Source organism: Ochrobactrum sp. A-1 (assembly GCF_022488005.1).
Lineage (GTDB): Bacteria > Pseudomonadota > Alphaproteobacteria > Rhizobiales > Rhizobiaceae > Brucella.
In genome coordinates this window covers 57672-142638 of record NZ_JAKVQC010000002.1, presented here as the reverse complement: position 1 = coordinate 142638, position 84967 = coordinate 57672, and the positions used below count along the sequence as shown (strand labels likewise).

Here is an 84967-nt window from a genome sequence, read left to right as displayed (position 1 = left end):
TTTGCGCCAGGCGCTAATGTTCTGGCTGGCCAATCAGATACGGGGAAAAGCTATCTTTTTCATTGTTTGGATTACATTCTGGGTGCCGAGGAACTTAAGAAGCGGATACCTCTGGCCGAACCCTACTCGCAGCTGTTCGTAGAATTCAATAACAAAGAAAACCAGAGCCTTACCCTTGAACGAAGTTTATCAGGGGGCGACTTGGCGGCTCACTATTGCAAAATTGATGAGATCGCTGAGCCTGGCGAGAAAATTCCATATCGTCGATCCGGCGCCAATCACACAAAAGATCTGACCTCAGTTCTGCTCCCATTTGCTGGCATGGATGGGGAAGCAAAGCTCCGAAAGAACGATCGCGGTGAGACGCAACGGCTTACCGTCCGCACCCTCCTTCCGATCTTCCTCGTCAATGAAGTCGCCATGATCGATGAAAAATCGCCCGTGGTGGGAGATGGGACATTCGATGCGACAGCGCGCAAGAGGATGTTCGCTTATCTTTTGTCGGGGAAGGATGACACTGGCATTATTGCCGCTGAACATCGCGATATCGTTCGTGCGCGAAACACCGCAAAACTTGGCCTTATCAGCGACATGCTCGAGCCGCTTGCACGTCGTGTGAGTCAGTTTGGCGATAACCCCGACGATACGGTTGAGAAAGTTGAGGCAACGATCAACGCCATTTCCCAGGAAATGAGCCAGACAAGCGAACGAAGAAACCAACTATTGAAGCACCTCCAAAGCGAAACTGCCGAGTTGCAGCGAGCAGAGACGCAGGTCATCGCAATTACTGAGGTTCTCTCCCGATATAAGCTTCTCGCTGAAAGATATCGTTCGGACCTTGCTCGGCTCGATTTCATTGCGGAGGGGGCCCATTACTTCACCGGCCTGCAGGAGGTACATTGTCCCCTATGCGATCAGCCCATGAGCCCGGGGCATGCACATATGGCCGAAGAGAATAGTATCAATGTTTATGAGGGTGCCCGAGCCGAGGCTGCGAAAATCAAGGCGCTGGATGTGGACTTGGGTGAGACCATTTCGACACTCGAGGCCCGACTTGCAGATTGGCGAAAAGGAGAAGCGGAGTCCCGCACCCTCATAAGAGGTTATGAGAATCAGATTGACCAGGCTTTAACCCCGACATTAGCCAACCTTAGTTCACGCCTCGAAAAGCTGATCGCTCGACGCGTGGCGTTGGAGAGCGTTCGTAGCGACAGAGATCAACTCCAGAGCCTCCAGCTAATGAAGGAAGAAATAGAGCGCACCACTACCGGCAAAGGGACGAGTACTCCTAAATGGGAACCTCTCCCATCAGTGGCGCTGAGAGGCTTTTGCAAGTCGATTGAAGAAGTCTTGAAAGAGTGGAGCTGGAGCGACGAGCCACGAGTGGAATTCGATCAGAGTGGATTCGACATTGTCGTAGACGGTCAAAGCCGCCAATCGCACGGCAAGGGCGTTCGATCGGTTTTATATTCCGCCTTTGTGATTGGGCTTCTAAGGTATTGCAAGTCGCAAGGTAAGCCCCATCCTGGATTCGTTGTCTTAGACTCTCCTCTCACCAGCTATCGTCGATCACCTTCCCGCAATCAAACGGATGGCCCAATCTCGGCTAGCATCGAAGTGGCATTCTGGAACTCCCTAGCAAAGCTAAAATCCGACACTCAGATTATCATCATCGAGAACAAAGAGCCTCCGAGTGAAGTGGCAAGGGCGGTCAACTACGCATGGTTTGGGGGGGATACGGCGCAGCCGGGTCAACGGAGTGGATTTATTCCGCAATGATGCAGAACTTAATCCGGCCTAGGCGCGCAGCTGGTCAGAATGGCCTCTGAGACACAGCCGACAGCATCCTCGAAAGCTGCTCATGCGGTCGGCTCATCGGGCCAGCAGTCCGGCCATGAATCGACGAAATGTGCTTTTTGGAGGTCACGACGAAGGTGCGTTGGATGATGGAAAAGGCGGCAAAGCTCGGACTAGCTTTCCGTAACGAGCTTGAGCTAGATGGAGATGAACATCGGGGAGCGATCTCGGACTCCTACGGAGAGTTCCTCAGAGTGGACTTCCCCTTCAAAAATGGAGGTCTTCTGTTAGACAAGACTGACAGGAGACTTAGAATTGAAGCAGCGAGAATTTACAGAAGAATTCAAACGTGAAGCCGTTCGGATTTTAACGACGAGTGGTCGAAGCATTTCATCAGTTGCCGAGGACCTTGGCATTTGCAAATCAACCCTTGACCGGTGGCGTCGTAATGTTGCTGAGAACGATTTACTCTCCGGTCCGCATGAAGACATGAGCCAGGAGCTTGCTCGGCTTCGCAAAGAAAACGAGCTTCTACGACAGGAACGAGACTTATTAAATTGAAGCAGGATAAGAAAACGATCCAGTGAATCGTTTTCCCTGCGGAACGCGACGGCCTTCTTCGCTCGGGAGACAAGTCGATGAAGTTTGCTTTCATCGATACGGAGAAGGTCCATATGTCTCTGTCGCGTTTGTGCGCCTTCGCAGGTGTCAGCATTAGTGGTTATTATGCATGGAAGCATCGCGTCCCCAGCCGCCGCCAGCTTGATGACATGGTTATCCTGGCGCATATTCGCAATCAGTTTGCACTGTCTCGTGAAACCTATGGTAGCCCTCGAATGCTTGTCGAACTGAATGAAGTAGGTATTCGGGCAGGTCGTCACCGCACGGCGCGACTGAGTGCCAGGAGAATGGCTTGAAAGCCCGGCAGAAAACGCGCTTCAAACGCACGACCGACAGCAATCATGGTGAGCCTGTTGCTCCCAATCTTCTGGATCAGGACTTCACTTGTGATGGACCAGATCAGAAATGGGGTGTCGATATCAGTTATATATGGACCGCAGAAGGTTGGCTGTATCTAGCAATTGTTGTCGATCTTTACTCTCGTCGTATTATCGGCTGGGAAGCGCGGGATCGGATGAAGAAGGATTTGGCTATTTGTGCTTTGATGAAGGCTATTGCAATCCGGAAACCAAAGCCGCGGTTGATCCAGCGCTCAGACAGAGGAAGCCAATATGCCAGTTATGAGTATCGCAGAATCCTCAAAGCGCACAGCATGCTTCCATCCATGAGCGGAAGAGGAAATTGTTACGATAATTTGATGGTCGAAACCGTCTTCAAGACGATCAAGTCAGAACTGATATGGCGAACTGTATTCTACACACGTAAGGATGCAATCAAAGCCATTGGCGAATACATTGACGGCTTCTATAATCCCGTGCGCAGACATTCTGCACTCGGGTATAAATCACCGATCAAGTTCGAGATGATAAACCGTAAATTAGTGACAGAACCTCTCCACTAAATAAGGGCAAGTCCATTCCATCCCGCGCCAATAAGTTGTAGACTCGTCGTTGGAGCAGGGCCAGGGATTCGGGGAAAATTTGTCAGAGCTTTCGTTTTCGCCGCGCGATCTATTGGCATCGCATCCCTGGACGTCGGTGTTCTTCACCACATATTCGTTGAGCCTGTCCTTCCTCGAGGCTATTCCGCTGGCGTGCGTTAACAAAAGCTATCGCAACTTCACTGTTGTCGCTGATGTTGCCGGGTATCGTGCTTCCCTAACAGATGTCGGCGCAGTCGGGATAGGGCGGGTCTACGACCTAGTTGCTGTTAAGTGTCGGACCGGCGTGTTCCATCCAAAGATCGGACGTAACCGCCCGATTGTTACCGTGGAGAATATGTCTTGACGCGGGCGACGATTTCTTCGTCATCGACAAAGCATTCGAGGAATTCTTGCCATTTTTCGGCTGATTGACGCGCGTCGACCAGCATCTGTCTGAGTTCATCGATGCCGTCGTCCGTCAAAGCGGAAGTGGTTTGATCGTCGCCGGTTACGACAGTGACTATGTTTCCATAGGTCAGGTTATCGTCATTGCGGATGATCGCATACAGAAGGTCAGCATCCTCGTTGAGCATTTCGGCGACATAGTCGAGCGTGAAGACAAATCTGACCGTCGCCATCAGGCTGCCTCAGCATGTTCTGCTGTGAGAGGCTTCCAGTTCCAAGGGAGCAACTCATCGAGCCGATTGATTTTGTGATCATGAATGCGGTCGAGCACATCGGCCAGATAGGCTTGCGGGTTGATGCCGTTCATCTTCGCCGTTTCAATGATCGTCATGGCGCGTGCCAGAGTTTCCGCGCCAGTATCCGCGCCTGCGAATAACCAATTCCGGCGCCCTACTCCTATCGGCCTCAGGGCTCGCTCCGCAGCATTGTTGTCCATGGCCACACGCCCGTCCTCCAGGAACAGGGATAATGACGGCCATCTGCTCAGCCCATAGCGCAAAGCCTTCGCCAGTTCGCTTTTGCCCGGAATGCGAAGCAACTGCTTTTCCGCCCACGCGCGCAGTTCCTCGACCTTTGGCTTGCTGTGCTTTTGACGCGTGACAAGCCGTACATCGGCGGGCCGACCTGCAATATCCCGCTCGATATCATACAGCGCGCCGATCCGATCGAGAGCCTCGCGCGCAATCCCGGATTTGTTCGCGGTCCAGATGTCATGAAAGTCACGCCGCCAATGTGCCCAGCAGGAAGCTTCGCGGAAGCGGCGCTTCCCGTCCGATCCCGGCTCATATAACTTCGCATAGCCTTTATAGCCATCAGCCTGAAGGATGCCGCTCGCCTCTCGCAGATGATGGTGGACGTGCTCTTCCTTCCAGTCGGGAGCGAAGTAATAAACCGCACCCGGCGGTGCGCCGCCTGCCCATGGACGCTGATCGCGGACATACGTCCAAATCCTGCCCTTCTTCACACCTTTGCCCAGTCCCTTGTCGCGCAATGAGCGATCCAGCACCCGGATCGGCGTATCGTCAGCATGGAGGAGATCGCTTTTCATGATCTCGGTCTCAATACGCTCGATCAGTGGCCGAAGCACTTGCATGGCACGACCGCACCAGTCCACCAGTGTGCTGTCAGGTATATCGACACCCATCCGCGCGAAGATCTCGTTGAGGCGATAGAGCGGCAGATGATCGTCGAACTTCGAGACCAGAATATAGGCCACAAGGCCCGCACCAGCCATGCTACCCGGTATCGGGCGGCTGGGCGCAGGAACCTGCACCATCTTCTCGCAACAACGGCACGACTTCTTTGGCCGGGCGATCTCGATAACCTTCATCGTCGCTGCGACCATGTCGAGGATTTCGCTGACATCCTCTCCGACAAGGCGTAATTCTCCACCGCAGGCAGGGCAGCAATGACCGGGATCCAGTTCCCGGCGTTCGCGAACCGCATTTTCCGACACGCGCGGACGCCGGCGCAGCGGTCTGGTTTGTGATGTCTCATCCGGGACGCAAGCCGGATCGTCTTCAAGCTCCTCGACGGTCGCGGTCTCGTGTTCGGCACTGGCAATCAACAGATCCTCAAGCGCCAGTTCCAGTTGCGCAATTTCCCGCTCGATCTTTTCAGAAGACTTGCCGAAGACCTGTTTCTTCAGCCGGGCAATGCGTAGCCTCAGACCCTGGATCAGGTGATCATGCGCTTTCAAAGCCGCCGACATCTTCGCATTCTCCGCCTGCAAGGCGGTGATCATCGCCTTCAGAAAGGCTGGATCATCAGGAAGATTTGAGCTCGCATTCGACATGATCCTGACTAGCACAAATCAGGACAGGACGCCATAAAAACAAGTAGTTTCAGTAAGATAAAATCAACCGACACGTGCCGGCGGAGCACCCCAGTCCGGGCGCCTCCAGTCTATTCCTTCCCATAACATCGCCAGTTGGGCTGCTGTCAGCCGAGCTGTCCCATCCGCCGCTGAGGGCCAGGGGAAACGGCCTTTCTGCAGAATTTTATAATAAAGGCAAAATCCCTGGCCATCAAAATACAGCAGCTTCACCCGATCGCCACGCCGCCCGCGAAAGGCGAAGACAGCTCCACCTGTCGGCTTCTGACGCAAGACATCCTGTGCCAACATCGAAAGGCCCTCAATACCCTTCCTCATGTCTGTGACGCCGCAGGCAAGATAAACCCGAACGCCGGTGCCCGGTCCAATCATGCCTGTTCCACCGCCCGGATGAGCCGCGTCAGCACCGTGCCTTCCACTTGGCTGCCAAAACAAAGTCGACGGCCGCAGCGCAATTGCAATTCAACCATTGAGGATGAAGCATCGACGGAACTGTTCGCCTCAGAACCGAGTGGAGCGTCAGTCATGTCAACGGGAAGAAACAAGGGCTCCGGCGAGGGAGGCAGAAGCCCCTTCCTCTTCAACTCGCTTCGCCACATATAAATCTGCTGCCGCGATACATCGTGACGTAGCGAAACTTCTGTTACTGTCGCGCCATCAACCCCAACCGAACTGACTATCGCAAGCTTCTCTTCGACCCGCCACCGACGGCGGCGTTCGTGGCCCAGTATTTCCATCCGCATCGTCTACCTCAATCTCAAGACACGTCATTAACGTCGTCGCTAAAGACGTGTCTTACGTCACGAGGCTTTGCTTCAACAGGCGGTAGCAATCGGGCCGTTACGATCGGACTATTCGCGGATAAGGATGGCGAGGTATGCGCGACTGTTGGCTCAGGCAACCTGACTTTTGGCGGATGGGGTTACAACAATGAGGTTCTTGAAGTCTTGAGACCAGGACGGGATTCCTCTTGTTTCTCCGGACTTGCCGACCTAATTGTCATTAAGCATGGAATAAGATGGGGTGGTTGCCGCCCTCCCCAGACGGCATCGCAATGTGCCAGAGTGTGATCGTTGGAGATCATGTAGCGGAGAGGATGGCAATGAAGTATACAATGATCGGGGTTGATCTGGCAAAAAATGTTTTCCAGCTTCACGGCGCGTCGCTGACGGGCGAAGTGCGGTTCCGCAGGAAATTGTCGCGCGGTCAGTTTCTGCGTTTTATGGGAAGCCAGCCCGCTTGCATTGTCGTCATGGAGGCATGTGGCAGCGCCCACCATTGGGCGCGGGAGATGGCGGCGCTGGGCCACGAAGTCAAGCTGATCGCGCCGCAATATGTGCGACCATTCGTGAAGCGCCAGAAGAATGACGCCGCCGACGCAGAGGCCATTGTCATCGCGGCGCGTCAGCCGGAAATGCGGTTTGTCGAACCCAAAACTCCCGATCAGCAAGCGCGCGCTATTCTGTTCCGGGCAAGAGAGCGCATTGTCCACCAACGCACGGAGTTGGTGAATGCCCTGCGCGCAATGCTCTATGAATATGGCCATGTCGTTCCTGTGGGCATCGGACATATCAAGCGGCTGGAAGCGGCGCTGAACGACGTGGCCAATAATTTGCCCGATCTGGTGCGCGAGGAAGGCCTTGATCTGCTGGCCCAGATCGGTGAAATGACCGCCAAGATCGATAGCAAGACGCAGAAATTGGCCTCACTTGCCAAGCAGACCGATGTGGCGCGGCGTCTTCAGACAATGCCTGGCATCGGGCCTATGACAGCCGTGGCTGTCGAGGCTTTTGCGCCGGCAATGGAAAGTTTCAAGTCGGGCCGTGACTTTGCAGCCTGGCTCGGCCTTGTCCCGAGGCAGTTCTCATCCGGAGGCAAGGAGCGGTTGGGCAAGGTCTCAAAGGCCGGGCAAGCGGACATTCGCAGGCTGCTGATCATCGGCGCGATGGCGCGTGTGAATTGGGCGAGCCGCAAGGAAGCATCAGCGGATCCCTGGATGATGCGTATGCTTGGGCGAAAGCCCCGAATGCTGGTGGCGATCGCGCTGGCGAACAAGATGGCACGCATGATTTGGGCGATGTTGATGCGGCAGGAAGATTATCGAAATCCGACGTTGACGACGGCGGCATGAAGGCTGCTATCACCAACGTTGGCAAGGAGGTGTGAGAAGTCGATGACCTGAATGGGCGCAAGATCGAACGATCCGGATCAAGAAAACCAGTGGGAGTCCTTCGAGCGTCATAGCTCGGGAATAAGATTTGGACCTGATCCGCTGATCACCATCCCGGCCAGCGGCTTCTGAAAGCGCCGCAAACGAAGGCCTGACAGAAGACCGCATTCGATCACACGTCCAAAGGCTCAGAAACAACTTGCACAACGGGCGGCAACCACAGAAGGACCCCATTTGAGGGGTTATCGGCATCCAAACGGGGCTCTGACGCAATCTCGCTGACATCAGGTCGCTCCGATGACACGTGCTTCCAGCAGATCGAGCTTCCCACGTCCATACATTTGTCTCTTGATGAGTTTCAGCTTGGTGATTTGTCCCTCTGTCTGGCCGTTAGACCACTGTGACGTTATCGCATTTTGGACAGCTGCCCTGTCGCGGATGATGCCATTCGCGAACGGGGCGACTAAGCTTGCTGCTGCGCGGTTGATCCACGTGTCCAGATCATCTTTGGACTTGCGCCGTAGCATTTCGTGGAAGCTCTCCACAACATCTCTGGCCTCGACTAAGTCTGGTAGTTGCTCCTCGATCGCAGCGACCGTCATCGTCTGCGCCTTGGTCAAGTTGTTGCGTTCAAGTGTCATTAGGCGAACGATGGTTCGCGCCGCCGGAGCGTGGCCGAGCCCGTTTTCGGTTTTTTCGGCCCGCCTTCGTCGTGTTGCCCATTCAGTGACAACGCGGAGACTTCCGCCAAAACCAGCCAGCTGAAGCTGCCGCCACAGTTCAGCGCCGTTTCGTGATCCGGCGTCCCATTGCGCTTCAAGCCACGGTAGGTGTGGTTCGAGCGAAGTTTGCCGGACTCGGAAGATGTCGGTCCTTTGACCACGAACAACGCTGCGAACCAGCTTTCGGCTATGCCCGGTTCTGCGCACGATTTCCTTGATGGACAGGCCTTCGTCGATCAGTCCACAAATGACAGAGTTTGTCTCTTCACGTCGCAGATATCCGTCATATTGCAAGCGCTCGGCGGCTGTCAGAAGCTTAGGGTTTACGGTTGCTGTCCCGACTGCAATGCGAACCTGCCGCATCGACTTGCGGACGGCATCAAGAAAAGCGTGGCTAGCGTTTTCCATGAGATGCCAGCGGTCGGCGACCTGTTCGGCCTTTGGCAGGGCTTGCGCAGCGGCCCGCGCATACGCACCGCCGCGGTCTCTTGCCACGATTTCGATTTGCGGCTGCTCGACCAGCCAGGCCTTTGCGGTCAAGGGTTCCCGGTCGGGCAACAACGCGATCGTCTTTCGCCGTTCCAGATCGCAGATGATCGTGCCATATCGATGATTGCGACGCCACGCCCAGTCATCAATGCCGATTACAGTCGGTGGCGTCGGCGGTGGGCGATCATATCGGCGAACGGTTCGTAGAAGCGTATCATTGCTCACCGGCAATCCGAGACGATCCGCAAAGCGCGCCGCCGGGCGACCGCCCAGTGCAAGAGCAAGATGCCGAACGAGGCAGTCCAGACGGGCTGTCCGGCGAGCCATGGGACGGATCACATCATCACCGAAGCGCTCGGCGAAAATCTTTCGGCGGCAATGGACGGTACTACAGACGAAACGTCGGACGGTCAGGTGCAGTTCGATCCTTCGGCCCGCACACGGCAGATCGGCAATCATTCGAGGATAGCGACTATGAACACGACGGGAGGCGGTTCCGCAGTGGGGGCATGTGCAATCTTGGGATCGACCGTAGGCGGCAACGATAATCGCGTCGCCGACATCACGCACCTCATCAACGTTTAGTTCGCTAGGGATAAGATCAGAGAGACGGAACTGGGCTGGCATTGCGCTGATTCTCCTCTGGAAACAACGTCAGTTGAATCCAGAACATCAGCGAGATTGAGTCAGAGCCCTTTTTGGACGCCGATAAGGGGTCCCGTTTAAACGCCGATTGACAAACGATGATCCTGCTCAAGAATATTGTTCAGGTATTTGACCTGTAGGATTTCAATCGGCTTGCTTGAGCCCGTAATCTTCAGGGTATTGTTTATAGCCTGCGCACCAACCAAATTGGCTCCGCTTTTATCAATGAGAATTTTGTTCGGAATGCCATTGATTGCTATAGCTTTTCTAAAGAAACGCCGTGCAGCACCTAGGTTTCGGTGCTCGGAAAGCATAAAATCAAGAGTTTGGCCATCACGATCAACAGCCCGATACAGATACGTCCATTTTCCTTTGACCTTTATATAAGTCTCATCAACACGCCATGAGCCAAGGATTGGTCGTTTACGGCTTTGTGCCCGAGCAGCAATCTGCGGTGAATATCTACAACCCACCGATTCAAAGTTGCATGGTCGACCTCTTCGCCGCGTTCCGCCATTATTTCTTGAAGCTCTCGATAAGAAACTGAATAACGGACATAGATGAAAACGGCATAAACGATGACACTTTTGGGGAGATGAGCATCTTTGAAGTCAATTGTCATCTCTATTCACCTCAATCAATTAAGATCGTTGACGGTGACGTAGCTCCATAGAAGTGAAAATTTTGCAAAAGAACCAAATGATTTAGTCATTATATGATGACGTCCTGCAGTGAGACAACGACACTGAGGGAGAATAAAATTGAGATTTCACCTCTTTGTTGCCGCCATCGAAAAAAAGGTTGCCCGCCCAATGTGAGGATCCATTTGTAAGGGTAGCGTCTGGGTCCCAGCGGCTTTTAGCAGCCAAACGGTGAGTGAGTCCTGAACTCACTGTTGTTTTGCTTGGACTTTACGCTAAAAACTAGGCTTTGACCGTTTAATGATTTCAATAGGTTAGAAGCCATTTGCAAACCAAAAATAACCCCAAAGCAGCTCGTTGAGGTTCAGTTGTAGCGTTGGTAATGCTGGCCCGACATTGGCTAAATGGGATCACTGGAATTGGCTATTCTTTGAAGTTTTCAAGCGCGGAAACGCACAGACTGAAGTTATCTAATGGGACCAGGCTCTCATACCTGATCATGGATTTATAATTGCGATTGCCAAGCCATCTTTGAACGACCCGCAACTCAACGCCTTGCATTATAAGGCGACACGCGCATGTGTGCCTTAAGACGGTTGGAACAATCGCGGCATCCTCGCTTAAGCCAAGTTCATCTTTGCACTCATTCCAAGCGGCTCGATATTTTGGCTGCTCTATCCGTGAGAAGGGGCCACGTAGTTCGTGTCCCATCTTATCAAGAGCAGAGCGAGCTTTAAGCGTTAAGGGCAATCGCCGCGCTAAACCGCTTGTACTCTCTGGAATATGTATGAAGTCGCCTGAGATGTTATCCCATCTGGATGTAATGGCCTCGCCGACATTCACTCCAGTCTCTATGAGAAATGTTGTGAGTGCGGCATAAGCATCGCTGTGTCGACCAATGGCATTAGCGATCTGCTCTTCTTCCCGCGTTGAAAGAAAGCGCAACTCATTGTTCTCTTCCGCCAAGCGTTTAAATGTCGGGACGTTTGGAATTGCACTGTCAGCGTTCGCCGCACGGAGCAATTTGGTAAATGCATTGATCTTACGATTGATTGTTGAGTTTTTGTTGCCGCGTTTCCGAAGTACTGTGACGATCTCATCATAGTCAGCCGCAGTGATTGTCGAGAATGTGTCAGGCTTAAGTTCGGCCAGTTCCAAAAGATATCCGTATGCACTCGCCGCATGCGCGTTTCCACTCTTCCATAGAGTGCCTGCATATTTAGCTATCAAGTCGCTGATTGTAATCTGTTTCATCTGCATTCAGCCAATCCAACCATCCCAGTGAAATGACTTGCATATCAGCATCCAATCGATAGGTCAGAATAAAAAACTGCGGTGGCACTATATATTCAGTGATTGAACGCCGGGAAATGTGACGATTACGGGTTTACAAAATATTAACAAATAACGTCAGTTAGGCCCATTTTCGCCGAACTGAGGCGATTTTGTGTTAAAACTGCAACACAGAAGCGTGTGTGATCGTTCGAGTAGCTAAAGCCTGTTGCGAGTCGTCATCATTAAAGTTTATTCATGAGTCGTTAGGTCGAGCGCAGTTGTGGGCTCGGAAAGAAATTTGATCTTGGAGGTCAGACAATGAACATTAAGAGCCTACTACTCGGCTCCGCTGCAGCTCTCGTTGCAGTATCCGGCGCTCAGGCAGCAGACGCAATCGTTGCTCCAGAGCCAGAAGCTGTTGAATACGTCCGCGTTTGCGATGCATACGGCGCTGGCTATTTCTACATTCCAGGCACCGAAACCTGCCTGCGCATTCACGGCTACGTTCGCTACGACCTTAAGGGCGGCGACAACGTTTATGCGACGACTTCGAAGTTCGCTGAAGAAGTTGTTAAGTCGGAACTGAAGCTCACTGGCGAGCTTAAGGATGCCGTTGCAGCAGCTAACAATATTGTAGATAACGACGAAGTGTTTACATACACTGTTGTTCCTACCCCTACAGAGGTAGATCCTGTATACGAAGAGTATACTGGTGATGTTGCTGATCTTCCAGTCGGTACTGAATACGTAACACGTGAAGAAGACGGTCGTCTGACAGCTGGTGTTGTCGGTGGTCGCTCGGTTAAGTACATCACAGCTGGTGGCAAGCATGCCAACGCTAAGTGGTTTGCTGATCTCGGTGCAGACACGAAGGATCGTGACACCTGGTCGAATACCGCTCGTTTCACATTCCGCACTTCAACCGCTTCGGAAACCGAACTCGGTACATTGAAGTCCTATGCTGAAGTTCGCGCTGATTGGAACGATGGTTCGGCTGCAAACGCAAACCTGCGTTATGGCTACATTCAGCTCGGCGGCCTCCGCGTTGGTCTTGATGAATCCGCATTCGTAACCTTCTCTGGTTACCTCGGCGAAGTCATCAACGACGACGTGATCCTCGCAGGTGGCTACCGCACCACAGCAATCAGCTACACCTTCACTGGCGGCAATGGCTTCTCGGCCATCATCGCTCTTGAACAGGGTAACAATTCTGACGTCAACAAGGGTGAGTATACCGATCTTCGCGGCGTTGTACGCACTTCGGGCGGCACGATTGACGACTACACACCACATGTTGTTGGTGGCCTGAAGTACGCTCAGGGCTGGGGTTCGATCGCCGGTGTTGCAGCTTACGACGCACGTAACGAAGAGTGGGCTGGTAAGGTTCGCCTCGACGTAAACGTAACTGACCAGTTCTCCGTATGGGTACAGGGCGGCTACAAGTCGAACAAAGATCATTACGCATACGCTTACACAGATGCTAACGGTTCAGACCGTGGCGTTCGTGTAGTCGACAGCTTCTACGGCACCTGGGGTGGCGATTGGGCTGTTTGGGGCGGTGCTAAGTTCCAGGCAAACGAGAAGGCTGCAATCAACGTACAGCTCGCTTACGAAGATGCAAAGACCTTCGCAGCTACTGCAAACGTAGCTTACGAACTGGTTCCTGGCTTCACCATCACTCCAGAAGTTTCGTACACCAAGTGGGACGACAAGAAGTCGGTTCTTAAGGGTGACGATGCTTGGCAGGGTATGATCCGCTTCCAGCGTTCGTTCTAATCCTAACGGATTGGTTTGAGGAAACCCGGCAGCTTCGCTGCCGGGTTTTTTGTTTGACATTGGACTGTGGTGATTTAGTTTATAAACACCATCTGGCAGTAGAAGGACTGCTGTCAGAAACGACGGCGATATGACCTCCAGTCTGTCGTTGTTAGGTGAAGGGTAGAGCGCTTGCGTTCTACCCTTTTTTGTTAACCAGGCAGCTCAACTGTGAGGAGATAAAAGATTTTTGGTGTTCTGCCTAAATTTCTCTAAGGTTGCGGGCAAATCAAATCGAGATGGTGAATTCATGGGCAAACCATGAAGCCAGCTGAAATCAATGCTCTGTTGGGTCGGCTAAGGTGACAGCCAAGTGCTTAGTATGGGTATATTTTTTCTTAAACTGATTTATTGCGGACGCACTGAACGCCGAATTTGAGTGCGATTTCGTCAAAATAAGATATTAAATGAGAGTGTTTTTACTCTCCTTGAAACCTGAAAATATAATCTATTTTGATTCGCATAAGTTTGATAAATCCGTACAATTTCATATGAATTTGATAGGTAAGCTTCGGTTTTTGCTTATAATCAGATCTTATAATCCTTCATATTATGCAATGATCGCACTTAAATCTACTAATCTGCATTTAAAACGTTTGAATCTTAAAGTTGTGGGTGAACTGCCCCCCATTTCGACCGGACAGTCGGCATAAGCAGAAAGGCTCAAGCACAGGCTTGGGTATAGGCTTATGTCTAACGAGTATCGACACGTTGAATTGCTGACGGGTGATGTTCGCCGCAGGCGGTGGACAACCGAGCAAAAGCTGACAATCATTGAGCAGAGTTTCGAACCAGGCGAGACGGTATCGTCCACCGCTCGCCGCCATGGCGTCGCGCCCAATCTGCTTTATCGGTGGCGCAGGCTCTTGAGCGAGGGAGGTGCTGCAGCTGTGGATTCTGACGAGCCGGTGGTCGGCAATTCGGAAGTGAAGAAGCTGGAAGATCGCGTCCGCGAGCTGGAGCGCATGCTCGGCCGCAAGACGATGGAGGTCGAAATCCTTCGGGAAGCCTTGTCCAAAGCAGACTCAAAAAAACGGATATCGCGGCCGATCTTGTTGCCGAAGGACGGTTCGCGATGAAGGCCGTCGCAGACACGCTGGGCGTATCCCGTTCCAACCTCAACGAGCGGCTGAAAGGCAGATCGAAGCCGCGCGGCTCCTATCACAAGGCCGAGGATGCAGAGCTTTTGCCCATCATTCGCAGGCTGGTAGATCAAAGGCCAACCTATGGCTATCGGCGGATCGCCGCGCTCCTCAATCGCGAAAGGCGAGCCGCCGATAAGCCTGTCATCAACGCCAAACGGGTCCATCGCATCATGGGCAACCACGCCATGCTGCTGGAAAAGCACACAGCCGTTCGCAAGGGCCGCCTCCACGATGGCAAGGTCATGGTCATGCGCTCCAACCTGCGCTGGTGCTCGGATGGGCTGGAGTTCACCTGCTGGAACGGCGAGGTCATCCGTCTCGCCTTCATCATCGACGCCTTCGACCGCGAGATCATTGCCTGGACGGCGGTCGCCAACGCGGGCATCTCCGGCTCAGACGTGCGCGACATGATGCTGGAGGCGGTCGAGAAACGCTTCAATGGAACCAGAGCCCCACATGCAATCGAGCATCTCTCGGACAACGGCTCTGCTTACACCGCGAGGGACACGAGGCTGTTTGCGCAAGCACTCAATCTGACACCCTGCTTCACGCCGGTCGCCAGCCCGCAGTCGAACGGCATGTCGGAGGCCTTCGTCAAAACCCTGAAGCGGGATTATATTCGCATCGCAGCACTACCGGACGCAGAAACAGCGCTCCAGTTCATCGACGGATGGATCGAGGACTATAATGAAATCCATCCACATTCCGCGCTCAAGATGGCTTCCCCTCGGCAGTTCATCAGGGCTAAATCAAACTAGCCGACCTGTCCGGTGAAATGGGGAGCACTCCAGTGGGTCACCTTAAGCGCTATCTAGAATGGCTAAAAAAAATGGTGAGTTGCAAAAATACTACATATTAGTTGTGGTTTGTCTGATATCCATTGGTCGAATAGTAAAGCTTGGGAGATACCAAATGAAGATCATTCTGACATCCGTAGCACTCGCACTGGCCTCGACATCGGCTTACGCAGCTGATGCTATTGCTTACGAAGAACCAGTAGCAGTTGTGGTTGCGGACACGTTTTCGTGGACCGGTGGCTACATCGGTATTAATGCCGGTTATGCTGGTGGCAAGTTTAAGCATCCTTTTTCAATCACACAGCAAGTTGATGATGAATTTTTCGCAACGAGTGACGGTTCGCTTGATGTGACTTCGAGCGGCTTTGTAGGCGGCGTACAGGCTGGCTACAACTACCAGTTTGAAAATGGTTTTGTGCTCGGCGCGGAAGCTGATTTCCAGGGTTCGAACGTTAAGGGCGAAGTTAAGTTTAACGCTGATAATTTTGGTGAGCTCAAGGCTGGCACAAAGGTTGAATGGTTCGGTACTGTTCGCGCCCGTCTTGGTTACACTGCTACTGAACGTCTTCTCGTATACGGTACCGGTGGTCTCGCATATGGTAAGGTTAAGTCATATGCAGATTTCGGTGGTGAAGGTATTTCGTCGTCAAAGACAAAAGCTGGCTGGACAGTTGGCGGTGGTGCTGAATACGCAATTACCAACAATTGGACGCTGAAGTCTGAATATCTCTACACCGATTTGGGTAAGCGCAATCTGATTGACATTTCTGAGGACGGCAATAGCTTCAGCCTCGACAATAAAGTTAAGTTCCACACTGTACGCGTTGGTCTTAACTACAAGTTCTAATTATTAATTAGAATATACATGAAGCCGTTCAATTTTTTAATTGGACGGCTTTTTTGTTTATTTTGACACCAATTTTATAAGTTTATAACGATGATAAACCGCTTTATTTAAAGCGGAATACTGATCCAAGAATTATAATTACGTAGTTTTTTGCTGAAATTTCGCACTTACTGCAAACTAAAGAGTAAATGTATTTGATCCAAATCAATTACGTGTTGCATTGAGGTTACACATATTTGCTTCATACTCGGTTAATTTGTTGTCGATTAAGAATAGTCGGAGAGGGCAAATGAAGTTAATTTTCGCAACGGCAGCCTTAGCGCTTGCAGCATCTTCAGCATTCGCCGCTGATGCAATTATGACTGAACCAGTTGTGTAGTAGCACCAGATACGTTTTCATGGACCGGTGGTTATATAGGTGTCAATGCTGGTTACGCTGGTGGCAAATTTAAACATCAATATTCTATGACGGAAACAAGACAGCCATTTCCTCCATTTCCGCCCAGTCCTGGTTTTCCATTCCCACCACCCGCGCCGCCAACCATAGTTAATGTCAATGGTACTGCTGATATAACTTCGAGCGGCTTCGTTGGTGGCGTTCAAGCTGGTTACAACTGGCAGTTTGAGAATGGTTTAGTACTTGGTGCTGAGGCTGATTTCCAAGGTTCAAAGTTAAAAGGTGAATTTAAATTCAACGCAGGAGGTTTGTGCGAACTTAAAGCTGGGACGAAGATCGAATGGTTCGGTACTGTTCGCGCACGCCTTGGTTATACCGCAACGGAGCGCTTGCTCGTTTATGGTACCCGTGGTCTTGCATGTGGCAAAATTAAGTCATACGCAGATCTTGGCGGGGCAAGTTTCTTGTCGTCAAAGGCTAAAGCTGGCTGGACAATTGGTGCTGGTGCCGAATATGCGATCACCAATAATTGGACGCTCAAGACAGAATATCTTTACCCGGATTTGGGTAAGCATAATTTGATCGATTACTCTGATGATTTCAACAGCGTCAGTATCGATAGCAAAGTTTAGTTAAGTGCCGTTCGTTTGGGTTTAAATTACAAGTCCTGATTATAATTTTGATTGTTTAAGAGCCGCCCTTCACTATTAGGGCGGCTTTTCTATTGTTAATTATGTAAATACTATTCGCTTTTAGATCGTCCATGCGTCATATCGCTTACCATAGTGCCAACTTCAGCAACTACATTTTTGAATTTTGCACGCTATCGGTATTAAAAATATTAGCGTAGCTCACGATCTTTCGTAAATAATCTGGTGAAGTCGAGTAATAAAGCGTCGATCCGTGACGCCTCATAATTAACGCGTTGGCTAATTTCAAGGCTTTAATATGTTGCGACGATGCTGATTGAGAAACGTTTATTAACTGGCCTATTTGCCCCGCAGTGTATTCTTTTGAAGCGAGTGCATATACGATTTTTGCACGTCTTTCGTTTGCGAGTAGATTACAGATCTCAACGAATGAACTAAGATATTCGGAATTTTCTTCAATGGTCTTAATAGTCTGTGATAATTTCATAAAATCCCCCGTTTAACTCTTACAACAGCAATTTTTATTGCAACTAACGGCAGCTGCAGGCGCCGATATTTTTAGTTTAGCAACTTGAGATAAAAATGGAACTAACTATAGGCAAATAACAATCGAAAACTTATTTAAGCCACACTTTTTATATTCTTTCGATGTAAACGATCTCTTTATTTGGTTTCGTAGTATGCAATTTTTATGTTCGGAAGTTTTCGTAATATAGGCCGTAGATTCATAATGATCTGATCCAAATTCTAGCTGCTGCCAATTTGACGGCGACGAGAAAGTCCATCGGGTCTTTATCATAACGGGTGGCGATACCTCTGAAATGTACGAGTTTGCTGAAGAAACGTTCAACGAGATTGCGTTGTCGGTAAACCCATTGGCTGAAAGGGTAGCTTTCCTTCAGATTGCTCTTGGCCGGAATATTGGCCCATGCATGCCGTTGATTTGCAAATGCTCGTATAGCATTGGTATCGTAGGCCTTGTCCGCCAGCAGGATCGAACCCTTAGAGATTTTCTGTAACAATGGTTCCACCATGCGGCCATCATGGGCTTGGCCCGCTGTAAGTGCGAGGCGGATCGGTCGACCATCGGCATCGACAACTGCGTGGATTTTGGTGGTCAAGCCGCCACGGGAACGTCCCATGCAGCCATAGTCTTGCCCCCCTTTTTCCCGTCGCCGCATGTTGATGAACGCGGACACAGAAACTGTCAATCATGACGATATCGCCATCAAAAGCTTTGGAAATTTCGCCCAGAACATAATCCCAGACACCCGCTTTGCGCCATCGCACAAACCGGTTGTAGCATGTGGTGTACGGGCCATATCGATCCGGCACATCTGCCCATGGGGAGCCTGTCCGAAACCGCCATAAGATACCATTGATCACACGCCGGTCGTCAACGCGGGGCACGCCGCGCGGCTTATTTGGCAACAAGGGCTCAATAATAGTCCACTCGAAATCGGTGAGATCAAAACGGCGAGGGGTCATGAGAAGCCTCCAAATAAAGGCTTCAGTGAATCAAAATCAGGCTAGTTTATGAGTCTGCGGCCTAGCCAATTTGATTGTACAATGGTCAGCGTTTTTCACCAGTCTTGATCAAGAGGCTGATCTCACCAAGATATATACTCATTGTTTTTTTCTGGTTATGTGTAAGAATGAAAGAGTGTAGCTGATAAATTCCACCCCATCACTACGCCGCCCCGGATGTGATACCCCTCCATCCGGGATTTTCCATTTTAAAAGGCAAGTTATAGTATGTTTTTGTGTGCTTGGTGTCACGCAGACCAGCCGTGCACTGCCCCGGAGTGCTTCTATGTCTCTGAGAGCCCGTTCCAAAATGAAATGAGCGATTTCAAAAGCTTACGCTAGTGCCAACTGGTGGACCGTCATAGTCAACGCCGAAACGTGGCCCTTACGAATTTAAAGCAGGCGATTGGGTCTGTTTTAACCCATTGAAACCGTGCAGAACATTATGAGTCAGGCTCTGAGGTTTTCTTTGCCAGTAAATCCCATTCGATGCAGCCACGTTCTTTATTTTGATCATTTAATAAAAAAGTACTTACAATTTGGCGCAAGGCTTCGAAAGTGCAATATTATCGTTGTTACGTAAGTAGATCACTATCTTTTATAATTGGAAAGTGCTTCATTATATTAACGCCGTTCGGCCATTGAGAGGCTTACGTAGGGCGTAGACTCTAACAGTTGCTTGGGAGTGGCTGTCAGAGTCGTCTTTAACGCGTGGTGGGCTTTTTTAGCCCAAATTAAATGGAATTCAGAGTCACGTTGAATATTAGCTATTATTTATGCTAATTTCGTATGCAAGATTTATCTGAAAATAAATAAAGGTCTGATTTTTAAAGTATATATAATTAAGATTCGATTGCCTATCCATCACGGCTTTCTTTTTATTTTTGAATATGCTTTAATTAACACGCGTTGGTGAGGTGTGACAATTGACCCAGTGCAGCCCCGGATTAGACTACCGTCTACCGGGGTTTTTCTTTTACAAATAATTATAAGTTTGGAATAATAATATTTTCATTATGTTTTAAGTTACTTGCACTTTACAGGCGGGGGAACGCTTGGGGGTGCGGACCCCAGATCACCCAAGCGTCTGGGGTTTTCTTTTGGATAACAGATGCTGCTTTAGTCAAAGCGAGATACTGAGTCTTTTATCAAAAAATGTTGGACGACATTCCCATCATTAGAATTGATTTATTTAACTGGGACGTCATGCCGATGAGAAAAAACCCGCGGTAGCGGGTCTTTTAGTTTATTAGATCATTGGTATTTATTCCTGCCCGGCCCTAACTATTTCACACCTCAATGCCAATTCTTCAGGGCCGCTTCCATCCTCTGCAATATCTCCATGACGAGACGAACATCGCCGCAGAGTTGTGCGAGCGTGTAGAGTGATTTTGTTGAAGAAATGTCTTTGAAAAGCGCTTTGATATCTCGGTTAACAAAAATATCCTTGGTATTTCAATATTTTATTGAAAAGTTAACAGTAATTTTCAGAACGGCTTTTATAATTAGAAGCAGTATTTAATCGTATTAATATATTATATGTAATATAGTTGCATATTTATCACATAAGTTTTCATAAGCTAAGTTATATTTTATTTGCAAACAAATCGGGAGTGGCTTTATGAAGACAATTTACGCATCCGCAGTATTGGTATTAATTGCATCATCTGCACATGCAGCAGATATCGTTGTTCAAGAACCCGTCGCTATTATAGCTCCAGACACGTTTTCGTGGACTGGCGGATATATTGGTGTAAATGCTGGTTACGCTGGTGGAAAATTCAAACATCCCTTTGCGCTGGTATAGAAAGTACACCAACCGTTCCGGACGATCCAGGCAATGATGACCGTTTTTTCAGCCCAGAAGAGTATACCTATGGCTCAATGGACGTGACTTCTAGCGGCTTCGTCGGCGGCGTCCAAGCTGGTTATAATTGGCAATTTGACAATGGTTTTGTTCTTGGTGCTGAAGCCGACTTTCAAGGCTCAAACCTCAAGGGCGAAGTTAAATTCAACGCCGATGGTTTAGGTGAAATAAAAGCTGGCACGAAGGTTGAATGGTTTGGCACTGTTCGTGCACGACTGGGCTACACTGCAACCGAACGTCTTCTGGTTTACGGTACAGGCGGCCTCGCTTATGGCAAGGTTAAGTCATATGTAGATCTCGGCGAGATAGGCATTTCCTCGTCTAAAACAAGAGCGGGATGGACAATTGGCGGTGGCGCTGAATATGCCATTACCAACAATTGGACGCTTAAATCAGAATATTTATATACTGATCTCGGCAAGAAAAATTTCTATAGCTATACGGATGAAAACTACGACATTGAACTGCCCCCCATTTCGACCGGACAGTCGGCATAAGCAGAAAGGCTCAAGCACAGGCTTGGGTATAGGCTTATGTCTAACGAGTATCGACACGTTGAATTGCTGACGGGTGATGTTCGCCGCAGGCGGTGGACAACCGAGCAAAAGCTGACAATCATTGAGCAGAGTTTCGAACCAGGCGAGACGGTATCGTCCACCGCTCGCCGCCATGGCGTCGCGCCCAATCTGCTTTATCGGTGGCGCAGGCTCTTGAGCGAGGGAGGTGCTGCAGCTGTGGATTCTGACGAGCCGGTGGTCGGCAATTCGGAAGTGAAGAAGCTGGAAGATCGCGTCCGCGAGCTGGAGCGCATGCTCGGCCGCAAGACGATGGAGGTCGAAATCCTTCGGGAAGCCTTGTCCAAAGCAGACTCAAAAAAACGGATATCGCGGCCGATCTTGTTGCCGAAGGACGGTTCGCGATGAAGGCCGTCGCAGACACGCTGGGCGTATCCCGTTCCAACCTCAACGAGCGGCTGAAAGGCAGATCGAAGCCGCGCGGCTCCTATCACAAGGCCGAGGATGCAGAGCTTTTGCCCATCATTCGCAGGCTGGTAGATCAAAGGCCAACCTATGGCTATCGGCGGATCGCCGCGCTCCTCAATCGCGAAAGGCGAGCCGCCGATAAGCCTGTCATCAACGCCAAACGGGTCCATCGCATCATGGGCAACCACGCCATGCTGCTGGAAAAGCACACAGCCGTTCGCAAGGGCCGCCTCCACGATGGCAAGGTCATGGTCATGCGCTCCAACCTGCGCTGGTGCTCGGATGGGCTGGAGTTCACCTGCTGGAACGGCGAGGTCATCCGTCTCGCCTTCATCATCGACGCCTTCGACCGCGAGATCATTGCCTGGACGGCGGTCGCCAACGCGGGCATCTCCGGCTCAGACGTGCGCGACATGATGCTGGAGGCGGTCGAGAAACGCTTCAATGGAACCAGAGCCCCACATGCAATCGAGCATCTCTCGGACAACGGCTCTGCTTACACCGCGAGGGACACGAGGCTGTTTGCGCAAGCACTCAATCTGACACCCTGCTTCACGCCGGTCGCCAGCCCGCAGTCGAACGGCATGTCGGAGGCCTTCGTCAAAACCCTGAAGCGGGATTATATTCGCATCGCAGCACTACCGGACGCAGAAACAGCGCTCCAGTTCATCGACGGATGGATCGAGGACTATAATGAAATCCATCCACATTCCGCGCTCAAGATGGCTTCCCCTCGGCAGTTCATCAGGGCTAAATCAAACTAGCCGACCTGTCCGGTGAAATGGGGAGCACTCCAGACATTAACCTCAAGAATGACGTTAAGTTCCATACGGTACGTGTCGGTTTGAACTACAAGTTCTAACCCATAATCTATTGTATTCAGAAGCCGCCCTCCCACATCGGGCGGCTTTTTTTGTTGCCCATCCTTTTAAAGCGACTTCAGACCTCCGCCGATCACAAAAGCCACGAACGCCATTATCAAACCGTTGATAACCAGCCACATGATTTTTGACAGGATGCCGCTTACCTTTTCGATCTTCTTGTCGAGGTCATCAAATCGCCTTGGTCTGCCCCCATCGGGTGATCCGGATTTACTGTTAGTGCATGCTGGGTCGACTTGCCACTGCTGGTGTTGACGCTGGGCCATTTTGTTTAGGCCAGACGACTGCTTCGGGTGCCGGTGGCTTGTAGCCCAGTGATGAATGGGGCCGCACTGTGTTGTAATGCTGTCTCCAGTTTTCGATGATGATCTTCGCCTCCTTGAGCGTGTAGAAGATTTCGCCGTTGAGCAGTTCGTCACGGAGTTTCGAGTTGAAGCTCTCGCAATAGCCGTTTTCCCATGGACTGCCCGGCATGATGTAGGCGGTCTTGGCACCGACCGCTGCGATCCACTCCCGGAGTGCCTTGGCGACGAACTCCGGGCCGTTGTCAGAACGAATATGGGTGGGGATGCCGCGCAGGATGAAGAGGTCGGAAAGCACGTCGATGACATCGACGGCCTTCAGCTTTCTCTCGACCCTGATGGCGATACATTCTCGCGTGAACTCATCGATCACGTTGAGCATGCGGATTTTCCTGCCGTTATGCGTGCGATCCTCGACGAAGTCGTAGGACCAGACATGGTTGGGATATTCCGGCCGAAGCCGGATGCACGAACTGTCGTTCAACCACAGTCGGCTGCGTTTGGGTTGCTTGTGAGGCACTTTCAGCCCCTCCCGTCGCCAGATTCGCTCGACCCGTTTGACGTTCACGATCCATCCAGCTTGGTGCAGCATCGCCGTTATACGACGATAGCCATAACGGCCGTACTGGAGGGCAAGCGTCGTGATGTCTGCGGTCAACGCCGCTTCATCATCCGGAGTCTTTGCGATCTTGCGCTGTGTGGAACGATGCTGACCGAGAACCCGGCATGCCCGACGTTCGGACACTTTCAGTTCATCGATAACATGATCCACGCAAGCGCGACGACGGGCGGGGCTCAGAAGTTTCCCTTGGCGGCCTCGGCAAGGATCATCTTGTCCAAGGTGAGGTCGGAAACGGCGCGCCGGAGCCGGGCATTCTCCGCTTCCAGTTCCTTAAGGCGTTTCACCTGATCGCCCTTCAAGCCGCCGTATTCGGAACGCCACCGGTAGTATGTAACTTCCGTAACACCTATCGACCGGATAGCTTCCGCCATCGATTTTCCCTGCGCATACAATACGTCAACCTGACGAAGCTTCGTGACGATCTCTTCTGCCTTGTGTCTTTTCGCTGCCATTTCAATGTCCTTCTGAGGCTCATAAGCCATACTTCATGAAGGATCACTTTTCAGGGGGCAGACCAATCACCAGTATTATTTGGTATTTCTTTAGGCTATTTTTTTGGATGGAGTAAAATAGTCGACAACAGTAATGTAACACTACTAAACGCTTTTTTGATGCAATTGGCACTGCCTTTAACGTTATTTTGCGCAATCGCCTCCACGTCGAGGGGCTCAATCTTCACTCACTGGCATCTCGCAGTTGTTCTCCTGATAAGCACTGTCGCGGTTTATTTTCTCGTTTTATATATTCAAATTTACAGATACCGGCTCGATTTGGGATCTGCCGCAGTTCAAGCGCTGACAACAGCCTCACCTAACTACACTGCGATTGGTCTTCCGTTGCTCACGCCAATTTTTGGTGGTCAAGCCGCTATCATGGTTGCCATCGCGATCACCGTGGGTACAATTTCCACCTCGCCACTCACACTCACCTTGTTAGATATGCACATTTCTCGCAGATCAAATGGTGGGAAACGTGTTGGACTTATACGTCAGTTTCTAATCGCGTTGTCGACGTCTCTGCGGAAGCCGATCTTCGTAGGTCCTATATTGGGATTAATAGTTTCTTTGAGCGGACTTGAATTGCCTTCGATAGTAGAGATTGCTTTACTCCCAATTACACAGACGACGGGAGGTATTGGCCTATTTTTAACCGGCTTGATATTGTCTGCTCAGTCACTGAAGCTAAGCCGGAACGCTGTGACATCGTTGACCATCAAGAATATATTTCAACCCATCATGGCATTCATCATAGCGGTGCTATTTCAAATGCCCGCCCATGTTAGTTTACAGGCAATGTTACTCACTGCAATGCCTGCGGGATTCTTCGGGCTAGTATATGGCATAACGCGAGGTGTAAGGCCGCAAGTAGCTGGTGTAACTTTAGTGCTATCATCGATTGCAAGTATTGCATCGCTATCTTTGGCGTTAATTTGGTTTAAATTAGGATAAGTGCAGCCCACCGAGGTGTTCAGTCCAGGCACCTGGAAAAGCTAGCCCAAGCGCATCATGCTTTCTTTGCTTCAAGGACAACGGACAACTTTTGGCCTGCTGCCATTTTGCAGTTCAGTTGCATAAATGCGGATAGAGTTCCGATTCCTGACTTGGAATCAGAAACAGAAATGCGTTACTCAATTTGTTCCGCTTGCCCAGTTCAGGGCGTATCGAGTGAATCGAAGCTGGCCGCTGCGTGTCAACGCCCCTTTGTCGACCAGGTCCTGCAAATCGCGGGTGGCGGTGGCGCGCGACGTGCGGGTGATGGCGAGATAGTTGTCCGCGCTGAGGCCACCGATAAAGCCATCCGGTCCCGCCTCGAACAGACGCGCAATGACTTTCTCCTGACGAGGATTGAACGCTCCCCTGTACCGGTCGTAGAAATGTGCCTTGGCGATGTAAAAGGCGACACGATCCAGTGTTGTTTGTTGAGCCGTCAGCACGGTTTGGGAAAACCATACCAACCATTCGGTGACGTCGAGGGTCCGCTGATAGGTTTCCAGCTGATCGTAATAGGCCTTCCGTTGTCGTTCGATGGTAAAACTCAGCATGATCAGGCTCGGCTGCCCTAGCGACTGTGCCAGTGCTTTTTCGGCGAGTGCGCGACCAAGCCGTCCATTGCCGTCCTCGAATGGATGAATGCTTTCGAACCACAAATGGCTAAGGCCGGCGCGAGTAAGCGCGGGGAGGGGCGTACCGCCGGTCAGAGCGCTTGCGTTGAACCACGATATGAACCGATGCATTTCTTCCGGTACTTGCGCTGATGGCGGCGCCTCGAAATGAATCGTCGGGCGGTCCAACTGGCCAGAGACGATCTGCATAGCGTCGGAGTGGCTGCGATAAGCACCGATGCTTTCCAGATGCCGACTGCCTGCCATCAACATGGTATGCCACCGAAAGAGTGTCGCGTCATCAAGCGGCAGGGCATAGGTGCCATAAACGTCGACCGTCATTTCCGCGATGCCGTGTTCACGTGGTTGCACCGAACGCCGGTCCGCATCCAGGCCAAGCTGCCGTCGCAGTGATGACTGGACGCTCAAGCGGTCCAATGTTTCGCCTTCGATCGCGCTCGTCTTGATCGCTTCGTCGCTCAGGAGTTCGATGCGCAACCGGTCGCGGTCGTCATGATCGATGTGACGCACAGCGCCGATGACTTCGCCGGAGGTGAGCAGAAATCGCTGTTCCAGTGCCGCGAGTGCAGACGCGTCATAGCGAAAATGCGGCCAATCAGGCTGTGTCCAGTTCCAGAGCATGAGCGATAAGATCCGTTTCTATCACTCTCATTATCATATACTTATGAGCAATAGAAGTCATCCCTGTTACTCATCGCCCCAATTGTGGAGAAGATGTTTCGGGTCCACTTTGCGCCCTCATTCCAGATATTACCGTACAATTCACACGCATCCCAAAACGGTCGTTCCGCTTTTTTGCCGCTAGCGACCATGTTGGTTGGAAAACAGACCGGCAGGGAACGGCTCGCTATACGGAATAGCCGCCGTTCGTGCTTCGACCTGCTTTGCTAACGGATCAGACCTGAGCCATGCCGCCGTCCGCGAAGACCTCGCTTCCGGTCATCACGGCGCTATCGTCTGATGCAAGGAAAAGACCGACTGCAGCGATGTCGTCGGGATCGGCGATCCGCCCCAAAGGGGTCTGGGCGATCAACTGCTCATAGATCGCGTCTTCCCCGCCGGCCACCGCAACGCCGTGCAGACCCGGAGTCGCTGTGGCCCCAGGCGACAGGACGTTCACGCGAACGCCCGTGCCTTTTAGGTCCAACGCCCAGCTACGCGCCAAATTGCGGATCGCCGCTTTCGTTGCGCTGTAGATGCTGAAGGCCGGCGTTCCCATCGTTCCGGTGGTCGAGCCGGTGAGGATAATGGACGTCCCGTCGCCCATGAGCGGCAGGGCATTCTGCACGGTGAAAACAACGCCCTTAACGTTCACGCCGAACGCCCGATCAAAGGATGCTTCCGTAATTTGTCCTAGCGGCTCCAGCTCGCCCCCGCCCGCGTTGGCGAACAGCACGTCAATGCGCCCGTGTTGGGCGCGCACCGTCCCAAAAAGGCGGTCCAGATCCTCAAGCCGAGACACGTCACCCTGCACGGCCGTCACGTCGGAACCGATCTCGGCGACCGCTTTGTCGAGCTCCTCCTGCCGACGACCCGTGATATAGACGTGGGCGCCTTCGGCCACGAACCGCTTGGCAGCAGCGAGGCCGATGCCGCTATTGGCGCCGGTGATGACAGCGATCTTTCCTTCTAGTTTGCCCATGACAACCTCGTTCTCCTTCATTGTGGAGAGGTTGAACTAGGGGTACACCGCCTGTTATTCCAGTATGCACCATTTGGTAAGTACCAAAATTTGATGGAGCGCGTGCAATGACAAGTCCCTTCACCTGCGGTTTGGATGCGGTCCTGTTTGTGATGGGCGGCAAGTGGAAACCGCTGATCCTCTATCACCTCATGCACGGCGCATTGCGCTACGGCCAACTGCGCCGCGCGGTCGGGAAGGTCAGCGACAAGGTGTTGATCCAGCAGCTCAAGGAGTTGCAGGCGGACGGGATCATCGACCGTCTCGACTTTGGTGAGATCCCGCCCAAGGTCGAGTATTCGCTCACCAGCTTCGGCCGCAGCCTCGCACAAGCCCTCGTCCAGCTTTGCGAATGGGGAACCCGCCATACGGACGAATTGACGTCGATCGTCAAGCGGCGTATCGATCCGTCATTGCCTTCGACAACTTCCGGGGCCGCAGCGCCACCTCTTGATCGGCAGTGATGGGGCGTAAGGCGAACGGCGGCTTGCTCGTCCATCGGCCAGGACCGGATAGGTAGTAAACTGTCCCAGCGAACTCCATCAGTTTTCAGTGGCAATCAACAAACTGTACTTTTAGATCGCCTGACACACCATTGCGAAATCGTAGAGACAGGCAACGATTCATGGCGCTTTAAAAACCGCTCTCAAAGCTCACATGAGGATTTCGTCGTCAAGATCAATCATTGTTCCATAGCTTGTCCCCTTCGATTTTGTATCGAACCCATGGTCTGAGCCATCTTGCTTGACGCGGCACGTTTCCGTCACCGGTTCAAACTCACATACGGTCGCCGTTTTGTCCGGCAGCACCATCATCCCGCTTGCGTAGCGGCAAGGCTCAGGAGAACGGGACCAATCTAAAGCGCGGCATTTGAAGCCCGACTTTGAGGCGGTTCGCTCACCTGGATCCGCCAGGAGTGATCAGTCCTGGAAGATTTGTGTATTCGGTAATTTTTTGGTCGTCACGCAGTCTTCATGACAGCCCCCTCGATGACAACACCCGCAGTGACAAACTTCCACAGCGCGATAAGGAGTTTGCGCGCCAGGGCAACTATCGCGGCTTTCTTTAAGCGTCCACCATTCGACTGAACCCGATCCACAAACCAACGGCTGAGCGCTGATGCTGGCTGATTGCGTAGCCACAACCAAGACAGTTGAATCATCGTGGTGCGCAGCCGAGGGTTTCCTGCTTTTGAGACACCCTGTTCGTGATCGATGGTCCCGCTCATCCATGGGGTTGGTGTCAAACCGGCATAGGCGGCAATCTGCCGCCTATTATCAAAACGCCGGGACAGGGCTTCGGTCCAAAGGACGGCGGCAAACTCAGCGCCAATCCCCTTCAGGGACAGCAGCATCGCCGCGGGCGAAGTTGCCTCAACCGCTGGCTGCTCATACGTTGACAGGAGAGAATTCCGCTCGCTCTCCACTGCAGCAATCTGTTCCAGCAGCAAGTCGAGACGGTCGAGTTCGCGATTAATTTGAGCCTTCAGGTGTTTCGGTAACTCACGCCCATCTCCGGTCTGGAGCTCCTCCAGCCGCCGACGGCGATCTTTACGGAGCGGTTGATAGCCGCTGACGCCTTGAGCAAAGAGTAGCCCCTTAACGCGATTGACATGCCTGACCCGCTCAGCAATCAAAACTTTGCGTTCCCGGCATATCCGACGCCGATCTTCGTCCTTCGGATCTGGCGCTTTAACCATCGCACATACGCGTGGCTCGCCGCGCTTGAACGCAAGCAATGTGCGCGTCAGAGCCTCTCCATCAATCTTGTCGGTCTTGGCACGCCGACGTCGACGAGACGTCGCGATCGAAGCTGCGTCTACGACGTGACTCTCGATACCATTGGCCTCCAGCACCCGGTGTATCCAGAAGCCGTCCAATCCTGCCTCTTGGATTGTTACGATAGGAAACAACGTTCCTGTTCTCAACCGCGCTTTGTGCTGTAGCTGCTCAAATCGATCCAGCAGCTCTGCCACATTGCCACCGGCCACTACATGCTTCGACATCTTCTCGCCACTGCCCGGCGACAACGAAGTGATCAACCAAGTCGATCGGCTTAGTTCCAATGACACAAAAATTGCGCCAAGATCAGTGCGGACAGCGGTCGGATGAATGGATGCGGGTTCCATAAATTGCTCCTCCTGAGCGAGTGTTTTGATGCAACCTCACTCTGCCAGAGCGACGGCCGCTGTTCACTCCTCATGGGATCTAAAGCCGAAAGAGAGGTGGCTTCTCTATTCGGCGAGCTAAAGTCAAGCGCTTCGATATTTCACAATCTCCGCATTTCATGGTCTTTCGCAGGTTCTTGCTTCTCTCCGGAATCGGCGCTTTGGCCCTTCCACTATGGGGTTAGAAGAATGAGGTATCCAATCTCGGTATCGTCCTGATCGCTATATGCGGCCGGCACTACCACCTCTACGAACTTACCTCATCCATCGTCCTGCGAAGGACATCTCTCCACGGCGATGTGGATCTTTATACAGCTACTGTTCACGCAGCAGCGGGTAAGCCATTCCTAGTCCAGCAAAACTCGGTTCCGTCGCTCCACATGCGGTGCATTATGACAGCCAGTCGCCTGGCAAGTGCGACAATTGCCTTTTGCTTTCCTGCTCGTTTGGCAATCTTCATTGCCCAAGCCTTTAACCACGACCATTTCTTGACAAGCGTCAGGAGGGTCTGAGCCGCTTCGTATAATAAAGAACGCATTATTGCATCACCACAGCAGGAGATCCGACCAATTCGTTTACTCTCACCCGATTCATTCAGTTTTGGCGTTAATCCGAGGATTGGCCCAACTGCCTTAGAGTTTTTAAATCGTTGCGGAATATCAATCGTGCTCACAAAGGCCAAAGAGACAACAGGGCCAACGCCGGGAACAGTCATCAACAGTCGGCAGATTTCATCCCGGGAGGTTAACTCAAGCACTTTCTTGTGCAGCTTTTTAAATTCATCGCGTAGTTTGGTCCGGGCTGACAGCAGAACGTCCATGATTTCCGCAAGCTCTGGAAAGCCAGTGACCAGTTCGCAGACCCGTTCTTCAAACGTGATCTTACCGGCCAGGCCAACCTTTAAACCAAAATTCCGCAGTAGGCCTCGAATGTCATTCTCTATGGCAATGGCTTTTTGTTGAAGCAGTTGACGCGCCGTGAGCAAGGCGCGACGCTTCTGGCTCGTCAATGTCTTCACATGCACAGGCTTGTACAGATTTACGCGCATCATCTGGGCAATGCCGCGAGCATCGTTACGATCAGTTTTGTTCGGCTGTGCCTTCAGAAACGCCTTGGTGTGGCGAGTCTCGATGCAAATCGTTGGCACGCCTGCTTTTGCCAGAGTCTCAAACAGCCATTGCGATAAGGGGCCAGCTTCAAGTCCGACACGTTCAATATGCCACCTGGGATCTTTCAGAACTACAATCAGGTCATCAGGATGTGACGATACTTTTACCTCACGGCAAATCTTACCGGCTTCATCGATAATGCAAACGGCGGTCTCTTTTACCGATACGTCAAGTCCAGTATAATGTTTCATGCTGCGCTTCCTTTCCGATGCTTGAGGCTGTTGCAAAACATGACCTCGTTTTACCATCAACAGAAGCGCAGCACCCTTCTACAATCCGCAATCGTTAAAGGTGGGGCTCAAGCCGAATACCCCATCTCGGGAAATCTGCACAGCTAGGATAAGTGGAATTTCTGCCTGACTTCGGCTTAGATGCCAGGAACAGGAGATACCATGACGAGACGACCACGCCGGAACCACAGCCCGGCTTTCAAGGCAAAAGTGGCGCTTGCTGCGATCCGAGGTGAGCAGACACTGGTGGAATTATCCCAGCAGTTCGACGTGCATGCCAATCAGATCAAGCAGTGGAAAGACCAGCTTCTTGAGGGTGCGACAGGCGTTTTCGGTGATGAAGGGAAGGCGGAACCGGCCGGACCGAGCATCGATGTGAAAACGCTTCACGCCAAGATCGGCGAACTGACCTTGGAGAACGATTTTTTGTCCAGTGCGCTCGGCAAGGCGGGATTGCTGGGCGGAAAGAAATGATCGACCGCGAGCACAAGCTGTCGGTCGTGAGGCAGGCCAGGCTCCTCGGCTTCAGCCGTGGCAGCGTCTACTATTCGCCGCGTCCAGTATCTGATGGCGATCTTGCCCTGATGCGCCGGATCGACGAGCTGCATCTCGAATATCCGTTCGCGGGAAGTCGGATGTTGCAAGGGCTTTTGAAGGGAGAAGGCCTGGAAACTGGGCGGCTGCACGTCGCCACGCTGATGAAGAAGATGGGTATCGAGGCGATCTATTGTCGCCCGAACACGTCAAAACCAGCGCCAGGTCACAAAATCTATCCCTACCTCCTGCGCAAGCTGGCGGTTACCCAGCCCAATCAGGTATGGGCGATGGACCTGACCTATAGTGCGCCTCGCCCCAGTCGGGGAGGCATATGACTGGAATGCAAAAGAGAAAGGAGGATGTGAATGTTTGCCTGTCCCCTGCTGCGAGGGGACATGAGCCCAAGCGGCGGTGACCTGCCGTCAACTGGCAGGGTGACGTAGCCCGCAGGTAAAGGGGATTGAGGCGAAGCCGTTACGCCGAGATGGTTCCCGAGGCTGAAGTATTGGAAGGTTGAGGAACACGAACCGGTTAACCCGCATCTGAGGGCTGAAAGGTCGCCTTCGCCTACACGGCTTAACAGGCGGAATGCTGATGACGCTGCCGGACACATAAGTCGGCGGCATCCGAATACGGTCGTATATGTAGGTTGGTCGTATGGGATCATGGGGAGAATGCAGCCAGACCATGATATCGGCATCGACTTGCGGAACGCAAGGGAAAAGACTGCGACCGGCAGCCTCACCAATACGCAGACGTCCAGCATATGAACGAGGGAAGGCATGATGGAATGACAACGAAGTATTGCGTCGCAAGGGAGTTGACCCTGATGTCCATCATGTTGGCGGAGTTCCCGTAGTAGTCTGCGGCAGGGAAAGCCTGCCACATGGCGAAGGGGAACAGTTCAAACTGCTTGAAATGCAAACTACCTGACCAAGCGAGGTGAAGACCTTTGATAATCAGCGAAATGCAGCACAAGCTCGCAACATGGGCCGAGAGCGATCCAAACCGGCGGTTTGATCGGCTTCTTCGGCTGATTGCCAATCGGGAATGGCTTGCCGAGGCCGCTCGGATGGTTCTTGCGTCAAGTGGCGCACGAACGCCGGGTATCGACGGAATGGATAAGCAACGACTGCAGGTCAAACTGGATCAGCATCTTGAGGACCTGCGGACAAGTCTGCTGGAGGAGAGCTACCGCCCCCAGCCGGTCAAGCGCATCTATATCCCGAAATCGAACGGCAAGCGACGACCACTGGGTATTCCGACCCTGACGGATCGAATCGTTCAACGCGCCATACTGATGGCCATGGAGCCAATCTGGGAGAGCGATTTCCATCGTTTATCCTATGGCTTCCGGCCGGAACGGAGCGTGCATCATGCCGTCCGCACCGTGAGGATACAGCTTCAGGATGGTGCCGACACGACGAGGGGCCGCTGGATCATCGAAGGTGATCTGGCCAGCTACTTCGATACTGTCCATCACCGGCTACTTCTGAGATGCGTGCGGCGACGGGTGCAGGATGGACGGTTCGTCGATCTTCTCTATCGTTTCCTGAAGGCAGGCCACATCGACCGTGGCCTGTTCACAGCCTCAAGCGAGGGCGTTCCGCAAGGTGGCGTTCTGTCACCGCTCCTGTCCAACATCATGCTCCACGAGTTTGATATGTGGCTGGAGGCGAAATACCTGAGCAACAAGGCCCGCAAGGACCGCTGGGCATGGAACTTCGGCATCAAGCAGGGCCGCCCCATTACGGTTCGCGAGAACCGGCAATGGAAACCGGCTGTTGCCTATTGCCGATACGCTGACGACTTCGTCGTGATCGTAAAAGGAACCAAGGCTCAGGCAGAGGAAATCCGTGAGGAATGCCGGGCGTTTCTGGAAGGTGAGTTGAAGTTGACGCTGAACATGGAGAAAACTCATGTCACACACGTCAATGACGGCTTCGTCTTTCTGGGGCACCGGATCATCCGCAAGCGTGGGGCGCATGGACGGATGTCCATCGTCACGACGATACCCAAGGAAAAGGCCAAGGGGTTTGTTCGCAAGCTCACCGAAACCCTTTCCGGCAATCATAGTGTCAGTACGGTCGACATGATCGCCGGCCTGAACCGCCAATTGGTGGGATGGGCGGCGTTCTACAAGTTCACTGACTTCACGGCGTACGTCTTCCGGCGCATCGACCATGTCGTGTTCTGGAAAATGGCGCATTGGCTGGGACACAAGTACCGATCGCGCATCAAACCCTTGATGCGGAAATGGGTAAGGGTCCCGGAACCGGGCAAAGCGAAAACCTGGTTCGTGTATGGCCGCAGTGAACGCGGTGACCCTGTCGGGAAAGCACTGCAACGGCTTGTCTCAAGCCCCAAGGCGCAATTCCGGTGGCGCAATCCGGAGGGAAACCCATACATCTTCCGGCTTGAAGACCGCAGTACCGTCACGTCGCACTATCATAACGTTGCTATGGCCATGGGCCAAGCCTGAACGGAGAGCCGTATGCGCTGAAAGGTGCATGTACGGTTCGGGGAGGAGAAGCGCACCCGCGCTTCTTACTCCACTCCCCATGGCGCGTGGTTTTGTCTACCTCTGCGCCGTCGTGGACTGGTTCAGCCGTCGGGTTCTGTCGTGGCGATTATCGATCACGATGAAGGCGGACTTCTGTATCGAAGCGGTCGAGGAAGCGCTGGCTCGCTATGGAAAGCCGGACATATTCAACACCGATCAGGGATCGCAGTTCACATCCATCGACTTCACGGCGGTGCTGAAGAAAGCTGAGATTGCGATCTCGATGGACGGCAAGGGCGCGTGGCGGGACAATGTCTTCGTCGAACGGCTTTGGCGGTCGATCAAATACGAAGAGGTCTACCTCCACGCCTACAAGACCGTGTCCGAGGCCAGCGCGGGGATCGGTCGTTATCTGAACTTTTACAATACTCGACGCCCACATTCTTCGCTTGACCGGCACACGCCGGATCAGGCTTACTTCAGCGCGCTGGCACCGATGATGGTGGCGGCATAATCGAGGCGGAAATCCACTTAACGAGACGCCCGAAACTGTTCAGACAAACCGAGATGGGGTATTCGGCTTGAGCCCCACCTTTAACGATTGCGGATTGTAGAAGGGTGCTGCGCTTCTGTTGATGGTAAAACGAGGTCATGTTTTGCAACAGCCTCAAGCATCGGAAAGGAAGCGCAGCATGAAACATTATACTGGACTTGACGTATCGGTAAAAGAGACCGCCGTTTGCATTATCGATGAAGCCGGTAAGATTTGCCGTGAGGTAAAAGTATCGTCACATCCTGATGACCTGATTGTAGTTCTGAAAGATCCCAGGTGGCATATTGAACGTGTCGGACTTGAAGCTGGCCCCTTATCGCAATGGCTGTTTGAGACTCTGGCAAAAGCAGGCGTGCCAACGATTTGCATCGAGACTCGCCACACCAAGGCGTTTCTGAAGGCACAGCCGAACAAAACTGATCGTAACGATGCTCGCGGCATTGCCCAGATGATGCGCGTAAATCTGTACAAGCCTGTGCATGTGAAGACATTGACGAGCCAGAAGCGTCGCGCCTTGCTCACGGCGCGTCAACTGCTTCAACAAAAAGCCATTGCCATAGAGAATGACATTCGAGGCCTACTGCGGAATTTTGGTTTAAAGGTTGGCCTGGCCGGTAAGATCACGTTTGAAGAACGGGTCTGCGAACTGGTCACTGGCTTTCCAGAGCTTGCGGAAATCATGGACGTTCTGCTGTCAGCCCGGACCAAACTACGCGATGAATTTAAAAAGCTGCACAAGAAAGTGCTTGAGTTAACCTCCCGGGATGAAATCTGCCGACTGTTGATGACTGTTCCCGGCGTTGGCCCTGTTGTCTCTTTGGCCTTTGTGAGCACGATTGATATTCCGCAACGATTTAAAAACTCTAAGGCAGTTGGGCCAATCCTCGGATTAACGCCAAAACTGAATGAATCGGGTGAGAGTAAACGAATTGGTCGGATCTCCTGCTGTGGTGATGCAATAATGCGTTCTTTATTATACGAAGCGGCTCAGACCCTCCTGACGCTTGTCAAGAAATGGTCGTGGTTAAAGGCTTGGGCAATGAAGATTGCCAAACGAGCAGGAAAGCAAAAGGCAATTGTCGCACTTGCCAGGCGACTGGCTGTCATAATGCACCGCATGTGGAGCGACGGAACCGAGTTTTGCTGGACTAGGAATGGCTTACCCGCTGCTGCGTGAACAGTAGCTGTATAAAGATCCACATCGCCGTGGAGAGATGTCCTTCGCAGGACGATGGATGAGGTAAGTTCGTAGAGGTGGTAGTGCCGGCCGCATATAGCGATCAGGACGATACCGAGATTGGATACCTCATTCTTCTAACCCCATAGTGGAAGGGCCAAAGCGCCGATTCCGGAGAGAAGCAAGAACCTGCGAAAGACCATGAAATGCGGAGATTGTGAAATATCGAAGCGCTTGACTTTAGCTCGCCGAATAGAGAAGCCACCTCTCTTTTGTAGATGGATCGAAGGTCATTTCTGGCAGGCTTGTTTGGTGTTGCGGGAGCCGTCGCTTTCGCGCAACTATCTCAACCGACACCGTCAACAGCCGGTATCCCGGTAGGCGAAGATATTCTTTCCGACCTGAAGGCGCTCGATACAGAAACGTCTGGCATCCAGCCACAGCCAGCAGGCAGTCGAGACCGGCGATCCCGTCATCGTGGCGGCCATCATGGTTATCGCCGGCATCATCATCGCCCACCTCGTCGACACAGACGAAGAGTTTGGCGCCGCGTGTGCGAAAGGCAGCGATACTATGGCGGCTGGCGGCAGCGGTGCTATCGGCGGCGAGTGTGGATCTATCTTTGACCGCTCAGAATTCAGGTTTGGGCGGGCCCAATAAGCAGTACGGTGGGTGAGACCCGCGGACATAAATCGGAGGGCTTATTGTTAATCCGCCCGTCAGTATGAAAGCACAAATTTCACAATGCCGAATAAAGGTGATCAACGCATCAAAGCATAATATTATCAGTAATATCAATAACTGTGTTCCATAATACATATTACGTGATTTTTGATTATAACAGGGGTGGGTTCTAGCTTGAAGTGCGACTTGCAAACGATAACGATGAGTTATCCCAAGCAAGGAACCCGTCATGGAACGCACCTACGCGCATATTGATCTGGATGAACGCCGCAAGATCGCCCGCTGGCGCGCAGCAAACCTCTCCGTTGATATTATTGCCGAGAAACTTGGACGACATCGCTCAACCATTTTTCGCGAGTTGAAACGCAATCGATTTGTCGACGATCAGATCACGGACCTGACTGGCTATTACTGCACGGTTGCCGATCAGAAAGCACGTGAACGTCGCTCGAAACGACGCAAGCTCATCCGGTTTGATCATTTGCGTCAATCCGTGATCAAGCACATCAGCGATGGATGGTCGCCGCAGCAAATTGCCGGGAGAATGCAACTGGAGCGCCACCCCATCTCTGTCAGTCATGAAACGATCTATCAGTTTGTTTATTCCGACGACGGTCGAAAAGAAGGGCTTTGGAAATATCTGCCTGAACGTCGTACCAGACGACGTCCACGTCATGCCCGGCGCCGCCATGGACGTCGATTTCCGCCGGAACTGAGCATCTTACATCGCCCGGACATGATCGCCAGACGTAAGCAATTTGGCCACTGGGAGTGTGATTTGATCCAGTTTCGCAAGAAGTTTGGCAAGGCCAATGTAACGTCTCTGGTCGAGCGGGTAAGCCGTTTCACAGTTTTGTTGCGCAACAATGATCGTCAGTCACGTGCGGTGATGGATGGTGTGATTAGGGTACTGCAACCCCTACCCCGAATGGCGCGTCGCTCGATCACGTTTGATCGTGGCACTGAGTTCACAGAATGGGCCTATCTGCAGGCCGGGACTGGATCACAAACGTGGTTCTGTGATCCGCAGTCGCCCTGGCAAAAGGGAACGGTCGAAAACACCAACAGGCGAACAAGACGATGGCTCCCCAGAGACCTTGATCCGCTAACGTTGAGTGACCGAGATCTCGTATTCATCTGTCATCGTCTCAACAATACGCCGCGCAAATGCCTCGGCTACAAAACCCCAGCAGAAGTCTTCCGGCAAAAACTTGTCGCAAACAAACATCGCTGTGAATAAGCTCGAACCGAAAAAGTCGCGCTTCAGCATGACCTCACAATGGGGCGGCGACCTTGCCAGGCACAGCGGAGGATGTGTGAGCAGCGAGCGAGACGAAACCGGGGAACCGGATATCAAGCTGGCGGGCTTGTCTTTATGGGCACGGTCACGCGAGTTTCCCGGCAGCGATGACGATTGGGATGGCAACTGGATCGACTTGGTGGTCTTCGTGGACGCTCCGGGCGCTCGTGTCGAGAGACGCGGTCCCTACCTCCGAAGCGATGACCTGGCCGCGTTTCGGGAGCAACTTGCGGCGCTTCATTCGGATCTGAAGGGCACCGCTAATCTGGACTGCATCGAACCCGCCTTGAAGGGCAAGGTGGGCTGCGGCTCCCTCGGCCATATCGAGGTCGCCGTCGACATCACGCCGGACCACCTCCGCCAGTCTCACCAGTTCGTCTTTGACATTGACCAGAGTTACCTCGCGACGACACTTGCTGGCTGTGCGCGCGTGTTGGATCGATTTCCAGCCAAGAGTTCGGCGGCCGAAATCTAGCTCCCGACACCGACCGCCAACAACCCCTAAAATTCTAGGGTGGCGCTGTGTGCCCGAAGCAGTCAGAAAGAAGAGGCGCTATAAGTGTCTAAGCGGCTTCACGAGGGGAAATGAAGGACCCAAAAGAAAGCACTCGGACTTTCCTGAAATATACCGTTCCTGTCCTCTTGGCCTACTGGTCTGTATTGAACCTTGGCGGTGGCTTCATCAGAGCGACGTTGCAGACGTTGTTCAGCATCAACGCATTCTATGCCGTCGTTCTGGCGCTGTTGCTCGATCTTGCGTTGACATTGTACGTCCGCATTGAGCTTCGGCATCGGCGCAGCCGGATTCACCTCTACAAGATCGCAGCAGACGCGCTCATCATCCCGGCGGTGCTGCTTTCGCGAAAACTGGCCGACGCCCACAGCGGTGGCAGCTCTTGGTCCGTGTACGAAATCCTCCATTGGCTCACGGTCGCCGTTGCGCTGGCAATGTTCTTCGCCTCGGCGATCACGATGTTGCGGTTCATGTGGAAGCGATGACGGCCCCCTTCCGCTGGGCTCTCGTGGGAGTCAAGCCAACAGCGCAGGCAGAGTCGGGAGCTCACTCGATGAGACGGAGGAAGCGGAGCAGAGCTGCAAACTCCTGATGCTGGCCAGCGACCCGTTCCACATCCTGTAGGTCGACCCGTTGCGAGATTGCCAACCTGCTCATCGGCTTTGCGTAACCGGGCCAAACCTGAAGTAGATTCGCGTTTGACGTGGCGCTATCCGGGGGGGTGGCATTCAAACGGCCCGGAAAGTGCCGGAGGAGAAATGCTTCGTGGCAGGGGGACTGCCAGATGATCGAGATGGCGTGCTGGGCAGCCAGCGTCTCGACCTGCTGGCGACGATGGTGGTCTCCTGCCACCTGATCGTCGTCCATAAGCAGCGCGCGATACTGAAATTCCGCGCGCCGCTGGCTGCGCCGTTTTATCTCCTGCACTGCCTTTTTTATGCGGGCGAGTGGATCGCCAGCACCGGGATTGAGGTTTACGACCTCGATATGAAACGGCAAGTTCTTCTCGCGGACAATATCGTTCAGGAACTGTCCATAGGCTTGTTCCGACTCGCCTTCACATCCGAGAAAAACTGGCTTCCGGGCCGGGATATGTGCGTGACGCCGCCTCATCCGATCTGAGGCACCGCGCCATATGCCCCTCCAAGGTACTTCTTGTAGAGGTTGTCGTTGCGCCGCACGGACTGCACATCCATAAGACTGTAAACATTCGAACGGCCAAGCTGGTCCTTCTCCGTGAAGACGACCTCCTCCTTGCTTAGGTCATCGAGCAGCGATGCCGAATGGCACGACATCAACAATTGGGCGCCCGCCGGGTTGCGATCTGGATCGTAAAACCAGCGGACGATCTCCGGCAGAATCAACGGATGGATCGATAAATCCAACTCGTCGATGACCGCAATGCCCCCTTTTTGCAGTGCCAGCAACAAGAGCGGAAAGATCCGAATGAAGGACCGTGTTCCCTGACTTTCCAAGGTCCACGGCATCGGAGCATGCAATCCCTCGTGCTTGAACAATGCCGTCGGACCAGACGCAGTCTGAACGATTTGCATTTGCTCGACGCCTACGTCGATGCGCTGGAGCTCCCTGTTGAGGCTCTCGACCGCCGCCGGGTTCTGAGAGAGGAACTGGATGATATCCCTGTCGGAAAACTCCGTTCGTTCCATCAGGATATTGCGAAAGACCGCGCCCGCAGCTTCGACCAAGACCTTGGATGGCTCGTGCTCGAATAGGGAAAGGGTCGAGACCACGCTCGCGTCCTCGCGCACTTTGTCGATGACCTGGCTATAACCGGTCAGCGAAAACGTCCGTGAGCCGCGCACCTCCTTGTCAAAGCTACGCTCGAAAACCCGTTGCCACTTCCCCTGACCCTGAGGCTTATGGCGGAGCGCCTCCCGTCCCACCGTCCTGATGGCCCCGTCCTTGGGAAGAAGCTCCAGCTCATAACGGTACAGCCCGAAATCGCTGTCTTGGTGGGTAGGGGAATTGACGGCCTTGAATGACAACTCCGTCAACCCGCCCATCTCAAGCGCCAGCCTTATGGGGCGATTCATAGATTCTTCGTCGTTGAACCGTTCGCATGGTAGGGCGGCTTGGTTCTGGAAGCTATCCTTCAGAAACCACGACAGAAACGTCAGCGCCTTGAGAACCGAGGACTTGCCGGAACCGTTGGCGCCGAACAGTGCTACAACCTTCGGAGCACGCTCCTCAGCGCCTGGAAACAGAGGGCAAAATCGCTCGGGATAGTCGGGTACGTTCCGCGGTATCCGCAGATCAAGAACCTGGGGGTCACGAAACGAGTAGAAATTCTCGATTTCCAAACGGTATATCATAGGCGCGAATATACGCATCCCTTCTCGGCATTTCAACAATTTTTTGCTTATCTTCCTATTTCATAAGATTTACGTAGCAAGCCCAGCCTCCCACCGCATTCTGCGATCAGGGCTTTCCAGCCCCGATCCCGGACAAATCGACCCGGATGCCCGCCTTGTTCGGATCGCCCTGCTCTTCCCGTTTGACCTCCTGACCGGCAGGCTCGTCCCCCTCCCCGGCCCGCCGGCCGGAGTCGTCATCTCTCTCGCCCGGCGTCGGTTCCGCTTTCGGCGTGGCGAGCTCGACCTTACCGGGATCCTCGGCCCGGAACACCGCTGTCCCCTCAAAATACCCCGTCTGCCAGGCGATGATGGCGTCCTCGAACGCCTCGTCGACGGCATTGCCGTACCATTTGGTGACGATCCGGTAGACCTTGCCGAAGAGCGCCGTGCCCATGCGCAGGTTCGCGCAGGCGTCAACCAGATCGGGCTTCAGCTCGCCAGCGTCCACGACGCCGAGACCGGCCGGATATTGGGTAATCCCGACGCGCACCATGTTGCGTCCGACATGCTGCCTGATGAGCGCCATGGCCTCGTCCGGATTGGCCGGCTTCGGCACCAGCACCACACGGTTGCCGGAGCGGACCGTTACCGAAAGCGGGTCCTGCGAGCCTGCCTTCTCAATGAACTTCTCGACAATCGCGGGTTTCAGCCCCGGATCGGCGCATTGCTGGATAAGGGCGGCGTCGACCATCTTCGTTCTCCTTTTCCTATATGTTGAATGCCGTCACTAGCGGACGGTCGAAAAGCCTCGCCCAGGCGGTCGCGCTCGCCCGCTGGATGGCGACAATGGAGGTGCCGGCGGTCCACCAGCCGTTGCCGGTTGCGGCGATGATGTCCGGGGCATGCAGCATCGACTGGAGCGCGGGCCAGAGGATGAGTTGCTCGTAGCAGATCAGCGGCGCGATCCGGGCGCCGGCGAGATCCACGATCGGGTTCGCGAAGAGATGCGCCCGGGCGCCGCCGCCCTGCCCCGTCCATACGCGCCACGGCTGCCACATCGAGACCGGCACGGGCATGCGCTCGCGATAGAGGATCCGCGCCTCGCCGGCTGAGACCGCCACCATGACGTTGTCGTAACCGCTTGCGTCGATGACGGCCGCGCCGGCGATCACGGTGACGTCGAGATCGCGTAAGCCGTCCTTCCAGAGACGGGCAACGGTCGGCGTCCAGAAGCCGAGCGCGCTTTCGGGCAGGAGAATGACGCGGCTTTTCTGGCCCGCCTGCCGGCGAACCGTGGCGATCAGGTCACGGTGATGATCGAGCGAACCGTCGCGACCGAGGCTTTGTCCGTGTTCGAGGTCGACGCCAGTCCATCCTTCCGGTACCACTGGCTGCGTCCACGTTGCGGCGGACCAGAGCCAGAAGCCCGTGAGGGCGATGGTCGCCACCGGCCAATATAGCGATGTCATCGACGCGAGGCCGGCGGCAGCCGCACCCACTCCCCACCATCCCCAGCCGGGGAACAGGACGCCCGCCGCTGTGACCGGATGCGCCCATCCGGTAACACCGAAGGGCGGCAGTCCCATCAGCACCGCAGCCGCCAGATAGCATGCGGCCCTGCCCTTTCCCGGAAGCCTTGTCCAGAGCGCGGCATGGACGCCGATGAACGAGGCGGACGCGGCCAGCCAGAGCAGCAACCCCGGCCAAAGATCGGCCTCATAGAAGCTCGCCACGCCCTGCGGCAGACCGCGCGATGCCGCAAGGAAATAGCCCGTCGATACCATAGCCGCGACCGGGCGCGACGGCGCATGTGCCCAGAGCGCCGGGAAGATCAAGGCGACCGGAAGAAGAAGGACCTCGCCGCTCCAGCCGACCCAGCCGGACGCGATCGCCGCCCCGATCAGGAGAACGGCATGAAGATGCTTAGGGATCGACGGTGAGGACCGGCCGAGCGAGGCCGAGAAGGCCGGACGCCGGGAGCGGTCCGAAGTAGCGGGAGTCATAGGAGCTCGCGAACGGTGAGTGGAGAAAGAGATGATCGGAAGGCACGACACCGCCGGCGAACGGCCGGAGCACCCGGCCCTCACCGTCCGTCGGCCGCACCTCAGATGCCGGGATCGGCCGCCCGTCGACGGCGACATTCTCGCCGATCTCGACACGCTGGCCGGGAAGCCCGACGACGGTCTTGATGAGCGGCGCGAAGCCTCCGGCGCACAACCCACGGCGGAGATAGCCGCGCTCCCACGCTTCCATGAACGGCGGGGTCGGCGGCGGGCAGACGAACACAAGGTCGCCCACCACGACATCGCGCTGCAGCGGCTCGATGCGCCAGAGCCCGAGCGGCTCGCTCGGCGTGAAATTCAACCGAAAGCCGCCGGCGACAGCGATGGCGAAAGCCGCGGCGAGCATGCCGACAGAGGCGCCGATGGAGAGTACGATGCGCCAGTCCGTCATTGCTTCATCACCGGAGCCTGGCGCTGCGAAAGTTTCAGGTCCTCGACCTGTTTCAAAGTCTCAACGGTCCGCTCCTGCGCGGCGAGCCGCTGGGCGGCGCGCATCACCGGCCAGGCCTCGGCAAGTCGCTCCTTCTCCTGTGGCTGGAGCCCCTTCGCCATCGACTCGAACACCCGGCCGGAGGGTTCACGCGCGGCATTGGTCAGCAGCGTGCGTTCGCCGAAGCGCTCCGCCACCGCCTTGTTGAAACGGTCGATTTCAAGCTTCGCTTCCTTGTCGCTCAAGGCATAGCCGAGCGCGGCCGGAAGGTCGTTGCGGTCGATGGCGTCACGCACGCGCTCAAGGACCGTGCGAGCGGAAGGTGACAGCGCTGGGATGTCGATCGAGACGCGATGCCGAAGCGCCCGCTCCTGCGCCTCTAGGCGCTGGGTCGCGGTCTCACGCGCCTGGAGGTAGCGGGCAAGATCACGGGCCAGCGCCGGCGCATTGACGCGCGCGGTTTCGCGGTCCTGCCTGTCCGCGCGGCTGGCCAATATGCCGGTCTTGCCTTTCAGCGCACCAAAGCTCTGCGGATCGGTCCCGATCTTCGCCAGCGTCGATTTCGCGGCGACGCGATCCGTCAGCATGGCGTCTACGTCGACGGCGCGGAACGCGGCTTCCGGATCGGCGTAGATCAGGCGGAAGCGGCTGGATACCTCCTCCCATTGCTTCTTCAGCGCGGGGTCGGACGCGAGCTTGTCCTCGACCGCCTGTTCGAGGGATTTCGGGTGGATGGTGACGCCGGCGACCATGGGCCTTGCCTCCTTGATGTTGGTGGTTTCGGATTGCTGGCGCGCGCCGGATACCAAGCCGAGCCGCGTGCCGAGATCGGAAAGGCGTTGCTTCTGCCGGACGGTCCAGGCGAGCCGGTCGCGAGCGATAGTCCGGGCGACGTTCATGAGGTTGAGGCCACGCGTTTCGGCAAAGCGAAGGGCGGCGCGGTAGAAGGTCGCCTTCTGGTAGTCGAGCGTGGTTTCCTTCGAGCCGTCGCGCGACAGACGCTCCGTCATCCGCGACAGGGCGAGCTCGCGAATGTCGACCACCTTCCACTTGTGGCGCAGCACCTTCTTCTTGTTGGGAAGGGTCACGGTTTCCGAGCCCTGATGATCCAGGCCGATGCGATCGCCGATCTGCGCGTCGGCCTTGACTATCGCGCGCCCCAGGTCGACGCCCCATATCGTGTTCTGCTTGCCCTCGGCGGTCTCCAGCGTGACGAAGTAGCTGTCGTAGTTCTCCGGGTCGTTCTCGTAGGGCGCTTCGCCGTGATCGATGAGAACGCCGCCCCGGTTGGTGAAGTCGTTGAGGCCGACATAGAGCTGCATTGCGTCGCGATGGCGGGTCATCGCGACATAGGTCAGGTGCCGGTCGAGCGTGCCGGAGGCGAGCACTTTCACATTGTCGACTGTCGCGCCCTGAGACTTATGGACCGTGGTGGCATAGCCGTGGTCGACATTGGTGTAGAAGCGCTGTTCGACGACGATCTGCCGCCGCTCCTCGCCTTCCCCGATCGCGGCGGCGATCCGGCCTGGCGCGGCCTCGACCACGGTCGCGAGCAAACCGTTCTTTACCCCGAGCGACCCCTCGTTCTTCAGGAACACAATCCGGTCACCGGCGGCGAAGCGGCGCGTCCCGTCCTCGGTGCGGAAGGCAAAGCCTTCCCCGACGATCCCGCGCTCGACAAGCTTCTCGCGCGCCAGCTCGTTGAGCGTGCGCACGTCGACGCGGCGGTGTGCGAGAATGAGCGAGGTCCGCGCCGGATCGTATTCGGCGTTCCAGTCATCGATCAGCGAACGAACCGCCTCGTCCCTGGTCCATTCCGACCGAATGAGATCGGCATTGTCGTATGCCTTGAGCGCAGCGCCGACACGACCGCGCGCGAGATCCATCGACGCGGCTCGCATCCACGCCTCACGCTGGCGGAAGATGAAGCCGAGCTCGGCATAACCGACGCGATCCACAATCGCCCGGAAGGCTGCGCCCGCCTCGATCGGCTGAAGCTGATCGGGATCACCGACCAGCACGAGCTTGGCTCCGGCTTCGGTCACGGCCTTGACGAAGGTGGCCATCTGCCGCGAGGACACCATGCCGGCCTCGTCCAGGACGAAGACGGTCTTGTCGTCGAGGCGGTCCCGCTCCTTCTCCCAGCGCAGTTCCCATGACGACAGGGTGCGCGACGCGATGCCTGCTTCCTTCTCCAGCCCTTCGGCGGCCTTGCCCGCCAGCGCGCCGCCGACGACACGATAGCCCGCCGCCTCCCAGGCCTCGCGAGCCGCCTTCATCATCGTGGTCTTGCCCGCGCCGGCGCGGCCGACGACCGCAGCAATCCGGGCGCCGCCAGCGACATGCTCGATCGCGCTGCGCTGCTCCTGCGACAACCGATCATGGCGCTCGAACGTCGCGGCGAGGACACTCTTTCCGACGCCATGCGAGGATCGGCGGGAGAGCCAGACGGCGCGGCTCGCCATTCTCGCTTCGATCCGGATCAGCTCATGGGTCGTGTATTTCGACGGCTCGCGGATGCCGGTGACGAGCGAGACGCGCTCGCGCTCCAGACGAAGCACCTGCGGGTCCTGCAGGACGCGCGCCATGAGGTCCCGGAACAGGCCGGCATCGTCGATATAGCGATGCAGCACTCGAGCGACATCACGCTCGTCGAAAACGCTCTTCTCGCGGGTGATGAGATCCAGCACGAGCGCGGGATTGGCCTCGACGCGCCGGGCGTTCTCCTCTCGCCGCTCCTGCTGAAGCTCGAGGCGTTCGAGCTCTGCCTTGCGCCCGTCTTCCTCAGCCTTGCGCTCGATCGCCTTAGCTCCGACGCCGAGATGGATGGTCGGCACGAGGTCGATGCCCTGCTTCTCGTAGGATCGGCCGTCGACGCGCAGGTTGATCCCGTTGAGGGCCAAGTGATAGTTCATCCGCTCAAACCAGGCGTCGCGGAATGCGTTGAAGTCGTCCGTGCCGCCGGCCCAGAGCTCGTAGACGATCTTGCCGCTCTTGGTGCGGAGCGGCTGGCCGTCCTCGCCCAGGACCGCGACCTTCTTCGCGCCGAATCCGCTCTCCGTGAGAGGCCGCAATGTCATCATGAGGTGGATGTGCGGGTTGCCCGGATTGTCGTGATAGACCCAGTCCGCGACGATCCCTTTCGACAGGATGTGCCGCTCCACGAAATCGCGGACGAAGGCGATGTTCTGCTCGGCGGTGAGCTCGATCGGCAGCGCGGCGGTGAGGTCCTTGGCGAGCTGCGCGTCGGAGCGCTTCTCGAAGGCCTCGACTTTGTTCCAGAACGCCTCCGTTGCGCCAGCGACAGAGCGATCGGCGATGAGCATCCGCGCCCATTCCGGTGCATCGGATGGCAGCAGGAATTCCTCGTGCAGGAGCCCCTGCTTGCGGGAATAGTCGATCGAGCGGGCCTCGCGTTCGTAGTCCATCTTCGCGCAATGCCGGTAGGCCGCCGACAGCACGGCGCTGCGGCCGTCGCCGCGGCTGACGATGCTGGCAGAGAAGTGGACGATGGCCACGGCGGCGAAGACTCCCTGAAACGAACCTCGTTCGTCGGGAGGGGCCGGCCACGCTGGGCCTTCTGAGCAACGCGTCGCGCCAGCGACGTATAATTGCGCCCTTGGAACCGCTCCTTCGGATCGGCCGGGATCATCGTTCAATGTGTCGGCTTTGCCGACGTGCAAATCTGCACATTTCCTTCAGCACGCATCCGGGGGAAATTTGGCGACATATATGGCGCCCAGCAGAAAAAGGAGCCCACTGGAATGAAGAAGCCTTCGTCGAAGATCAGAGAAGAAATCGCCAGATTGCAGGATCAGCTGAAAATAGCCGAGACGCGCGAGGCGGAACGCATTGGCAGGATCGCCCTGAAGGCCGGGCTTGGTGAGATCGATATCGAGGAAGCGGCACTTCAGGCAGCGTTTGAGAACATCGCTGACGGTTTTCGCACAGGCAAGAAACTGGCTCCCGGAAAGAATATTTGCGTCGACAGTAGAGCTAGCGGTGGCACGTCTGCCGCAGTCGCGTCTGACGCGGATACGGGCAGCGCTGGTGAGGCTTGAGCGGATGCGGCGGATGTCATCAAGCAACGCGAGGAAGAAGGACACGCGGGAAAAAATCGAGCTCGGCGGGCTGATCGTAAAGGCCGGCTTGCGCTACGAAAAGCGGGCGCTTCTGCTTGGTCTGCTGATTGATGCCGCACGGCGCATTCGGAGCGACGACCGGGAGCGCTCGCGACTAACCACAATCGGTGCCGAGGCATTCGGTCGCGACAATGAATAGGCTCCTTTTCGCAACCCTACCGGCCGCATTCATGCTCGCCACGATGATCGGAATGTCCGGGATCGAGACCTGGTTATCTGCCTTCGGAACATCGTCTTCAGCAAGGCTGATGCTTGAGCGGATTGGCCGGGGCTTACCTTATTCGACTGCCGCCGTAACAGGCGCAATTTCCCTCTTTGCAATGTCGGGTGCGGCGAACATCAGGACCGCCGGCTGGAGTGCATTGATTGGTTCATCCGTCGTCTGCATTGTTGCAGTGGCACTTGAAGGCTGGCGACTGCACGTTCTTGCTGGTCGTCTGCCCCAAGATCAGTCAGTTTACGCCTATATTGATCCTTGGACGATGTTAGCTATATGCGCTGCCGGTTTGAGCGGGATTTTCGCACTGCGCGTGGTTATGAGAGGTAATGCGGCTTTCGCGAAGTCCGCGCCCAGACGGATTGCGGGGAAGCGAGCCGTGCACGGCGAGGCCGACTGGATGAAGTTGACAGATGCTGCCAAGCTTTTTCCCGTTGCCGGCGGCATCGTGATCGGAGAACGTTACCGCGTCGACAAGGATAGCGTCGCTGACATGCCATTTCGCGCTGGTGAACCACAAAGCTGGGGTGCTGGCGGCAGGTCTCCTTTATTATGTTTCGACGGATCGTTTGGTTCCTCGCACGGTATTGTTTTCGCCGGCTCGGGCGGCTTCAAGACAACATCGGTGACGATCCCGACAGCGCTCAAGTGGGGCGGCGGCCTCGTCGTGCTTGATCCGTCGAGTGAGGTTGCATCAATGGTCGTCGAACATCGCCGTAGGGCTGGTCGGAAACAGATTGTACTCGATCCCGCCGCCACGCCCGCAAACGGGTTCAACGCGCTTGACTGGATCGGTCGCTGCGGCAGCACGAAGGAGGAGGATATCGTAGCGGTGGCGACGTGGATAATTGCGGACAAAGCGGGCCCAGTGTCGGCCCGGGACGATTTTTTCCGGACATCCGCCATGCAACTGCTTACAGTGCTGATCGCCGACGTTTGTCTCTCCGGTCACACGGACGAGAACGACCAGAACTTGCGTCGCGTACGAGCCAATCTTTGCGAGCCGGAACCGAAGCTGCGCGCGCGGCTGGCGCGGATATTTGAGCAGTCCGGGTCCGAATTCGTGAAGGAGAACGTTGCCGTCTTTGTCAACATGACGCCGGAAACGTTTTCTGGTGTATACGCCAATGCAGTGAAGGAAACACATTGGCTATCCTATCCAAATTACGCGGCAATCGTATCGGGCGACAGTTTCTCGACCGACGATTTAGCAGAGGGTGGCACTGATATTTTCATTGCATTCGATCTCAAGGTGCTTGAGGCACATCCCGGTCTGGTACGCCTTGTAATCGGCTCACTGCTCAATTCTATCTATAACCGCAATGGCAATGTGAAAGGACGCACACTCTTCCTCCTCGATGAAGTCGCCCGCCTCGGCTATTTGCGCATTCTCGAAACGGCGCGCGACGCGGGCCGGAAATACGGCATCACGCTCACCATGATTTTCCAGTCGATCGGACAGATGCGTGAGGCCTATGGCGGGCACGACGCGACCAGCAAATGGTTCGAATCCGCATCGTGGGTATCGTTCGCGGCGATCAATGATCCAGAGACAGCTGACTACATCTCGAGGCGCTGCGGCGATACCACAGTTGAGGTCGATCACACAAATCGCTCGACGGGAATGAGGGGAGCGACGAGATCGCGGTCGAAGCAGCTCAGCCGACGACCCCTGATCCTGCCGCACGAAGTCCTGCGTATGCGCAGTGACGAGCAGATTGTCTTCACATCGGGCAATCCACCCCTCCGATGTGGTCGCGCGATCTGGTTCCGGCGCGACGATATGAAGGCCTGCGTCGGCCAAAACAGATTTCATCGCGAAGACGAGAGAGATGGATGAGAGCGGGGGCAACATGTTTGACTGCCAGTAGGGTCTGCGGGAGACTTGCAGTCGACACCGACGACCATCGCATGCGGTTCGGATCGCACCGTGCAGCAGAGCGACGCGTATCATCGGATAGAAGTATCAGCGTAATGAATCGATCATGCATGATCGATTCATTAAAGTCGTTGGACGTGTGCTTCGAAACGAAGCAAGAATCCGGTCATGAAAAACAACGGTACAGGCCAGATTCATCTCCACCGCATTGACGCTGCCCGAAACATGCGCCGCTTCTATACGCTTACTGTTCAGCCGACATTATTCGGGGGCGCATCGGTCATCCGCAACTGGGGCCGTATCGGAACAGGCGGGCAAAGGATGATGGAAACCTTCGACCGGCAAGAGGATGCAGACCGGGTACTTTCGCGCCTGGAGCGCAGCAAACGAAACCGGGGCTATCGTGACGCTCAACGCGTCAAGTAACAACCCATTAGCATCGCGAGCTGCTGCTACCTGTGACTTTCCCGTGTCCAACAACACTATGCTCAGAGTAGCGCTATCTCTACGCGGTCGATCTACCGTCGACCCCAGCAAAGTGTGTTCCAATGCAAGTCCAAGATTGACGTTAGTACAGCAGGAACCTGGCGCCGCTCAGCCGGCCGGATATGGCCTTGTCGTTTTGCCAGCCGCGCGGCTGCGATCTCGGCCACGGTCGCAACTTCCTGCGGGAACCGCCCCTTTACGAGAAGGGGTCGATTTCGGAGACAATGCTGTCCTCGGCACCGTCATATTCGCTGGTGGGCATCACGCTCATCCTTCCATCGCCTGCACGGAAGACGATCACGACCCTCAGGGTGGCGGCGAGGATAGCGCCGCAGGCGTTGGCGATGGTGAGGCTCATGATTCGGCTCCCGTTTTGGCGGGGACCATTCCCCGCTCGACGTGGCCGAGCTGTTCTGGTCTTGGCCGGTGTCATCGCGCAGGCGACGCCGAAGCGACCGCGCTTTCGTAGCGGACCCTTGAGGGTTGACCTTGGAAGGCCGGGACCGGAACCAAAATTGAGGCCAAAGAGCGGGGTGGTTTGTGCCTCATCGGAAAGTCGGGATGAGTCCTCGCCACCGCCATTGCCGGTTACTCGACACCGGCTCCTCGATGGTCTCATCGTCCGTAGTGAACTTTGGGAGATGAACTGCCCGCCAGCGAATATTATGGTGTGGTCGACACAGCCTTATCGATCCGGTCGTGTTCCGCACACCGCTCCCGGCGGAGCGACTTTGGGCTTTGGCGGCGACCCAGGCGCCTTAAGCGCTAACCAGCTCCTCGAGCACCCAAAAAGATCTGGACCGAGATTAGAATGCGACTTCTTCGGTTGCATGGGTTTTGCGATTTTCGTCTGTTAATCAATCATCGGCCAGACTTCATTACACATCAAGATAGAACAAACTTCATGACGCAGCCGTATCCAGAGTCCCAAACACCGCCCGCGAAAATTCTATTCCCACTTGGCGGCGCTTTCATCGCACTTTTTTGGCCGGGAACCAACAATCTCAAACGCGATAAGGCATAATCCCCCTTTTGCGGGGCCGACGCGGCTGGCAACCTGCCCCGGGGCGTTTCGGTGGTGGCGGGCAAGTTCAAGCTCGAAGATGGAAAATCCCGGCAGCTTTCGCTGCCGGGTCTCCTCCATCCGGTCAAAACGGAACATCGCCGTCGTGGGTGCCCTGGTCGCCGCCGCCGTTCTCGGTCTGCTTCGCGCGGCTAAGGAAATCGACGGTCTCGGCGATGATCTCGCATCCGTATCGGTCGTTACCTTCCTGATCGGTCCATTTGGTGTAGTGGATGCGGCCGCGAACCAGAACCTTCATGCCCGTATCGCAATATTGCTGGATCGTATTGCCGAGGCCGTTGAAGGCGGTGATCCGGTGCCACTCGGTGTCTTGCACCCGGCGGCCTTCGCTGTCGCGGACGACCTTGCCTTCCAGGTAGCGGGGGCGCGATGTAGCGAGAGTGAAGTAGGTGATTCTAATGCCGCCCTGACTGGTGCGGGTTTCTGGGGTCTGGCCGATGTTGCCTGCGAGGATGACGATGTTCTGCATTTTTGGTCTCCGTTGCTTCGCGGAGGGACTATTCCCTCCGACGAGACCCGGCCGAGGCTGTCTGGAGACTCCTGCATCGCCGCCTTCGGCGGCGGCTCGACCCTCAAGGTTCGGGTGGAGCGGGCAGCCGCGCGCAGCGCGGCAACACGGCCGAAAGCCGCGGGGGTTGCCGGATGGAAACAGAACGGACTTAGGGGATCCGTCAGTCGGAGGGATTGGATGCTTCCGTGAGCCCCATGGAGACCAGAGCCGGAACAGCAACCGTGCTATCGGCAGATGATGGCGGAGCAGACGCACTGTTCCGGTAATGCGCCGGCTCCCCCCCTCACCTGCAGGCCCCCGCTCGTTTCGCACGCAAGCCAAGATTTCCGCCGGAACGAGACGCCTGACGGGTCGTTGGCGCCGTCTGACGGATCGATAATGCCTCGGGATGGGGCTCGATCCAGTGAATTGCAAGATGGCAATGAAGGTCTTCGCGGCATGGTCCTTCGCGCAACACCATGGGCTGATTGGCACCGACTACCGTAATCGGAGGCTCCTACGATGACGACGCACCTAGCCTACAGGAAACGTCCGACACGGCGATAGCGCGTTCAGCGATGGCGATGAAAACTCTGCTTTGATTGGACGGCGAGGGGCTGCTAAAGCGGCCGGGATAGCGAAACTCGCGAATGCGAGCAGCGACAACGCCGCGCACATTGCAAAGCCGACCACAGCGACCGCCGGTGCTACGGAGCCTCTGGCCGCACCGATGGTTTTTAGCGGAAAGCCAGTAACCCGAACCCGCCGATTCAACGTACTGAAAGCGGTAACCGCCGTCATCAGCGGCAGCGCATAACCGCCCCTCCGCTCTGGATAGTAAGCGACCGTAGCTTGTATTGCCAATAGCGAGGTCGCTCCCGACGTTCCACGGGCTACCGCCCGGATAAGCGGGATTGAGGTCTCCTCCGGCGATGATCTGTTGTGCCACGGTTGGTGAAACCGCCATTGCCATGGTCAATGCAATCGCTATTGAAGCGAGCAAACCTTTGGTCACTTTGATTCGATTCATTTTGCCTGATGCTTTCGTTAGACCACGACCGAGCAGACTGGCTTGCTCAAGCTAAGCCAGCGTCGGTGGTGAGAATGGGGGAAACAAAGCTTTCAAAAGCGCAAAGCTTCCGGCGGGGACGTGGAAAGTCGACTAAACCGCCCACATTCGATCCAGTAATATTGCTGCCCAAAATTCATGCTACTGCCCCCACCAAACGTGGCGGGACTAGAACCGAATCTTCTACAACTCGATACAGTATTTTCTAACAAATACAGTACTTCGGATAACTGCTTGTTGCGTTTCTAGTTTTAAATTACTAAAAATAGAAAGAAGTCTACGGAAGCGTACGGTGCTATTATTAATTCACTACTTTTGGGTTAGGTTGTTTTTTATACAACCAGAATTAGCTGCGTGCGAAATTTTATTAAACTTATTTCTCCGACCAATCGATACCGGCATCGGCCATCCTATGGCCTTGCCGACTTGGCTGCTTATAAATCCCTAGTTCGGGGTCTGGCCATTGTGATTTGTGTTAAAGGCTAAAAGCGCGCAGTCTTATTGGACTGTTGGGGGCTTCAACTAGCACAAGCTAAGGGAGGCCGACATGCCGCTTTTCAATGAAGCGAGCCGAATTTATCATCCTTTGGAAGTCAACTTCATGCGAAGCTGTTTCAGTCATGCTGCAATCATGCTTGAAGAAAGCGACCAGGGTTACTCCGCTGCCGACCTGACATCGTACATCATCATGTTGTACCAGAGCGGTCTTAGAGACCAATCGTATATCTGTGAGATCGCGGCGCGTCTGGCCCACCAACGGTTCGAGAGACGCCACAAAATCGAACAATGTCCAGCTGCCAACAGCAACGGCCCAACGCGGACGGTTCGTGCGCAACCCGTTGAATACGATCCACTCGCCTAGGCGGGAACAAAAGATCAAAGATAGAGTTTAACGCGAGGCAGACTAACTAACTGCCACAGCGCCAGCACATCCCGCACCACAACCGTCGCTGACGCGGCCCTGCCGTTGCTCGTCCCTCGGCAGGGCAAGTTGTTCGGGAGGGGAATATGCCTTGGGGAAAGCCAGTAGACGTCCAGCTTTACGGTATCGGAAAATATCGCGTTGTACCCGACACCCCTACAGCAGCGCGATGTCTGTTGAACGATTGGCCTGAAAGTGGACGCGGAAAAGAATATGAGGAAGCCTTACAGGCTTGTCTGGCCGACCTTGAAGGGCTGCCGAACACCGCCAGAAAATCCTTCGTGAAAGCCGCCAAGGCAGCTGGGCTTACAATCCGGCCCTGCCAGTGGCCCTGAGATCGTTCAGGCTATCCGAGACGCTCTGAACGATAGCGCAAGGCCAGAAATGCAACCCCATGACCGAGCGGGGCCCCGACTACTCCGGGAAGAGTGTCGGGGCTTTTTCAAATCAGCTGACTTAAAATCAGGCAAGTGATAGCGCTACAAATTGCAGCAAAGACCATGAATTTGGCTAACGATAACTGTTCGATCCAGCGAACAGTCCATAACCGCGGCGTTTCAACCCTCTCTTTATTGTTCATTCTCCCTCCCTTTCATGGAGGAGGTTTTTATCATGCGGTCAAAAACTGTCACCACCCTCTTTAGTTTATGAAGCCCGCCTCATCTCCAACAATCTAAGTCCCTTCGCGAAATCAATGGTCTTGTTTAAAGCGTACATGCGGCTGGCAGCATCTTTTTTCCCCAACATGTAGAGAACGCGGAAGATGCTAGCCTTGAGACCACCTATCTGCTTCTTCAGCGCGGTACCTTCCAAATCGGCTACGCCTGCCTCGACAGAAATCTTCCGCGGCCGGTCCGTCCGCGCCTGCTCGATTGGAAATAAACCCGGCCGGAAGGTGGGGTTTCTGGATCATGTGGCCGGTCGTTTCCCGAGAAGGCCGACAGCTGAGCCGGCACTCGGAACATCAGCGCCGCGGTCGGCGCGCGCCGATCCATCCGGCCATCGGGAGGCGGATGATGAGGCGCAGATACACGGACAAAGTCTGGCGCGAGCCTCATGTCCGTCTCCGATCTACGCTTTGCTGATGACCGCTCCTGAGACGGGAGCGGTCACTTCAGCGCGAGATGATCAGAAGTCCATGCCGCCGGTAGGCATCGCCGGGGCCGCTTCCTTTTTCGGCTTCTTCGCGATCATGGCCTCAGTGGTCACCAGCAGGCCGGCAACGGAGGCAGCATCCTGCAAGGCTGTGCGCACCACCTTGGCCGGGTCGATCACGCCTTGCGCGAACAGGTCGCCATATTCGTCGGTCTGGGCATTCCAGCCGAAGGCGAAGTCGGCCTTCTCGCGCAGCTTTCCGACGATGATGGAGCCTTCGGCGCCGGCATTCTCGGCGATCTGGCGTACCGGGGCCTCGATGGCCCGGCGCACGATCTCGACGCCGTGCTTCTGGTCGGGGTTCTCGGTCTCTACGGCATCGAGTGCCTTCTGTGCGCGCAGCAGCGCCACGCCGCCACCGGGCAGAATGCCTTCCTCGACCGCCGCGCGAGTGGCGTGCAGCGCGTCGTCGACGCGATCCTTCTTCTCCTTGACCTCGACCTCGGTCGCGCCGCCGACGCGGATCACCGCGACGCCGCCAGCGAGCTTCGCCAGGCGCTCCTGAAGCTTCTCGCGGTCGTAGTCAGAGGCCGTCTCCTCGATCTGCGTCTTGAGCTGCTGCACGCGGCCGTCGATCTGGGCCTTTGAGCCGGCGCCGTCCACGATGGTGGTGTTCTCCTTCTCGATCACCACCTTCTTGGCCCGGCCGAGCATTTCCAATGTGACGTTCTCGAGCTTGATGCCGAGGTCCTCGCTGATCGCCGTGCCGCCGGTAAGGATCGCAATATCCTCCAGCATGGCCTTACGACGGTCACCGAAGCCGGGAGCCTTCACCGCCGCGACCTTCAGGCCACCGCGCAGACGGTTGACGACGAGCGTGGCCAGAGCCTCGCCCTCGACGTCTTCGGCGATGATGACGAGCGGCTTGCCGGACTGGACGACCGCTTCAAGTACGGGAAGCATGGCCTGAAGGTTGGAGAGCTTCTTTTCGTGGATGAGGACATAGGGATCCTCGAACTCGACCCGCATCTTGTCCTGATTTGTGATGAAGTAGGGCGAGAGATAGCCGCGGTCGAACTGCATGCCCTCGACCACCTCCAGCTCGGTTTCGGCAGTCTTGGCTTCTTCGACAGTGATGACGCCTTCATTGCCGACCTTCTGCATCGCTTCCGCGAGAAAACGGCCGATCTCGGAATCGCCGTTGGCCGAGATGGTGCCGACCTGGGCGATCTCATCATTCTTCGAGATTTTGCGGGCATTGGCCTTTAGTTCGGCGACAACAGCATCTACCGCCTTGTCGATACCGCGTTTCAGGTCCATCGGGTTCATGCCCGATGCGACGGCCTTGGCGCCTTCCTTAACAATCGCCTGCGCCAGCACCGTCGCGGTCGTGGTGCCGTCGCCGGCGAGATCATTGGTCTTACTCGCCACCTCGCGCACCGTCTGGGCGCCCATATTCTCGAACTTGTCCTCGAGCTCGATTTCCTTCGCAACCGACACACCGTCCTTGGTAATGCGCGGCGCGCCGAACGACTTGTCGATGACGACGTTGCGGCCCTTCGGCCCGAGCGTCACCTTGACGGCATTGGCGAGAATGTCGACGCCGCGCAGCATTTTCTCGCGGGCTTCGGTATTGAACTTTACTTCCTTGGCAGCCATTGGATCACTCCTTCAATAGGCAGCTTTCATTGACTGGTTGATGATCGAAGAATTCGTCAGGCGACCTTCTTCAGTGTGGCGGTCTGCTCGATTACCCCCATCACGTCGCTTTCCTTCATGATGAGCAGGTCTTCGCCGTCGAGCCGAATCTCGGTGCCGGACCATTTGCCAAACAGGATGCGGTCCCCGACCTTGACGTCGAGCTCAATGATCTTGCCCGCATCGTCGCGGGCGCCGGGGCCGACGGCGATGACTTCGCCTTCGCTCGGCTTTTCCTTTGCGGTATCGGGGATGATAATGCCGCCGGCCGTTTTTTCCTCGGCTTCAATGCGGCGAACCAGGATACGATCATGCAATGGACGGAACGTCATATCGTTCTCCTCAAGGACAAACAGATTTTGAGAGGTCCCTCCGCTCCGGCCCGGTGAGAACTGGAGCGGGGCCGCGCAACCCTTGTCGGCGTCGCGCGCGTATCGATCTGGTTTTGGCGATTTTCGATTTCAAGAGGGGAATGCAAAATTTTTAGCACTCGCAACCATTCACTGCTAGTGCGATGTAATCGCAGACGAAATAGGCACTATCGAACATCCGGGCACTTGAAAAATTCGCGCGATTAACCAAACTTCCTTCTGTGCCGTGCCGGGAGGCGCGGTCCGGAGTCCTGATCGAAACGGAGTTTTTGGAACGGCTGAAAACGGAAGGAGGACAGCAATGCGCCGAGCCGATTTTTCGACGATCATTCCCTCTCTCGCACCACGAGCCGAAGACATTGCGCTCGACCGGCTCCTGTCGCCGGCGCGCCACTACAGGCATCCCGAAGATGTGCTGCGCGACGACACGCTCGAACGCAGCGAAAAGCGCGCCATTCTCTCGTCATGGGCATCCGACGCGTGCGCGGTCGAATCGATGCCCGCACTGCGCCAGCCGCCGGGCGCGCATAGCCCCATCCCATTCGATGTCATCATGGATGCGCTCAGGCGACTTGATCGCGGCGACACCGGGGCGAACTATGCCGTATGCGGATCCGCAGACCATCGCCATCGTCTTCACGCATGAAACGACAAAGGAGAGACATATGCCACCGATCGTCAGTCGTGAATTCCGGATGCAGATGGAAGGCTATGGCCTGACCACTGCCGAAATCCACTATCGTCTTCCAGATCACCCGAGCCTGTTGCAGGTCTATGTCTGGCAGGAATACGACCTTGCTCCAAAGTTTCCCGAACTGCGCGGCTTTCTCGACTATTGGGCCGAGACGCTGGAGGGCGCGCTGCACTCCGTGCGCGTCGCCCACCATCGTCTGATCCAGCCCTCGGAATGGAAAGCAGTCGACGGGGTCATATCCGTTCACTGAAGCCCGGCGGGAATTCCCTGTAGGCTACCGAAGGTATCCCGAACTCGCGTATGTCTTGCTCCCTGAACGAGGCCCGCTCGCATTGCAGCTTTCATGAAGCTCCGGCGTGCCTCCTTCGCAGAGCGCCATCCATCGAGTGCGTCCCGACAGGCAATCATGGCGTTCCGCCAACGGCGGCCACGCGCCCAGTCCGGCCATTCGCGCTCAAGGCATTCCAGTGCTTCAAAAGCTGTCGCCACCTTTCGGAGGCCATTTTTGGGCATGCGCAGAATTACGGGCTCGTTGAACACGATCTCGGACATCACTTCCTCCTTGTTTTCTGATCGTCTTTTAAGAGCAAGTAACTGATCGTTTTGTACGATCTCATGTGATCTGGGCATACCGACGCGTCTCTTCAACCCTCCTTCCGTAGCTCAGTCCACGCCGTCATCATCAGGTTCAAGCAGATCGATGAGTTGGCTGACGCGTGTGTCCGGGAGCGGTCGCCCTTCGCCCATCAGCGCCTCATCGTTGTTGAGCCAGTTCCACGCTTCTCGCAGTTCATCAACGCTCGCCCCCGTTGCGATAATTTCCGTCGCCAGATCATCGTCTATGGAGCCGAGCACTGAAACGATATCGTCATAGGTCATGTCTGGTCTCCAATGAAAGAACTCAAGGGCAAAAACGCATGATTTGCGTGGCTTTTCCCTGGGTTCTGTTGCGTTTTGATCGGCACTTGGTCCGATCGGTAAATCTTTCCCGTCGAAGGACAGATATTCGCCGCCCTTCGGTTCTGAACCATTCTCCAATTCGTGCCCCTGATGCCGTTTCTCTTCCGGCTTCGGTCACAGAGTGGCGTTCGGCTCCCGGCTTCCCATTCTCCTTTAAGAGCGCAGCCCAGACCTGCCGGGCTCGCTAGCCAGTCATCAGGACAGCCGGGATATCGTGGACGATGCGCCTTCCTCTGCGTTGGCGTCGCGCCGCTCGTAGGGGCGCTGATCACGCAGGATCTGGAAGGCAATCGTCAAAAGCTTGCGTGCTATTGCAACGCGCGCCTTGTTGGTTCCTCTCAATTTCAGATGCTCATACTGGGCGCGAAGGTGCGGGTCGGTCGCGACGGCTGGCTGAACAGCCTCGACAAAAGCCCAGCGCAACCACTTGTTGCCCTGTTTGATGATCCTGCCGTGATATGTCTTGCCGCCCGACGAATAGGTCGAAGGAACGAGACCGGCATAGGCGGCCAGCTTCTTTGGATTGCGGAAACGGCCAATGTCATCAATCTCGGCATCGATCAGTCTGGCGAAGAACTCTCCGATACCGGGGATGGTCTTCAGTAGCTTCACATTTGCGTTGGTCTTCGTCATCGCCCGGATCGTGGTTTCCGCCTGTTTGATCCGTTCGTTGATGTCGCCGATGAATGCCAGGCTCCGATCAATCTGAACACGGTCGATTTCCGACACATCCAGCGTGGCAAGCTGCTGTCGCCCAACTTTGCCAAACAGGTCGCCCAGCTTCTTCAACTGCGCCGTTTGCTCCGGATAACGGTCGAATGCTGTCACGATCCGGTTCTTCACCATCGTGCGAAGCCGCACGTAAAACATCCGTTCACGCAGCGCGAGGCGTAGCTCCCGGGCCCTATCCGACGGCGCATAAGCTTCTGGAACCAGATCAGCGCGGAGAAGATGGGCAAGAACGGTTGCGTCGATCTTGTCTGTCTTGATCTTCGCGTCGGCGATCGCCTTCACCTTCAAAGGATGGGCGAGCACGACATCGTCGCAGATATCGTCGAGCCAGTCGTAGATCACCATCCAATTGCGCGTGGCTTCTACGACAGCGTGGCTGTTGTCTCGATAGCGCTCAAGAAATGAAGCAAGCGATTGCCGATCGTTCTTCACTCGGCCAGACCGTAGCGTCTTCCCGGCGGAATCCTGAACAACCAGATGACTATAGGCTTTGTGGTAATCGACCCCGATGTGGTAATCATAAAGTGCAGTCACGTTTTGCTCTCCTTCATTGAAGCGTTTCAAACCCCAATAAGGTAAGCCAAACGGCACAAAACGTGACTGTCCCAAAATCATCTGCATCTCAGCGATCCGTTCTTCCAGTGAGCGCGACCTCTTTCATGCCACCTCCTTTCGTATTGCCAACCAACTCATTAGATGGTCAAGTTTTTCTCAAATTCCAACAGTCGGAAATCGCTGTATAAATTTTCTGCCGTCACCCTCTTGAAACTCAGAAATAACGGAACCAGATCGATTGTGCGCCGCTGCCATGACGGGGCGGCGCCGGCCAAAAGCCGTACAATCTTGTACCCATGTTGCTTCAAGGAGGATGTGGCTATGAGAACCACTTTTGATTTTTCTCCCCTGTTCCGGTCGAGCATTGGCTTCGACCGTCTGGTCAATGCGCTGGAGGCAGCCAGCCGCGTCGAGAGCATCGACAATTGGCCTCCCTATGACATTGCAAAGACTGACGAAGACGAATACCGCATCACCATGGCGGTGGCCGGCTTTAGCGAAGACGAGCTTTCCATCACGCAGGAGCAGAACATGCTTCTCGTAGCGGGCAGCAAAACCACCGACGAGAATACGCAGTATCTGCATCGCGGCATTGCCGGACGCTCGTTCCAGCGTCGCTTCCAGCTCGCCGACCACGTGCGAGTCGAAGGCGCAACTCTCGTCAACGGCCTTCTCACAATCGATCTTCGACGCGAGATCCCGGAGGAGATGAAGCCTCGTCGGATTGCGATCTCGCCGCAGGAGAAGATGATGGAGATTGAAGCCGCTTCGCACACCAACGAGCAGACCGCAGCCTGACCCTTTTATCAGTCTACGGTTCGCTGGCGCCGGGCCACGCGTCCGGCGCCAGCGGCGAAGCTGTGTCCAATTGTTCAGAACAGAAGGAGAGTAACCATGAGCGTACGTGACCTGATCCCCTGGGGCCGTGACACGAGCAGCAGTCAGGCTCCCGCTGTCTATCGTGAAGAAGACCGGAATTCGTTGCTGTCGCTGCACCGGGAAGTCAATCGCCTGTTCGATGATGTCTTTCGCTCATTCGATCGAAACCTGCCAGCTTTTGACTCTCTGGCATCCTTCGGGCGGTGGTGGCCAAGCGTTGAAATCACCGAGACTGAAAAGGAGATCCGCATAACCGCGGAAGTGCCCGGTGTGGAGGAAAAGGACATCGAACTGGTTCTTGATGACGGTGTGCTGACCCTGCGCGGCGAAAAGCGATCTGAGACTGAGGACAAGGACAAGCAGTTCTCGGAACGCTTCTACGGCCGTTTCGAGCGCCGTATCCCGGTTGGGAGGGAAATCGTCGAGGACGAGATAAACGCCAGGTTCAGAAATGGCGTGCTGAGCCTCGTGCTTCCCAAGACCGAAAAGGCTCAGTCGAAGGTAAAACGCATAGCGATCACGAGCTGACTATGGTTTCGGCGTCGGCCGGTTCGTTGCGACCGTCGGCGCCGATCTTCACCGCTCGAACCTGCTCCGCTTCGAGACCGAAGCGCAACCAGCCAGCCGATCGACGACATCCGGGAAGTGTCGAACTATGTCGATGCGATGATGTATGGGCTGGTGCGTCGAGAAGAGCCGCCGCTGCAGATTCTGCTCAGCCTGACGGCACATAAAATCAACGCTCCGTCAATGACGAACAATGTCAAAGAGGCGCGACCAATGGAGAATTGAGTATCACGTCTTTTTCAGAATTCCGTAACCACGATCATCTGCAAGAAAGATAATACCGCGATCTTCAAATACATTTTTTATCCGAACCAGCGTTTTCGGCCGAAGCACCTCTCCACGCTCCAAGCGGACGATAGTCTGTGTCGATACGTTGGCTTCGGCCGCCAATCTCAACACGCTCAATCCCAATGCTATTCTGGCAAGCTTACATTGAAGGCCGTTCATATCACCATGCCATGGTGAATTTTGTTGCACATCGGGCGATTATCCTATAGCCTACCGAAATTGCGGCCGTTCTGGGTGTTAGGACCACCCAAAACGACCTGACCACAACCAAGCTGTAAGGAGCTCGGATCATGGCTGATTCTGAGAATAGCAGAACTTTGCCTTCGTGCACCCATAGAAACCTTCTCTTCTCCGTAGCAGACTTTCTCACTAGGCAAACCGAACCGGTTCCGAGTTATCCCTGCATCGATCCGGCGCTGCCGAAATGGAATATGTGGCAGCAAGCTTATAAGGAGTTCTGCCAGATTTCCCGGTTGCAGCAGCATCTGGAAACAGAGATGCTTCGCACCGTCGGCGAGCCTTTCATTGAAATTGATGTTCCAGGCGAGAAGCCCGTGAAGGTCAAATCTGAAAGAGATATCGAACTGTTCCTTCCGGGACCCGAGCTGGAAGAGGCCCGCGAGAACGCAAAAGAGGCCTTGAAAAAGCACTACGCCCTCCGCGACGTTGCTGACAAATTGTCCGGTTACAGCCGCGCGCTTGCAGCGGAGGATATCGCGTCCGGGCGTGAGCAGGCGGCGGCGCGCGCACTTTGGGAAACCCAGGCCAGATCGCTGGAAGGGATAATTGCCAAGCTGCATGTGCTCATTACCCTTGGTGTCCTCGAACCGGATTGCGATGAGTTTCCATGGAAACCTCTCCGCTCCGTACTCGCCGATCTGTTGGAGATGAGCCGGGACGAAGCAATCAATCCTTCCTTTCGGGCTTGATCAGTTCCTCGACACTCACTTCGAGCGCTGCCGCAAGCCTAGCCAGATTTTTCAAAGTCGGTGAATGCTTGCGGTTCTCGAAGTTCTGGATCGTCGAGCGGTGCAAACCTGCGCGAAAACCGAGCTCCTCCTGAGAGAGCTTTCGCACAAATCTCAATCTGGTCAGGTTCCGGGCAAAGGTGTCTCGATCATCCATCCTTAAGTTATTGCGTTCTGTCGAGTATTCCACTACAGAGTAAACTCTACAAAATGAGGAGGGCTTCCAGCCGGGACGCAAACCCGGTGAGGAGGAATTGTCATTCGCGGGAGAAGCACGATCCAGACCGGGCGTGCTGCGAATTCAAAAAGGGAGCATTCATATGAAGGTCTATGGCCAAATCCGCCCGGCACTGATCGTTGCCGGTCTTGGTCTTTCGGTTCTTGGAAGCCTAGCGGCATTGCCTGCGAGCGCTCAGGCACTCAAGGTTGCCACGGCATACAAACTCATGACGCTCGATCCGCATTACGCCGATCTCAACGAGAATGCATCGTTGCTTTCGCACATTTATGAGAGGCTTGTTTACCAGGACGAGAAAATGCAGCCAGTGCCCGGACTGGCAGTTTCCTGGAAGCAGATTTCCGATACACAATGGGAATTCAAGCTTCGCGAAAACGTGAAGTTTCACGACGGATCGCCGTTTACCGCGCAGGACGTCATCGCGACAATCGAGCGCATACAAGACTTTCTCAAGCCCCCGAGCGGGGGAATGGCAGCCTATACCCAATCCATCCAAAGCATTACCGCGCCAGATCCGCTCACTGTCATATTTGAAACGAACGTCCCTGCCCCGGCTCTGCCGCTTTCCTTGTCATCAGTCTTCATCACGCGGCATCAGGACAGTGGCTTCAAAACCACCGACGAACTGAATAGCGGTTCGGCGGTTATTGGAACCGGTCCCTACAAGTTCGCAAGCTGGCAATCCGGTGAAACCCTCAAACTGACCCGCAACGATGAATATTGGGGGAGCAAGCCTGGCTGGTCCGATGTGACATTTCGCGTTGTGGAAAGCCCGGCCGCGCGCGTCGCAGCCCTGGCTACCGGCGACGTCGATCTTGCGGACTTCATTCCGGCGCGCGATGTCGACACACTCAAGCGCCGCGGCGCAAGCATTGAGAGCACGAGCGCGGCGCGCTCCAACTTCCTGCAATTTGACACAGGTCGTGAGAAGCTGCCGGGTGTCACCGACAAAGAGGGGAAGCCCATTGCGAACCCTTTCAAGGATGTTCGCGTTCGAAAAGCGCTGACGATGGCAACCGATCGCGATTTTCTGGCGCAGAAAATCCTCCTGGGCTATGGCACTGCCGCAGCGCAGCTCTTTCCAAATGGATTGCCCGGGACATCGCCAAAACTTACGGTCAGGAAACCGGATTTCGAGGACGCGAAAGACCTGCTTGCGCAAGCCGGATATGCGGATGGCTTCAATGTCATGATTGGCGGTCCGGGCGGCCGTTATCCCGGTGACAGTGAAACATTGCAGGCTGTTGCGCAGAACTGGGCCCGCATAGGCGTGAAGGTGCAGCCAGCCGTTGCCCCCTTCTCCGTTTATGCAAATAAGCTAACACAGGGCGACTATCCGGTCTGGTATGCCGGCTGTTCGGGCGACGCGGTCACGATCTGTCTTAATGCTGTTCTTGCGTCGCGCGATGACAAGCGCAAATCCGGGTCGCTCAACTATGGCGACTACCGCAACCCGAAGTTCGACGAAATGCTTGTCAGGGCGGAGGCAATCGAGGTCGGTCCGCGGCGCGACGAAGCGGTAGCGCAGGCAAGCGAACTTGTCATGTCCGATTACCCGATAATTCCGCTCTACCACTTTCACCACATTGCAGGTTACGGCAAGCGCGTTGCTTCCTACACGGTTCATACGCGCGGCTGGACCACGGCCATGCAGGCCAGGCCGGCGGGAGAATGACCATGGGTCTGCTTGCTGCAATTTCGAAGCGGCTCGGACAGGCCCTGGTGCTTTTGTTCATCATGTCGCTGATCGGATTCATCGGAATCCATAGCGTTGGAAACCCGGTTTTCAACATCGTCAACATGGAAACCGCGACAGCGGAAGACATCAGGAATGCGACCGTCGCGCTTGGACTGGACCAGCCGGTCTGGCGGCAATATCTGATTTTCGTCCAGTCGCTTCTCACCGGCTCGTTCGGAACATCTTACATCTATCACCAACCGGCTTTCGCACTCGTCATGAGCAAACTGCCGGCAACCTTTGAACTGGCTTCGGTCGCAATGCTGATTGCAGCCCCGACAGGCGTATTGCTTGGCCTTCTGGCCGGCAGACGCCACGGCAGTTTCCTTGATCGGCTCATTCTCAGGACCAACGTGTTCGCGCTCAGCATTCCGGCATTCTGGCTAAGTATGATGCTCATCCTGGGAGGCGCAGTCCTAACTGGCTGGTTACCGTCCGGAGGGCGTGGCGATACGTTCACCCTGCTAGGCCTGGAGTGGAGTTTCCTGACCAGGAACGGCTTGCTGCATCTCGTACTCCCGTCTCTCGCCCTTGCAATACCGAACATCGCACTCATCGCAAGATTGGCGCGGGCTGGAACCGTGGAGGTGGAGAGCCTGGATTTCATCCGCTTTTGTCGAGCCAAGGGGCTATCAGCAAGACGCATCCTATTCCGCCACACCTTGCCCAATATCAGCATTCCAATCGTTACGGTGATCGGACTTCAGTTCGGCGCGATGCTCGCCTTTGCGGTAGTTATCGAAACGATTTTCGCCTGGCCAGGTGTCGGCAAGCTACTGATCGACTCGATACAATTGCTTGATCGTCCCGTGGTGATGGCAACGCTTACTTTTGTTTCCGTTACTTTCGTCCTGCTTAACGCACTCGTTGACCTTTTCCACGCGGTGCTTGATCCGCGCGTGCGCCACTCGTCATAAAGGTAATCTGCCATGAATGCTGACACCGTTAAGCGATTGTGGAAAAACCCTCCGTTCTTTCCCATAACCGCGTCCGCATTAGTTTTTCTCGCTTTCGTCCTTCTTGCGCTCCTGGCGCCACTGATTGCACCACAAAACCCGTACGATCCCCTTCAGGTGTTCGGATGGGAAGCTTCCTCGCCGCCGGGAACAGCCGGCGGCGAGGGCATCACCTATCTACTGGGTACTGACGGACTTGGCCGCGATATCGCCAGCACGATACTTTATGGCTTGCGCATCTCGCTGACAGTATCATTGGTCAGTACAGCAATCGCAGGCCTGATTGGCCTGACGGCGGGCGTCAGCGCCGCCTACTTTGGCGGCTGGATCGACGCCATTATCATGCGCACGGTCGATCTATTCCTGAGCCTTCCGTCCATCCTGATCGCTTTGATCGCAATAGTGACACTCGGTCCTGGCGTCGACCGTATAATTCTCGCGCTGATTATCGTGCAGTGGGCAAGTTACGCCCGTGTCGCTCGCGCCGTGGCATTGAGCGAGAGGAGCAAATCCTACATTGATGCGGCCCATCTGCTGCGGCTCTCGCCTCCTCGCGTGATCTTCCGCCATCTTTTGCCAAACAGCATCGCGCCGGCACTCACGCTCATTCCCATCGAAATCGGCCACGCCATCGCCCTTGAGGCAACGCTCTCGTTTCTTGGGCTCGGCGTGCCGGTGGACCGGCCATCGCTCGGTTCCGCGGTTGCCAACGGCTTCCAGTACCTGATGACGGGGCAATACTGGATCAGCTTCTTTCCGGGGCTGGCTCTCTTCGCACTGATCGCCAGCGTCAACTTCGTCGGTGAAGATGTCCGCCACAAGCTCGATCCAAGGAGTAATGCGAGATGAGTTTGAGACCAGAACCTCTCCTGGAAGTCACCAACCTGTCCTTGCAGTATCGCACAACGGCTGGACCGGTTCCGATCCTGCATAATGTAAGCACGTCACTTGGCAGGGGTGAAATCCTGGGCGTTATCGGAGAATCGGGTGCTGGGAAGTCGACATTGGGTAACGCCGTTCTGGGCTTGCTCGGGCAGAGATTCGAGCAAATCTCCGGCTCGGTTGTCTTCGATGGACGCCGGCTCGGCCGGAACGAAGGCAGTACCGACATCAGGAACAGGAAAATCGCGTCGATTTTCCAGGACCATACGTCGTCGCTCGATCCTTTGATGAGTATCGGAAAGCAACTGGAGGAAGCGATACGCGTTTCGCAACCAGCCTTTTCCCGGCAAGAGATCCGTGACCGGGGGATCGAACTCCTCACGCGTGTCGGCATTGCGGCTCCAGAAAGCCGGTATGACGATTATTCTCACCAGTTTTCCGGTGGTCAGCGTCAGCGTATTGTAATCGCCATTGCGATTGCCGGATCGCCCGATCTTATCATCGCGGACGAACCTACATCGGCGCTCGATGCAACGGTACAGAAGCAAATTCTGCTGTTGTTGCGGCGTCTTGTCGATGAGACCGGTGTGTCGATCATTCTGGTCACGCACGACATGGGCGTGATTGCCGAAATCGCAGACATGGTTCTTGTGATGCGTCACGGGCGTGTCGTCGAGCAGGATGCAGTTGAGGTCCTTCTCGACACGCCGAGCAACGACTACACGCGCAAGCTTCTTGCAGCCGTTCCACGACTGCGAATATCACCAGACGCCTCGGTATCAGGTCCGGATAACAAGGCGCACAAAACCAGTGATTTGAAAGAGAACCGTTATGAGGCACCGTCCAGTTTTCTGGCTGCTCGCGATGTCTGCCGCACATTTGGCACGAGCGGCCTTCCCTGGCCATTTCGAAAGGCGCCACCGGTGCAGGCGCTCGATCACGTTTCGATCGAGCTTAAACGCGGTAGCATTACCGGTATCATCGGGGAGAGCGGAAGCGGAAAGACAACCATGGGGAGAATTCTCACCGGTTTGCAGACGGCCAGCGCCGGTGAGTTGCTGATCAACGAAACCGGATTCGATCTTTCCCGCCGAGGATCGCGAAATGGACTTTTGGGGCGGGTGCAGATGATCTTTCAGGATCCCTCGAGCTCGCTCAATCCGAGAATGACTATCGGTCAGACTTTGCTCGAGGCTGCCCGTTTCGCGCAAAACCGAACTGGGGACGCGTGCCGTACGGAAATCGACCGCATAATGGACCGGCTCGGTCTTGCCCGAAGTTTTCTGTCACGGCATCCCCACCAGCTTTCGGGCGGACAGAAACAACGTGTCTGCATTGCCCGTGCGCTCCTTGCGCGCCCGGACATCATCGTTGCTGACGAGCCTACATCGGCGCTGGATGTGTCTGTCCAGGCAGAAATCCTGTCCTTGTTGAAGGAGACGGTTTCTACAGGTGGCCTCTCGATGATTTTCATTTCTCATGATCTCGCTGTCGTGCAGGAACTTTGCGACTTCATCTACATCTTCAAGGACGGGCGGGTGGAAGATGCGGGGCCATCTGAAACGATCTTCTCGCATTCGCAAAATGCCTACACGAGGAGTCTCGTCAACGCGCGCTCGGGAAGATTTATCCTTTGAGCGGATAACCGGGAGGTTCCAGCGGAGCCGTTGGGCTTTGCTGGCGCCTGACTTGTCGATCCTTGCCTTGAACACTGAAGGGGCCACAGATGCCAGGAAATTCCACTATTGCGATAACCGGACAATCGCTAATCAAGCACGACACGCGCCACATTTCCAATCCAGCTTTTCAGGAAGTCATTTCAATCCTGAAAGCAGCGGACCTTTCGTTTACCAACTTCGAAGGAACCATTTTAGGGCGCCACGGAGGATGGCCGTTGAAGGGGGCGTACTTCGATTGCAGCGAGCCTTTCGTTCTCGACGCTCTCAAAGACATGGGTTTTGGAGCCCTGTCACTGTCCAACAACCATGCTTTCGACCTCGGTCCTTCCGGAATTCTATCGACACTGGAAGAGGTGGAAAAGCGCGGTTTTGTTCATGCAGGTATCGGTCGCAATCATCGGGACGCAGCGCAGGCCGGCACCGGTATGTTTGGCAATCGGGAGATGGCGGTTGTGGCAATGGATGGCGGGCCGGGTCCCGACATCATGTATGCAGACGATGAGAGAGGCGACCGCCCGGCACGCCCCGGGATAAATCGGCTCGGCCTGTCCCAGATCCTGGACGTTGACGCCACCGCATTCGACGAATTGCGTGCGATGCGTGAGAAGGTCGGATATACCGAGCTCGCTTATATAAACGACAGTCAACCTAACGATCCTCGCCCGGTCAACGAGGAGGATGAAATCTGCATAGCTCGTGCAGTATTCCGGCGTTCACAGAACTTTGCGCGAAGCGTAAAAATCGACGGGCCGGATTTTGCCCGAAATCTGGACACGATCGCAACCGCTGCCGAGCGCGGTTCCCTCGTAATAGCCTATCTGCATCATCATCACTGGGCCTCCGACTGGCTGGACGTCCCCGGATGGGTTGAGAATATCGCCAGAAACTGCATCGACGCGGGTGCGGCGGCCTTTGTCTGCCATGGAGCGCCGGTCTTACAGGGCATCGAAATCTATCGAAACAGGCCGATTTTTTACAGCATGGGGAATTTTGTATTCCATGTCCCTTCAGAGGAGGGCACGTGGCGTGCGCCCGAGGTCTGGGAAAGCGTAATCGGCCTGTGCACGTTCGATTCGGAAAACCGCCTCGTCAAGGCGGAGGTTCACCCGTTGATCATCGGTGGCGAACAGGCATCCGGCGATACAGAGCACGCGGAACGCCTCGTTCCGGAACTGGCAAAAGGGAAAACCGCGGACCGCATCCTGAAGCGTCTCGCCGCGCAGTCCGAGCGGTTCGGTACCGCCATGGAAATTGCGAACGGTTGCGGCGTCCTCAGGATATGAGCGACCCAACTGCGCATTTGCCGCCAAGTCCACGCGCTTGCCCGCGAACCAACCGGAATGGTCAATTTCAGCAACGGAAAGCCCCGTCATCATGACTCGCGATCAAGAACTGACAGAACGATTTTTCCGCTATCTTGCGGTACCAAGCCAGAGCGATTTCACGTCGTCTGAACTGCCGTCGACGCCCGGCCAGCTTCAATTGGCTCGCCTGCTGGCTACCGAACTGCAGGAGCTCGGGCTTCAGGATGTGGTCGTAGACGATCAGGCAATCGTAACAGCGCTTCTGCGGGGGAAGCGTCCCGGTTGCCCACGTATCGGATTTATCGCGCATCTCGATACGGCCGATATTGGACTGTCTCCTGAAATCCGACCCGCGGTCCACCGCTTCACGGGCAGCGACATTTGCCTGAACCGTGAAGCCGATATCTGGTTACGGGTTGACGAGCATCCGGAAATTCGCCGCTGGCAGAATCAGGACATCATCACAGGAGATGGCACGAGTGTTCTGGGAGCAGACAACAAGGCAGCGATTGCCGTCATAATGACGGTTCTCGCCCATCTCACTGACCCGACATGCCATGGCGACATTTTCGTTGCTTTCGTTCCGGATGAGGAGATCGGTTTGAGGGGAGCCAAAGTCCTGGATTTATCGCGTTTCCCTTGCGACTTTTCCTATACAATCGACTGCTGCGAAGTTGGAGAAGTGGTCGTTGAAAATTTCAACGCGGCATCTTGTGAAATCATTTTTCATGGAGTGAGCGCGCATCCAATGTCGGCGAAGAACAAGCTCGTAAACCCCCTCTTGATGGCGCAAAACTTCGTAGCGCTGTTTGATCCGATGGATACACCGGAACACACGGAGGGACAGGAAGGATTTTTCTGGTTCACCGATCTCAAGGCTGACGACAGCAGTGCAAGACTGCACGTGCTGATCCGGGATTTTGACGATGACAATTTTGAGCGCCGGAAACAGAAAATTGCAGAATCCGCAGAAATTATAAGGCGCAAATATTCGGCTGGCCACGTGGAGTACCACCTCACCGACGCATACCGGAACGTCGGCCCCCGTCTGAAACAGGATCCGCGGCCAATGAAGCTGCTGCTCGATGCACTCGAGAAAGTCAACATTGAACCGAGGCTCATATCCATGCGTGGCGGCACGGACGGCGCAGTTTTGTCAGAGCGTGGTATCGCGACGCCGAACATGTTCACCGGAGCCTACAACTTTCATTCGCGTTTCGAATTCCTGCCGGTGCCAGCCTTCGTAAAGTCATTCGAAACCGTGCTCACGATATGTCAACTTGCGGCCAGGATGTGATCGGCAAGCCGTAACGGGCTTCACCCATCATGCAGAATAGGCAATCGGGAAACTGTTGTGGCGACTGGCGAAAATAAAGGATCGTGCTCACAATTATCGGCATTTTCTGTTCGGATTTTCTGACTACGGAGATCTGGTGAGGCTCACGCTGTTTGTGCAATGTGAATGCCAACCTCTTGGGCTGCTTGCAATCGGCGGCAGCATGCTAAGGTTAATGGCCAATTGTGTTGGTGTAGTGAGAGCGGAGCATCGATTGATCCCCCCTGTAATGCTCCTCCGATGTTGGAGAGAACGGTGACGAAGTGTTTGAAGGTCGGAGAGCGGCCGGAATCCTTTAAGGCTCCCTCGCACGAAGCCTATCGGCCAATCGCGTCATGAGGTCCATGCGTTCGTGGAAAATCGCCAGGACCAAGGCGGGTCGGCGCTCAAGTGGCAGGCAAAAAACGTAGTGATGTCCGCAACGTGCCATCCGCGGCGCGGATTACAGTTCCCTCATGTCCCTGAAATAGCCCTGTCTGGCGGCAAGGCTGACGATACCCTGTTCCAGCCTAGCTATATAATGACGCACCTGCGCAGCGCCCCACTGCTTGCGTGTGTAGCGGATGACGTTGCGCAGGTCGGCTTCTGACTCTGTCGTGAGGACGTAGGCCGTCAAGCACGATCACCGGTCAGTTCTTCATCCAGAATTTCACTGACGTTCCGGTGGGTATGTTCCCCGCAAGCCCTTCATTAATACGATTTCCGAGCAGCATTTTCAGTTCGTGCCAAGCCTGATCAGCATCAGCATCGCCAGGAAACAGGCGTTCCAGGGCATACTGCTTAATCGTCTTGCCCTGCAGGGTCGCCAGCACCTTCAGGCTTTAGTGCTGCTGGTCGTTATGTCGATTGTCAGACGGCGCATGGGAGAAACCTCCAAAGAAATACATAAACCCACATTAGCACATATGTATGGCTATCATGGATGCAATGTCTCAAAATCATCGCAGAATAGATTATAAAGCGGTAACCTTCTTATCCTGCTTTGTGTGACGGTGATCAAAAAAGCGCAACGCCGCGATGTAGAGATCGCAAAGTGGATTGCAAAAAAGTGGAGCGCGTAAAATTAACTGAGAAATTTACCAAATATGTTTCTGCCGCCGGCTGAGGCTTGCCGTACTCATGGCCGATGATCGGAAAACCAAGAACATGACCCCAATTTCCCGCCAGAGCGCCATTTCTAGCGAACAGCATGCTCGTTTAGCGAAACCCAACTCTTAACAACGCAGACGGCGGTGCACGCCCTTGGGTTGATATGACCGCCAAAGTTCCTGCGCCTGTCCCTCTCGAGCTATCGTCCGGTTGGCACAATGTTTAGCCCTTGTAAATCAGTGCCTTTCGGTCTCAGAATTCGAGAGCGCAATGCGGCGTGGAAATCAGCCTTCCGGTGTCGTTTCGTCTCGTCCCGGAACTGTTAGGTTTGCTCGCAACAGGTCCTCCGGCGGCACTTCCAGAATTGCCGCCAGCGTAGCAACCATATCGATGGTAGGGCTATAGACGCTTCGCTCGAGCGAACTGACATATGTGCGGTCAATGCCTGCCAGATGGGCGAGTTTTTCCTGCGACAGCCGCCTGGCATGCCGGAGTTTTCTCAAGTTTCGCGCAAAGATCTCACGAATAGTCATATTCGCAGTCATGCGCGATGTGGTGCATTCAGCTACGGAGTAAACTCGACATTATGCCGAGCGCGCTGTCTATAGGAACGGGACGACAGACGCAAGCGCACTTGCGGGTTTGAGCGAGCGCTGCGGCGTCCCGTGAACTGTCGCGAAATCCGAAGTGACGTTATCGTACGATGCAGATCAGGTTGCGCCCGCTGCTTCCTGATCGCTGACCAGACGGCAAACCATCAGCACATCGTCAATTTCACGGCCATGATCGAGATAGCCAGCCGGAATCCTCCCGACCTCCACAAACCCCTCTCGCTGATAGAAACGTATCGCGGGGGAGTTTTCTGCTTTGACTGACAGCTCAAGTTGCCGAAGCCCCGCATTGCGCCCGAACTTTTTTACCGTATCGAGAAGACTTTTTGCCAGACCGCAACCGCGCAGAGTAGCGTGCACATAGACCATGACAACCGATGCACGATGAGCCATTCGTCCGGGCCGTTCGCGCAGCAAACCGATCAGGCCAAGCGGGATATGACCTTCAAAGGCAACAAATATCGGCTCTTTCAGTCGACTTCGCCACTCCTCGTCAGACATCAAAGCCCACTCTTCAAATGTGCTTGCGAATGCCTCGGGCTCACATGAAAGCGCCTCCAGACGGATCCGACGAAATATATCGACCTCGTTTAGACCGATACGCCTGATCGTTATCGTTTCCCTTCGCGTTTGCATCATCCGGATCGCCTTGTCAGAACTGGTCGTTGAATATCTGCGACGGGTCGATAAGGCACGAAGTACCTGGCGCAACCTGCCTGTGGCGGGCAAAACGCGCACAACATTCAAGCCACATCTCATCTGCTGAAAAGCCCGGCATATCCGAGGCAGTCTCGCGAAGCGTCCTGGCCATTAGTAATTCCGCGATTGACTCAGCCGAATGACCTGCTCGCGCAAGCAACCTTAAGGGTTCAGCGGTCGTCGGCGCGATTGTTCGGTGTCCCCACAGGCTCGGCAGTTCGTCCTGCCGTATTGCTGCTGCCAGCTCCCTGTCTGCGGGAAGGGCAGACGAATCCAGCGCTTTCAGCAGCGCGCACCGCATCAGCGGAAAGTAGATGATTTGCCGACTGCCTCCCAGCACACGCAGCCCTGGAAGAATAGCAATAACGAGAAATACGAGAAACAGGCTGGGCACGATTTCACCGCTTCGAAGGGCCCGTGCCAGAGCGGGAGGCTTGAAGGAAACCTGATATCTACCGGAACTGTCGCGCAAGACACCATTTTCCAGTTCCAACCTCTTCATCTGGCCATCGCGGACCATCCAGAAGAAATCTGTATTGAATTTGAACCAGCCGGCCCATGGACTGCAATCAACTTCACGTACCGCGAAGATAAACGACCCGATCAGCTCGGGTCTTTCGATAAAGCATCTCGAAAGCCAGGAACCCTCGTCCTCGAGATGCTCCCTCACGAGTTCGGCCATATCACTTTCGTCCATTTGGAGAAAGTTCACCTGTGTTCCGAAGAACTTACGCCATAGGGTCCGGTTCGCGGATTTGATAGCATCGGCTGCGGAAGAGAATTCCGCATCTGGCAAAATCTGTAACAATTCGTTCCGAAGAGGGATGCTCGAACGTGAACATTCCGGCACCATGGCGAAGCGTAGCGGCATTTGCCGACTGAAAATGCTAAGCGACGCCATCTTGCTGCGGGACAAGCCGAAAACATTAATGTTCTGGTCATCGAGCCGTAGCCATCCGGGCCCCTTTTTCAACTTCTCGGTGAACTTCACGGTGGAGACTGAATAGTTGATGTACCAGCTCTGCGACTGAGCTCGCAAACCTCCAAGACAGAACAGATGCGTGAAAAATGCGTCCGGCTCGATAATAAGGTGACAATGCGGCCCGGTCTGGATAATGGGCCGGATACGGAGCTGATCCAACAGTTGTGCGATTTCGGCGGCATCATAGCCCGAACGCGCTGCCTTGCGACAAAGGAGGGTATAAAACTTATTAAAGGCATCCTGCCGGACAGGGTGTTTCGATAATTCGAACCCGTCATAAACGGCTGCGGCATATGTTTCCACCGGCCGCTCCCAATAATCGCTGACCAGCGGGACAAGGCGGTTCAATGCTTGCCGAAGATCTGCGGTATTACTCATGACTTTTGTCTCCTACAGTCGGCCTCCGATGCAGCGCGGGAATTTTGAAGAAACATACCCCCGCTGGCAGCGAGGACTACGAGGACGCCGGAACCGGCGAAAAGGAACGAGGCGGACAATGCGTCGCCGAGGAGAGCGACCAACGCGTAAACTGCAAGGCCTGCCCCCGTGGAGAGCATATGAATCGCGCCCCTTGTCCGTCCCGTCGACCCGAGGTTGACGGTCTGCTGAACACGAGCGTCGATGAATACGCGTCCCAGGTTGCAAGATGCACCAAGGATGAGGGTCGCGATCAGCGTCAGCCGCGGATCGGGAATCAAACCCAGAGAAACGAGCGCCAGGCCAGAAACAAATAGCGGTGCAACAAGTCCGTGTTTTGGCACACCGCTGGCGAAACCGAACAGCAGGAAGACGCAAACCATCGCGGAGCCAAGCGCCCACGCTGACTCCGCCCAGCCAAACAGCGCAGCGTTGCCCTTCAATTCGTTTGCAACGTAGGACGACATGGCGACGTTCATCAACACGCCGACCGCAAACGAAAGACTGTAGTAAAATGCCGGAAAAACCAGTCGGTTATCCGTCAGATGCCGTATCGCCAGAATGTGTTTCAACCTGAACCCGATGACGCCCCCGGCCGCGCCTGACCGGGCAAGGGACAGACGAAGACTTCTGATCGCCATGGCGGAGACCAGGAATATCGTTGCTGTCGCTGTGTAAAGCGCGTTGTTTGGAAGATGATGCAGGAACGCTCCAGCAAGAAGTGCACCCATGAAACTGCCGGACTGCATCATCATGTAAGAGGCTGCATTCACACGAACAGCGCATTCCGGGGCCACCAGCGACGGGACGATCGATTGCATCGATGTTAGATATCCACGGTCCGCCATGGAGAATAAAGCAATCGATATGAAAAACGGCCAGATTTCTGCTGTTGTGGTCGTTGCAATGCCCGTTGCCACGCTGACCAGCGCACGGACAAAGTCGAAACCCATGGAAAGCCGCCGTCGGTCGATCAGATCGGCGAGGTAACCGCTAATGCCGCTTGAGAAAAACTGGGCCACGGCGCCCGCCAGGAGCATGGCCGCGACCTGACGAACGCTGTCAGTCCGGGTCAGGACAATCCAGGTCACCGACACGAAGTAGGCCGTGCGACCGATATTGGATAGTAGCATTGCTCCCATGAAGGGCGCGAGGACAGCCCGGTTCACCGAAAGTCGAACGGGACCCAGGGGCGCGTTCCCTTTCATCACGCCCGTACAGCTTGCCGGAACGGGGCCACATTCGTGGAGAAACCAGGTAGTGCCTTGGGAAGATCCTCATAGCAATATTCAAACGGAATGCAGGGTTCGCACAGCGATCCGGCGAACGATTTCAGGTTCCAGAGATCGTTGCTGGCGGCCAGTGTATAGAAGTTGCCGCTGTTCCAGGTGATAGCGGCGTGATTGAAATGTTCACCGATCGCTGCCGCCATTTCCGCCAGCGTGACTTCGTTCTCGTTCATCCGTTTGAGGATCAGCCTGTTCTTCCGGGCCACTTCTTCCGCCGAAAAGAACCTTGCCTTGTAGCCGAAATCTTTCTGCAGTTCTCTGTGAGCATATTGCTGCTCGTCGGGGTGCCTGAATTTCTCGTTGAAAATGAATATCCCGTCATCTTTTAGGAAACTTTTGACGAAGCCGATCTGCGCACTCCGGTTTGGCGAATACATCTGGAATGTCGTATCCTCCACGATGATATCAAAGCCACCCGGCAGTTGCTTCAAAATCGGATCGGTTTCCATAAATTCCATCGTCAACCTGTGAAAAGGCCCAAGAAAGAATGACGAGAATTCAGGCTTGCCATGAGTATGGAAGCTCTCCTCGTTTTCCTTGTTCGGACTGCAGGACAATGTCAGGATTGAGCCCGCGGCCATTTTGCCGAGGACGCGCGCCATTGTTCCCTCGGCCGCCCCCAGAACATAGTAGCCGACCGGCGCACCGGCGCCCCCTTTCCGCGTGCCATAATCCAGCAGCGCGGCACCGAGCCTGATTTCCTCTTCGAGGCGATAGGGGATGCTGCTGAAATAATGGGGATCAAAGCGACCCCATGATTTTTCATGTTCGGTGCTAAAGCTCAGCAACTGTTGATCGTGTTGCAGCAAGCGGACGTCGGGGATTGGCCGCTTTGCGGGCATGCCAGCTTTACCAGCCGCCGTTTCGGAAAAAAATGCAAACATCTCATTGAGACGCGGTGCATTTTCGCATTCCGCCAAAAATTCAGACGAAGGTCCGGACATAACGCCATGTCTCCTCGTTGATTTCCGCAGTCCAGGACGGCTGGTTGTCGCCCTGGTCAAAGCGGCATTTTCGTCACGTCTTGCGATCAGAACATCGCGCCGCTCACGATGGTAGATGCAGATCTGCATCCCTCGGCATTGTCTTTCGAGCAGATCCGGCCCTGCCAGAATTGCAAAATTCTGGCAGTCACTTTTCGGGTTTCAGGTGATCGGCCAGCGTCTCGCAGACAGGCATCTTGGGAATGGGACCCGCGATTTTCACACACGATGGCAATGCGAGGCGCGCAAACCCGTCCGGATCGTCTGGCGATGAATCGATCGCGCTGATTTACCGGTTGCGGCATTCAGCGGTGATATCGGATTTCACAATGCCGGCTAGCAAAGCGCCACGAGTTCTTCGTGCACCGCCAATGCAATTGCGGCATTTATATTGGGCGCACGCAGCTTCAGTTTCGCAGAAGAGAGATACAGACGAACAGTTCTTATCGACAGATCAAGCCGATGGGCGATTTTCTTTGGGGCGTCGCCACGTGCAAGCAGTTCCAGGCACTGCTTTTCGCGGGGAGACAGTTTTGTTGCCGGTAATCTTGATGCGAGACCCGCGAGAACCAAACTGCGATCGAGCAGGAAGTGGGCGAGCGAGTGGAAGTCGCGCAGCAGCGAAGCGCGCCGTTGAAGCCAGCTTTCATCGGTTTCAAATGAAGTGAGTGTGACCAGCGCTGTCTCCCGGCGCGGGCCGCGGATGGAAACTGAAATGCCCTGGGTACCCACACCATAGGATTCAGCCTCTGCAAACAACGCCCGCATGCGGGGACTTGACCTGTCGATGTCGGTCCAATCCAGCGGCAGGAAGCTTTTTGCACCCTCTTGCACCACCGGATCGATCTGGAAATAGTCCCGCTCGAAGTACCGGGTTTTCCAGTGCTCTTCGTAGGTTGCTATGATGAGCGGATCGCTCAACCCGACCCTGGGCGAAGAGATAACATGAAGCACCATGTTCGCTACAGCATAGGTGGACCGCAATTGATCCACGTAGCATTCGAGGGCAGTCATGGATTCTACTTTAGCGAGATCCTCAAGAGCCTGTTCAAGCAAAAACATCATCTTCCTCCCTTTTTGCGGGGAGGTACCAAAACCGGCAATAATGCAATGGTCCCGCTGCGGTAACGCGACCTCCCCCGTTCCCGAGGAGTCGCGGTGGAACCCACTGGTGGCTTGCACGACAGCACGATGCTCCTCTGGGGCACTACAATATATCCAGAAGCACCATCCGCGGGTAAAGTCCGGTTTACCGCGATATGGTTTCGAATGTTTCCATCTTTGCGACGATTTCCTCCAGTTCATGGAGGGAAGGCCTTGCGTCGGCAGCAAGACAATATCTGAGCGACGCCTCCCCGAAGCGATGAAAAAGATCCAGATACGGGCCGGGGGGCGTTCCCCATTCGAGGTAATCAAATCCAGGATCGGATGCACGGTTGCGCAACGGATGCAGCACCGCCCAGTTGGCGCTCACCGCAACAGGTAAGCCCCGCGCCCGTTTTTCCTCGATCAATGTGTCCAGCAGGGCAATACGGCTTTCATGTCTTTCGCCGAGCCCAAACAGCAACGCGCAACCGCAAGCTATATCGTTCCGCGACAGGATATCGATTACGTGCCGAAAGCGGTCATGCCAGCTTGCAGTCTTCGATCCGATGTCCTTGCTCATTCCCCCTATTTCTGTGGGATCAAAAGTTTCGACGCCGATGAACAGGTAGCGTAATCCGACTCCCGACAACCGCTTCAGTTGCTCTTCCCGTTTCAGGATCTGGTCTATTGTCAATTGTGCTCCGAATTCCAGCGGAAGGGGCTGTTTCTCGAGCAAATCGCACAAGGCGTCGAGGGCGCGCGGGCTACCGCCCAGCAAGACAGAATCTTCCACAAAAGCACTCGCGCCCTGTCCTGGATGGTCTTCGCCGATGACGCGAGCCGATTCCGCCATCTGCCTGTACAAGCGCTGCGGCGCACGAGCGAGGTCTGAGAGTGACCCGGTGATGCTGCTTCGTTCGCTGCAAAAGTCGCAATCGTAGACGCAGCCCCTTCCGGTGTCGCTGAATACGTGGGCAGTCATCCGACCGCCGAACACACCAAACGACGTCGATACGCCAAAGAGCGGCGCCAGGGGTGGCAGGTCGTTCGGATTAATCGGAAGACCTGCACTGACGATTTCCTCGCCATCGGGCAAGGAGACAATCCAGTCTCCGGCAATGTCTACCGGAAGCTGGCGGAATAATTCCCCGTGATCGCCGCCCGGTCCGCCGCGGGCGACAACCTCGCCAAGTTCGGCGATGAGGTATTCAGCCTCTCCGGAGATTACGGCATCGAAGAGCGGCGGAATATGTCCCTGGCGGATCAATCGCGCTGGAGAGGCGGTATGGTGAAGAACATCGGCAGGCTGGCGCGCACGACTATCCCGGAGATAAATGGTTTCGGTCGGATGCCTTCCGCCAAGTATTATAAGAACATCGTTACCGAGCATTTCGCGGGCTGTCCTGGCACATTCGACTGCGCCGGGCATACACAGGGACATCGCGCCAATCAGAAGAATATTGGGCTTTTCCACTTCGAGGAGGCGAACAAAACAGGGCATATCGTCGAGCGAATACATAAGCATGAAATTCCGTCGTATCCGATGGCGGCCACCTTTTGCCCAGTTGCCCTTCCCCCACGCGCCTTCCCCGGATAGTGCTCTGGAAGCGGCGATGCGGCACGCGTTGAAGAGGCTTGCCGGATCCCGGCTGTTCAACGCCTTGTCACCCTTTCGTCCCCGCACCCAGTCAGGCGCGGCCACGGCAACGACGCGCAGCAAAGCTGGATCTTTTTCCGGATTATCCGATTGAGCGTCCATGGTCCGATGAGTGCCGCTCGAACCGCTCAGCTCCTCGGCTCTCTGGTCCAATGATCTCGTCGCGGGCCTTGGCAGATTGATGGCGTGCAGCATGTCCATGGCTTCTCCCGCCGTCGCAGGGCGGCGGCTTTGTCAGTTCATCTGGATAGGTTGCCCGATAGTGTGGCTGGTCAGAGTCCCGGGAGACCGCCGCGCATGGCGAGTTTCGCTTCCATCCGCTGAAGCGAACTCAGGTCGGCGGTCCACACCCCGACGCCGAGTTTCACCAGACCCGGTTTCGCGGCGGCTATGCGGCGAGGCTTCCATCCGATTCGCGCATAGACGCGTTCCATCGGGAGCTCATAAAGGCCAACGATCCGTTCGATGCCGCAATTTGTACAAAGCTTGTGAAGGCCGATCAGCAGGCGAACAGACGTGGTGCTGTCAGCCGCATGAACGCAAAACTTCGTGCATTCCCACATATTCGGGTCGACAAAATCGACCCGCTCCTCGAAGAAGTCCAGGAACTCTCTCCGGATCATTGTCATGGATGTTGTCGGGAGCAATCTAAGTGAACCCCGAACGACACCCTCCTCATCGAGATCGACCAGATAGGCCGGGTCGCATTCTTCATCGTAATAGTCTGTTTCGAGACCGTCTCGTACGGTGACTGGCCATCGCAGGCGCCGAAGAAAAACCTCGGCCCGACCTCGAAACATCTGATCGAATAGCTCGGGATGCCGTTCCCGATCATGTGCCTTGAGAACTTTCATATGCTGACCTTCCAGTAAGTGGACTGGAAGAGGCCAGAATGTTTCCTCGGTTGCTATCTGGCAAAAGTGACAGATTTGGAGGTTACGATACCTGTCCTATGCTCACGCGCCCGGTGGCGTCTGGCGATCAGCGAAGATCAAACGCCGGAGAATTGCAAAGCTGTAATTGACGTGTAGGACACTCGTAAATATCGGCATTCCCAGCCGCCGCGTCCGCCTGTCAAGGCCAGTGTCCGGTCCGAAGGCCGGGACCCGCTGCCCTCCTGTTTAAAGTCATCATTTCCTGGATTACGCTTCCCACGCCGCTCCCACTCGCGCTTGGTAGACGCATTCGCGTATAGGACGCCGTTATACGCATACGCGTATACATCGAGTTTATACGCAAATCCGTATATGGACAATCAATACGCGTCCGCGTATATTGGTGCTATGGAGGTTTCCATGATCGACCAAATTGCTCGCAACGAAAAGCAACTAGGTGCCATTCTGCGCCGGGTCCGCAAAAAAGCCGGTCTGACACAGGGCGCGCTCGGCGACCATATCCGTCTGCGCCAAGGTACCGTCTCCCGCCTGGAGGCGGGGGAGCCGGCCGTCCAACTGCGCACGCTGATGGCGGCCTTATCCGCTCTCGACCTTGAGCTCGTGGTCCGCACGCGCAGCAAAACGAGCGCTGCCGACATTGAGGATTTGTTCTAATGGCACGCCGTCGTGCGCACGTGCCCCTCAACGTCTTCTTGAACGGTCGCCTCGTGGGAACCCTGCGCCGAGAATCCACCGGCGCGATCGACTTTCAATATGCAGGCGAATGGCTTGCCTGGGAGAACAGTTTCCCGGTTTCGCTCTCTCTGCCTTTGCGCGAGGATCGCTATATCGGCGCGCCGGTCATCAACGTCTTCGACAACCTCCTCCCGGATAGCGACGCTATACGCAAGCGTGTGGCCGAACGTGTCGGCGCGGGCGGCATGGACGCCTACAACTTGCTTGCCGCTCTTGGTCATGACTGCGTTGGTGCACTCCAGTTTCTACCGGACAGCATCAACCCCGGTGCGGCCGGTACAACGGATGGCAATCCCGTCTCGGACGACGAGATTGCCGCCATCGTCAACAACCTCGCCAGCGCCCCTCTCGGGATGGGTAAGGATCAAGATTTTCGCATTTCGATTGCTGGTGCACAGGAAAAGACCGCCTTGCTGCGCAAGGACGGACAATGGTTCAAACCCAATGGCACTACCGCCACCACTCATATCCTCAAGCCGCAAATCGGCCAGCTCCCGAACGGCATTGACCTCTCAAACAGTGTCGAGAATGAGCACTTCTGCGCAAAACTAATGGCCGCGCTCGGGGTACCGACCGCCCATACCGAGATTGCCGATTTCGGCGGGAAACGCACACTGATCGTCGAACGTTTCGATCGGCTTTGGACCACGGGCGGTCGTCTTCTGCGCGTCCCTCAAGAGGATATTTGCCAAGCGCTTTCTGTTCCCCCTTCTCGCAAATATCAGTCCGATGGCGGCCCCGGCATGCGCGACATCATCGAACTCCTGAAGGGGAGCGACACGCCCGAAGACGATATTGCCACCTTTATGCGTGCTTGTATCATCTTCTGGGTGCTCGGGGCCACCGACGGTCACGCAAAAAATTTCAGCATAACGCTTGGCCCCGGCGGGCGCTGTCGCCTAACCCCGCTCTATGACATCCTGACGGCGCAGCCCAGTCTCGATTCCAGACAAATTCAACAGAGAGAATTCAAACTTGCTATGTCTGTTGGCATAAATCGCCACTATCTGGTCGACAGCATCATGCCTCGCCATTTTCTACAAACCGCAGAGCAAGCAGGTGTCGGCCCTTCGCTAATACGCGCGCTCTGCGAAGACATTGCCGCAACTGCGCTCGAAAAGGCGGATGCTGTCATCGCCACTCTACCCAGCACCTTCCCAGATCAACTCGTCGCTTCCGTGAGAGGGGCCGTCGTCAAGCGCGCCCGAATTCTCGCCAACTTCAATGGAGTACAAGCAGGTGCATAACGCGCAGATCTAGGTCGCCCTGCCCGGATAGGGCTCTCCCATTTGGGGCCAGCCGCCTGATTCTTTTATTTGGAATTCTCTCGTGTGTCAGCTCGAAGTCGCAAGCGGGCACTCGTGATCGATTGTGGCGTCATTGGTGATCAGAAGCTTGCCGAAGATCCTGGTTCAGGTCCGGCAGAATGTGAGAGTACGGGGCTTCTTCCAAGACGAAAGCCCGAACCGTCATCTCCGAAACCCAACATCGTTCCGTCGAGTGACCGGAACAATGCCGAAGAGCACCAATTAAATTAGATGTTAACCGGACTTTTGCCAGGTGAGCCAACATTTACTGACAAAGGAAGCTCATATGGAGTGGATTAACAAAATTCTCGCCGTGCCAATCATCAATCTTGTTGCCGGCAATGTGCTCGGTGTGCTGTTAAACTGGCTTTTCGCACCCTCTGAAAGACAGGAATTGATAGCTTCCTTCCGAACAAGAGATACAAACATCCTACAGGCCGGGATAATAGAAAATTCTCGCATACATATCGGCGTGTCAGGCGAAATGAGAAATTGCCCCCCGGACGAAACGAGGAACTGACCCCTCTGTGAAGAGAGGACAGATTGATGGCGCAAGAGATTCCGGCGCAGCCTGCATTGTCAGTGGCAATGCAGGGAGATGAGATGCTTCAAGCGGAAGAAGTCATGGCGATGGTGCAGCTTCATGAGCATGGCTGGGGAGCCAAACGAATAGCGCAAGAGTTGGGCTGCTCTCGCAATACCGTTCGCCGTTACCTTCGTGCAGGCGGCTCGGTTTTATATCAGCAGCCTGTTCGCAAGACGGCTTTTGACGGCTTGGAAGAGTGGCTTCGTGAGCGCTTTTTCCGTCATAATGGCAATGCCGATGTTATCCGTCAGGAACTGGCGAGCGAGCATGGTATCGTTATCGGGCTTCGCTCGGTGGAACTACGTGTACAAGGATGGCGTCGTGAACTAAAGGCTCAGAAGCGGGCGACGGTTCGTTTCGAGACGCCGCCAGGCCGTCAGTTGCAGATCGATTTTGGTCAGACGCGCGTCTGGATCGGCGGCGAGCGTGTTCGGATATATCTGTTTGTGGCAACGCTTGGCTACTCGCGGCGCCTTCATATCCGCGCGTCTCTTCGCGAAGGGCAGACCGACTGGTTTGAAGGTATCGAAGGGGCTTTCGTGCGGTTCGGCGGCGTGCCTTGTGAAGTTCTGCTTGATAACGCACGGGCCCTGGTTGAGCATCATGATGCTGCGACGCGCGAGGTGCGGTTCAATGACCGTTTCCGTGCGTTTGCCCGATACTGGGGCTTCACGCCGCGTGCCTGCGCACCCTATCGCGCCCGCACGAAAGGCAAGGACGAGCGCGGGGTCGGCTACGTAAAAAGGAATGCGGTTGCTGGCCGCCGTTTTGAAAGCTGGGCCGCATTTGAAGCACACCTGGACAGGTGGACACGGGAGATTGCCGACGTTCGTATCCACGGCACGACCGGAGTTGCGCCGATCGAACGTTTTGCGGGGGAAGCTGATGCACTTCGACCTCTGGCTGGCCGGGCACCGTTCGGCCAGTTGCGTGATCTGGTCCGCAAGGTCCAGGCGGATTGCGCCATCGATCTGGACACCAATAGTTATTCGGTTCCCTGGCGCCTGATCGGTGAAAGCGTTCAGGTTGTCGTGCAGGCTGGACGTGTGATTGTTCGCCATGCCGGCCAGATCGTCGCCGATCATGCCCAATGTCGGGGCCGGCGGCAACGGATCGTGGAGCGGGAACATTTTGCGGGCGTTGCCGGCGCGCAAGGGGCTGTGCGAACAGAAAGTTTTGACCAGATTGATCCGCCGGCCGCCCTTTTACGGCCGCTCGCCGAATATGAAGCTGTCGCGGGAGGAGGATGGTGATGACGAATGTTGATCACGACATGCTCATCGCGACGCTCGATCGGCTGAAACTGACGGCCATTCGCGACCAGCTCGATACCTTGCTCGATGAAGCGGCCCGTTCAAAGATGACGCTGCGCGAGGCTCTGGCCTTTCTGGTATCGCGGGAGATCGCCCGCCGCGATGAGCGGCGCATCTCCATGTCGAGCAAAATGGCGCAGTTCCCCTTCGTTCGGGAGCTGGATGGCTTCGACTTCGAGGCCCAGCCTTCCCTGGATCAGGGGCAGATCAGGGAACTGGCAACCTGCCGGTGGATCGCCCATGGCGACACGGTTTTATTCCTTGGCCCGCCCGGAACGGGCAAGACGCATCTGGCGGTCAGCCTGGGTCGTGAAGCCATCCGGCAAAATTATAATGTTCATTTTGTCACTGCTGCCACTCTGGTTGCGATGCTGGCAAAGGCTCACAGCGATGGCGTGCTCGACAAACAGTTGACGATCCTGTCACGTCCGAAGCTTCTGATCATCGATGAGCTCGGCTATTTGCCTTTCGAAGCTAATGCCGCGCACCTGTTCTTCCAACTGGTGTCCAGACGCTACGAGAAGGGTTCGATCCTGATCACGTCGAACCGTTCGGTGGGGGAATGGGGCAGTGTCTTCGGCGATCCGGTTGTCGCCACGGCGATATTAGATCGCCTGCTTCACCACTCGACGGTGATCACCATTCGCGGCGACAGCTACCGTCTTCGCGAAAAGCGCCGGTCCGGTCTTCTGCAGAAGACCGGACCGGCGCTCGAAACCAACGAAACCACTAAACAATGAAGGGGGGCAGTTCCTCAATGCGGCAAGGGGGGCAATTCTTCGATTCGCTTGACACGGCGGGGATACTCATATCAATGTCCAAGCTGGTCAGAGGCAGAGTGGTGACCTGGATCCGAGGGAAGTTCTTGGCTTTTGTATGGTTGCCGTCGTAGTCACGTGCCTTGTGTACGTGTTTTTCGGGTCTGCCGTCACCAATGCGACGAAGTTTCTTGCCTGGACCGTGTTCGGATTCTCGGTAATGTTTGCCGCTCGCCGCGTTGCAAGCCAGCAGTCCCTCAAGCCGAGAGAGATATGGGCATCATCTTTGCCGATCGCCGTGTCTGTTTCGCAGCTATTGCTAGCCGAAAAAGCAGAACGTTTCCTGCGCGCCTATGATTCAATGCCACGGCGAAACCTGCAAGACCTGAAACGATATTGGACTTATGATCAACTCGCCTGGGTGACTCTACAGGGAGTTGGACTTATGGCCGCTCTGGGAGCGTTGATTCT

The 84967-nt window shown here is 55.3% G+C and carries 76 protein-coding genes and 8 pseudogenes (1 of these 84 running past the window's edge); 43 read left to right on the top strand and 41 right to left on the bottom strand.

Features of this window, described 5'->3' with window-relative positions; translation table 11 throughout:
• Together MKS82_RS01475 and MKS82_RS01470 are read left to right on the top strand one after the other, a co-directional pair.
• On the top strand, positions 1–1779 hold a 1779-nt coding region (locus MKS82_RS01475; protein ID WP_240578278.1), incomplete at its 5' end, for a hypothetical protein.
• 333 nt (positions 1780–2112) lie between these two features.
• A pseudogene (locus tag MKS82_RS01470) lies at positions 2113–3319 on the top strand (IS3 family transposase).
• 362 nt (positions 3320–3681) lie between these two features.
• On the opposite strand, the gene MKS82_RS01465 reads toward MKS82_RS01470, so the two are convergent.
• The 4 genes from MKS82_RS01465 to tnpA all read right to left on the bottom strand — a co-directional run bounded on the left by MKS82_RS01465 (position 3682) and on the right by tnpA (position 6382).
• Positions 3682–3978: a hypothetical protein gene (locus MKS82_RS01465; protein ID WP_101990360.1), complete on the bottom strand. Its 297-nt coding sequence runs from the start codon at positions 3976–3978 to the stop codon at positions 3682–3684.
• Positions 3978–5600: an IS66 family transposase gene (tnpC, locus tag MKS82_RS01460; RefSeq protein WP_101990361.1), complete on the bottom strand. Its 1623-nt coding sequence runs from the start codon at positions 5598–5600 to the stop codon at positions 3978–3980. The genes MKS82_RS01465 and tnpC overlap by 1 nt, the downstream gene beginning before the upstream one ends.
• Before the next feature lie 63 nt (positions 5601–5663).
• A complete protein-coding gene (gene tnpB / locus MKS82_RS01455; protein ID WP_011982990.1) occupies positions 5664–6011 on the bottom strand; it encodes an IS66 family insertion sequence element accessory protein TnpB in 348 nt (115 codons plus the stop codon).
• Entirely contained in the window at positions 6008–6382 is a 375-nt protein-coding gene (gene tnpA, locus MKS82_RS01450) for an IS66-like element accessory protein TnpA (RefSeq protein ID WP_101990362.1), read from the bottom strand. Before tnpA ends, tnpB begins: the two co-directional genes overlap by 4 nt.
• Positions 6383–6741: 359 nt before the next feature.
• Between tnpA and MKS82_RS01445 the strand changes: the two genes are divergently transcribed.
• Positions 6742–7770 carry an IS110 family transposase gene (locus MKS82_RS01445; RefSeq protein WP_240578277.1) on the top strand — a complete coding sequence of 343 codons (1029 nt, stop codon included), beginning with the start codon at positions 6742–6744 and terminating at the stop codon, positions 7768–7770.
• Positions 7771–8093: 323 nt separating this feature from the next.
• On the opposite strand, the gene MKS82_RS01440 is transcribed toward MKS82_RS01445, so the two are convergent.
• From MKS82_RS01440 to MKS82_RS01430, 3 genes and pseudogenes are all read right to left on the bottom strand, one after another.
• Positions 8094–9647, bottom strand: coding sequence for an ISL3 family transposase (locus MKS82_RS01440; RefSeq protein WP_240578276.1), 1554 nt, complete (start codon positions 9645–9647; stop codon positions 8094–8096).
• 113 nt (positions 9648–9760) lie between these two features.
• A pseudogene (locus MKS82_RS01435) lies at positions 9761–10287 on the bottom strand (IS6 family transposase); the annotation flags it as partial.
• A gap of 442 nt (positions 10288–10729) precedes the next feature.
• On the bottom strand, positions 10730–11566 hold the full coding sequence (locus tag MKS82_RS01430) for a tyrosine-type recombinase/integrase (protein WP_240578275.1): 837 nt from the start codon (positions 11564–11566) through the stop codon (positions 10730–10732).
• A 333-nt stretch (positions 11567–11899) separates the two neighbouring features.
• On the opposite strand from MKS82_RS01430, the gene MKS82_RS01425 reads away from it, so the two are divergent.
• From MKS82_RS01425 to MKS82_RS01410, 4 genes and pseudogenes are all read left to right on the top strand, one after another.
• The gene (locus MKS82_RS01425; protein ID WP_240578274.1) at positions 11900–13357 is read left to right on the top strand and encodes a porin; all 1458 of its coding nucleotides are present in this window, start codon (positions 11900–11902) and stop codon (positions 13355–13357) included.
• Positions 13358–14085: 728 nt separating this feature from the next.
• Positions 14086–15299, top strand: a protein-coding gene (locus MKS82_RS01420; RefSeq protein WP_115168607.1) for an IS3 family transposase whose coding sequence is annotated in 2 segments (ribosomal slippage) — positions 14086–14422 and positions 14422–15299 — 1215 coding nt in all. Because the reading frame shifts where the segments join, the coding sequence is not laid out codon by codon here.
• Between the two features lie 154 nt (positions 15300–15453).
• Positions 15454–16185, top strand: coding sequence for an outer membrane protein (locus tag MKS82_RS01415; RefSeq protein WP_240578273.1), 732 nt, complete (start codon positions 15454–15456; stop codon positions 16183–16185).
• A gap of 289 nt (positions 16186–16474) precedes the next feature.
• Positions 16475–17214: pseudogene (locus MKS82_RS01410) on the top strand (outer membrane protein).
• A 169-nt stretch (positions 17215–17383) separates the two neighbouring features.
• Here the strand turns inward: MKS82_RS01410 and MKS82_RS29635 are convergent.
• The gene (locus MKS82_RS29635; protein ID WP_445558050.1) at positions 17384–17719 is read right to left on the bottom strand and encodes an ArsR/SmtB family transcription factor; all 336 of its coding nucleotides are present in this window, start codon (positions 17717–17719) and stop codon (positions 17384–17386) included.
• 238 nt (positions 17720–17957) lie between these two features.
• A protein-coding gene (locus MKS82_RS01405; RefSeq protein WP_240578272.1) for an IS5 family transposase occupies positions 17958–18720 on the bottom strand; the annotation gives its coding sequence in 2 pieces (ribosomal slippage) (positions 17958–18390 and positions 18389–18720; 765 coding nt in all).
• Positions 18721–20380: 1660 nt separating this feature from the next.
• Between MKS82_RS01405 and MKS82_RS01400 the strand changes: the two genes are divergently transcribed.
• The 3 genes from MKS82_RS01400 to MKS82_RS01390 all read left to right on the top strand — a co-directional run bounded on the left by MKS82_RS01400 (position 20381) and on the right by MKS82_RS01390 (position 22373).
• Positions 20381–20566, top strand: coding sequence for a hypothetical protein (locus MKS82_RS01400; RefSeq protein WP_240578271.1), 186 nt, complete (start codon positions 20381–20383; stop codon positions 20564–20566).
• A 77-nt stretch (positions 20567–20643) separates the two neighbouring features.
• Complete coding sequence (locus MKS82_RS01395; RefSeq protein ID WP_240578270.1) at positions 20644–21123, top strand: outer membrane protein; 480 nt, start codon at positions 20644–20646, stop codon at positions 21121–21123.
• Positions 21124–21159: 36 nt separating this feature from the next.
• Positions 21160–22373, top strand: a protein-coding gene (locus MKS82_RS01390; RefSeq protein ID WP_115168607.1) for an IS3 family transposase whose coding sequence is annotated in 2 segments (ribosomal slippage) — positions 21160–21496 and positions 21496–22373 — 1215 coding nt in all. Because the reading frame shifts where the segments join, the coding sequence is not laid out codon by codon here.
• 333 nt (positions 22374–22706) lie between these two features.
• Here MKS82_RS01390 and MKS82_RS01385 read toward each other — a convergent pair.
• Positions 22707–23866 (bottom strand): IS3 family transposase gene (locus tag MKS82_RS01385; RefSeq protein WP_240578269.1). Its coding sequence is split into 2 segments (ribosomal slippage): positions 22707–23602 and positions 23602–23866, totalling 1161 coding nucleotides; the frame shifts between segments, so codons are not numbered across the junction.
• Between the two features lie 42 nt (positions 23867–23908).
• On the opposite strand from MKS82_RS01385, the gene MKS82_RS29630 reads away from it, so the two are divergent.
• The gene (locus MKS82_RS29630) at positions 23909–24862 is read left to right on the top strand and encodes an AEC family transporter (protein ID WP_445558051.1); all 954 of its coding nucleotides are present in this window, start codon (positions 23909–23911) and stop codon (positions 24860–24862) included.
• 179 nt (positions 24863–25041) lie between these two features.
• On the opposite strand, the gene MKS82_RS01375 is transcribed toward MKS82_RS29630, so the two are convergent.
• On the bottom strand, positions 25042–26157 hold the full coding sequence (locus MKS82_RS01375) for a Fic family protein (protein ID WP_240578268.1): 1116 nt from the start codon (positions 26155–26157) through the stop codon (positions 25042–25044).
• Between the two features lie 274 nt (positions 26158–26431).
• Complete coding sequence (locus MKS82_RS01370; RefSeq protein WP_240578267.1) at positions 26432–27178, bottom strand: SDR family oxidoreductase; 747 nt, start codon at positions 27176–27178, stop codon at positions 26432–26434.
• 107 nt (positions 27179–27285) lie between these two features.
• Between MKS82_RS01370 and MKS82_RS01365 the strand changes: the two genes are divergently transcribed.
• Entirely contained in the window at positions 27286–27681 is a 396-nt protein-coding gene (locus tag MKS82_RS01365; protein ID WP_151679058.1) for a winged helix-turn-helix transcriptional regulator, read from the top strand.
• Positions 27682–27756: 75 nt separating this feature from the next.
• Positions 27757–27951 (top strand): annotated as a pseudogene (locus MKS82_RS01360) (ATP-binding protein); the annotation flags it as partial.
• A 227-nt stretch (positions 27952–28178) separates the two neighbouring features.
• Here the strand turns inward: MKS82_RS01360 and MKS82_RS01355 are convergent.
• Positions 28179–29345, bottom strand: coding sequence for an IS110 family transposase (locus MKS82_RS01355; RefSeq protein WP_240578266.1), 1167 nt, complete (start codon positions 29343–29345; stop codon positions 28179–28181).
• 361 nt (positions 29346–29706) lie between these two features.
• The gene (locus MKS82_RS01350) at positions 29707–30744 is read right to left on the bottom strand and encodes an IS110 family transposase (RefSeq protein ID WP_151679064.1); all 1038 of its coding nucleotides are present in this window, start codon (positions 30742–30744) and stop codon (positions 29707–29709) included.
• Positions 30745–30945: 201 nt separating this feature from the next.
• Between MKS82_RS01350 and MKS82_RS01345 the strand changes: the two are divergent.
• The 4 genes and pseudogenes from MKS82_RS01345 to MKS82_RS01330 all read left to right on the top strand — a co-directional run.
• Positions 30946–31622 (top strand): annotated as a pseudogene (locus MKS82_RS01345) (IS3 family transposase); the annotation flags it as partial.
• Between the two features lie 650 nt (positions 31623–32272).
• Positions 32273–33802: a group II intron reverse transcriptase/maturase gene (gene ltrA / locus MKS82_RS01340; RefSeq protein WP_240578265.1), complete on the top strand. Its 1530-nt coding sequence runs from the start codon at positions 32273–32275 to the stop codon at positions 33800–33802.
• A gap of 64 nt (positions 33803–33866) precedes the next feature.
• Positions 33867–34337 (top strand): annotated as a pseudogene (locus MKS82_RS01335) (IS3 family transposase); the annotation flags it as partial.
• A 178-nt stretch (positions 34338–34515) separates the two neighbouring features.
• The gene (locus MKS82_RS01330) at positions 34516–35553 is read left to right on the top strand and encodes an IS110 family transposase (protein WP_151679064.1); all 1038 of its coding nucleotides are present in this window, start codon (positions 34516–34518) and stop codon (positions 35551–35553) included.
• Positions 35554–35912: 359 nt separating this feature from the next.
• Here MKS82_RS01330 and MKS82_RS01325 read toward each other — a convergent pair whose 3' ends face one another.
• A complete protein-coding gene (locus MKS82_RS01325; protein WP_167522248.1) occupies positions 35913–36065 on the bottom strand; it encodes a hypothetical protein in 153 nt (50 codons plus the stop codon).
• 401 nt (positions 36066–36466) lie between these two features.
• Between MKS82_RS01325 and MKS82_RS01320 the strand changes: the two genes are divergently transcribed.
• The 3 genes from MKS82_RS01320 (at position 36467) to MKS82_RS01310 (ending at position 38536) form a co-directional block, all read left to right on the top strand.
• Positions 36467–37477, top strand: a complete 1011-nt coding sequence (locus tag MKS82_RS01320; protein WP_176074576.1) for an IS30 family transposase — start codon at positions 36467–36469, stop codon at positions 37475–37477.
• Positions 37470–38012 carry a WapI family immunity protein gene (locus MKS82_RS01315; protein ID WP_196115371.1) on the top strand — a complete coding sequence of 181 codons (543 nt, stop codon included), beginning with the start codon at positions 37470–37472 and terminating at the stop codon, positions 38010–38012. The genes MKS82_RS01320 and MKS82_RS01315 overlap by 8 nt, the downstream gene beginning before the upstream one ends.
• Positions 38013–38122: 110 nt before the next feature.
• On the top strand, positions 38123–38536 hold the full coding sequence (locus MKS82_RS01310; RefSeq protein ID WP_196115375.1) for a hypothetical protein: 414 nt from the start codon (positions 38123–38125) through the stop codon (positions 38534–38536).
• 310 nt (positions 38537–38846) lie between these two features.
• Here MKS82_RS01310 and MKS82_RS29625 read toward each other — a convergent pair.
• The 6 genes and pseudogenes from MKS82_RS29625 to traA form a co-directional block, all read right to left on the bottom strand.
• A pseudogene (locus MKS82_RS29625) lies at positions 38847–39164 on the bottom strand (hypothetical protein); the annotation flags it as partial.
• Positions 39161–40372 (bottom strand): AAA family ATPase, encoded by a 1212-nt coding sequence (locus tag MKS82_RS01300; protein WP_240578263.1) that lies wholly within the window; start codon positions 40370–40372, stop codon positions 39161–39163. The pseudogene MKS82_RS29625 and the gene MKS82_RS01300, both read right to left, overlap by 4 nt.
• Positions 40373–40490: 118 nt before the next feature.
• Entirely contained in the window at positions 40491–41117 is a 627-nt protein-coding gene (locus tag MKS82_RS01295; RefSeq protein WP_196115382.1) for a TraH family protein, read from the bottom strand.
• Between the two features lie 16 nt (positions 41118–41133).
• Entirely contained in the window at positions 41134–42369 is a 1236-nt protein-coding gene (locus MKS82_RS01290; RefSeq protein ID WP_240578262.1) for a conjugal transfer protein TraB, read from the bottom strand.
• Positions 42290–42820, bottom strand: coding sequence for a conjugative transfer signal peptidase TraF (traF, locus tag MKS82_RS01285; RefSeq protein ID WP_240578261.1), 531 nt, complete (start codon positions 42818–42820; stop codon positions 42290–42292). Before traF ends, MKS82_RS01290 begins: the two co-directional genes overlap by 80 nt.
• Complete coding sequence (gene traA, locus MKS82_RS01280) at positions 42817–46377, bottom strand: Ti-type conjugative transfer relaxase TraA (RefSeq protein WP_196115391.1); 3561 nt, start codon at positions 46375–46377, stop codon at positions 42817–42819. Before traA ends, traF begins: the two co-directional genes overlap by 4 nt.
• A gap of 246 nt (positions 46378–46623) precedes the next feature.
• Between traA and traC the strand changes: the two genes are divergently transcribed.
• From traC to MKS82_RS01260, 4 genes are all read left to right on the top strand, one after another.
• Positions 46624–46920: a conjugal transfer protein TraC gene (gene traC, locus MKS82_RS01275; RefSeq protein ID WP_112672811.1), complete on the top strand. Its 297-nt coding sequence runs from the start codon at positions 46624–46626 to the stop codon at positions 46918–46920.
• A gap of 4 nt (positions 46921–46924) precedes the next feature.
• A complete protein-coding gene (traD, locus tag MKS82_RS01270; RefSeq protein WP_031346900.1) occupies positions 46925–47140 on the top strand; it encodes a type IV conjugative transfer system coupling protein TraD in 216 nt (71 codons plus the stop codon).
• Positions 47133–49058, top strand: coding sequence for a Ti-type conjugative transfer system protein TraG (gene traG / locus MKS82_RS01265; protein ID WP_196115396.1), 1926 nt, complete (start codon positions 47133–47135; stop codon positions 49056–49058). Before traD ends, traG begins: the two co-directional genes overlap by 8 nt.
• A gap of 207 nt (positions 49059–49265) precedes the next feature.
• Entirely contained in the window at positions 49266–49523 is a 258-nt protein-coding gene (locus MKS82_RS01260; protein WP_021587170.1) for a WGR domain-containing protein, read from the top strand.
• A gap of 256 nt (positions 49524–49779) precedes the next feature.
• On the opposite strand, the gene MKS82_RS01255 is transcribed toward MKS82_RS01260, so the two are convergent.
• From MKS82_RS01255 to MKS82_RS01245, 3 genes are all read right to left on the bottom strand, one after another.
• On the bottom strand, positions 49780–49941 hold the full coding sequence (locus MKS82_RS01255) for a hypothetical protein (RefSeq protein WP_196107405.1): 162 nt from the start codon (positions 49939–49941) through the stop codon (positions 49780–49782).
• A gap of 790 nt (positions 49942–50731) precedes the next feature.
• On the bottom strand, positions 50732–51136 hold the full coding sequence (locus MKS82_RS01250) for a single-stranded DNA-binding protein (RefSeq protein WP_021587167.1): 405 nt from the start codon (positions 51134–51136) through the stop codon (positions 50732–50734).
• Between the two features lie 538 nt (positions 51137–51674).
• On the bottom strand, positions 51675–52187 hold the full coding sequence (locus MKS82_RS01245; protein ID WP_196107406.1) for a hypothetical protein: 513 nt from the start codon (positions 52185–52187) through the stop codon (positions 51675–51677).
• Positions 52188–52773: 586 nt separating this feature from the next.
• On the opposite strand from MKS82_RS01245, the gene MKS82_RS01240 reads away from it, so the two are divergent.
• Positions 52774–53088, top strand: coding sequence for a hypothetical protein (locus MKS82_RS01240; RefSeq protein WP_196107407.1), 315 nt, complete (start codon positions 52774–52776; stop codon positions 53086–53088).
• 146 nt (positions 53089–53234) lie between these two features.
• Positions 53235–53483, top strand: a complete 249-nt coding sequence (locus MKS82_RS01235; protein ID WP_196107408.1) for a DUF982 domain-containing protein — start codon at positions 53235–53237, stop codon at positions 53481–53483.
• A 793-nt stretch (positions 53484–54276) separates the two neighbouring features.
• On the opposite strand, the gene groL is transcribed toward MKS82_RS01235, so the two are convergent.
• Positions 54277–55902, bottom strand: a complete 1626-nt coding sequence (gene groL / locus MKS82_RS01230; RefSeq protein WP_196107409.1) for a chaperonin GroEL — start codon at positions 55900–55902, stop codon at positions 54277–54279.
• 56 nt (positions 55903–55958) lie between these two features.
• Positions 55959–56273: a co-chaperone GroES gene (locus MKS82_RS01225; RefSeq protein WP_021586786.1), complete on the bottom strand. Its 315-nt coding sequence runs from the start codon at positions 56271–56273 to the stop codon at positions 55959–55961.
• Positions 56274–56613: 340 nt separating this feature from the next.
• Here MKS82_RS01225 and MKS82_RS01220 point away from each other — a divergent pair, with 340 nt between their 5' ends.
• Together MKS82_RS01220 and MKS82_RS01215 are read left to right on the top strand one after the other, a co-directional pair.
• Positions 56614–56958: a hypothetical protein gene (locus MKS82_RS01220; RefSeq protein WP_025090385.1), complete on the top strand. Its 345-nt coding sequence runs from the start codon at positions 56614–56616 to the stop codon at positions 56956–56958.
• A gap of 19 nt (positions 56959–56977) precedes the next feature.
• Positions 56978–57256: an usg protein gene (locus MKS82_RS01215; RefSeq protein ID WP_025090384.1), complete on the top strand. Its 279-nt coding sequence runs from the start codon at positions 56978–56980 to the stop codon at positions 57254–57256.
• On the opposite strand, the gene MKS82_RS01210 is transcribed toward MKS82_RS01215, so the two are convergent.
• From MKS82_RS01210 to MKS82_RS01200, 3 genes are all read right to left on the bottom strand, one after another.
• Positions 57250–57558, bottom strand: coding sequence for a DUF982 domain-containing protein (locus tag MKS82_RS01210; protein WP_025090383.1), 309 nt, complete (start codon positions 57556–57558; stop codon positions 57250–57252). The two genes, MKS82_RS01215 and MKS82_RS01210, sit on opposite strands and share 7 nt — an antisense overlap.
• Positions 57559–57669: 111 nt before the next feature.
• On the bottom strand, positions 57670–57885 hold the full coding sequence (locus tag MKS82_RS01205; protein WP_025090382.1) for a hypothetical protein: 216 nt from the start codon (positions 57883–57885) through the stop codon (positions 57670–57672).
• 276 nt (positions 57886–58161) lie between these two features.
• Entirely contained in the window at positions 58162–59232 is a 1071-nt protein-coding gene (locus MKS82_RS01200; protein ID WP_151558936.1) for an IS110 family transposase, read from the bottom strand.
• A 342-nt stretch (positions 59233–59574) separates the two neighbouring features.
• Between MKS82_RS01200 and MKS82_RS01195 the strand changes: the two genes are divergently transcribed.
• The 3 genes and pseudogenes from MKS82_RS01195 to MKS82_RS01185 form a co-directional block, all read left to right on the top strand.
• On the top strand, positions 59575–60051 hold the full coding sequence (locus MKS82_RS01195; RefSeq protein WP_025090380.1) for an Hsp20 family protein: 477 nt from the start codon (positions 59575–59577) through the stop codon (positions 60049–60051).
• A gap of 96 nt (positions 60052–60147) precedes the next feature.
• Complete coding sequence (locus MKS82_RS01190; protein WP_196107410.1) at positions 60148–60660, top strand: Hsp20/alpha crystallin family protein; 513 nt, start codon at positions 60148–60150, stop codon at positions 60658–60660.
• A gap of 55 nt (positions 60661–60715) precedes the next feature.
• Positions 60716–60867 (top strand): annotated as a pseudogene (locus MKS82_RS01185) (Fic family protein); the annotation flags it as partial.
• A gap of 60 nt (positions 60868–60927) precedes the next feature.
• Here the strand turns inward: MKS82_RS01185 and MKS82_RS01180 are convergent.
• Positions 60928–61146 (bottom strand): helix-turn-helix domain-containing protein, encoded by a 219-nt coding sequence (locus tag MKS82_RS01180; RefSeq protein ID WP_031346749.1) that lies wholly within the window; start codon positions 61144–61146, stop codon positions 60928–60930.
• Positions 61147–61484: 338 nt separating this feature from the next.
• Between MKS82_RS01180 and MKS82_RS01175 the strand changes: the two genes are divergently transcribed.
• Positions 61485–61916 (top strand): hypothetical protein, encoded by a 432-nt coding sequence (locus MKS82_RS01175; RefSeq protein ID WP_240578260.1) that lies wholly within the window; start codon positions 61485–61487, stop codon positions 61914–61916.
• Here the strand turns inward: MKS82_RS01175 and MKS82_RS29620 are convergent.
• Positions 61894–62112, bottom strand: coding sequence for a helix-turn-helix domain-containing protein (locus tag MKS82_RS29620; protein WP_021586775.1), 219 nt, complete (start codon positions 62110–62112; stop codon positions 61894–61896). The genes MKS82_RS01175 and MKS82_RS29620 overlap by 23 nt on opposite strands.
• A 163-nt stretch (positions 62113–62275) precedes the next feature.
• Between MKS82_RS29620 and MKS82_RS01170 the strand changes: the two genes are divergently transcribed.
• The 6 genes from MKS82_RS01170 to pepT all read left to right on the top strand — a co-directional run bounded on the left by MKS82_RS01170 (position 62276) and on the right by pepT (position 70049).
• A complete protein-coding gene (locus MKS82_RS01170; protein ID WP_240578259.1) occupies positions 62276–63868 on the top strand; it encodes an ABC transporter substrate-binding protein in 1593 nt (530 codons plus the stop codon).
• Positions 63869–63870: 2 nt separating this feature from the next.
• Positions 63871–64848, top strand: a complete 978-nt coding sequence (locus MKS82_RS01165) for an ABC transporter permease (protein WP_122066810.1) — start codon at positions 63871–63873, stop codon at positions 64846–64848.
• 12 nt (positions 64849–64860) lie between these two features.
• A complete protein-coding gene (locus tag MKS82_RS01160; protein ID WP_240578258.1) occupies positions 64861–65736 on the top strand; it encodes an ABC transporter permease in 876 nt (291 codons plus the stop codon).
• Positions 65733–67406 (top strand): ABC transporter ATP-binding protein, encoded by a 1674-nt coding sequence (locus tag MKS82_RS01155; RefSeq protein WP_196107414.1) that lies wholly within the window; start codon positions 65733–65735, stop codon positions 67404–67406. The genes MKS82_RS01160 and MKS82_RS01155 overlap by 4 nt, the downstream gene beginning before the upstream one ends.
• A gap of 89 nt (positions 67407–67495) precedes the next feature.
• On the top strand, positions 67496–68731 hold the full coding sequence (locus tag MKS82_RS01150; RefSeq protein ID WP_196107415.1) for a CapA family protein: 1236 nt from the start codon (positions 67496–67498) through the stop codon (positions 68729–68731).
• A gap of 91 nt (positions 68732–68822) precedes the next feature.
• On the top strand, positions 68823–70049 hold the full coding sequence (gene pepT / locus MKS82_RS01145; RefSeq protein ID WP_196107416.1) for a peptidase T: 1227 nt from the start codon (positions 68823–68825) through the stop codon (positions 70047–70049).
• 481 nt (positions 70050–70530) lie between these two features.
• Here pepT and MKS82_RS29615 read toward each other — a convergent pair whose 3' ends face one another.
• The 10 genes from MKS82_RS29615 to MKS82_RS01095 form a co-directional block, all read right to left on the bottom strand.
• Complete coding sequence (locus tag MKS82_RS29615) at positions 70531–70704, bottom strand: type II toxin-antitoxin system RelE/ParE family toxin (RefSeq protein WP_318284097.1); 174 nt, start codon at positions 70702–70704, stop codon at positions 70531–70533.
• A gap of 13 nt (positions 70705–70717) precedes the next feature.
• Complete coding sequence (locus MKS82_RS01135) at positions 70718–70900, bottom strand: hypothetical protein (RefSeq protein ID WP_240578257.1); 183 nt, start codon at positions 70898–70900, stop codon at positions 70718–70720.
• A gap of 561 nt (positions 70901–71461) precedes the next feature.
• The gene (locus MKS82_RS01130; protein WP_031346743.1) at positions 71462–71710 is read right to left on the bottom strand and encodes a helix-turn-helix domain-containing protein; all 249 of its coding nucleotides are present in this window, start codon (positions 71708–71710) and stop codon (positions 71462–71464) included.
• Positions 71711–71887: 177 nt separating this feature from the next.
• A complete protein-coding gene (locus MKS82_RS01125; RefSeq protein ID WP_196107421.1) occupies positions 71888–72424 on the bottom strand; it encodes a GNAT family N-acetyltransferase in 537 nt (178 codons plus the stop codon).
• 16 nt (positions 72425–72440) lie between these two features.
• Positions 72441–73847: a hypothetical protein gene (locus MKS82_RS01120; protein ID WP_196107417.1), complete on the bottom strand. Its 1407-nt coding sequence runs from the start codon at positions 73845–73847 to the stop codon at positions 72441–72443.
• Positions 73844–75019 (bottom strand): MFS transporter, encoded by a 1176-nt coding sequence (locus tag MKS82_RS01115; RefSeq protein ID WP_240578256.1) that lies wholly within the window; start codon positions 75017–75019, stop codon positions 73844–73846. Before MKS82_RS01115 ends, MKS82_RS01120 begins: the two co-directional genes overlap by 4 nt.
• Before the next feature lie 74 nt (positions 75020–75093).
• A complete protein-coding gene (locus tag MKS82_RS01110; RefSeq protein WP_112672678.1) occupies positions 75094–76119 on the bottom strand; it encodes a class I SAM-dependent methyltransferase in 1026 nt (341 codons plus the stop codon).
• 375 nt (positions 76120–76494) lie between these two features.
• Positions 76495–77340 (bottom strand): helix-turn-helix transcriptional regulator, encoded by an 846-nt coding sequence (locus MKS82_RS01105; protein WP_162713542.1) that lies wholly within the window; start codon positions 77338–77340, stop codon positions 76495–76497.
• Positions 77341–77407: 67 nt separating this feature from the next.
• The gene (locus tag MKS82_RS01100; RefSeq protein WP_112672694.1) at positions 77408–79003 is read right to left on the bottom strand and encodes a B12-binding domain/radical SAM domain-containing protein; all 1596 of its coding nucleotides are present in this window, start codon (positions 79001–79003) and stop codon (positions 77408–77410) included.
• 170 nt (positions 79004–79173) lie between these two features.
• Positions 79174–79755 (bottom strand): acyl-homoserine-lactone synthase, encoded by a 582-nt coding sequence (locus MKS82_RS01095; protein ID WP_196107419.1) that lies wholly within the window; start codon positions 79753–79755, stop codon positions 79174–79176.
• 441 nt (positions 79756–80196) lie between these two features.
• Here MKS82_RS01095 and MKS82_RS01090 point away from each other — a divergent pair, with 441 nt between their 5' ends.
• The 5 genes from MKS82_RS01090 to MKS82_RS01070 all read left to right on the top strand — a co-directional run.
• On the top strand, positions 80197–80451 hold the full coding sequence (locus MKS82_RS01090; RefSeq protein ID WP_021586758.1) for a helix-turn-helix domain-containing protein: 255 nt from the start codon (positions 80197–80199) through the stop codon (positions 80449–80451).
• Positions 80451–81779, top strand: a complete 1329-nt coding sequence (locus MKS82_RS01085) for a type II toxin-antitoxin system HipA family toxin (RefSeq protein ID WP_196107420.1) — start codon at positions 80451–80453, stop codon at positions 81777–81779. The genes MKS82_RS01090 and MKS82_RS01085 overlap by 1 nt, the downstream gene beginning before the upstream one ends.
• A 606-nt stretch (positions 81780–82385) precedes the next feature.
• Complete coding sequence (gene istA, locus MKS82_RS01080) at positions 82386–83678, top strand: IS21 family transposase (protein ID WP_196107743.1); 1293 nt, start codon at positions 82386–82388, stop codon at positions 83676–83678.
• Positions 83678–84478, top strand: coding sequence for an IS21-like element helper ATPase IstB (gene istB, locus MKS82_RS01075; protein WP_196107742.1), 801 nt, complete (start codon positions 83678–83680; stop codon positions 84476–84478). The genes istA and istB overlap by 1 nt, the downstream gene beginning before the upstream one ends.
• A 238-nt stretch (positions 84479–84716) precedes the next feature.
• Positions 84717–84967 carry the 5' portion of a hypothetical protein gene (locus MKS82_RS01070; protein ID WP_240578255.1) on the top strand. Its footprint extends 160 nt past the window's final position, so only the first 251 of its 411 coding nucleotides appear in the window; the start codon lies at positions 84717–84719; its stop codon lies off the right edge, out of view.

What these genes read in the sequence shown, in the direction of transcription:
- MKS82_RS01290 (WP_240578262.1), bottom strand. Translation starts at nt 42,369, where the DNA reads ATGACTCCCGCTACTTCGGACCGCTCCCGGCGTCCGGCCTTCTCGGCC.
- MKS82_RS01295 (WP_196115382.1), bottom strand. Translation starts at nt 41,117, where the DNA reads ATGGTCGACGCCGCCCTTATCCAGCAATGCGCCGATCCGGGGCTGAAA.
- MKS82_RS01325 (WP_167522248.1), bottom strand. Translation starts at nt 36,065, where the DNA reads ATGATGATGCCGGCGATAACCATGATGGCCGCCACGATGACGGGATCG.
- MKS82_RS01430 (WP_240578275.1), bottom strand. Translation starts at nt 11,566, where the DNA reads ATGCAGATGAAACAGATTACAATCAGCGACTTGATAGCTAAATATGCA.
- MKS82_RS01100 (WP_112672694.1), bottom strand. Translation starts at nt 79,003, where the DNA reads ATGGACGCTCAATCGGATAATCCGGAAAAAGATCCAGCTTTGCTGCGC.
- MKS82_RS01370 (WP_240578267.1), bottom strand. Translation starts at nt 27,178, where the DNA reads ATGGGCAAACTAGAAGGAAAGATCGCTGTCATCACCGGCGCCAATAGC.
- MKS82_RS01365 (WP_151679058.1), top strand. Translation starts at nt 27,286, where the DNA reads ATGACAAGTCCCTTCACCTGCGGTTTGGATGCGGTCCTGTTTGTGATG.
- traF (WP_240578261.1), bottom strand. Translation starts at nt 42,820, where the DNA reads ATGACGGACTGGCGCATCGTACTCTCCATCGGCGCCTCTGTCGGCATG.
- MKS82_RS01235 (WP_196107408.1), top strand. Translation starts at nt 53,235, where the DNA reads ATGCCTTGGGGAAAGCCAGTAGACGTCCAGCTTTACGGTATCGGAAAA.
- MKS82_RS01165 (WP_122066810.1), top strand. Translation starts at nt 63,871, where the DNA reads ATGGGTCTGCTTGCTGCAATTTCGAAGCGGCTCGGACAGGCCCTGGTG.
- MKS82_RS01150 (WP_196107415.1), top strand. Translation starts at nt 67,496, where the DNA reads ATGCCAGGAAATTCCACTATTGCGATAACCGGACAATCGCTAATCAAG.
- istA (WP_196107743.1), top strand. Translation starts at nt 82,386, where the DNA reads ATGGCGCAAGAGATTCCGGCGCAGCCTGCATTGTCAGTGGCAATGCAG.
- MKS82_RS01245 (WP_196107406.1), bottom strand. Translation starts at nt 52,187, where the DNA reads ATGAATCGAATCAAAGTGACCAAAGGTTTGCTCGCTTCAATAGCGATT.
- MKS82_RS01210 (WP_025090383.1), bottom strand. Translation starts at nt 57,558, where the DNA reads ATGTCCGAGATCGTGTTCAACGAGCCCGTAATTCTGCGCATGCCCAAA.
- MKS82_RS01415 (WP_240578273.1), top strand. Translation starts at nt 15,454, where the DNA reads ATGAAGATCATTCTGACATCCGTAGCACTCGCACTGGCCTCGACATCG.
- MKS82_RS01180 (WP_031346749.1), bottom strand. Translation starts at nt 61,146, where the DNA reads ATGAACGGCCTTCAATGTAAGCTTGCCAGAATAGCATTGGGATTGAGC.
- MKS82_RS01115 (WP_240578256.1), bottom strand. Translation starts at nt 75,019, where the DNA reads ATGCTACTATCCAATATCGGTCGCACGGCCTACTTCGTGTCGGTGACC.
- istB (WP_196107742.1), top strand. Translation starts at nt 83,678, where the DNA reads ATGACGAATGTTGATCACGACATGCTCATCGCGACGCTCGATCGGCTG.
- MKS82_RS01225 (WP_021586786.1), bottom strand. Translation starts at nt 56,273, where the DNA reads ATGACGTTCCGTCCATTGCATGATCGTATCCTGGTTCGCCGCATTGAA.
- MKS82_RS01130 (WP_031346743.1), bottom strand. Translation starts at nt 71,710, where the DNA reads ATGACTATTCGTGAGATCTTTGCGCGAAACTTGAGAAAACTCCGGCAT.
- MKS82_RS01120 (WP_196107417.1), bottom strand. Translation starts at nt 73,847, where the DNA reads ATGAGTAATACCGCAGATCTTCGGCAAGCATTGAACCGCCTTGTCCCG.
- MKS82_RS01395 (WP_240578270.1), top strand. Translation starts at nt 20,644, where the DNA reads ATGGACGTGACTTCTAGCGGCTTCGTCGGCGGCGTCCAAGCTGGTTAT.
- MKS82_RS01425 (WP_240578274.1), top strand. Translation starts at nt 11,900, where the DNA reads ATGAACATTAAGAGCCTACTACTCGGCTCCGCTGCAGCTCTCGTTGCA.
- MKS82_RS01175 (WP_240578260.1), top strand. Translation starts at nt 61,485, where the DNA reads ATGCTTCGCACCGTCGGCGAGCCTTTCATTGAAATTGATGTTCCAGGC.
- MKS82_RS01330 (WP_151679064.1), top strand. Translation starts at nt 34,516, where the DNA reads ATGAAACATTATACTGGACTTGACGTATCGGTAAAAGAGACCGCCGTT.
- traD (WP_031346900.1), top strand. Translation starts at nt 46,925, where the DNA reads ATGCGGCGGATGTCATCAAGCAACGCGAGGAAGAAGGACACGCGGGAA.
- MKS82_RS29620 (WP_021586775.1), bottom strand. Translation starts at nt 62,112, where the DNA reads ATGGATGATCGAGACACCTTTGCCCGGAACCTGACCAGATTGAGATTT.
- MKS82_RS29635 (WP_445558050.1), bottom strand. Translation starts at nt 17,719, where the DNA reads ATGAAATTATCACAGACTATTAAGACCATTGAAGAAAATTCCGAATAT.
- MKS82_RS01320 (WP_176074576.1), top strand. Translation starts at nt 36,467, where the DNA reads ATGGAACGCACCTACGCGCATATTGATCTGGATGAACGCCGCAAGATC.
- traG (WP_196115396.1), top strand. Translation starts at nt 47,133, where the DNA reads ATGAATAGGCTCCTTTTCGCAACCCTACCGGCCGCATTCATGCTCGCC.
- MKS82_RS01355 (WP_240578266.1), bottom strand. Translation starts at nt 29,345, where the DNA reads ATGGAACCCGCATCCATTCATCCGACCGCTGTCCGCACTGATCTTGGC.
- MKS82_RS01440 (WP_240578276.1), bottom strand. Translation starts at nt 9,647, where the DNA reads ATGCCAGCCCAGTTCCGTCTCTCTGATCTTATCCCTAGCGAACTAAAC.
- traC (WP_112672811.1), top strand. Translation starts at nt 46,624, where the DNA reads ATGAAGAAGCCTTCGTCGAAGATCAGAGAAGAAATCGCCAGATTGCAG.
- MKS82_RS01400 (WP_240578271.1), top strand. Translation starts at nt 20,381, where the DNA reads ATGAAGACAATTTACGCATCCGCAGTATTGGTATTAATTGCATCATCT.
- MKS82_RS01310 (WP_196115375.1), top strand. Translation starts at nt 38,123, where the DNA reads ATGAAGGACCCAAAAGAAAGCACTCGGACTTTCCTGAAATATACCGTT.
- MKS82_RS01170 (WP_240578259.1), top strand. Translation starts at nt 62,276, where the DNA reads ATGAAGGTCTATGGCCAAATCCGCCCGGCACTGATCGTTGCCGGTCTT.
- MKS82_RS01215 (WP_025090384.1), top strand. Translation starts at nt 56,978, where the DNA reads ATGCCACCGATCGTCAGTCGTGAATTCCGGATGCAGATGGAAGGCTAT.
- MKS82_RS01085 (WP_196107420.1), top strand. Translation starts at nt 80,451, where the DNA reads ATGGCACGCCGTCGTGCGCACGTGCCCCTCAACGTCTTCTTGAACGGT.
- MKS82_RS01260 (WP_021587170.1), top strand. Translation starts at nt 49,266, where the DNA reads ATGAAAAACAACGGTACAGGCCAGATTCATCTCCACCGCATTGACGCT.
- MKS82_RS01220 (WP_025090385.1), top strand. Translation starts at nt 56,614, where the DNA reads ATGCGCCGAGCCGATTTTTCGACGATCATTCCCTCTCTCGCACCACGA.
- MKS82_RS01240 (WP_196107407.1), top strand. Translation starts at nt 52,774, where the DNA reads ATGCCGCTTTTCAATGAAGCGAGCCGAATTTATCATCCTTTGGAAGTC.
- MKS82_RS01205 (WP_025090382.1), bottom strand. Translation starts at nt 57,885, where the DNA reads ATGACCTATGACGATATCGTTTCAGTGCTCGGCTCCATAGACGATGAT.
- MKS82_RS01125 (WP_196107421.1), bottom strand. Translation starts at nt 72,424, where the DNA reads ATGCAAACGCGAAGGGAAACGATAACGATCAGGCGTATCGGTCTAAAC.
- MKS82_RS01350 (WP_151679064.1), bottom strand. Translation starts at nt 30,744, where the DNA reads ATGAAACATTATACTGGACTTGACGTATCGGTAAAAGAGACCGCCGTT.
- groL (WP_196107409.1), bottom strand. Translation starts at nt 55,902, where the DNA reads ATGGCTGCCAAGGAAGTAAAGTTCAATACCGAAGCCCGCGAGAAAATG.
- MKS82_RS01250 (WP_021587167.1), bottom strand. Translation starts at nt 51,136, where the DNA reads ATGCAGAACATCGTCATCCTCGCAGGCAACATCGGCCAGACCCCAGAA.
- MKS82_RS01090 (WP_021586758.1), top strand. Translation starts at nt 80,197, where the DNA reads ATGATCGACCAAATTGCTCGCAACGAAAAGCAACTAGGTGCCATTCTG.
- MKS82_RS01445 (WP_240578277.1), top strand. Translation starts at nt 6,742, where the DNA reads ATGAAGTATACAATGATCGGGGTTGATCTGGCAAAAAATGTTTTCCAG.
- MKS82_RS01375 (WP_240578268.1), bottom strand. Translation starts at nt 26,157, where the DNA reads ATGCTCTGGAACTGGACACAGCCTGATTGGCCGCATTTTCGCTATGAC.
- MKS82_RS01190 (WP_196107410.1), top strand. Translation starts at nt 60,148, where the DNA reads ATGAGCGTACGTGACCTGATCCCCTGGGGCCGTGACACGAGCAGCAGT.
- MKS82_RS01255 (WP_196107405.1), bottom strand. Translation starts at nt 49,941, where the DNA reads ATGAGCCTCACCATCGCCAACGCCTGCGGCGCTATCCTCGCCGCCACC.
- MKS82_RS01160 (WP_240578258.1), top strand. Translation starts at nt 64,861, where the DNA reads ATGAATGCTGACACCGTTAAGCGATTGTGGAAAAACCCTCCGTTCTTT.
- MKS82_RS01465 (WP_101990360.1), bottom strand. Translation starts at nt 3,978, where the DNA reads ATGGCGACGGTCAGATTTGTCTTCACGCTCGACTATGTCGCCGAAATG.
- MKS82_RS01095 (WP_196107419.1), bottom strand. Translation starts at nt 79,755, where the DNA reads ATGAAAGTTCTCAAGGCACATGATCGGGAACGGCATCCCGAGCTATTC.
- MKS82_RS01155 (WP_196107414.1), top strand. Translation starts at nt 65,733, where the DNA reads ATGAGTTTGAGACCAGAACCTCTCCTGGAAGTCACCAACCTGTCCTTG.
- tnpA (WP_101990362.1), bottom strand. Translation starts at nt 6,382, where the DNA reads ATGCGGATGGAAATACTGGGCCACGAACGCCGCCGTCGGTGGCGGGTC.
- tnpC (WP_101990361.1), bottom strand. Translation starts at nt 5,600, where the DNA reads ATGTCGAATGCGAGCTCAAATCTTCCTGATGATCCAGCCTTTCTGAAG.
- MKS82_RS01195 (WP_025090380.1), top strand. Translation starts at nt 59,575, where the DNA reads ATGAGAACCACTTTTGATTTTTCTCCCCTGTTCCGGTCGAGCATTGGC.
- MKS82_RS01110 (WP_112672678.1), bottom strand. Translation starts at nt 76,119, where the DNA reads ATGTCCGGACCTTCGTCTGAATTTTTGGCGGAATGCGAAAATGCACCG.
- tnpB (WP_011982990.1), bottom strand. Translation starts at nt 6,011, where the DNA reads ATGATTGGACCGGGCACCGGCGTTCGGGTTTATCTTGCCTGCGGCGTC.
- pepT (WP_196107416.1), top strand. Translation starts at nt 68,823, where the DNA reads ATGACTCGCGATCAAGAACTGACAGAACGATTTTTCCGCTATCTTGCG.